Origin of the sequence: Pseudomonas sp. UBT (assembly GCF_050915955.1) — a bacterium.
Lineage (GTDB): Bacteria > Pseudomonadota > Gammaproteobacteria > Pseudomonadales > Pseudomonadaceae > Aquipseudomonas > Aquipseudomonas antarctica_A.
The window spans coordinates 3,394,563-3,508,436 of record NZ_CP168079.1; the positions used below are offsets into that span (position 1 = coordinate 3,394,563).

Below are 113,874 nucleotides of genomic sequence, written 5' to 3' on the forward strand. Positions count from 1 at the left end.
TGCCATAGACCTTTTGCGCCAATTCTTCGACCTGAGTGGCATTGGCGGTCACGTCCGTGGCCAACGCCTCAATCGACTCCACTGTCTGGTGCACCTGAGCACGCCCGCGCTGGGCGATGCGGTCGGACTCGCGCGACGCCTGCGACGTGGCCACCGCGTTGCTCGCCACTTCTTCCACCGCCGCCGTCATCTGGTTCACCGCCGTGGCGGCCTGTTCGATTTCCTGGTTCTGCTGGTGCAGGCCACGGGTCGCGTCCTCAGTGACGCAACTGAGTTCTTCGGAAGCCGAAGCCAACTGGTTAGAGGATTCGCCAATACGCCGGATGGTGTCGCGCAGATTTTCCTGCATGCCCTTGAGCGCCTGCTGCAAGCGCGCCGGCTCATCATTGCCGGTCACGTTGATCTCACCGGTCAGGTCGCCACTGGCGACGCCCTGCGCGACTTTCAGTGACTGTGCCAACGGCAGCACGATGCTGCGGGTCAGCCACACCGCCAACCCAATGGTAATCAGCGCCGTGAGCACGATCATGCCGACCACCCAGGTACGCGATTGAGTGAACACGCTTTGCGCCAGGCTTGCGGCCAGGTTGGCATTGGTTTTGTTCAAAATGACCAGATCATGCAGAGTGCCGGCCATCTGATCGGCCAGTTGATTCATCTCACCGTTGACGATCTTGATCGCATCGTCCAACTGGTTGGCCTTGGAGAGCGTCATCACCTGCTCTTGGCGTTGCAGGTATTGCTGCTCTTCGGTCTTGAAACGATCAAACAGCGTGCGTTCTTCGGGCAGGACGATCAGCCCCTCGTAAAGTGTCTGGGCGTGGGACATGCCATTTTTCAGATCGGTCAGTTTTTGCTCGTTCTGCGCCAGCGCCTGCGGATCACGGTTGACCACCAACCGCAGGGTCAGCGCGCGAACCCTTAACAGATCCTGGCTCATATCCCCCACCGCCATCACGCTGGGCAGCCAGTTGTTCTCCACCTGGTCCGACTGCTGGCGCATGTTGGCCATCTGCAGCAGTGCGAAGCCGCCCAAGGCGAACACCATCAACGCCAACACGCCAAAGCCCAAGCCGGCGCGGGGAGCGATATTCAGACTACGGATACTCATTGCCTGGTTCCTTCCAAATGCGCTGCATCCACCTGCAGCGGGTCTCCTGAAAGCTATCGGCCCTTCAGCCAAATTGCGTAAGACGAAAACGCGATATCAATGTGCCTGCTCATCGCGAGCGTGTTTAGGCAGAATGGCCAGGAAGTTATCGCGCGCAACCTTACGGGCCACGTCCTCCGGCAGCGCGTCCAGGAAAGGATCAAAGCGGCGCATTTCCTTACCGAGCTTATTGAAGCGCCCTACAACATCCGAACCCACCATGAAGCGCTCAGGGAAGCGTTCAACCAGCTTTAACCATTGCGCGCGAGGCTTACCTGCCTCATCCAGCAAGTACGGCGTGAGCATGCTCCAAGAGAGGTCGATGTACAGATTGGGATAGGCTTGCAACATACGGCTCAAGGTAGGGAGCAAGAAGTCCATCTGTACCTGATGGCGATGGATCTCTTTACTGGTACCCGCATGCGCCCAGATAAAACGCGTGTGCGGGTGGTTGCGCAGCGATGTCTCCACCTCCGGCAGGTACAGTGGGTTGCGTTCGCGCTTGGAGGTGATGTTCGAGTGCAGCATCACCGGCAAATCGTTTTCGGCGGCGAGGTGATAGACGCGCGTCATGGCTTCATTGTTGGCCCGCGGGGTGTCACCTGCCGTCAAGGCCGTCAGGTCGTCGTGCCGTGTGAACACTTCACCAATGCCCTGCCAGAGCCCTGGGTTGAGGTCGAGCATGCGTTGGATATGCGCCGCCGAGTTCTTGTCGTTAGGGTTAAAGCCGGACAAAAACGGATGAAAATGCTGACGCTGCTCAGGGGTGAGTGTGTTCACCGCTGCCGCGACGATCACGTCGGTGGCGCTGTACCAATAGGCATCGGCATCGTCACCCGCGTAGTAACGCGGGCGCTTGGGTTCGTCTTCGTGCCATTTCTTGGCCACAGGAATGCCGGAAATCATCACATGCTCGATGCGATTATCCGCCATGGCCTTAAGCAGCGTGTCCATGCCTGCCGTTTCCTGGAAGAAGTCGACGTAATGCAGGTGCGCATCGCTGTAGGCATATTCGCGGGCCTGCACGACGAGGCTACTGGCAGCGAGCAACAGGGCAAGACTGAGGCGGGTCCAAGGCACGGTAAAATCTCATAGGGGTGAATTGCGGTAGACCTTGCGCGATGCAAACGGGTTCACCGGCAAAAAACGCGGAACACCCCAGTGCCAGCATGTTCTATAACTGCATGACCTTCATCCTGCCAATCTGTGAGGTTTACCATGCCTGTTACCGTCAACACCCTGAACCACGACAACTTTCGCCACAGTGTGAATATCAATAACCACGAACTGTTCACCGATTTGCCCAAAAGCCTGGGCGGCGACGACTCGGCGCCCTCCCCCCACGATTATTTCGATGCTGCCCTGGCCTCGTGCAAGGCGCTGACCGTCAAACTGTATGCCCAGAAAAAAGACATTCCCCTCACCGGCGTCACCGTGGAAGTCACCCACGACAGCACCGAGGAGCAAAAAGGCAAATACACGCTCAACGTCAAGTTAACCCTCAAGGGCGTGCTCACCGATGAACAGCGCGACGAGCTGCACCGCGTGGCTGATAGCTGCCCCGTGCATAAACTGATGACCACCGCAGAAGTCACCATCGAGACGAAACTGTCCGAAGGCGCTTTCAGCCAGTAGCGCCATCCACCCGTCGAGCGGGTTATGCTCAGGGCCATCTAACCCGCTCAGACAGGGACGCACCATGACCACCCTCACCGTGATCCGCCCGCGCGCCGAAGATGTTGAAGGCCAGCCGATCCTGCGCCCGTTGCCGTCGCGCGAATGCCGCAGCGTCGGGCCTTTTGTGTTCTTCGACCACATGCTGCTGACGCGTTATGCGCCGGGCACCGGCATGAATATCCGCCAGCACCCGCATATCGGGCTGTCGACGCTCACTTATCTATTCGAAGGTGCCTTGCAGCACAAAGACAGCCTCGGCTCGGACCAGTTGGTGCAAGCCGGCGACGTCAGCTGGATGACGGCCGGCAGTGCGATTGCCCACGTCGAACGCACGCCCGAGGCGATCAAGGCTGAAGGTTTCAGCCTGCATGGCCTGCAAGTGTGGCTGGCCTCACCCAAAGACCATGAGACGGGGCCTGGGCATTACAGCCATCACTCGGCGGCGACCCTGCCAGTCAGTGACAACCTGGGCGTGCAGATTCGTCTGATCGCCGGTAGCGGCTTCTGTCTCAAATCACCGGTGCCGGTGCTGTCGCCTACGTTGTATGCCGAGGTGCAGATGCAGACGGCCACGACGCTGTTGATCCCGGATGAGCACGAGGAACGGGCGGTGTATGTGCTGGAGGGTGAGGCGCAGCTGGACGGCGAGGTGTTGGCAGTGAACAGCCTGGTGGTGCTGCCTGCCGGGCAGGCAATGGCACTGTTTGCTGAAAGCGATTGCCACCTGATGGTGTTTGGCGGTGCGCCACTGGATGGGCCACGGCGGATCAACTGGAATTTTGTGGCGAGCGATCCGGCCATGATCGAACAGGCGCGGCAGCGTTGGGCGGCTGGGGATTGGCCGACGGTGCCGGGAGAGTCTGAAAGGATTGAGTTGCCTGTCAGATAGCTATCGCAGGCAAGCCAGCTCCCACATTTAACCGTGTTCACCAATCAAAATGTGGGAGCGGGCTTGCTCGCGAAGAGGCCGGCACAGGCGCTAAAGATTTAGCCCTTGAACACTTCATCCAACAAGTTATGCATCGAATGGAACGCCCGCGCAGCGGTCTTCGCGTCGTACATCATCTTGCCCGGCACATTGGCATGCGGGTCAGTGAAGGAATGCACCGCACCGCCGTAGCTCAGCAACTGCCAATCCACACCGGCCGCGTTCATTTCATCTTCAAACGCCGGCAACTGTTCCTTGGGCACCAACGGGTCGGAAGCGCCGTGCAGTACCAGCACTGAACCTTTGATGTTTTTCGCATCCGCCGGGTTCGGCGTGTCGAGAGTGCCGTGGAACGACACGGCGGCCTTCAACGCTGCGCCGGTACGCGCCAGTTCCAGGGTGCAGCAACCGCCAAAGCAGAAACCGAACGACGCGAGTTTCGCGGTATCGACAGCGGCTTCGGTCTGGCCTTGCAGTTGCTCAAAGGCTGCCTGCATACGCTTGTTCAGCAATGGGCGGTCATTTTTCAACGGCATCATTGCCGCGCCCGCTTCATCGCCATTCGATGGGCGTACGGTTTGCCCGTACAGGTCGGCGATCAGCACCACGTAGCCCTTGGCGGCGACGCTTTTGGCAATGTCTTCGGCACCCGCACTCACACCCATCCAGTTCGGTGCCATCAACAGACCCGGCAGCGGGCCCTTATGGCTGGCATCGAATGCCAGGCGGCTTTCATAAGACTGGCCATCAATCTGATAGACCACGGAACGCACAGTGACTTGGCTCATCATTTACTCCAGTTGAGGTGCACTAGAACGAAAAAACCCGCCGAAGCGGGTTTTTCTACAACGGTGTTAAACCGACAGTTCAACCAACAGCTTGTTCAATCGGCGCACGTAGGCGGCCGGGTCTTTCAAGCTGTCGCCAGCGGCCAGGGCCGCCTGGTCGAAGAGGATGTGCGACAAGTCGCCAAAACGCTCTTCGCTTTGCTCGCCGTCGAGTTTCTCGATCAGCGGGTGAGCCGGGTTGAATTCGAAGATCGGCTTGGAGTCCGGAACCTTCTGACCGCTCGCTTCCAGGATCTGACGCATCTGCATGCCCAGGTCCTGCTCGCCGATGGCCAGAATCGCCGGGGAGTCGGTCAGACGGTGCGAAACCCGCACTTCGCTGACAGCATCGCCCAGAGCGGTCTTGATCCGCTCAACCAGGCCTTCTTTGGCCTTGGCGACTTCTTCGGCTTCCTTCTTCTCTTCTTCGGAGTCCAGGTTACCCAGGTCCAGGTCGCCACGGGCCACGTCGACGAAGGTTTTGCCGTCGAACTCGCTGAGGTAGCTCATCAGCCACTCATCGATACGGTCGGTCAACAGCAGCACTTCGATGCCTTTCTTGCGGAAGACTTCCAGGTGCGGGCTGTTCTTGACCTGAGCGTAGGTTTCGCCGGTCAGGTAGTAGATCTTGTCCTGACCTTCCTTGGCGCGTGCCAGGTACTCGGCCAGCGACACAACCTGCTCACCGTCTTCACCTTGGGTAGATGCAAAACGCAGCAGGCCGGCGATTTTTTCCTTGTTGGCAAAATCTTCCGCCGGGCCTTCTTTCATGACCTGACCGAAGTTTTTCCAGAAGCCCTTGTATTGCTCAGGCTCGTTCTTCGCCAGTTTTTCCAGCATGTCGAGCACGCGCTTGGTCAGCGCCGACTTCATGGAGTCGATGATCGGGTCTTTCTGCAGGATTTCCCGCGACACGTTCAGCGACAGGTCGTTGGAGTCGACCACGCCTTTGATAAAGCGCAGGTACAGCGGCAGGAAGGACTCTGCCTGGTCCATCACGAACACGCGCTGCACGTACAGCTTCAAGCCTTTGGGCGCTTCACGCTGGTACAGGTCGAACGGAGCACGCGCCGGTACGTAGAGCAGCGAGCTGTATTCCAGCTTGCCTTCGACCTTGTTGTGGCTCCAGCTCAGCGGGTTTTCGTAGTCGTGAGCGATGTGCTTGTAGAACTCCTGGTATTCCTCGTCTTTGACTTCAGTACGAGGACGCGTCCACAAGGCGCTGGCACGGTTGACCACTTCCCATTCCTGGGCAGGCTGCTCTTCGCCTTCGGCAGCAGCTTGCTCTTTCGGCAACTCGATCGGCAGCGCGATGTGGTCGGAGTATTTCTTGATGATATTGCGCAGGCGCCAGCCATCGGCGAACTCATCTTCAGCCGCTTTCAGGTGCAGCACGATGCGGGTACCACGGTCAGCCTTGTCGAGGGTGGCGATTTCGAACTCGCCCTCACCTTTGGAAGACCAGTGCACACCTTCGCTGGCGGCGAGGCCGGCGCGGCGGCTGAACACTTCAACCTTGTCGGCAACGATAAAGGCCGAGTAAAAGCCCACACCGAATTGACCGATCAGGTGCGAATCCTTTTTCTGATCGCCCGACAGGTTCTTCATGAAATCTGCGGTGCCGGATTTGGCGATGGTGCCCAGATGGGTGATCGCGTCTTCACGGCTCATGCCGATACCGTTGTCTTCGAGGGTGACGGTCTTGGCGTCCTTGTCGAAGCTCACACGGATTTTCAGTTCGGCGCCACCTTCCAGCAATTCAGGCTTGGACAGGGCTTCGAAACGTAATTTGTCGACAGCGTCAGAGGCGTTCGAGATCAATTCGCGAAGGAAGATTTCCTTGTTGGAATACAGCGAATGGATCATGAGGTGCAGCAGTTGCTTCACCTCGGTCTGGAAGCCCAGGGTTTCCTTTTGAGTTTCCACACTCATGGTCATCAAACTCCAATTGGATGGCAGTGGCCGCGCCCTTAAGGGTTGGCGGCGGGTTGTCATCAAAGTTGGGGGCTAAGACCAGGATTTCAAGGGCGCGCTGTTTCCTCAATCTTGAAATGTGCGCGAGCGGTGGCAATCGGTTCGGCCGGGGTGCTTTGCCAGGCAGTGATTGCCACATTGGCGACGCGCCGGCCCTGGCGCCACACCTGGCATCTGGCGTAAGTGTCGCGAAACTGGCCGGCGCGCAGGTAATCCAGGGAAAAATCGATGATTTTCGGCAGGCCCGGCGCGCCGGTAAATACCAGAAGGTGCAGCGCCGCCGACAGCTCCATAAACCCGGCAATCACCCCACCGTGCAGCGCCGGCAATATGGGGTTACCAATGTTGTCCTTGTTGGCCGGCAGACGAAACAGCAATTCATCCCCCAACCTTGTGCATTCAATGCCAATCAGCTTGGCGTAGGGGACCAGGTCGAGCAGCGCCTCGTAGTTACCCCGGTGATGGGCCTGTTCGAGGCGGGTCTTGAATCGATGTGTCATGCCTGCTCTCCCTTGAGGGTGCTGCCCAGCCCTTGCGTGCCCTTGAGGCGCTTGCCCATGCGCATGAACGTGCCGACCACGTGGGCGATGGGCTGCTGCGGATCATCCTGGTAGGCGAAGCCGCGGGTGAAGATCACGTCGGTGGTCACCCGATAGCATTGGGCGAAGCCGTACACGGGCTTGTGCGGTTCGGCGGGATGCATGTAGTCGACACGCAGGTCGAGCGTCGGGCACACCTCGAACTCCGGCAAGACACACAGCGTGGCCATGCCGCAGGCAGTGTCCATCAAGGAGGTCAGCGCGCCACCGTGAATCACGCCGGTTTGAGGATCGCCGACGATGCTCGGGCTGTAAGGCAGGACCAGCGTCATGCCCTCCTCGCTGGCAGCATGGACGGTGATGCCTAATACCTGGCAGTGGGGCAGCGCCGAAACAAAGCGTGTGGCACGCGCTAACAAGGGATTTTCGGTCATGTGTTCAGACTCTTATTAGTGTCGATTAGAGGCGTCCGGGGGCAAGGGCAAAAGTTCCTTGAGCGTCACGTTTTATATATCTTTGAAACAAAAGGAACTAATGCTGGCCGTCTAAGCTCGAAAGGCCAGTAGATATCTTCACTAAGGAGAAACACCCCATGCGCAAGACTTTAGCTATTTCCATGATGCTGGCTGCTGCCCTCGGCCTCGCTGCCTGCGATAAGAAATCCGAAGACAAAGCCCAAGATGCCCAAGCGCATTCTGAGCAAGCTCAGAAGGACATGGCGAAAGCACAGGATAAAGTGAACGACGCTGCAAAAGAAAACGCCGATGCTGCCAAAGCTCAGGCTGATGCGAACGCTGAAAAAGCAAAAGAAGACGGTACCGCTACTCCAGTAGCACCTGCCAAGCCTTAATAGCCTGGCAACTGCTGCAAAAAGGAAGCCCGCTTACATAGCGGGCTTTACTTTGTCTGCTGTTTTTTCAGCGCCCAAAAGTTTAATTAACCTTGGCGCCACGCGTTAAGACACGGCTTCTTTAGCCGGCTCCGTCACCGGCATATCAGTTGGCGTGTAGACCATGACCTGCAGTACGTCGGAATGAAACTCGCGGCGATACAGCACCAACACTACCCCGCTGCTCATCAACATGAATAACCACGGGCTGACAAACCAGGCCAGCATGGTCATGCCAAAGTAATAAGCACGCAGGCCAAAGTTGAACTGGTTGGCCGCCATGGAAATCACCCGCGCTGCCCGCAGGGCGAACGCGTTGCGCTCCTGCTCCGACACATGCCGTTCACCAATCATCGGCGCCGACCCCACCAGCACCGCGGCGAAGTTGTATTGGCGCATGCACCAGCTGAAGGTGAAAAACGCATAGACGAACACCAGTGCCAGGCACAGCAGCTTGATTTCCGACATGCCCTGGGACGCCTGTTGCACCATGGGAATGTCCGCCAGCAACGATACCGCACGCTCGGAAGCACCCAGCACTGTCAGGATACCGGCGAGGATGATCAAGGTACTGGATGCGAAGAACGAGGCATTGCGCTCCAGGTTACCGATCACGCTGGCATCGGCGATACGGTTATCGCGCAGCAACATGCGGCGCATCCAGTCTTCACGATACAGATGCAGCACGCTGGCCAGGCACGCAGTGTCACGGGCCTTCCACGTGGCGTATCGGGTGTAACCGCCCCAGCACAATACGAACCAGAGGGCAGCAAGCAGGTGGATCTGATTGGTTTCAACGAACGACATGCGGGGGCCTTTTGCTCGGTGTACGGATATTAATGCGATCTAAATGTGGGAGCGGGCTTGCTCGCGAACGCGGTGTGTCAGTCTCCTGGTGCATTACTGATCCACCGCGTTCGCGAGCAAGCCCGCTCCCACACTGACCGTATTCCACACTTTAGGGGTTGTGGTCTCACACACAAAAAAATGCCCCGTATCGATTGATACGGGGCATTTCAGTACAGCGTGAAACCGCGGGTTAAGCGATGGCTTCGCTGCGTTTGCCAAGCATGCGGTCAACCACTACGGCAACGACCAGCGTCATCACCGCGGGTACCAGCCACGCCAGGCCTTGCTCGCTCAGCGGCAGATGTGCCAACTGCGCAGGCATCCAATCCGCCAGGCCCGCGCCCTTGAGCGCATCAATGCAACCAAAGATGAACGACACCAGCATGACCGGGCCGACGATGCGGCCCTGCTCGAGCCAGAAATCTTTGCAGAAGCTCAGGGCCACCAGCACGATGCACGGCGGGTAGATCGCGGTGAGTACCGGGATCGAGAAGGCAATCAGCTTGGTCAGGCCCAGGTTGGACACAAACAGCGAGAACAGCGCCAGGATTACTACCAGCGTCTTGTAGGACAGCGGCAGGACTTTGCTGAAGTACTCGGCACACGCGCAGGTCAGGCCAACAGCGGTGACCAGGCACGCCAGAGAGATCAGCACAGCGAGGAAGCCACTGCCCAGGGAGCCGAACGTGTGTTGCACGTAAGCATGCAGCACGGCAGCGCCATTGCTTGCACCGGCGGCCACGGCATGGCTGCCCGACCCCAGACGGAACAGGCTGATGTACACCAGGGCCAGGCCCACGCCGGCAATCAGCCCGGCGATGATCGCGTAGCGGGTGATCAGCTGTGGCGATTCAACGCCACGGGAACGGATGGCATTGACGATGACGATACCGAATACCAGCGCGCCGAGGGTATCCATGGTCAGGTAACCATTGATGAAGCCCTGGGAGAACGGTGCGGCGACGTATTCCGGCGTCGCGACGCCCACGTCACCGGCCGGCAAGGCAAACGCGGCGATGCCGAGAATGGCCAGGGCGATGATTTTCAGCGGCGCCAGGAAGCGACCTACGGTATCCAGCAGTCGGCCCGGGTAGAGGGAAACAAAGAACACCACCAGGAAATACACCGAGCTGTAGAGGAACAGCGCCAACGGGCTTTCGCCGGTCAGCGGCGCCAGGCCCACTTCAAACGAAACGGTCGCAGTGCGCGGAGTGGCGAACAATGGCCCTACCGCCAGATACGCCGCCGCCGCGAGCAGGCCGCCGGCAATCTTGCCAATCGGGCTGCTCAACGCGTCCATACCGCCGCCGACCTTGGCCAGGGCGATCACGGTGACCACCGGCAGACCGACCGCGGTGATCAGGAAGCCCAGCGCTGCCATCCACACGTGAGGCCCGGACTGCAAACCAACGATAGGCGGGAAGATGATGTTGCCGGCGCCCACGAACAGGGCGAAGGTCATAAAGCCTAACGCCAGGACATCCTGGCTTTTCAACACTTTCATTTAAGGAAATACCACACTACTGAATCGGAATTTAGAGAGGGATTCCCTGTGGATGAGGGAACTGCTGCCGGTCCTGATGGGGACCGACCGGTCTAGCGCGCAGCTTCCTTTTGGGATGCGGACGCATAAAGAGGCGGCTAGAGTACAGAATTAGGCCGACAAACGCACTGTTGCGGGGCGAACTGTCCGATAAGCGACATCACAATGTCGCGTTTTCATACTTAATTTTGACAATACAGCCCCATGTGGGAGCTGGCTTGCCTGCGATGCGGGCGACTCGGTCCATCAGGTAAACCGAGTCGATGCTATCGCAGGCAAGCCAGCTCCCACATGTGAACGGGGCATCCAATCTGATGAGCAATACCCAGAACGCACAAAGGCCACCCGAAGGTGGCCTTTGTGTGGATAAAGCGTCAGCTAAGCGCGAGGCTTACTTGACAGCCCAACCGGTCAGCTCGGACAAAGCCTTGCCGATGTCTGCCAGCGAACGCACGGTTTTAACGCCTGCGTCTTCCAGGGCAGCAAACTTCTCGTCTGCTGTGCCTTTGCCGCCGGAGATGATTGCGCCAGCATGGCCCATGCGCTTGCCAGCAGGGGCAGTCACACCAGCGATGTAGGAAACAACCGGCTTGGTCACGTGTGCCTTGATGTAGGCAGCCGCTTCTTCTTCAGCCGAACCGCCGATCTCACCGATCATGACGATCGCTTCGGTCTTCGGGTCTTCCTGGAACAGTTTCAGGATGTCGATGAAGTTCGAGCCTGGGATCGGGTCACCGCCGATACCGACGCAAGTCGACTGGCCGAAACCGGCGTCAGTCGTTTGCTTGACAGCTTCGTAGGTCAGGGTGCCGGAACGGGAAACGATACCGACTTTGCCTGGCAAGTGAATGTGACCAGGCATGATGCCGATCTTGCATTCGCCTGGAGTGATCACGCCTGGGCAGTTAGGGCCGATCAGGACTACGCCCAGCTCGTCACACTTAACTTTAGCGTCCAGCATGTCCAGGGTAGGAATGCCTTCGGTGATGCAAACGATCAGCTTGATGCCGCCGAATGCCGCTTCCAGGATCGAGTCTTTGCAGAAAGGAGCTGGAACGTAGATCACGCTGGCGGTGGCGCCAGTGGCAGCTACAGCGTCTTTCACGGTGTTGAACACTGGCAGACCCAGGTGCTCGGTGCCGCCCTTACCAGGAGTAACGCCACCCACCATCTTGGTGCCGTATTCGATGGCTTGCTGGGTGTGGAAACTACCTTGCGAACCGGTAATACCCTGGCAGATAACTTTGGTGTCTTTATTGATCAGGACGCTCATTATTTGCCCTCCGCAGCTTTGACAACTTGTTGAGCAGCGTCGGTCAGGCTGGTAGCCGCGATGATGTTCAAACCGCTTTCTGCCAGTACTTTAGCGCCCAGTTCAGCGTTGTTACCTTCAAGGCGAACAACAACCGGGATTTTAACGCCGACTTCTTTCACTGCACCGATGATGCCTTCGGCAATCATGTCGCAACGAACGATGCCGCCGAAGATGTTGACCAATACTGCAGCGACGTTAGTGTCGGACAGGATGATCTTGAAGGCTTCGGTAACGCGTTCTTTGGTAGCACCGCCGCCCACGTCGAGGAAGTTGGCTGGTTTGCCGCCATGCAGGTTGACGATGTCCATGGTACCCATGGCCAGGCCAGCACCGTTGACCATGCAACCGATGTTACCTTCCAGGGCTACGTAGTTCAGTTCGAACTTGGCAGCGTGCGCTTCGCGCGGATCGTCTTGCGACGGATCGTGGAAAGTTTTCAGCTTAGGCTGACGGTACATGGCGTTGGCGTCGATGTTGATCTTGGCGTCGAGGCAGTGCAGATCGCCGTCAGCCTTGATCACCAGCGGGTTCACTTCCAGCAGGGCCAGATCGTGATCCTGGAACAGTTTGGCCAGACCTACGAAGATCTTGGCGAACTGGGCAACTTGCTTGCCTTCCAGACCCAGCTGGAAAGCCAGTTCGCGACCCTGGAATGGCTGAGCGCCAACCAGTGGATCGATCGTGGCTTTCAGAATTTTTTCTGGAGTGTCGTGAGCGATCTTCTCGATGTCCACGCCACCTTCGGTGGAAGCCATGAACACGATGCGACGGCTCGAACGGTCAACGACAGCGCCCAGGTACAGCTCTTTAGCGATATCAGTGCACGATTCAACCAGGATCTTGGTGACTGGTTGGCCATTGGCATCAGTCTGGTAAGTCACCAGACGCTTGCCCAGCCACTGCTGTGCGAAGGCCTTGGCGTCTTCTTTGCTGCGAACCAGCTTAACGCCGCCCGCTTTACCGCGACCACCAGCGTGGACCTGGGCTTTGACAACCCACTCGGTACCACCGATTTTGTCGCAAGCTTCTGCTGCTGCTTCCGGGGTGTCTACTGCGTAGCCCTGGGATACTGGCAGGCCGTATTCAGCGAACAGCTGCTTACCCTGATACTCGTGAAGATTCATGCTTTTTACCGTCTTCGTTAGGTACTGCGCATTCGGCGCTGCGCTCATTATGAGTGCCGCGCCACCTGTGACTGCTGCTTGCGCAACTTGCGGGGCTCAAGGCCCGTAAAGCTGCGCAAGACTGCGTCCAGCGGACATTCCGCGGTGAGTCTTGCGCGCAAGGCTCACGACGGGCAACCGCCGTGGTTTCTTATTATCTCGCTTAGCGCTTCTTGCGGTTGGCGATGTGGATGGCGCCGCCATTCACTGCCAACGCTGCTTCGTGCAACGCTTCGGACAGGGTCGGATGGGAGAAGACCATCATGCCCAGGTCCTCGGCACTGGTGCCGAATTCCATACCGATCGCGCCTTGCTGAACCAGTTCTGCAGCGCTCGGGCCAATCACGTGGACGCCCAATACGCGGTCAGTCTTGGCATCAGCGATGACTTTGACAAAACCACCGGTGTCGTTGGCTGCCATGGCACGGCCAGAAGCGGCAAACGGGAAGGTGCCGACGTTAACTTCAACGCCTTCAGCTTTCAACTGCTGTTCGTTCTTGCCGACCCATGCAATTTCCGGGTGGGTGTAGATAACCGATGGGATCAGGTCGTAGTTCATCTGGGTTTTGTGGCCCTTGATGCGCTCGACAACCATGATGCCTTCTTCGGAAGCCTTGTGCGCCAGCATCATGCCGCGAACCACGTCGCCAATGGCGTACACGCCAGGAACGGTGGTAGCGCAGTGATCGTCAACGTGGATGAAACCACGCTCGTCGATGTTCACGCCGCTGTCGGAAGCCAACAGGTCAGCTGTGACTGGACGGCGACCAACGGCAACAATCAGCTTGTCGAAAGTGATGGTCTGTTCGCCATCCTTGTCGGTGTAGGTCACGACAACTTCTTCGCCGTTAACCTTCGAGCCGGTCACGCGAGCACCCAGCTTGATGTCCAGACCTTGTTTGGTCAGGGTTTTGTAGGCTTCTTTGGACACCGCAGTGTCGGCAGCCAGCAGGAACGTGTCCAGGGCTTCCAGAACGGTCACTTCGGAACCCAGACGCGACCATACCGAACCCAGTTCCAGACCGATTACGCCAGCGCCGATCACGCCCAAACGCTTGGGAACCGCTTGGAATTCCAGGGCGCCGGTCGAATCAACGATCACGTTCTGGTCAACTGGAGCCGGTGGAATGTCGATTGGGCGCGAGCCTGGAGCCAGGATCACGTTTTCGGCTTCGATGACTTCTACCGAGCCGTCTGGCTTGGTGATTTCAACTTTCTTGCCGGCCAGCAGTTTGCCGTGGCCTTGCAGGGAAGTCACACCGTTGGCCTTGAACAAGGTCGCAACGCCGGAAGTGAGGCCTTTAACGATGTTGGCTTTACGGCCGACCATTGCTGGCACGTCCATGGTCACGCCAGCGTGGTTGATGCCGTGGATCGCGAAACCGTCTTGGGCTTCGTGGAATTTCCAGGAGCTGTCCAGCAGCGCCTTGGAAGGAATGCAACCGACGTTCAGGCAAGTACCGCCCAGCGCCAGTTTGCCTTCCTTGTCGGTGTATTTTTCGATGCAAGCAGTCGAGAGGCCCAGTTGTGCGGCCTTGATGGCGGCAACGTAGCCGCCAGGACCTGCACCAATCACTACGACGTCAAATTTCTGTGTCATGAAAATAGATCCTCTATTAGCTCGGAGCGTCAAGCTTCAAGCTTCAAGCTGCAAGCCAAACTGCGTTTACTTGCAGCTTGTAGCTCACAACTTGAAGCTGCCTCAATCAAATATCCAGCAGCAGACGAGCCGGGTCTTCCAGCAGGTTCTTGATGGTCACCAGGAAAGTCACGGCTTCTTTACCATCGATCAGGCGGTGATCGTAAGACAGTGCCAGGTACATCATTGGGCGGATCACGACTTGGCCGTTGATGGCCATCGGACGCTGGATGATGTTGTGCATGCCCAGGATCGCAGCTTGTGGCGGGTTGACGATCGGGGTCGACATCATCGAACCGAAGGTACCACCGTTGGTGATGGTGAAGGTACCACCGGTCATCTCGTCGATGGTCAGCTTGCCATCACGGGCTTTCTTGCCGAAGCCAGCGATGCCGCCTTCGATTTCAGCCAGGCTCATCAGCTCGGCGTTACGCAGAACCGGTACGACCAGGCCACGGTCGCTGGACACGGCAACGCCGACGTCGGCATAACCGTGGTAAACGATGTCGCTGCCGTCGATGGAAGCGTTGACTGCCGGGAAGCGTTTCAGCGCTTCGGTGGCCGCTTTCACGAAGAACGACATGAAGCCCAGGCGCACGCCATTGTGGGACTTCTCGAACAGGTCCTTGTACTTCGAACGCAGGGCCATGACTTCAGTCATGTCGACTTCGTTGAAAGTGGTCAGCATCGCCATGTTCGACTGTGCTTCAACCAGACGCTTGGCCACGGTGGCACGTACACGAGTCATCGGTACGCGCTTCTCGGTGCGGTCGCCAGCAGCGAACACAGGCGCAGCGGCAGCTGGAGCAGCAGCCTTGGCAGGTGCGGCGGCCGGAGCGTTTTTCTTGGCTTCAACGGCAGCAACCACGTCTTCCTTGGTCACACGGCCGTCTTTGCCGGTGCCTTTGATGGAAGCCAGATTGATGCCGTTTTCTTCGGCCAGCTGACGCGCAGCCGGTGCAGCGATTGGATCTTCACCAGCGGCAGCTGGAGCAGCGGCTGGAGCGGAAGCAGCAGCAGGTGCAGCAGCAGCCGGAGCAGGTGCAGCAGCGCCGCCTGCTTCGATCGAGCCCAGGATCTGGTTCGACAGGACGGTAGCGCCCTCTTCAGCAACGATCGCGCCCAGCACGCCGTCAGCTTCGGCCAACACTTCCAGAACGACTTTGTCGGTCTCGATGTCGACGATCAGGTCATCACGCTTTACAGCGTCGCCTGGTTTCTTGTGCCAGGTGGCAACGGTGCCATCGGCAACCGATTCCGGGAATGACGGGGCTTTGATTTCGATAGCCATTATCTGTGGGTCCTTAAAATTCGGTTTCAGTCAGCGCGAAGGCGTTAAACAGTGAAAGCATCTTGCAGCAGTTTTTCCTGCTGCTCGGCGTGCATCGACGCATAACCACACGCAGGTGCAGCAGAAGCATCACGACCGGCATACTCAAGGCCAAGGCCTGTCTTGTGGTTGCCGATGCTGCGACGCAAATGATGCTGGCTGCTGTACCAAGCGCCCTGGTTCATCGGTTCTTCCTGGCACCACACCGCATGGGTGAGGTTGGTGTAAGGCGCGATGGCCTCCATCAGGTCGTCTTCCGGGAACGGGTAAAGCTGCTCGATACGCACGATGGCGATGTCTTCGCGGCCTTCGGCACGGCGTTTTTCCAGCAAGTCGTAGTAAACCTTGCCGCTGCACAGGATCAGGCGAGTGACCTTGGCTGCGTCCAAGGTGTCGATTTCTGGAATAACGGTCTGGAACGAACCGTCGGCCAGATCTTCCAGGGTCGAGATGGCCAATTTGTGACGCAACAGCGACTTCGGAGTCAGCACTACCAGCGGCTTGCGCAGCGGGCGGATCACCTGACGACGCAGCAAGTGGTAGATCTGGGCCGGGGTAGTCGGCACGCACACCTGGATGTTGTGCTCGGCGCACAGCTGCAGGTAACGCTCCAGACGGGCCGAAGAGTGCTCCGGACCCTGACCTTCATAACCGTGTGGCAGCAGCATGGTCAGACCGCACAGACGGCCCCACTTGTGCTCACCGCTGGTGATGAACTGGTCAATAACCACTTGGGCACCGTTGGCGAAGTCGCCGAACTGGGCTTCCCAGATCACCAGCGCCTGAGGCGTGGTGGTGGAGTAACCGTATTCGAACGCCAGTACGGCTTCTTCGGACAGGAACGAATCGAACAGGTCGAAACGTGGCTGGCCTTCGTAAAGGTGTTGCAGCGGAATGTAGGTGCCCGCGTCTTTCTGGTTGTGCAATACCGCGTGACGGTGCGAGAACGTACCACGGCCGATATCCTGGCCGGTCATGCGGATCGGGTGACCTTCGAACGCCAGGGTCGCGTACGCCATGGTTTCGGCGTAACCCCAGTTGATCGGCAGGCCGCCGGCTTGCATCTTCTGACGGTCTTCGTAGATCTTCGCAACCTGGCGCTGCACAACGAAGCCTTCTGGAATTTCCAGCAGCTTGGCAGACAGTTCCTGCAAGGTTTTCAGATCGAACGAGGTGTCGTGACGCGCAGTCCAGGCGTGGCCCAGGTACGGACGCCAGTCAACGAACAGCTCTTTGTTCGGCTCTTTAACCAGGCTTTTTACGACATGCAGACCGTTGTCCAGCGCGTTGCGGTATTCATCGACTTTCGCCTGCACACGCGCATCGTCAACCACGCCGGCCTTGGTCAGGCTTTCGGCGTACAGCTCACGGGTGGTGCGCTGCTTGGCGATTTGCTGGTACATCAACGGCTGGGTGCCGCTAGGCTCATCCGCTTCGTTGTGACCGCGACGGCGGTAGCAAACCAGGTCGATCACCACGTCACGCTTGAACTGCATGCGGTAGTCGATAGCGAGCTGGGTCACGAACAACACGGCTTCCGGATCATCACCATTCACATGGAGGATCGGCGCCTGGATCATCTTGGCAACGTCGGTGGCGTACTCGGTAGAGCGCGCGTCCAGCGGGTTGCTGATGGTGAAGCCTACCTGGTTGTTGATGACGATGTGAACCGTACCGCCAGTCTTGAAGCCGCGAGTCTGCGACATCTGGAACGTTTCCAGAACCACGCCTTGGCCGGCGAATGCCGCGTCACCGTGGATGGAAATCGGCAGGACCTTTTCGCCGGTGGCATCGTTACGACGATCCTGACGAGCACGGACCGAACCCTCGACCACTGGGGAAACGATTTCCAGGTGGGATGGGTTGAACGCCATGGCCAGGTGAACTTCACCGCCGGTGGTCATCACGTTGGACGAGAAGCCCTGGTGGTATTTAACGTCACCGGAACCCAGTTCGACCTTCTTCTTGCCTTCGAACTCGTCGAACAGCTCGCGCGGGTTCTTGCCGAAGGTGTTGACCAACACGTTCAGGCGACCACGGTGAGCCATGCCGATCACGACTTCCTTGGTGCCATAGGAACCGGAACGCTGGATCAGCTCGTCGAGCATTGGAATGAGGCTCTCGCCGCCTTCCAGGCCAAAACGCTTGGTGCCCGGGTATTTGGTGCCCAGGTATTTCTCGAGACCTTCAGCTGCGGTCACGCGCTCGAGCAGGTGGCTGCGTACGTCGGCGGACAGCACCGGACGGCCACGCACACCTTCCAGGCGATGCTGGAACCAGTGGCGTTGCTCGGAATCGGTGATATGCGTGAACTCAGCGCCGATGGTGCGGCAATATGTCTGCTGCAACGCTTCGTGAATTTCGCGTAGGCTCGCTTCCTCTTTGCCGATGAACAGGTCGCCGGCACGGAAGGTCGTATCAAGATCGGCATTGGTCAAGCCGTAATGATTGATCGACAGGTCAGCAGGTGCAGGACGCTGCCAGAGCCCCAGCGGGTCAAGCTGGGCCGCCTGGTGGCCACGCATCCGGTAAGCCTGGATCAGTCGCAATACTTCAACTTGCTTCTTCTCATGCTCGCTGCTCACGCTCCCGGCGGAAACCGGCTGAGCGCGGCGCTGGTTCTTTGCCAGCAGCACAAACTGATCGCGAATTGTTGCGTGCGATACATCGGTGGCAGCGTTGCCGTCTGAAGACAACGTCTGAAATTTGGTGCGCCATTCTTCTGGCACAGCGTTAGGGTCGTGCAGGTAGAGCTCATAAAGCTCTTCCACATAGGCAGCGTTACCACCTGAAAGATAGCCGCTGTTCCACATGCGCTGCATCACGCTTTCTTGCATGCTTGGTCACCCTCGATTTGGGGACACCACCGGCGGAAACACCGAGTTTGCTTGCAAAAGGCCAAGTGCAGCGACCAAAACAAGCCACTTAGGATCACGCTGATAGTTCGGGTACCAACCCGAATGCCCCTGCTTGTCTCATTTCTTCAAAATAAGAGCCGCGGCTTTGTAAGTCGCTGCTCAAGTTAAAACTACGGCGCCGGTTGAAGCCTGCGCCGTAGCATTTACGGGCACAACGGTCCTGCTTTGTTACAACGTCAGTTACACGCCGCTTTGCAGCAGCATGTTACGGATGTGACCAATGGCCTTAGTCGGGTTCAGGCCTTTAGGACATACGTTGACGCAGTTCATGATCCCGCGGCAGCGGAATACGCTGAACGGGTCATCCAGCGAAGCCAGACGCTCGGACGTCTTGGTGTCACGGCTGTCTGCCAGGAAGCGGTACGCTTGCAGCAGAGCGGCTGGACCCAGGAACTTGTCCGGGTTCCACCAGAAGGACGGGCACGAGGTCGAGCAGCAAGCGCACAGGATGCACTCGTACAGACCGTCGAGCTTTTCACGCTCTTCAGGGGACTGCAGACGCTCGATGGCCGGAGCCGGCGTGTCGTTCTGCAGGAACGGCTTAACTTTCTCGTATTGCTTGTAGAAGATGCTCATATCGACGACCAGGTCACGGATAACCGGCAAACCTGGCAGAGGACGAACGATCAGCTTGTTGCCTTTGACGACGGCGGACAGCGGCGTAATGCACGCCAGGCCGTTTTTGCCGTTGATGTTCATGCCGTCGGAACCGCACACACCTTCACGGCAAGAGCGACGATAGGAGAAACCTTCGTCCTGCTCTTTGATCAGTGCCAATACATCCAGCACCATCAGGTCTTTACCACCGGTATCGACCTGGAATTCCTGCATGAACGGCGCAGCGTCCTGATCAGGGTTGTAGCGGTAAACACTGACTTTCAACATGGCAGCCACCCTTAGTAAGTCCGAATCTTCGGTTCAAAGGTCGGAACTGTCTTCGGCGAGAAGTTCACGGCACGCTTGGTTACGCGCTTGTCACCCGGGAAGTACAGGGTGTGGCACAACCAGTTTTCGTCGTCGCGATCTTCAAAGTCTTCACGAGCGTGAGCACCACGGGATTCTTTACGAACCTCGGCGGCGATCGCAGTCGCTTCAGCCACTTCCAACAGGTTTTGCAGCTCAAGTGCTTCGATACGAGCGGTGTTGAACGCCTGGCTCTTATCGTTGATCTTGACGTTGGCAATACGCTTGCGCAGATCGGCCAGCTGGGCGATACCCTTCTGCATGTATTCGCCAGTACGGAATACACCGAAGTAGTTCTGCATGCAGTTTTGCAGCTCGCGACGCAGGGTAGCTACGTCTTCACCATCGGTACGCTCGTTCAGAGCGTTCAGGCGCGCCAGGGCGGCCTCGATATTGGCGTCGGTAGCGTCATCGTATTCGATGCCGTCGGTCAGGGCTTTTTCCAGGTGCAGGCCGGCCGCGCGGCCGAACACCACCAGGTCGAGCAGCGAGTTGCCGCCCAGACGGTTGGCACCGTGAACCGATACGCATGCCACTTCGCCTACCGCGAACAGGCCATGAATGATCTCGTCCACGCCTTCAGCGTTCTGAGTGATCGCCTGGCCATGAATGTTGGTCGGAACACCGCCCATCATATAGTGGCAAGTCGGAACAACCGGAACCGGAGCAACCACCGGGTCAACGTGAGCAAAAGTCTTGGACAGCTCACAGATACCTGGCAGGCGGCTGTGCAGCACTTCTTCGCCCAGGTGATCGAGCTTCAGCAGTACGTGGTCGCCATTCGGGCCACAGCCATTGCCGGCGATGATTTCTTTAACCATGGAACGGGCAACAACGTCACGACCGGCAAGGTCTTTCGCGTTCGGAGCATAACGCTCCATGAAACGCTCGCCGTGCTTGTTGATCAGGTAACCACCTTCACCACGGCAACCTTCGGTAACCAGTACGCCCGCGCCGGCGATACCGGTCGGGTGGAACTGCCACATTTCGATGTCTTGTACCGGCACGCCCGCACGCAGTGCCATGCCGACGCCGTCACCGGTGTTGATCAGGGCATTGGTGGTCGAAGCGTAGATACGACCTGCACCGCCAGTCGCCAGAACAGTTGCCTTTGCGCGGATGTAGGTGGTTTCACCGGTTTCGATGCAGATGGCAATCACGCCGACGAATGCGCCATCCTGGTTTTTGACCAGGTCAACGGCGTAGTACTCGTTCAGGAACGTAGTGCCGGCTTTCAGGTTGCCCTGATAAAGGGTGTGCAGCAGCGCGTGACCGGTACGGTCGGACGCGGCGCACGTACGGGCAGCCTGGCCGCCTTTACCGTAATCCTTCGACTGGCCGCCGAATGGACGCTGGTAGATACGACCTTGCTCGGTACGCGAGAACGGCAGGCCCATGTGGTCCAGCTCGAACACGGCAGCCGGGCCTTCCTGACACATGTATTCGATAGCGTCCTGGTCACCGATGTAGTCGGAACCCTTGACGGTATCGTACATGTGCCAGCGCCAGTCATCGTTCGGATCGGCGGAGGCGATGGCGCAGGTGATGCCACCCTGGGCCGAAACAGTGTGCGAACGCGTCGGGAACACCTTGGTGATCACGGCAGTCTTGTGACCACCCTGAGCCAGCTGCAGCGCTGCGCGCATGCCAGCACCGCCGCCACCAATGATGATGGCGTCGAAGGAAATAGTTGGAATGTTAGCCATGACTCAGATACCCCAAAGAATCTGCACACCCCAGACGAAGTAAGCGAACATCGCGACGCCGCATACTGCCTGGAAGAGGAAACGTACTGCAGTCGCGGACTTGCCCAGCGCCATCGGCGTCAGGTAGTCGGTCGCGATGGTCCACATGCCGACCCAGGCGTGAGCGCCCAGGGCTACAAGTGCCAGCAGACTGAAGATTCGCATCGCATTGTGGGAAAACAGGCCGTGCCATTGCTCATAGCCAATGCCCGGGTTTGCGACGAGGTATCCGATCAGGAAAATGAAATAAGCCGCGAGAACGACCGCAGACACACGCTGCGCCATCCAGTCATAGAGGCCTGAACGCGATAGGTTCGTAACGCTGGTTACCATATCCAAACTCCTGCCAGAACGATCAGCACCACGGAAATGGCGATGATGATTTTCGAGCCCAGGCGGCCGCCTTCCAGCGTCTCACCGATGCCCATATCCATGATCAAGTGGCGCACGCCGGCTACCAGGTGATAAAGCAGAGCGGACAGGAGGCCCCATGCTACGAACTTGGCCAGCGGGCTGGTCAAGCATGCCTTCACCTCGGCGTATCCTTCCTCGGAACCCAGGGATTTGCTCAATGCATAAAGCATGATGCCCAAGCCCAGGAACAGGATGATGCCGGAAACACGGTGCAGGAACGACGTAACGCCGGTGATGGGGAGTTTGATGGTCCTTAGGTCTAGGTTTACAGGTCGTTGGCTATTCACGGCTTTTTTTCACACTGAAGAGCCCCTAACAATCAGGGCAAAGTTGTTGGGGAGTGCACTGGTCAGGTAAGCACCACCCAGGGAGTGCGACCCCCAATGAAAGCAAGCCCAAAAGCCCTTGGCGGTCGGTGGCCGAGTATAGACAGTTAGGCTACTAATGACAACGCGCACGCCTCACCCTAATAGCTGATTGCGCTGGCGGGATAAAAGGCGTAAATGGCAGTCAATTTCGACGAAAAAGTACGGTTAAAGCCTTCTGGAGCAAGACTTTAGGCAAATTGACATCTGAATTTATCTCACTATAGTGGTGCGGGCCCTGCGTGGGGGGTCTGTCTGATGATTTGAAGCATAAATAGGAGGCCACATGGCTGACAAAAAAGCGCAGTTGATCATCGAGGGCGCAGCCCCCGTCGAGCTGCCCATTTTAACCGGCACCGTTGGTCCCGATGTTATCGACGTACGGGGCCTGACGGCCACGGGCCGTTTCACTTTCGACCCAGGCTTCATGTCGACCGCCTCTTGCGAGTCGAAGATCACCTATATCGACGGCGACAATGGCATTCTGCTGCACCGGGGCTACCCGATCGAGCAACTGGCTGAGAAGTCGGACTATCTGGAAACCTGCTACCTGCTGCTAAACGGCGAATTGCCAACAGCCGAGCAGAAAGCCCAGTTCGTCAGCACCGTGAAGAACCACACCATGGTTCACGAGCAGTTGAAGACCTTCTTCAACGGCTTCCGTCGCGACGCCCACCCGATGGCCGTCATGTGCGGCGTAGTCGGCGCCCTGTCGGCCTTCTATCACGACTCCCTGGACATCAATAACCCGCAGCATCGCGAAATCTCCGCGATCCGCCTGGTTGCCAAGATGCCAACCCTGGCCGCAATGGTTTACAAGTACTCCATGGGCCAGCCCATGATGTACCCGCGCAACGACCTGACGTACGCGGAAAACTTCCTGCACATGATGTTCAACACCCCGTGCGAGATCAAACCGATCAGCCCGGTGCTGGCCAAGGCGATGGACCGGATTTTCATCCTCCACGCCGACCACGAGCAGAACGCCTCCACCTCTACCGTACGTCTGGCCGGCTCTTCGGGTGCCAACCCGTTCGCCTGTATCGCCGCCGGTATCGCCGCACTGTGGGGCCCTGCCCACGGCGGTGCGAACGAAGCCGTGTTGACCATGCTGGATGAAATCGGCGATGTCTCGAACATCGACACGTTCATCGCCAAGGCCAAGGACAAGAACGATCCGTTCAAGCTGATGGGCTTCGGCCACCGCGTCTACAAGAACCGTGACCCACGCGCCACCGTGATGAAGCAGACCTGCGACGAAGTGTTGAAGGAACTGGGCATCAAGAACGATCCGCAACTCGAACTGGCCATGCGCCTGGAAGAGATCGCCCTGACCGACCCGTACTTCATCGAGCGCTCGCTGTACCCGAACGTCGACTTCTACTCGGGGATCATCCTCAAGGCGATCGGCATTCCAACCAGCATGTTCACCGTGATCTTCGCCCTGGCCCGTACTGTAGGCTGGATCTCCCACTGGAAAGAAATGCTCTCCAGCCCGTACAAGATTGGCCGCCCGCGCCAGCTGTACACCGGCTACGAGTCGCGTGACATCACCAAGCTGGAAGATCGGCACTAAATCCCAGCCAAATAAAACGGCCTCTTTATGAGGCCGTTTTTTTTGGCTGGGATTTAGTGAGCTGCAAGCTTCAAGCTGTTAGCTACAAGCAAAAAAATACCCCTGCCTCACGACAGGGGTATTTCTCTATACAACACTGCTTCTAACTTGCAGCTTGTAGCTTAAAGCTTGCAACTGCCTCAATGATTCACCGCCCCACTCGCCCCCAGGCCCGTTTGCGAACGCACAAACTGCGGGAAGTACAGTGCACGCTCCTTCTCTGCCGCCGCCGACTTGTCGGTGATGGAGAAGAACCAGATACCGACGAACGCGATGATCATCGAGAACAGCGCCGGGTACTCGTACGGGAAGATGGCTTTTTCGTGGTGCAGGATCGAGACCCAGATGGTCGGGCCAAGGATCATCAGGCCGACGGCACTGATCAAGCCCAGCCAGCCGCCAATCATCGCGCCACGGGTGGTGAGGTTTTTCCAGTACATGGAAAGCAGCAGTACCGGGAAGTTACAGCTGGCCGCAATGGAGAACGCCAGGCCGACCATGAACGCAATGTTCTGGCTTTCGAACAGGATACCCAGGCCGATTGCCAGCACCGCCAGGGCGATGGTGGTGATCTTCGACACGCGAATCTCATCCTTTTCGTTGGCCTTGCCTTTCTTGATCACGCTGGCATACAGGTCATGGGACACCGCCGAAGCGCCCGCCAGGGTCAAACCGGCAACCACCGCCAGGATGGTGGCAAATGCCACAGCCGAGATGAAGCCCAGGAAGATACTGCCGCCCACCGCGTTGGCCAGGTGCACCGCCGCCATGTTGTTACCGCCCAGCAAGGCGCCTGCCGCATCCTTGAACGCCGGGTTGGTGCTGACCAACAGGATCGCGCCGAAGCCGATGATAAAGGTCAGGATGTAGAAGTAGCCGATGAAGCCCGTGGCATACAGCACGCTCTTACGAGCTTCCTTGGCGTCGCTTACGGTGAAGAAGCGCATCAGGATGTGCGGCAGGCCTGCGGTGCCGAACATCAGCGCCAGCCCCAAGGAGAATGCAGAGATCGGATCTTTCACCAGGCCGCCGGGACTCATGATCGCTTCACCTTTAGGGTGAACCTTGATCGCCTCGGAAAACAGCATGTTGAAGTCGAAGTTGACGTGCTTCATCACCATCAGCGCCATGAACGAGGCGCCGGACAGCAGCAGGACCGCCTTGATGATCTGCACCCATGTGGTCGCCAGCATGCCGCCGAACAGCACGTACATGCACATCAGGATGCCCACCAGGATCACCGCCACATGGTAATCGAGGCCGAACAGCAACTGGATCAGCTTGCCCGCGCCAACCATCTGCGCGATCAGGTAGAACGCCACCACCACCAGCGAGCCACAGGCCGACAGGCTGCGGATCTGGGTTTGTCCCAGGCGATAGGACGCTACGTCGGCAAAGGTGTACTTGCCCAGGTTACGCAGGCGTTCGGCGATCAGGAACAGAATGATCGGCCAGCCCACCAGGAAGCCGATCGAGTAGATCAGGCCATCGTAGCCGGAGGTGAACACCAGCGCGGAAATCCCCAGGAAGGACGCCGCCGACATGTAGTCGCCAGCAATCGCCAGGCCGTTCTGGAAACCGGTGATCTTGCCGCCGGCCGCATAGTAGTCGGCCGCCGATTTGTTGCGCTTGGATGCCCAGTAGGTGATGCACAGGGTCGCGCCGACGAAGGCGACGAACATCAGGATCGCCGGGATATTCAGCGGTTGTTTATGCACTTCGCCGGTCAATGCTTCCGCCGCCCAAACGGCAGGCGCAAAGACCGAAGCGCCGAGTACAGCCAATAGACGACGGATCATTGCGCAGCCTCCTTGAGAATCGCATTGTTCAGGTCGTCAAATTCGCCGTTGGCGCGTCGTACGTAAATCGCAGTCAGGACAAAGGCCGAAACAATCAGCCCGACCCCAATCGGGATTCCCCAGGTGATGGACGAGCCGGGACTGATCTTGGCCCCCAGTATTTGCGGCCCATAGGCAATCAGAAGAATGAAAGCGGAGTAAAGCCCTAGCATGATCGCCGAGAGAATCCAGGCGAACCTTTCCCTTTTTCTCACCAGCTCCTTGAAACGCGGGCTGTTTTGAATCGAGAGGTAAATGCTGTCGTTCATTGTTTTTATCCTCGCAGCACAGCTTTTTTATTATTGGAACGTATCCACTGTATGCGGCTGCAGAACAGGTTCCAGACGACCTTAGTATTAGAACGACATGAGGGTTCGCGCCAACTTTGAACTGATTAAAGTGACAGCTTTTCTCCCGTAAATGACAAAGCCCGTCTGACGAAAACGCCAGACGGGCTTGCAAGGTGCTATTTAGACGCTTCGGGGGTTATTTACCGATCCACTCGGCGACACGCTCAGGGTGCTTGGCAACCCAGTCCTTGGCCGCCGCATCAGGCTTGGCACCCTCTTGAATCGCGAGCATGACTTCGCCGATTTCGTCCTTGGAGGCCCACTGGAATTTCTTCAGGAAGGCGGCGACTTCCGGCGCTTCCTTCTCCAGGCCCTTGCTGCCGATGCTGTTGACGGTTTCAGCAGCACCATAAATCCCTTTTGGATCGTCCAGGAAACGCAGTTTCCACTTGGCGAACATCCAGTGTGGCACCCAACCGGTCACCGCAATGGATTCCTGCTTGTCTTCGGCACGGGTCAGCTCAGCGATCATCGCAGCGCCCGAACTGGCTTGCAGCTTGTAATCCAGGCCATAGGCCTTGATGGCTTCGTCGGTCTTGAGCATTACGCCTGAACCGGCATCAATACCGACGATCTTGTTCTTGAAGGTGGTGTCGGTCTTGAGGTCTTCGATGGACTTGGCCTTGACGTACTCCGGTACGATCAAACCAATTTTCGCATCCTTGAAGTTGGGCCCGTAGTCGACGACCTTGTCCTTGTTCTTGGCCCAGTATTCACCGTGGGTCACGGGCAACCAGGCGGAAAGCATGGCGTCGAGTTTGCCGGTAGCTACGCCCTGCCACATGATCCCGGTGGCGACGGCTTGCAGTTTCACGTCATAACCGAGCTTTTCCTTGATCACCTCTGCCGCCACGTGAGTGGTGGCAACGCTGTCGGACCAGCCGTCTACATAGCCGATGCTCAGGGTTTTGCTGTCGGCGCTGGCCAGTGTGGAGCCCATCGCAACTACCAGAGTGGCAGCTGCGCCCAAGAGTCGTCGCATCTTCATAGTACTTCCCCGAAAGTGCTGCGCCCGACGGATGCCGAGCGACGTCAACCTGTTGTTATGTGGTGCACCGCGCCCCCTTCACGCGCATCGATCCGGCGGCACAGACATCAGTGGAGTGCTGACACTTCGATCATCAACCTGCCGGGGGCTTGGACCTGCTCTGACTGCGACCTCAGGTAAGCAAGAAACGACATCACATCGCCAGCAGCCCGGTTTGCAGGACATGCTGCCAAAATCCCGCCCGAACTTTGCATGTCTAAATCATGCTGCCCCACTGGGACGGGCCAAATCCGGGTAAGATGCGCGCCTTTGCTCCCCCAGATAAGCTGACCATGCCCGCGACTGCCCGCTTCCCTGCCCTGCCCTATTTTTTCGCCATGATCCTCGGCGTGCTTGCCCTTGTCGGCTATTGGTATGGCCTCGGCCGGCCGGTGGTGTTGCCGGATGTGGCCAGCGCCAGCCACAAAATGCAATGTGCGTCCTACACGCCATTCGACAAAGACCAATCGCCGTTCGATCAGCCGTTCAAGCTGCGTCCCGAGCGCATGGACGCCGACCTGGCCTTGCTGGCCACCCGCTTTGAATGCATTCGCACCTACTCCATGACCGGTTTGGAAGCCCTGCCGGGCATGGCGCGCAAACATGGATTGAAGTTAATGGCCGGCGCCTGGGTCAGCAGTGACCCGGTTGCCACCGAAAAAGAAATCGACGAGTTGATCGCGGCGGCCAACGCCAACCCCGACGTGGTCACCTCGGTCATCGTCGGCAACGAAGCCCTGCTGCGCAAAGAAGTCACCGCCAAGCAACTGGTGACGCTGATCCATAAAGTCAAAAGTCAGATCAAACAGCCGGTCACCTATGCCGATGTCTGGGAATTCTGGCTGCAACACCCGGAAATTGCCCCGGCCGTGGATTTCCTGACCATTCACCTGCTGCCGTACTGGGAAGATGACCCGTCCGGCATCGACCAGGCGCTCAAGCACGTGGGTGATGTGCGCCAGACCTTCGGCAACAAGTTCGCGCCAAAAGACGTGCTGATCGGCGAGACCGGCTGGCCCAGCGAAGGTCGCCAGCGCGAAACCGCCGTGCCGAGCCGGGTCAACGAAGCCAAGTTCATGCGTGGTTTTGTGGCCATGGCCGAGGCCAACGGTTGGCGCTATAACCTGATCGAAGCCTTTGACCAGCCATGGAAGCGCGCCAGTGAAGGCGCGGTCGGCGGTTATTGGGGGCTGTTTGACGCCGACCGCCAGGACAAGGGCATCCTCGCAGGGCCGGTGAGCAATGTGCCGTACTGGCCGCTGTGGTTGGGCGTGGGCGGGATTATCCTGTTGGGTACCTTGGCCCTCGGCGGGCGCGTTCGCAGCACTCGCGCAGCGCTAATGCTGCCACTGCTCGGAGCGGTCGCCGCCTGCTCAATCGGCACCTGGGCCGAACTGACCCGCGTAACCGCGCGCTTCAACGATGAATGGGTGTGGGCAGGCTTGCTGGTCGTGCTGAACCTGCTGGTGCTGGCCCATGCCGCGCTGGCCCTGAGTGCGCGGGACGGTTGGCGCGAACGGGCGTTCAACTGGCTGGAGCAACGCGCAGGCTGGCTGGTGGCAATCGCCGGCTTTGCCGGAGCGGTGATGATGCTCGCACTGGTATTTGACCCGCGGTATCGCAGCTTCCCAAGTGCGGCACTAGTGTTGCCGGCCTTGGTGTACCTGGTTCGCCCGGTAACGGGGCCACGCCGGGAGATCGCGCTGCTGGCCTTCATTATCGGTGCCGGCATTGCGCCGCAGCTCTACCGTGAAGGTCTGCTGAACCAGCAGGCTTGGGGTTGGGCGGTGGTCAGCGTGATGATGGTTGTAGCGTTGTGGCGTTGCTTGCGGGTGCGTAGGGCTTAAGACCGCTTTTGCAGCGTTGCGACGATTCGACAAGCCAGCGCCCACATTTGACCGAGTGCATCCCTGGAATGCGCTCTAATGTGGGAGCTGGCTTGCCGGACCGCCGAACCGCTGCGATGCAGACACCTCGGTACATCAGGGATACCCAACTGATGCCATCGCAGGCAAGCCAGCTCCCACATTGACCGAGTACAGCCTGAAGAGCCGCACACTCTCTGCCTGATGTACTGAGTTCCAAATGTGGGAGCGGCGGTGCGGCGATTCGACTTGCTCGCGAATACGCTGGGTCAGTCACCAGATGCATCAACTGACACTATCCGAGTTCAGTTTCCAAGATCAGGTCGGCTGGAAGGCCGCTTCAGCTTTGCTTTTGATCTAACCACTCAGGTCGGCTACCAGGCCGCCGTGCTCTGCTTTTGATCTTGATCTGCTGTTGATCCTAGGCGCCCCGTTAACCACGCTGGCCGAACGCAGGTATTACGGAGCGGGTAAACCGGCAGGACGCCGGTTTAGCCGCGACGGGGCAGGGACGGCCCGTCGCGGCGGCCCGCTTCGTGATGCCGGAGTGAGGGCACACCGAGCCTAGGCGAGGTGCCGAGTGGTGGGGCAAGAGCCCTTTGCTTACTTTGGGGCTTTTCCAAAGTGAGTCGCCGTAAGGGCGAAACCAATGTCAGCCGTGACCCAAACAACGGATATGTACTCAGCGCCCCCCCCCCCGACAACCACAGCACTCAACCCGTAAAAAAAGATGTGAGATACCTATGCTGCGATGAGGCCCTGTCAGGCAACGCGAGGCTTCCTGACCAACCGCAACCCGGCAATCACCACCGCAAACACCGCAAACGTGGTGTTGTACAACGCCAGCGCCGGCAAGCCGAACACCATTGCCAAAACTGCCAAGCCCCACCCCGCTCGACCCGGCACAAAAAACGCCAGCACCGACGCGATCAACGCCGCCCAGCCCAATACCTTGAAGTGGATCATCAACCCCAGGTTCGAACGCAACTGGCATTCCCAGCGACTGGCCTCATCAACGCAGATACCCACCCACCGGCCATCCTCCATAAAACCGTAACGGGCGCCATAACTGGCGGCCAACCATAACGGCAGGGCAATAAGCAGCAGGATCAGTGGCAAACGACGGGACATGGGGCACTCCGATAGGCAAAAACGCCGCTCAGCTTAATGCGCCGGCTGCCGTTAGCAAGGCGCATACACACAATTAGTGTCCATCAATGCGTGGCAACGTGTATCTTCTGGCTGCTATAACCCCGATTCCGACGTTTTTTTCCGACTTTTCGTGCCGAAGGCTGGCACTTCGGTGGCAACGCGGTGGTCATAGCCTGCGAACTTCATTCAGCCCGTTTCCTCTTAGGGATTAAGTCATGCTCCGTTCCTTGCGCTGTGCTGCCTTACTCGGCAGCCTTTTTTTGAGTGCGTCAGCACTGGCCGTCGACATCGACCAGGCCACCTATGGCTTCCCTTTGACCAACCCGTTCGAAGCGACCATCGCCACCACCCCGCCTGACCTTCGGCCCAAATTGCCGACCAACGATGAGATCAACCAGTCTGACTACACCCTGAACATGCGCCCAGAGCGCGAGTTCAGCCTGCCGGACAATTTCTGGGCGGTGAAGAAACTCACCTACCGCATCGCCAAACAAGACCACGCCGCGCCGTTGATCTTCCTGATCGCGGGCACCGGTGCGCGGTTTGACAGCAGCATCAACGAATACCTGAAAAAGCTGTATTACCAGGCCGGCTACCACGTGGTGCAGTTGTCGTCGCCCACCAGCTTCGACTTCATCAGCGCCGCCTCGCGCTTCGCCACTCCGGGTATCACCCAGGAAGACGCCGAAGACATGTACCGCGTGATGCAAGCCGTGCGCGCGCAGAACGCCTCGCTGCCAGTGACCGACTTCTACCTCACCGGCTACAGCCTGGGCGCCCTGGATGCTGCGTTTGTCAGCAAGCTGGACGAGACCCGCCGCAGCTTCAACTTCAAGAAAGTGCTGCTGCTCAACCCGCCGGTCAACCTCTACACCTCGATCACCAACCTCGACAAGCTGGTACAGACCGAGGTCAAGGGCATCAACAACACCACCACCTTCTATGAGCTGGTACTGGCCAAGCTGACCCGCTACTTCCAGCAAAAAGGCTACATCGACCTCAATGACGCCCTGCTCTACGACTTCCAGAACTCCAAGCAGCACCTGACCAACGAACAGATGGCGATGCTGATCGGCACCTCGTTCCGCTTCTCGGCGGCCGACATTGCCTTTACCTCGGACCTGATCAACCGCCGTGGCCTGATCATCCCGCCCAAATACCCGATCACCGAAGGCACCAGCCTCACGCCGTTCCTCAAGCGTGCGCTGCAATGCGACTTCGACTGCTACCTCACCGAACAAGTGATCCCGATGTGGCGCGCACGCTCCGACGGCGGCAGCCTGCTGCAACTGGTCGACCAGGTCAGCCTCTATGCGCTCAAGGACTACCTGCACGACAGCCCGAAAATCGCGGTGATGCACAACGCCGACGACGTGATTCTCGGCCCTGGCGACCTCGGTTTCCTGCGTAAAACCTTCGGCGATCGCTTGACCGTCTACCCGCTGGGCGGCCACTGCGGCAACCTCAATTACCGCGTCAACGCCGACGCCATGCTGGAGTTCTTCCGTGGCTAAATATCTTCTGCTGCTCGCTGCCCTGATGTGCGCGGGCGTCGCCAATGCCGACAACAGCAAGGCCCACGAACCGGTCAAGGTTGACGCTGACGGCTTCAAGGAGCCGCTGACCAAGCTCAAGTTCAACCCGGGCCTGGACCAGCGCGAGTTCGAGCGTTCGTCGCTCACCGCGCTCAATGTCTACGACCCACTGGAGTCGTGGAACCGCCGCGTGTACCACTTCAACTACCGCTTCGACCAATGGGTGTTCCTGCCGGTGGTTGACGGTTATCGCTATGTCACACCGAGCTTCCTGCGCACCGGCGTCAGCAACTTCTTCAACAACCTGGGCGACGTGCCCAACCTGTTGAACAGCCTGCTGCAACTCAAGGGCCACCGCTCACTGGAAACCACCGGGCGCCTGCTGCTCAACACCACCATCGGCGTCGCCGGCCTGTGGGACCCGGCTACCGCCATGGGCCTGCCACGCCAGAGCGAAGACTTCGGCCAGACCCTGGGTTTCTACGGCGTGCCCGGCGGCGCGTACCTGGTGCTGCCGATCTTCGGCCCATCGAACCTGCGCGACACCACCGGCCTGATCGTCGACTACGGCGCGGAAACCGAGGTCAACTTCCTCAACGTGTCCAAGGTCAGCGAAAACCACCCGGAAATCTGGGCCCTGCGCGCCGTCGACAAGCGCTACCAGACCAGCTTCCGCTACGGTCAGATGAACTCGCCGTTCGAGTATGAAAAGGTGCGCTACATCTACACCGAATCGCGCAAGTTGCAGATCGCCGAGTAACACTCGTTGCAGGAGCTGGCTCGCCAGCTCCTGCAATCAGACGCCCCTCTGACACCACTTCTGCCACGTAAACCGCAACTGCAGCACCGCCGCCCTGGCCATCTCCCGATCCTGCTCCGTCAACATCGACGACCGCTCAAGCACGTCCAACAGCGCAGTGCTTGGCGCATCCAGCACCGATGCCTGCGTCACGCCAGGCCCACCCTGCTTGAGCACAACCGCCAACTGCCGCAAATAATCATCGCGCACACGGGCCAACGCGCCTTGGCTGCCCGATAAACTCGCGCGCAACTCCAGCAACTCATCGCCCACATCCAGCCCCAGCAACCCATTGTCCCAATGGGTATGACGCTCGGCAGGCAAGGTTTGGCTGTAGCGCGACAGGCGAATCAAGCGATCGGCCATACGCCCGCCAAACCAGCTTTCGGCCTGCTCCAAGGGGCGTGACGTCAGCTGCGCCAAGTCAAACAATGAGGCCTTGAACATCCGCCGATAATGGCGCTCGCCGGGGTTGAGCTGGATCAGGCGAAACACCACTACCGCAATGCCGACACCCACCAGCGTGGCGATGGCCTTGTTGAGGAAGGCGGCGATGTCGTAGGTCATCAGGTTGCTCGGCCCGACGTTATTGACGAAGAAAATGCAAAACGCCGAGGCGCTGGCTGCCAGTTTTACCCGGCTCATGCACAGCGAGGCGAAGAACAACGGCACACCCAGCGCCACACATAACAGCGGGAAAGCGTCAAACCCGGGCAACACCGCAAAGCGCACAAAACCGGCCACTGGGATCGACAGCGCGATACCCTTGAGAAAATTCAGACTCGACGCCGAGGGATTCTCCCGCGCGGCAAACAGGCTCAACACGACGCCGCTGATCGACACCGCGCCCAGGCCCGAGGGCCAGGCCGTGAACACCCAGAACGCTGCGACCGCCAGGAACGCCAAGGCACTGCGCAAGCCGCCGAGTACGCCCTGCTCGATATCCCGATGCCAGGACATGGCCCCCGGCGCGCCCGGTGGCACCCTGCCCGTCTCGATAGCCTCCAGGGTCAGCGCCCCCACGTTCACCAAACGCAGGACCTGGGCCAACTGCACCAGGCAAAAGTGCGCGTCTGGGCTTAGACCTGGATCGGCAAGCGCCGAAATAAGGCGACGCGACAGTTCAGGCAGCGCCTCTTGCCGCTCTTGCTGCAATGTGGCGGCCACGTCTTCCACCCATGTCGTAACAAGGGACGCGTCATCCAGCATCATCCGTTGCCGGCCCACGCCGCGTGCCGCGCGCAACAAGCCGAGTAAATCGCGACTGAGCACCCGCAACGCCTGGGAGCGGCGCCGGCCCTTGGGGCCTTCAAACCAGGCATGGTCGCGCTGGGCGTCCACCGCCACCAAACGGCCCAGCGCCTCCAGCAAGCCCTTGCGCTGATCCGTCCCCAGCAGCTCCGACGCCGCTGCGCGCATTCCCGCCTGCCAGGCGGCGCGTCCTTGAACCGCGAGGGTCTGCTCAACCCGGCGCGGCCATAAGATCGTGCTGGCGATAGACGCGCAGAGGATCCCCAGGCTGATTTCCTGGCAGCGCGCCACCGCCTCATCGAACACGCCCAGCGGCGCGGCGGTCGCGGGCAAGGCAATAATGGCCGTGGTATAGCCCGCCAACACAAAGCCATAAGAGGCATGATTACGCAGCAGCGACGCTCCCGTGGTGCAGAATGCCAGCCACAACGCCATGCACAGCAGGAACAGCAACGGCGCCTGGCCGAAAACCCCGATCATTACGACCGAAGCCAGGGCGCCTACAAACGTGCCCAGCAGCCGATAGGCGCCCTTGGCCAAGACCATGCCGCTGGTGGATTGGCCGACGATAAACACCGTGGTCAAAGCCCATTGTGGCTGCTGCAGGTCAAAGCAAAAAGCCAGATACAACGCGACCCCGCCGGCGATCATGTTGCGCAAGGCAAACAGCAGATCGACCCGCGAGGGCGCCAGGGTGGCTTGCCAGAAATCCGGGAGTTGAAACGTGGAAGACTTCATTCAATGAGCACATAGATAGCAAGCTAATGATTAGTATCGTATCTATATTCCTGCACATTGCCAATCGCGCGTCGCCTGGCTTTTGATTTTGATTTCGAACGCAACCACTCGTCGTATCCTCCAGGCTTCGGCCGACGGCCCTGCCTCATCGTGAGGTTTCAACAGCTGGAAAGCGGCCACCAAAAACCTTGCAAAAGCCATCACTTAGCCATACTTCGCACGCATGAGTGACGGCCGTCAAAATACAGCCTCTAAAGGCTCACTCCTAAACGCTATAACTGTTCCGGCCAAGCAAGCGAATTGGTTGAGCGTGTTCATTGCCAATACCCGGCATTAAACCTATAACTCCCCTACCTCTTTTTCAGAGGCCATACCTCGAATAACCGAGGCACTAAAAACCGATTTAAAACAGCCAAGCATGTTTCATCCGTGGTGAACTTTCGCGACCCTGACGGACAGCCATCCGTGATGGAGTCGCGTCAAACAGTTAGTGACTGCTTTCATAAGGAAATGACGAAATGAAAACACTTAGCGCCCTGCCCGCCCACGTCAAAGACGTCCGCTTATTCTCCGAACAACTGAAAGAAGCCCATAGTTTCTTTGGCGACACACACCTCAAGGATATTCAACTTAAGGACGCCGATAACCCCTACGCCGATACCGATGGGCTGATTGAGTTTATTATCGGCAACGAGTTGATCGAAGACCCGGAGGTCATGAAAAAGATCAGCGAGCTGAAAAAATACTTGATCGGCATGACCTCTGTCGTCACCAATTACGTGCAGCGCAAGGCCGAAGCCGAGGGGGAGCAGTACAAAACCGACGTGGCGCTCTGGAGCCTGGCGCTGTCAAAACTACCGCTGATGGGCCCGAGCAAAATCGATGAGCAATCCTATTCACGGCATATACGCGGGGTCAGTATTGCCGCCGACTTCGTCAACTTCATATTGGACATCGTCGCCTCGCAAGGCACCAGTGCCCTGAAGAGTTTTGAGAAGTTTATGGCCAAGCAGGGAGACGCCTTGCGTTTCGGCGTCGAAAACAACAAAGACTTCTACAAAACCATTACCGTGGGTGTTTCCGTCGAAGTGTTCAAGGTGGGCACCAACATCGTCTATATTCCAAAAATCAAACAGTACCGCGTCAACTTTGATAGAAACAACTCGAAATTCTCATCCGCCTGCGCCAGTGCCGAGTTTGTCGACATCAACTTCTCCTATAAATACGGCGCCAACGTATTTGATTATGAAGCGCTTGAAGACCCTGCGATCAAAAAAGACTTCGAAGAGTTTCTGCGCAAACAACGTAAATCCCAAATTGAAGAAGCGTCAACGTTCTTCGATGATGATTTCCCGGTAAAAAAACCAACCTCTACGCTTGCCAGCAAAGCAGGCTAGTTATCTGAGGCACGCTGCAACAGCGCAACGGCCAATGAGGGCTGAGACCTTCATTGGCCGTCTTGGTCATTACTGCGCAGTTTGCCATCCCCCGCCCAGGCTCTGGATCAACGCCACACTCCCCTGACTCAACTGCCCTTGGGTATCGCGCAAATTCTGCTCTGCCTGCAACAACACCAGCTGTTGGGTCAGCACTGTCTCCCGGCTGACCGTCCCCGCACGCAACTGCGCTTCCTGGCTCCCAAACAGCTGCTGATTGCGCTGGTAGACCTGCTGGAAGGCATCTGCCTGGGTTTGCAGATGATTAATCGCGGACAGATTGTCTTCGACGTTCTGCAAAGCACTCAGCACCGTCCCGCGATAATTCGCGGCGATCTGATCGTAGCTGGCCTCAGCCTGTTTGACCGCCGCCTCCCGCGCACCGCCATCAAAAATCGTCTCGGCCAACGCCGGCCCCAGGGTCCAGATCCGATTAGGCAAGGAGAACAACCCACCCAAGGCACTGCCGCGATAGCCCACCTCGGCCGTCAGGTCCAGGGAAGGAAAGAACGCCGCTTCGGCCACGCCGATCCTGGCATTGGCCGACGCCGCCGAGCGTTCTGCCGCAACCACATCCGGGCGCCGTTGCAGCAAGGTCGAAGGCAAGGTCAACGGCGGCCGCGGCACCACAAAGGTGAAATCCGTGCGCGGTGCCACGCTGAACTCGCTGGGCGCCACACCCACCAGCACCGCCAGCGCATGCTCGTATTGCTCGCGGTCACGCAACGACGTCTGCAAGCCGGCAATCGAGGTGGTCAGTTGGTCCTGAGCCACCAGCAATTGGTCATTGGTGGCGACGCCCTGAGTGAACTGCGCCTGGATCATGTCGAGCAGTTGCTGGTTGATCGTCTGCTGCTGTTGCAACAGACGCACGTCGATGTCCATCTGGCGTAGCGCCAGATAATTGCTCGCCACGCTGGAGCTGATGGACAACCGCACCCCCGCCAGCAATGCATCCGATTGCTGGGCCGTGGCCTGGCTCGACTCAATACCTCGGCGCACCAGGCCCCACAGGTCCGGCTCCCAGCTGGCGGTCAGGGTGGCGCTGACACTGTTTTGCACGCCACCCGTGGTCGTGCCGGACGTGGTGCTGGTGCCCGAGCCGCTGCCGCTGCCGCTCGACCCGCGTGAACCCGACAACCCGACGCCAACCGTCGGCCACAACCCGGCGCGACTCGAGGCCACTTGCGCCTGCGCCAATCGGTAGGCCGCTTCGGCCGCAATGATCGACTGGTTGGCCTTGGCCGAGCGCGCCACCAGGTCATTCAGTACCGGGTCCTGATAGGCCAGCCACCACTGGCTGTCCATTGCGCCCCGAGGGTTGGAAACCGCACGTTGCCACTGCGCGCCTTCCTTGAACGACTGCGGCAGCGCCATGGCAGGTTTCTGGTAATCCGGCCCGACCATGCAACCGCCCAGCATCAGGCCAACCAACAACACACTGAATCTGAATTTCATGACCTTGCTTCCTTGTGCCGTCCCAGGCGTTGAGACGCCCGGTCGAGCCAGAGGTAAATCACCGGGGTGGTGTAAAGCGTGAGCACTTGGCTGAACAACAGCCCACCAATAATCGAAATCCCCAAGGGCCGACGCAATTCCGAACCGTAGCCCGAGCCGAGTACCAGCGGCAGCGCGCCGAGAATCGCCGCTAGCGTCGTCATCATGATCGGTCGGAAGCGAATCAGGCAGGCGCGACGAATCGCTTCCTTGGCGCTGAGGCCGAACTCACGCCGTTCTGTGATCGCGAAATCGATCATCATGATCGCGTTCTTCTTCACGATGCCGATCAACAGAATCACCCCCACCAGCGCGATGATCGACAACTCGGTGCCGGTCAGCAGCAGAGCAATCAACGCGCCGACGCCCGCCGAGGGCAAGGTGGAAAGGATGGTCAGCGGGTGCATCAGGTTTTCATAAAGAATGCCCAAGACGATGTACACCGAGAGCAATGCGGCGACGATCAACAGCGGCTCACTGGCCACCGAGGACTGGAAGACCTGGGCCGTGCCGGCAAACTGGCCGGTGACGCTGGCCGGCATGCGCAGCTGTTTAACCGCGTCCTCCACCAGTGCAGTGGCCTGGCCGATCGACGTGCCGGGGGCCAGGTTGAACGAGACGGTCACCGCTGGAAAGGTGCCTTGGTGGCTGATGGAAATCGCCGTGCGCGAGACGCTGTTATCCGCCAGTGCGGACAGCGGCACCAAGGTGGTTTGCCGGGTCAGGTTCGGCGCCACGGTGGTGCCTTTGGCCGCCACTGCCGCGCTGCCTGTGGGCACATAAATACCCTTGAGGGCCGAAGGGTCGTTCCAGTACTCCGGCGCGATTTCCATCACCACATGGTATTGGTTGGCGGCGCGGTAAAGGGTCGAGACCTGGCGCTGGCCGAACGCGTCATAGAGCGTCTGGTCCACCGCCGACATGCCCACGCCAAGCCGCGCGGCCGTGTCGCGGTTGATGGTCACATTGGCCAGCAGGCTGTTGTCCTGCTGGTCGGTATTGAGATCGGTCAACTGCGGCAGTTTGTGCAACACCTCCACCACCTTGGGCACCCACTCATCCAGGGATTGCTGATCGTCGGCAGTCAGGGTGTATTGGTACTGTGCACCGCTTTGTCGACCGCCCACGGTGATGTCCTGGGCAGCCTGCAAAAACAGCTTGGTCCCGGGCAAGTCGCCCAGGCTGTGGCGGATCTGCCCGATCACGTCGGTGGCGCTGTCTTTGCGCTGGTCGATCGGCTTGAGCAGCACGAACAACTGCGCACTGTTGACCGCTCCACCCCCGCCGCCACCGCCGCCGACAAACCCGGCCGCGGTTTCAACATTGGGGTTTTGCATCACCTTGTGGTTGATCGCGGTGAAGTCCTTTTGCATCGCCCCGTAGGAAATGCTCTGCGCGGCAATGATGCTGCCTTGCAGGCGCCCGGTGTCTTCCTGGGGAAAGAAGCCCTTGGGCACCAGCACGTACAACACGCCCGCGAGCACGATCACCAACACCGTGACCAGGCCCATCAGGATCGAGTGATCGATCACCCAGCCCAGGGTGCGGTCATAAAACCGGTGAAAGCGTGAGTCCGGGTGTTCGTCGCCCTCGCGAATCTCCTTGGGCGCGCGCAACAGCACGCTGGCCAACATGGGCGTCACGGTCAGCGAGATCACCATCGAGATGACGATGGCCACCGAGAGTGACACCGAGAACTCGCGAAACAACCGCCCGACGATCCCGCCCATCAGCAATAACGGGATGAACACCGCGACCAGTGACACGCTGATGGTCAACACTGTGAACCCGACTTCCTGCGCCCCTGCCAGCGCGGCTTCCACCCGCGTCTTGCCGCGCTCCAGGTGACGCATGATGTTTTCCACCACCACGATGGCATCGTCGACCACGAAGCCGGTGGAAATGGTCAGCGCCATCAGCGACAGGTTATTGAGGCTGTAGCCGAGGAAGTACATTGCGCCAAACGTGCCGAGCAACGACAACGGCACCACCACGGCGGGCACCAGCGTGCTGCGCCAGTCACGGAAGAAGCCGAAGGTCACCAGGGTCACCAGCAGGATCGAGGCCAGCAAGGTCACTTCCACGTCATGCAACGACGCACGAATGGTGGTGGTGCGGTCCATCAGCAGGCTGAGCTTGATCGATGCCGGGATCGAGCTTTGCAGAAACGGCAGCGAGGCTTTCACCGCATCCACCGTGTCGATTACGTTGGCGCCCGGCTGCTTGAACACCACCAGCAGCACTGCCGGCTTGCCGTTGGACAAACCGAAGTTGCGCAGGTCCTGCACGTCTTCGCGCACGTAGCCCAGGTCGGAAATGTGGATCAGGTCGCCGTTGTGCGCCTTGACCACCAGCGGCCCGTAATCATTGCTGTCGAGCAACTGGTCATTGGCACCAATGCCATAGGAGCGATCACCCACCGCCACATTGCCCTTGGGCAGGTTGGCGTTGGACGCGCTGATCACCTGGCGCACCTGCTCCAGGCTGACCCCGTACTGGTTGAGCCGGTCCGGGTTCAGCTCCACACGCACCGCCGGCAGCGCGCCGCCGCCCACGGTTACATCGCCGACGCCGGTGGTCTGCAACAAGCGTTGCTCGAGCACTGTCGAGGCCGCGTCGTACATCTGCCCCGGCGTGGCGCTGTCGGAGGTCAGGCTGATGATCAGGATTGGCGAATCCGCCGGGTTGACCTTGCGGTAGGTCGGGTTGCCGGACAAGTCACTGGGCAGGTTGCTGCGTGCGGCGTTGATCGCCGCCTGCACATCCCGCGCCGCGCCGTCGATGTCGCGGCTGAGGTCGAACTGCATCGTGATGCGCGTTGAGCCCAGGCTGCTGGCCGAGGTCATTTGCGTGACCCCGGCGATCTGCCCGAACTGGCGCTCCAACGGCGTAGCTACGGAGCTGGCCACGGTGGTCGGGTCGGCGCCGGGCAGCGAGGCGCTGACACTGATGGTCGGGAAGTCCACTTCCGGCAGTGGCGCCACCGGCAGCAGGTTAAAGGCCAGCACCCCAAACAAGGCCAGCCCGGCCGCCAGCAGCGTGGTGGCAATGGGCCTATGGATAAACGGGGCGCTGAGGTTCATCGCATCAATCCACGGCAACCGGGCGGCGACTGAAACGCTGCTCCAGCCCGTGCATCGCGAGGAAGATCACCGGCGTGGAAAACAGCGTGAGCAACTGGCTGAGCAACAGGCCGCCGATGATCGCAATGCCCAAGGGGTGGCGCAGCTCCGAGCCAATCCCGGTGCCCAACGCCAACGGCACCGCACCGAACAACGACGCCATGCTGGTCATCAGGATCGGCCGAAACCGCAGCTCCGCCGCTTGGCGAATCGCCTCCACCGGGCTCAAGCCGGCTTCGCGCAACAGCTCCAGCGCGAAGTCGACCATCATGATGCCGTTTTTCATGACGATGCCGATCAGCAACACAATGCCGATCAAGCCAATGATGTCGAACTGCGTACCGGTCAGCAACAACGCCAGCAAGGCGCCAAGTGCCGCCGACAGCAGGGTCGAGAGGATGGTCACCGGGTGCACGAAGCTCTCGTACAGAATGCCCAGCATCAGGTACACCACCACGATGGCCGCCAACACCAGGAACACCTGGTTGGACAACGACGCCTGGAACGTCGCCGCGGCGCCTTCGAGGTTGGCTTGCACCGACAGCGGCAGGCCGACGTTGGCTTCAATGTCCTGCAACCTCGTCACCGCCGCGCCCAGCGTCTGCCCGGGGGCGAGGTTGAACGACACATCCGCATAGGGAAACTGCCCCAGCCGGTTGATGGTGACCGGCGAGCGCACCACCTCCAGGGTCGCCATGCTCGACAGCGGCGCCACGCCGCCTGTGGGAATGTCCACGTACAAACCGGTGAGCAAATCCGGCAAGTTGCGCGGTGGGTGGTCGGTGGCGATCACCACGTGGTACTGATTGAGCTGGGTATAGATGGTCGACACCTGGCGCTGGCCGAACGCGTCATACAGCACATCGTCGATGGCCTGCGGCGTAATACCCAGCCGCGAGGCGGTGGCGCGGTCGAAGGTCAGCTTGATCTGGTTGCCAAACTGCATGGCCTGGCTTTGCACGTCGGCGAACATCGGGTCGTGTTTGATCGCGGTGAGCAGCTTGGTGGTCCACTGCTCCAATTCAGCCGGGTCGGTGGCTTGCAGGCCAAGGCGGTAGCTGGTGGTGGACACGGTGGCGTCCAGGGTCAGGTCCTGCACCGAGTGCAAATACAGGCGAATACCGGCGTCATCGGCGTTGGCATCCGCCAGCCGGCGGATCACGTCGGTGGCGCTGTCACGCTCGCCACGCGGCTTGAGGTTGATCAGCAAATTGCCCTGGTTGATGGTCGGGTTGGTCTGGTCGATGCCGACGAACGACGACAGGCTTTGCACTGCCGGGTCCTTGAGAATGCGTGCAGCAAGGCGTTGCTGTTCGACTTGCATCTGCTGGAACGAGACGGTCGGCGACGCCTGGGAAATGCCCTGGATCAAGCCGGTGTCCTGGTCGGGAAAAAAGCCCTTGGGCATGATCACCAACGTGAACAGGGTCAGCGCCGCAGTCAGCACTACCGAAATCAGCGTCAAGGTGCGGTGCGCCAAGACCCAATCCAGGCCGCGCACATAATGGCTATTGATGCGGTCGAAGAAATCCGCGCGGCGCTCCTCATGCCTGGACTTGAGCATGCGCGCGCACATCATCGGCGTCAGCGTCAGGGAGATAAAGGCCGAGATCACGATGGTCACCGCCACGGTCATGGCGAATTCACGGAACAGTCGCCCGACCACGTCGCCCATGAACAGCAGCGGAATCATCACCGCAATCAGCGCGATGGACAGCGAGATGATGGTGAAGCCGATCTGTTCCGCGCCTTTGAGCGCCGCTTGCAGCGGGGTGTCACCGGCCTCCAGGTAGCGGGTGATGTTTTCGATCATGACGATGGCGTCGTCCACCACAAACCCGATGGCGATAGTCAATGCCATCAGCGTCAGGTTGTTGAGGGAAAAGCCCAGGGTATAGGCCACCGCCAACGTGCCGATCAGCGTCAACGGGATGGTCACCGCAGGAATGATCGTGGCCGGGACATTACGCAGGAAGATGAAAATCACGATCACCACCAGCAGGATCGCCAGCCCCAGCTCGTACTGCACATCGGTGACCGAGGCACGAATAGTCTGGGTGCGGTCGGTCAGCACGGCGACCTTTAACGTGCCCGGCAGGCTGGCGCGCAACGTGGGCAGCAATTGCTGCACACGGTCGACCACGTCGATCACGTTGGCGCCTGGCTGACGCTGGATATTCAAGACGATCGACGGGGTGTCGTTGGTCCACGCGGCCTGGCGCGGGTTCTCCGGGCCTTGGGTGGAACTGGCGATCTGCGACAGGCGAATCGGCGCGCCATTTTTGTAGGCAATCACCAGGTCGCGGTATTCCTCCGCCGATTGCAGTTGGTCGTTGGCACCGATGGAATACGCCTGGAATTTGCCGTCGATATTGCCTTTGGCCTGGTTAACGTTGGCCGTGCCGAGGGAGGTGCGCAGGTCATCCAGGGACAGGCCGAGGCTGTTCAGCGCCGAGGTATTGGCCTCGACCCGCACCGCCGGGCGTTGGCCGCCGCTGATGGTGACCAGGCCGACGCCGGTGATCTGCGAGATTTTCTGCGCCAGGCGTGTGTCGGCCAGGTCTTCGACCTTGGTCAGCGGCAATACATCGGAGGTCAACGACAGGGTCAGCACCGGCGCATCCGCCGGGTTGACCTTGCTGTACACCGGCGGGTACGGCAGGTTCGCCGGCAGGAAGGTGCCCGCCGCATTGATCGCCGCCTGCACTTCCTGTTCGGCCACGTCCAACGACAGTGACAAGTCAAATTGCAAAGTTACTACCGAAGCGCCGTCGGAGCTGGTCGAGTTCATCGACTTGAGCCCGGGCATCTCGCCGAGCTGGCGCTCCAGCGGCGCGGTGATCGAGGAACTCACCACGTCCGGGCTGGCGCCGGGGTATTGGGTGAACACCTGGATGGTCGGGTAATCCACCTCCGGCAACGCCGACACCGACAGCAAGTGGTAGCCCAACAGGCCCAGCAGCAACACCGCGACCATCATCAGCGTGGTGGCGACCGGGCGTTCGATAAAGGGCCGCGAAATGTTCATGCTCGGCAGCTCCTCACTGGGCGACGACCTTCACCGCCGAGCCATCGTCCAGTTTGTCGGCGCCCTCGGTGATGACCTGCTCCCCGGCTTTGACGCCATTGTCGAGCACCGCCGAAACGTCCCCGGTGGACGGGCCGGTCTTGATCGTGCGCAGGCTGGCCTTGTTGCCGTTGATCACGAACACGAAATCCCCCTTGCTGCCGTGCTGGATAGCGCGGGTGGGCACCACAGCGATCTGGCGCAAGGTGTCGGCCTTGAGCCGCGCGTTGACGAACTGGTTGGGAAACAGCGCCGTACCCGAATCATCGAACTGCGCCTTGACCTTGATCGTGCCGGTGCTGGTGTCCACCTGGTTGTCCAGGGCCAGCAACGTGCCGGTGGCGAGCAGGGATTTTTTGTTGCGGTCGTAAGCCAGCACCGTGACGCTGCCATGGGCCAGCGCCTGGTTGATCGCGCCCAGGTCGTCCTCGGGCACGGCAAATACCACGGTGGCCGGGTTCATCTGGGTGATGACCACGATGCCGGTGGTGCTGGCGGTGGTCACATAGTTGCCGGGGTCGACCAGGCGCAAACCGACCACGCCATCCACCGGCGAGGTGATGGTGCAGTAGCTCAATTGCACTTCGAGGTTTTGCACATTGCCCTGGTCGGCGGCGACGGTGCCCTGTTGCTGCTGAACCAGCGAGGCCTGGGTATCGAGGGTTTGCTGGCTGGTTGAGCCGGCCTTGACCAGGTCGCGATAACGCGCAAGGTCGCGCTGGGCGTTGCTCAATACAGCCTGGTCATGAGCCAGGGTGCCCTTGGCCACCGCCAGTTGCGCCTTGAGTGCTCGGTCGTCGATACGGGCGATGACCTGGCCTTTGCTGACGTGCTGACCTTCCTTGAACGCCACGCTGCTGAGAATGCCATCAACCTGGGTCACCACCGTGACACTGCGGGTGGGGGTGACGGTGCCGAGGGCGTCGATGTACACCGGCACATCCTGCAAGGCCACTGGCACGACTGCAACCGGCTCGCCGGGGGACGGTGGCTTGCCTTTATGGCCGCCGCCAAAGTAGTGCATGCCCAGGCCAATCAACAGCGCGACCAGCAACAACACGCCAACTGCCCAGGCGAACGTACGTCGTCTGCTTTTCTCCACGGTTTCTCACTCGAACGCCGAATACTGGACGGGACGACCGGCAAAATAACCCTGTCGTTGACCTGAACTCTAGCAGTGCGCCCGGGCTATGCCTGTACTGCCGTGAATACGTTCAGCATCAAGACAGACAAAGTCAGCTGCAACGCCCCATGTACAAGGGGTACGGCGAGATTCTTGAGCGCCGCGCAAGGCCGGTGCTACCATGCCCGACCGCCTGTCTTGGCAAGGATATTCCTGGTTTATGAGCACCATTCGCGAGCGCAATAAAGAAATGATCCTGCGGGCGGCGAGCGAGGAGTTTGCCGACAAGGGCTTCGCCGCGACCAAAACCAGTGATATCGCCGCCAAGGCCGGGCTGCCAAAGCCCAACGTCTATTACTACTTCAAGTCCAAGGACAACCTCTACCGCGAGGTGCTCGAAAGTATTATCGAGCCGATCCTGGCCGCGTCCACACCGTTCAATCCGCAGGGCGAACCTTCGGTGGTGTTGAGCAACTACATCCGCTCGAAAATCCGCATCTCCCGCGACCTGCCGTTTGCCTCCAAGGTATTCGCCAGCGAAATCATGCACGGCGCCCCGCACCTCACCGCCGACCAGGTCGAACAGCTCAACGCCCAGGCCAAGCACAATATCGATTGCATCCAAAGCTGGGTGGATCGCGGCTTGATCGCCGCCATTGACCCCAATCACTTGATGTTCAGCATCTGGGCGGCGACGCAGACGTATGCGGATTTTGACTGGCAAATTTCAGCAGTGACCGGGAAAGCCAAGCTGGATGACGCCGACTACGAGGCGGCGGCGCAGACGATTATTCGGTTGGTGCTGAAGGGGTGTGAGCCGGATTGAGACACCGAGGTGCCAGTGCCATTCGCGAGCAAGCCCGCTCCCACATTTGATCTGCGCCAGACATAATTTGTCGGAACGCCACAAATCCCCTGTGGGAGCGGGCTTGCTCGCGAAAGCGCCCTCCCAGACACATCCTGCCAAAAGCCTGACGGTCAGCACCGGCCGCCGAGATCTAGCCTCTCAGAAACCTACCTGAAGAGAGGCCAAGGAATGCCTGATTTAGCTACTTCACATCGCCTGCGCGTCGGGCGGTTCAGCGAACCGAACCGTATCTATCTGATCACTACCAACACCCACGACCGCATACCGATATTCAATGACTTTCATCTGGGTCGCTTGGTGGTCTGGCAATTCAGGCTCGCTCAATACCAAAGGCTGGCAAACTCCCTGGCATGGGTGGTGATGCCAGATCATTTTCACTGGCTGATCGAACTCCAGAAGGGCTCGCTGGGGGACCTAATGTGCCAGGTGAAATCCAAAAGCACCCGAACAGTGAACGGCGCTACTGGACGCAAAGGCAGGCTTTGGCAAACCAGCTTTCATGATCGTGCACTGCGCAAGGAGGACGACTTGGTGAAAATGGCCAGGTATGTGGTGGCCAATCCGCTGCGGGCTGGTTTGGTGAAGCGGATTGGCGACTATCCGTTGTGGGATGCGGTTTGGGTATAGAGCCGAGGCCGAGCCGCCGCCTTCGCGAGCAAGCCCGCTCCCACATTTGACCGTGCCCACAAATGTAAATGTGTGAACCCTATCAAATGTGGGAGCAGGCTTGCTCGCGAAGAGGCCGTTACAGTCACCAAAGAATCAGGCAGACACCCCCGCATCCGCCAACAACCCCACCCCCTCAATTGCCGTAATCGCGCACTGCTCATCAATATCCGACGTGTCCCCGCTGATCCCGATCGCCCCGAGCACCACGCCCTCCTGATCCCGAATCAACACCCCGCCCGGCGCGGGCACTACGCTGCCCTGCCCCAGGCTGTTCAACGCCGCGATAAACGCCGGGCGCTGCTGCGCGTCCAGTGCCAGCAAACGTGAGCCCTTGCCCAGGGCAATCGCGCCCCAGGCCTTGCCAATGGCGATTTGCGGGCGCAGCAGGCTGGCGCCGTCTTCGCGCTGCAGGGTGACCAAGTGTCCGCCGCTGTCGAGCACCGCAATGGTGAGCGGCGCGGCTGAAATGGTGCGGCCTGCGGTGATGGCCTGACCGGCCAGGTTGACTGCGATTTTCAAGGTTAAAGCGCTCATAGCTGCCGTCCTTATCTTGTTATGGGTAAAGCGGTGGAGGTCTGATTGATCAGAAGCTCGATCAAACAAATAGAACACAATGACATTTGTTTTTGTATACAATATTTTCGCACAAAGGCCCCATACGTCGAAAAAAGCCGTTCCGACGAACGCAAAGGTCAGTGAATGAAATGGATTGACCTGCGCCGCTCGCCATGAATACACTTTGAACAGACACCACTTGTATACAATTACAAAACGCAAGAGGCACCAAAAACATGAGCAAAATGAGAGCAATCGAAGCCGCTGTCCTGGTGATGCGCCGTGAAGGGGTCGACACCGCCTTCGGTATCCCGGGCGCCGCGATCAACCCGCTGTATTCGGCCTTGCAGAAGGTCGGTGGCATCGATCACGTCCTTGCTCGCCACGTTGAAGGCGCCTCGCACATGGCCGAGGGCTACACTCGCACCAAGGCTGGCAACATCGGCGTGTGCATCGGCACTTCGGGCCCGGCGGGCACCGACATGGTCACCGGCCTGTACAGCGCCTCGGCCGACTCGATCCCGATTCTCTGCATCACCGGCCAAGCCCCGCGTGCACGCATGCACAAGGAAGATTTCCAGGCGGTCGATATCACCAGCATCGTCAAGCCGGTGACCAAGTGGGCGACGACCGTCCTCGAACCCGGCCAGGTGCCCTACGCGTTCCAGAAAGCCTTCTATGAAATGCGCTCCGGCCGCCCAGGCCCGGTACTGATCGACCTGCCGTTCGACGTGCAGATGGCCGAGATCGAATTCGACATCGACGCCTACCAGCCACTGCCGCTCGCCAAGCCATTGGCCACGCGCATCCAGGTCGAAAAAGCCCTGGCGCTGCTGGACCAGGCTGAACGCCCCTTGCTGGTCAGCGGGGGTGGCGTGATCAACGCCGACGCCAGCGAACTGCTGGTGGAGTTCGCCGAACTGACCGGCATCCCGGTGATCCCGACCCTGATGGGCTGGGGCACGATCCCGGACGACCACCCGCTGATGGTGGGCATGGTCGGCCTGCAAACCTCGCACCGTTATGGCAACGCGACGATGCTCAAATCGGACGTGGTACTGGGCATCGGTAACCGCTGGGCCAACCGCCACACCGGTTCGGTGGAGGTGTACACCGAAGGGCGCAAATTCATTCACGTGGACATCGAGCCGACGCAAATCGGCCGCGTGTTCACGCCGGACCTGGGCATCGTCTCCGACGCCGGTTCCGCACTGACGATGTTCATTGAAGTGGCCCGCGAGTGGAAAGCCGCCGGCAAGCTCAAGGACCGCAGTGCCTGGCTGCATGACTGCCAGCAGCGCAAGGCCACCCTGCACCGCAAGACCCACTTCGACAACGTGCCGGTCAAGCCGCAACGGGTGTACGAAGAGATGAACCAGGTGTTCGGCAAAGACACGTGCTACGTCAGCACCATCGGGCTGTCGCAGATTGCCGGCGCGCAATTCCTGCACGTCTACAAGCCGCGCCACTGGATCAACTGCGGCCAGGCCGGCCCGCTCGGCTGGACCATTCCAGCAGCACTCGGCGTGGTCAAGGCTGACCCGAGCCGCAAGGTGGTGGCGTTGTCCGGCGACTATGACTTCCAGTTCATGATCGAAGAACTGGCCGTGGGCGCGCAGTTCAAGCTGCCGTACATCCACGTGGTGGTGAACAACTCCTACCTGGGTTTGATCCGCCAGGCCCAGCGCGGTTTTGAAATGGACTACTGCGTGCAGCTGTCCTTCGACAACCTCAACGCTCCGGAACTCAACGGTTATGGCGTGGACCACGTCGCCGTCGCCGAAGGCCTGGGTTGCAAGGCCCTGCGGGTGTTCGAGCCGGGGCAGATCCAGCCGGCTTTACGCAAGGCCCAGGAAATGATCGAAGAATTCAAGGTTCCGGTGATCGTTGAGATTATTCTGGAACGCGTGACCAATATTTCCATGGGCACCGAGATCAACGCCGTCAACGAATTCGAAGATCTGGCACTGGTTGGCAACGATGCGCCGACCGCCATTTCCCTGCTCGACTAAGGAGAACCCTATGCCGCGTTTTGCCGCCAACCTGTCCATGCTGTTTACCGAACAGGACTTTCTTGCCCGTTTCAAAGCGGCTGCCGATGCTGGCTTTCAAGGTGTCGAGTACCTGTTCCCGTACGAATTCAGCTCCGCCGAGATCAAGGCGCAGCTGGACGCCAACGGCCTGACCCAAGTGCTGTTCAACCTGCCGGCCGGTGACTGGGCCAAGGGCGAACGCGGCCTGGCGTGTCACCCGGACCGCGTCGAAGAGTTCCGTGCCGGGGTCAAGCTCGCCATCGCCTACGCCCAGGTGCTCGGCAACACGCAGATCAACTGCCTGGCGGGCATCCGTCCGCAGGGCGTTGACGACGAAACCCTGGAAAAAACCTTTGTCGCCAACCTCAAGTACGCCGCCGACAAGCTGCAAGCGGTGGGCATCAAGCTGGTGATGGAAGCGATCAATACCCGCGATATCCCGGGCTTCTACCTGAACAACACTGCGCAGGCCCTGTCGATTCGCGAGCAGGTGGGCAGCGCCAACCTGTTCCTGCAATACGACATCTACCACATGCAAATCATGGAAGGTGACTTGGCTCGGACCATGGCTGCGCACCTGGGTGAAATCAACCACATCCAGCTGGCCGACAACCCGGGCCGCAACGAGCCGGGGACCGGTGAGATCAACTACCGCTTCCTGTTCGAGCATTTGGACCGCATCGGTTATTCGGGTTGGGTTGGCTGCGAATACAAGCCGCTGACCACCACCGAAGCAGGCCTTGGCTGGCTCAAAACCCACAACGCCATCTGATTGAACAAACACGGGACCAATGTGGGAGCGGGCTTGCTCGCGAAAGCGGTGTATCAGTGGACATCAATGCTGAATGTCAGACTGCATTCGCGATGCAAGCCCGCTCCCACAGTGGACCGCCCATGTTTAGAAGGCCGTGCCAGGCCCAGACACCTAATAACAAGAGGATTTTGATCATGGCTAAAATCGGATTTATCGGCACCGGCATCATGGGCCAACCCATGGCCGCCAACCTGCAGAAAGCAGGTCACCAACTGTTCCTGTCCGAACACCACGGCAAGGCCCCGCAAGCGCTGATCGACGCCGGCGCCGTGGCCCTGGCCAGCCCGCAGCAAGTGGCGCAGGAAGCCGAATTCATCATCGTGATGGTGCCGGATACCCCACAGGTCGATGACGTGCTGTTCCGCGCCGACGGTGTCGCCGCCGGGTTGTCGCCGAACAAGGTGGTGATCGACATGAGTTCGATCTCCCCCACCGCCACCAAGGCCTTCGCCGCCAAGATCAACCAGACCGGCGCGCACTACCTCGACGCACCCGTATCCGGTGGTGAAGTCGGCGCCAAGGGCGGCACCTTGAGCATCATGGTCGGAGGCGAACCGCAGACGTTTGAACGCGCCCTGCCGCTGTTCCAGAGCATGGGCAAGAACATCACGCTGGTCGGCGGCAATGGCGATGGCCAGACCGCCAAAGTGGCCAACCAGATAATCGTTGCACTGAACATCCAGGCCGTGGCCGAAGCGCTGCTGTTCGCCTCGAAAAACGGCGCCGATCCGGCCAAGGTGCGGGAAGCGCTGATGGGTGGCTTTGCTTCCTCGAAGATCCTCGAAGTGCACGGCGAGCGGATGATCAAGGGCACTTTCGATCCGGGCTTTCGCATCAACCTGCACCAGAAGGATTTGAACCTGGCGCTGGCCGGTGCCAAGGAGCTGGGAATCAACCTGCCAAACACCGCCGGTACGCAGCAGGTGTTCAGCACCTGCACGGCGATTGGCGGCGGCAATTGGGACCACTCCGCGCTGATCAAGGGCCTGGAGCATATGGCCAACTTTTCGATTCGCGATAAATAAGCCACACCGCTCCCACCTTTGAAATGCGGTCGAATGTGGGAGCGGGCTTGCTCGCGAAAGCGGTAGGTCAGTCAGCATGGATATTGAATGAAAGACTGCATTCGCGAGCAAGCCCGCTCCCACCTTTGATTGCATTCCAAGTCTGAAATTGATCCATCTCTAATAACAAAAATCCCCGGGAGCCCGCTTATGTCGGTCGATCCGCAACACCTGCTTCGCGAGCTGTTTGCCACAGCCATCGACGCCGCCCACCCCCGGCATGTCCTTGAACCTTATCTGCCCGCTGACCGCAGCGGCCGTGTGATCGTGATCGGCGCCGGCAAAGCCGCAGCCGCCATGGCACTCGTCGTCGAGAACTGCTGGCAAGGCGAAGTCACCGGCCTGGTGGTCACCCGCTACGGCCACGGCGCGCCGTGCAAAAAAATCGAAGTGGTCGAAGCCGCCCACCCGGTGCCGGATGCCGCCGGCCTGGCGGTGGCCAAGCGCGTACTGGAACTGATCAGCAACCTGGGCGAAGACGACCGCGTGATTTTCCTGCTGTCCGGCGGTGGCTCGGCCTTGCTGGCCCTGCCCGCCGAAGGCATCACCCTGGCCGACAAGCAAGCCATCAACAAAGCCCTGCTTAAATCCGGCGCGACCATTGGCGAGATGAACTGCGTGCGCAAACACCTCTCGGCCATCAAGGGCGGCCGATTGGCCAAGGCCGCATGGCCAGCGACGGTGTACACCTACGCGATTTCCGACGTGCCGGGCGACCAGGCCACCGTCATCGCTTCCGGCCCCACCGTCGGCGACCCGAGCACGTCGCAACAAGCCCTGGCGATTCTCAAGCGCTACGGCATCGACGCGCCCGCCTCGGTGCGCAGCTGGTTGCAGAACCCGGCTTCGGAAACCGTCAAACCCGGCGACCCGGTGCTGGCCCGCAGTCACTTCCAGTTAATCGCCCGCCCGCAGCAATCCCTGGAAGCGGTGGCGGTGAAAGTACGCCAGGCCGGGTTCAGCCCGCTGATCCTCGGCGACCTCGAAGGCGAAGCGCGGGACGTGGCCAAGGTGCACGCCGGTATTGCTCGGCAGATCGTGCAGCATGGCCAGCCATTGGCGGCGCCGTGCGTGATTCTGTCCGGCGGTGAAACCACCGTCACCGTGCGCGGCAATGGCCGTGGCGGGCGCAACGCCGAATTCCTGCTGAGCCTGACCGACAGCCTCAAAGGCCTGCCCGGCGTGTACGCCCTGGCCGGTGACACCGACGGCATCGACGGTTCGGAAGACAACGCCGGCGCGATCATGACCCCGACCAGCTACGCCCGCGCCGAGGCCTTGGGCCTGTCGGCCAGTGACGAACTGGACAACAACAATGGCTACGGCTATTTCGCGGCGCTCGACGGTTTGATCGTTACCGAGCCGACCCGCACCAACGTCAATGACTTCCGCGCCATTCTGATTCTTGAGACTGCCAACCATGACTCCTGACAAGAAGGTCAAAATCCTCGCCACCTTGGGCCCCGCCACCGACGGCATCGATGACATCCGCGAGTTGGTGGAAGCCGGGGTGAATATCTTCCGCCTCAACTTCAGCCACGGCGACCACGCCGATCACGCCCAGCGCTACCAGTGGATTCGCCAAGTGGAGCGCCAGCTGAATTACCCGCTGGGCATTCTGATGGACCTGCAAGGGCCGAAGCTGCGGGTCGGGCGCTTTGCCGAGGGCAAGGTGCAACTGGTGCGCGGCCAGGCCCTGCGCCTGGACCTGGACCCGACACCCGGCGATCAGTGCCGGGTCAACCTGCCACACCCGGAAATCATTGCAGCGCTGGAGCCGGGCATGGACCTGCTGCTGGACGACGGCAAGTTGCGTCTGCGCGTCATCACCAAACATGCCGAGGCCATCGACACCACCGTGCTGAATGGCGGCGAACTGTCTGACCGCAAAGGCGTGAATGTCCCACAAGCCCTGTTGGAACTCAGCCCATTGACCGCCAAAGACCGCCGCGACCTGAGCTTCGGTCTGGAGCTGGGCGTGGACTGGGTGGCACTGTCATTCGTGCAACGCCCGGAAGATATCCGAGAGGCCCGCGAGTTGATCGGCGACAAGGCATTTTTGATGGCCAAGATCGAGAAACCCTCAGCCGTGCTACGCCTGCAGGAAATCGCCGAACTGAGCGACGCGATCATGGTGGCCAGAGGCGACCTGGGTGTTGAAGTACCCGCCGAAAGCGTGCCGCAAATCCAGAAAGACATCATCAGCACCTGTCGCCAATTGGGCAAGCCGGTGGTCGTGGCCACGCAGATGCTCGAATCCATGCGTTTTTCCCCGGCGCCGACCCGCGCCGAAGTGACGGATGTGGCCAATGCGGTGGCCGAAGGCGCGGACGCGGTGATGCTGTCGGCGGAAACCGCCTCGGGCGAATACCCGCTGGAAGCCGTGCAGATGATGAGCAAGATCATCCGCCAGGTGGAAAACGGCCCGGATTACCAGACGCAACTGGACGTGAGCCGGCCCAAGGCCGATGCCACGGTGTCGGACGCGATCAGCTGCGCGATCCGGCGTATCAGCAGCATCCTGCCGGTGGCGGTGCTGGTGAACTACAGCGAGTCCGGCAGCTCCAGCCTGCGCGCGGCGCGGGAACGGCCGGTGGCACCGATCCTCAACCTTACGCCGAACCTGTCCACGGCCCGCCGTTTGAGCGTGGCGTGGGGCGTGCATTCGGTGGTCAATGATCGGCTGCGCCAGGTGGACGAGGTGTGTTCCACCGCGCTGGAAATTGCCCAGGCCCAAGGGATGGCGCAGCGCGGGGATACGCTGGTGATTACCGCGGGAGTGCCGTTTGGGCAGCCGGGGTCGACCAACTCGCTGCGCATCGAGACGTTGATTTAGCACCTGTAAGGGCCTCATCGCGGGCAAGCCCGACTCCCACATTTTGATGTGCAATACATTCAAATGTGGGAGCTGGCTTGCCTGCGATTGGGGGCGACTCGGTCTCACTGACTAAACCACCATGCACAACCCAACCTGCCCAGACTGGGCCGAAGCCCTGCTCAATGGCTTCAGCCAGATCTTCCTGCAGCGCCAGCCGCTGTGCGGCCTGCTGTGCCTGCTGGCCATCCTGATCGGCGCCCCGGCCTTGTTTGGCGGGGCGTTGTTGGGTGGCCTGGCGGGGTTGCTCACGGCCCAGCGCCGGGGCTATCCCAAAGCTGAACGTCAGGCCGGCCTTTATAGCTATAACGGTGTGCTGCTGGGCTTGTTGATCAGCCAGCATTTCGCCTGGTCGGCCTTGTTGCCGCCGCTGATCCTGGCGTGCGGCGGCCTGAGCGCAATGCTCACACGGCAATGGTTGAAACACGCCACGCAAGCGGATGACTTGCCCGCCTATACCGCGCCTTTTGTCGGCCTCGCCTGGTTGCTGCTGGGCACAGTGCCTGCAGGCACCTTAACCTTGAGCGAACCCGACACCCTCGGCGTGCTCACTGCGCCCTTCACCGGGCTCGCGCAAATCATGCTGCTGGACCAGCCACTGGCCGGCGCCCTGATTGCGTTTGGGCTGTTGCTGGCCGACCGTAGTGCCGCGCTGTGGGCGCTGATCGGTGCCGCCAGCGGCGTGCTGATCGCCCTGCTGATGGGCGAAACCAGCAGCGCCCTTCTCGGCCTGCACAGCTATAACCCAGCATTGGCCGCGCTGGCGTTGAGCCAGACGCGCCGCCAGCCTTGGTTGCCGCTGCTCGGCATCGGCCTGGCAATTACGCTCACGCCGGGGTTCAGCGCCCTGCAACTGCCGGCGCTGACCGCGCCGTTTATCCTCGCCTGCTGGCTGGTACGCGCCAGCCAGCGATTGTTCAAAGCCCGCGTGGACAGCCCGTTCGAATCCCCCTAGGCTTGCCCGATATTCGATTTAGGCGGGTTTTATGGACAGTAACAACGACTGGCGTCAGCGCCTCTACGTCATGGTTTTCCAAAGCGATACAGCGGCCGGGCGCCGCTTTGACGGCATTTTGTTGCTGATCATCCTCGCCAGCATTGTGATCGTGATGCTCGACAGCATCGACCAGGTTCACCAGAACTACGCGAATCTGCTGGCCTATATCGAGTGGGGCTTCACGGTGATCTTCGCCATCGAGTACGGCTTGCGGCTGTATTGCTCGCCCAAGCCGATGCGCTATGCCTTCAGCTTTTATGGGCTGGTGGATTTGTTGGCTATCGTGCCCGGCATTCTCGCGCTGTATTACAGTGATGCGCAGTACCTGCTGATCATCCGCATCATTCGGATGCTGCGGATTTTCCGCGTGCTCAAGCTCAGCCCGTATCTCAAGCAAGCCAACTACTTGATGGCGGCGCTGCGCGGCAGCAAGCAGAAGATCGTGGTGTTCCTGCTGAGCGTGTGCACCCTGGTGACGGTGTTCGGCACCTTGATGTACGTGATTGAAGGCCCGGAACACGGGTTTACCAGCATTCCCAAGGGCATCTATTGGGCAATCGTGACCCTTACCACGGTGGGCTTTGGCGACATCGTGCCGAAGACCCCACTGGGCCAGGTGATTTCATCGCTGGTGATGATCACGGGTTATTCAATCATCGCCGTGCCCACCGGAATTTTCACCGCCGAGTTGGCAAGTGCCATGCGCGGTGAACAACTGCAACACGATTGCCCGGTGTGCAAAAAAGACAGCCACGAGCCCAACGCGGCGTTTTGCTCACGCTGTGGCAGTAATTTGTTTCATAAAGTGGAATAAGCAAAGTTCGTTTTAATCTTTAAACGTCTATGCGGGCCCGGCTATAGTCGATGGCAAATTGCCCCCACACAATCAACAACCTTCTCGAACAACAAGGAATGAGCAGTGAAAAAACTTGTTAGCGCGTCTCTCCTGGCCGCCGGCCTTGCCCTGGCGGGCGCCGTTCAGGCCGCCCCCGTCACGCTGCTCAACGTCTCGTATGACGTCATGCGCGACTTTTACAAGGACTACAACGCCGCCTTCCAGAAGCACTGGGAAGCCGAGCACCCGAACGACAAGCTGACCCTGCAAATGTCCTTCGGCGGCTCCAGCAAACAAGCCCGTTCAGTGATCGACGGCCTGCCGGCTGATGTCATCACCATGAACATGGCCACCGACATCAACGCCCTCGCGGACAACGGCAAACTGGTGCCGGACAACTGGGTGACCCGCCTGCCGAACAACAGCGCGCCGTTCACCTCCGCCACGGTGTTTATCGTGCGCAAAGGCAACCCCAAAGCCCTGAAAGACTGGCCGGACCTGCTCAAGGATGGCGTACAAGTGATCGTGCCCAACCCGAAAACCTCGGGTAACGGCCGCTACACCTACCTGTCGGCCTGGGGTTATGTGCTGAAGAACGGCGGTGACGAAGACAAGGCGAAGAAATTCGTCGGCGAGTTGTTCAAGCACGCACCGGTGCTGGACACCGGCGGCCGTGCAGCCACCACCACGTTCATGACCAACCAGATTGGCGACGTGCTGGTGACCTTTGAGAACGAAGCGGAAATGATCGCCCGTGAATTCGGCCGTGATCAGTTCGAAGTGATCTACCCAAGCGTCTCTGCCGAGGCTGAGCCGCCGGTTTCCGTGGTGGACAAGGTTGTCGAGAAGAAAGGCACCCGCGTCGCCGCCGAGGACTACCTGAAATACCTGTGGTCGCCGGAAGGTCAGGAAATCGCGGCCAACAACTACCTGCGCCCGCGTGACCCACAGGTGCTGGCCAAGTACACGGACCGTTTCCCGAAAGTCGACTTCCTGTCGGTCGAGAAGACCTTTGGTGACTGGCGCACCGTGCAGAAGACCCACTTCAATGATGGTGGGGTGTTTGACCAGATCTACAGCGGCCAATAACCCGCGCTAACGGACAACATGCGATCAGTGTGGGAGCTGGCTTGCCTGCGATAGCATCACCTCGGCATGTCTGAAACACCGAGGTGCTTGCATCGCAGGCAAGCCAGCTCCCACATTTGGTTTTATAGGTGGCCGTTACATCGGCGGCGTCACGCCATCCTTGCCGGCAGAAATCGCCTGGGCGGTGATCGTCCCATCCGCCGCTTGCGCCGCAAACAACACCACCTTCACTCCCGGTTTAAGCAAGCTGCGATCCCCCGGCTCCAGGTTGACGATCGGCACATCATCCGGCACCACAATCTTCTGCTCGCCGCCTTTGTATTTTACGGTCAGGGTGCGCCCATGGCTGACCACCAGGTCACCGACGGTGCCGTTGGTCATGCTGCTGCCTTCTTTCAAGTCAAACGCGCGGTGCCCGTCGCCCGTGCCGGCCATGGCCGGTGGAAACACGTGAACTTCCAGGGCCGTGAGGGTGCCGTCGGCGTTGGGCATGGCAGCGGAACCGATGTAGCTGCCGGGCTTGATCTCATCGATCTTGGCCAGGGTGACGGCGCGTACCTGGGTGGCCTTGGTCAGGTGCACGGTGACGTCCTCACCGCTGCTGACCTTGACGTGCATCGCGTCGCCGTCCATCGCGGTGATGGCGCCGCGCACACCGACACGCGGGGCCTCAGCGGCATTGGCCAAGCCAATCGCCATGGCCGCGGCGAGGGTTGAAGCCATGAGCATCTTGTTCAACGTGATCTTCATGAACGTGGATTTCCTGTTTCGGCAGTTGTGGCTGAATGTATCATTGGCGTTCGACCCGAAAGTTAACGTTTCAGTCATTAATTTCCGGCATGAGTGATATCACTGCCAGCGCTCTACTCCGGCCGCGGCGATGTCTTTACTCTCGCACGCCTTCTTCCTTCGCTTTAACGAGAACGCCATGAACGCTACCCCACCCGCTGCGAGCACCATGACCCGAGGCATGGTGATGTTGTTTGCGTTCTGTTGCGGCGCCATTGTGGCCAACATCTACTATGCCCAACCGATCATCGAATTGATTGCGCCGGACATCGGCCTGACCCCGGCGATGGCCAGCCTGATTGTGTCGCTGACGCAAATCGGCTACGCGCTTGGCCTGTTCTTCCTGGTGCCGCTGGGCGACCTGCTGGAAAACCGCAAGCTGATGATTGCCACCACCGTGCTGGCCATCGCCAGCCTGTTGGGCGCAGCGTTTACCGAGCAACCGAATCTGTTCCTGCTGGTGTCACTGCTGATCGGTTTCAGTTCCGTCTCGGTGCAAATTCTGATCCCGCTGGCCGCGCACCTGGCGCCTGCCGAGTCCCGTGGCCGCGTGGTCGGCAGCATCATGGGCGGGCTGCTGCTCGGTATCCTGCTGGCACGGCCGGTGTCGAGCGTCGTGGCCGACCATTTCGGCTGGCGTGCGATGTTCATGGCAGCCGCCGCGTTGATGGCGTTTATCAGCGTGGTCCTGTTGCTGACCATCCCCAAACGTCAACCCGACCACAGTGCCAGCTACGGCCAACTGCTGCGCTCACTCGGCACCCTGCTGCGCCAGCAACCGGTATTGCGCCAACGGGCGTTTTACCAGGGCTGCATGTTCGCCACGTTCAGCCTGTTCTGGACGGCTGCCCCGTTGGAACTGGCGCGTAATCACGGCCTGAGCCAAAGCGAGATCGCGCTGTTTGCCCTGGTCGGTGCCCTGGGCGCTATTGCCGCCCCCATCGCCGGACGCCTCGCCGACGCCGGCCACACGCACCGCGCCTCGCTGCTGGCCATGCTGTTTGCTGCGTTGAGCTTCCTGCCGGCCTTGGTGCACCCGCTGTACAGCGTGATTGGCCTGGCGGTGACCGGTGTGGTCCTGGACTTCTGCGTGCAGATGAACATGGTCCTCGGCCAGCGCGCCATCTACGCCCTCGACGCCAACAGCCGTAGCCGCCTGAACGCGCTGTACATGACCAGCATCTTCATCGGCGGCGCGTTTGGCTCGGCGATTGCCAGCAGCGTGTATGAACACGGCGGCTGGTTGGGCGTGATGCTGGTGGGCAGTGCGTTCCCACTGGTGGCGTTGTTGCGGTTTCTGAGTACCTCGCGGCAGACCGCAGTTGCGACCGCCTGAGTATTCCTAAGAGCGCACCAACTTCTCCAACGCCGCATCCGCCAGAAATGACGAGCGGCTTTTGACCTTGTGCTCGCGCACATAGCGGTCGATGCGCTGAATGACATAACCGGGCAAGGTCACATTGACCTTCTCGGTCTTGCCCAGATAGGGCGAGATGTCCAACTCCAGCATGCCCCAGCCCATCCCCGCGTAGTCTTCGTGGGCATGATGATGGGCCACTGAGGTTGGCATCGGAATCACGCCCCCCTCTGCCGCGATCTCTTGCAGCATGATGTGCGCGACTTCCACAGCGGCGTTGTACGCCTCTTCAAAACTGTCCCCGGCGGTGACAGCACCTGGAATATCGGGGATCTGAATACCGGTGGCGGTGAAGTCATCGCCCCATTCGATACAGATTGGGTATTGCATGAGTGCTCTCCTTAAAACTGAAACAGCCCGGCGCGCTTCCTGATACTTCTGACCGTGCCCAACGGCAGGTCCTTCTTGGGGTGCGGCACCGGGATCGTGTACGGGCTATAGCGGTGAGTGAAAATGTGATGACTGCCCGTGACCCTATCCAGCACCCAGCCCGCCTCTTGCAGCGCCTTGATCAATAACCTGCTTTGCACCCCAGCCTCCTTGGCTTGGCCTGAATAAAAGTAACCCTAGAGTTATCTTTACTCAAGCACAGATTGCGTAAGTCTGACTGGTGGTTGTTTTACGGGATATTGAACCCACGTGGTTTTACCCCTGTGTAGAAAGGTTACTGGCTTAGCGCCGCCGCGTGAAACCTGGGGATACGGCCGTTAAGTGACGGCCAGTAGCTGAACCGGCCAGCGCCGGCCAGCAAGCCAGGCTGACGATGCAACAAGGCCGATACGGCCTGCGAGGCAATGCTCAGCGCGAGGCGTTGGCCAGGGCACTGATGGCGCCCCGAACCAAAACTGAAGAGGCGCCGGTGCGCGCGCTCAAGCTCAAAGCTGTCGGGATTCGGGTTTGCCTCAACGTCCCGATTGGCACACGCCAACAGCACCAAAATGCTATCCCCCGCTGCAAGGACACGGTTGCCAATCGTGCAGTCCTCGGCGACGAATCGTCGTGTGTTTTGCACCGGCGAGTCGTAGCGGGCGACCTCCTCCACCAGTGACAGTGCGAGGGCTGGCGTGTGCAGAATCCGATCCACCAGATCAGGCCGCCGAGCGAGCATGACCAGCGAATTACCGATCAAGCCGGCGGTGGCTTCGCAGGTCTGCGACAGCAGCCCGATCAGGTTGGCAGTCAATACATCAGCGTCTTGCCAATCGCCGCTACGCAGGTGGGCCAGCAGCGCTGTTTCTTCCAGCAGGTCACTGAACATCTGCCGCAGCCGAGACGCGCCGGCATCCGCTTTAAGCAATTGGGGTTCACTGCTCAGCGGTGAAAGGCAGGCGACGAAGTCCCGCGTGAGCCCGGCGACAGACGCCAACTGCTGCGCCTGAAACCCCAACAGCGCCGCAACCACCGAGACAGGTAAGCTGAACATCAGGGTGTCGAGGTTACCCATGCTGTCGATGAGCTGCCCGACCACGTCTGCGATGGGTTGCGCGCCCACACCCGCCAGCGCAGGTTCAACCGCCGCTCTCGGGCATCGATGAGCCTGCCCCTCGTTCATACGCATTAATCGCGCAAAAACCTGGCCTGCCGCACCTTGTGCAAGGCTCTTGGGCACCGGCTCGTTAAGCGGGCGCACGCGACAGTCGGGGTGCGCCAGCACCGCCTCGACCGTGCTGGCGCGGCTGGCGATCCATAGGCCAAGATCGGCATCGAACATCAATTCAGGGTTACGCCGAAGGCCTGCGTAATACGGATAGGGATCAACATGGGTGGCAGCTTGCAGCGGTGTCATCCGGGACGTCCTGTACTCAAAGAAGCGTTACTATCAGCCCTCCCACACGGCAATGATTCGCTCAGGAACGAACTATGCACGCCCATGACGATGACGCGGCGCTCTCACATGTCGCAGGTGCGATTGCGGAACCTGCGCGGACAAAAATGCTCTGCGCGCTGATGGATGGCCATGCGCGCACCAGCACCGAGATGGCGGCGATTGCCGGGGTCAGCACCTCCACCGCCAGCGCCCACCTGGCCAGGCTCAAGCACGATGGCTTGCTCACGCTGCACAGCCAAGGACGCCATCGCTATTACAGCCTGGCCGGCCCCCATGTAGCCCAGGCTATCGAGGGCTTGATGGTGATCAGCCGCACGACCACCACGGCGTTCGTCTCGACCACGCCCAGTCGTTTGCAGTTCGCACGTACCTGTTACGACCACATGGCGGGCACACTGGCCGTGCAACTGCATGACCACTTCATCGCGTCCCGTTGGTTGGTGGGCGACGGCACCTACCAGCTCACTGCGCTCGGCGAAACAGCGATGATAGAACTCGGGGTTGATACCGCCGCACTGCGCGTACAGCGCCGGCGCTTTGCCTGTGCCTGCCTGGACTGGAGCATGCGCCGCCCACACCTGGCCGGTGCGTTGGGCGCAGCATTTTTGCAGTGCGTTATCCGCCGTGAATGGGTGACCCAGGACCTGGACAGTCGGGCGCTGGGGTTGACGGCCAAGGGGCGCAAGGCTTTCACCGCCCGATTTGGAATAAAGACCTGCGAACAATAAAGCGCCCACAGGCTATGCGGTGTTCAAATAATTCGGCCATCCCCTGCCACCGTCACACGCCACGGCAACTGGCGCCGATGCGCCGCCCTTCGCCTTCCAGCAGATAACCCAAGGTCAGCGTTGAATGTTGCAACGGCAACGCGCTGACGCTCAGTTCACCAAACCGCTGCCGAGCAGGTCAGGCGCATGCCGAGTGGCCGTGGTCGAGACAGCACAGCAGACGCTCGACCGTGTGCTCCAGCGGGCCGGAGTTATCCAGCACGAACAACCCCGCGCCATGACCGGCAATCAGCTCGGCGGTGAACCGCGCGTTGCGCGCCAAACGTTCTTCGATGTCCGTCAGGGACTCACGCCCGCGCGCGACCAGGCGCTGGCGCAGTACGGCCTGATCAACCGTCAACAGCAATACCAGCACCGTCGGGTAGCGCTCGCGGGTTTGCGCCAGGTGCGCGCGCGAGCCATTGACCAGCACGTCGTCCCCTGCCGCCAGCCACTCGTCGATGCCTTTGGGAATGCCATAGGACAACCCATTGGCGTGCCAACTGAGGGCAAAGGCGCCCTCGGCCTGCATCGCGGCAAACTGCTCCGGGCTGACGCCCTGCGCCGCTTCGCCCACAGCTTCCGCCGAGCGTGTAATCACCCGGCGCACAATCCGACAACCGCGCTCGGCCAGCCGTGGGCGTGCGGCATCCAGCAGGCTGTCCTTGCCCGAACCCGATGGCCCGATGAGATAGATCAACCTGCCTGCCATCAACATCCTCTCTTTGCTTGTCGCCAGACTTGTTGCATGCGGGACTGAGCTCTATTTCGTTGACGGGGAATTAAGAATACAGATAACAAACTCTGGGGAGTTTCGCGACTTTTCCTACGATCTCTGTGGCGTGCAGTTGGTGGATCAAGCGCTGAATCGGGAGTGTCCCGTGGCTTGATGGCAAGCCAGCTCCCACAGTGAGTGGGTGTACATCAGGGAATATCTCGCACGAGGGTGGAGCAGGCCTAAATGTCAGATCAGAAGAAGATCAACACTGTGGGAGCGGGCTTGCTCGCGAAGGCGGTGGGTCAGTGATTGATAGGCTGGCTGACACTGCGCTTTCGCGAGCAAGCCCGCTCCCACATTTGATCTCCGGTGTTTGGATAAATACATTTCAAGGCCATGAAAAAGGCGACCCGAAGGTCGCCTTTTGTCATTGCGCGTATTGCTTGCTCAACCCCGGCGGCACGCCGTGCACGTCGGTCTCCTCCCATGGCCCGTTCGGGCTGATGGAGCGGCTCCAGCCGTTGCTCCAGCGGTAGTAGGTGCGCTGGCGGTAGAAGGTGTCGGGCTGTTCGTCCAGCACATACACCTGCATCGTGCCGTCCCAGTGGCTGGCGGCGCCCGGTGGCGGGGCGAAGGTCGGCGATTTGCTCGGCAGCGGCTTCGGCGGTGGCGTTACCGGGCCGGAAGGTTTGGTGCTTGGTTGAGTCGACGGGCCCGACGGTGGGATGGTCGGGCCGGTGGGCGCGGGAGGTGGCCGGTGGACCGCACAAGCGCTCAAGCCGAGTACGAGGCTGAGCAGGGTGATGCGTGCAAGAGCGGTCATAGGCGTTTCCTCGATTTACTTGTCCGGACTGTCGATGGTCAGCGTCTGCAAGGCAGTGGTGCTGCTGGCCAAGGGTTGGCTGCGGCCGATCCATTCGCCAGTGGTCGGTTGACCGGCCCGGGATATGCGCGCAACCAGTTGGACTTCGGGGAAGTTCGACAGTTTCAACTGCGGCATCATCGCGTCAGCATCGCCCAGTTCGACAGTGACCGGCAGTTCGGCAACGGTGACGCGCTTGGCGGCCAATGGCGCCGGCGGACCGTTTACGGCACGGGCGAAGATGAACACGCTATCGGTTGGCAAGGCTTTGGCCTTCACCTCGGCAGACAGGTCCACACGCACTTTCATCACGGTTTTTTGCGCAACGGTACCGCCGCTTTCCTTGAGCTTCTCCGCCGCGCGGTCGATGCCGCCTTGCAGGGCGACACGTGAATTATCTGCCGGTGGCAATTGCGCCAACAGGTGGTTCCAGTAGTCGATTGCCTCTTGGTAGCGCTGACCTTCAAACGCGGCAATGCCAAGCAAACCAAGGCTGGTAACTTCCTTCGGGTCCAGCTTCAAGGCTTCATCAGTCAACGCCTGCACCTTGGGCGACCATTGCTTGTTGTCGGCAAAGTACTGCGCCTGGGCCCATTGGCCGAGCAGTTCCGGCTGACGACCGGCCAACGCCACGGTGCGTTCGAAGACTTTCGCCGCATCGGCCGAGCGGTCCTGAGCCATATAGGCACGGCCGAGGAAGTACAGGCCTTCCGGCGAGTCCGGCTGGGCAGCGGCAGCACGCTCCAGACGCTGAGTCATGTCTTGCATGGACACCGGCGGCTGGGAGAATTCGCGGGTCAGTTCGACCTTGTCGCTTGCCCCGTAATGCAGGTACAGCGCAACGCCCAGCACCGGCACCAGGAAAGCCGCCAGAAACGGCAGCGGTTTGCCCAGGCGCGATTCGCGGGGTTTTTCTACGCCTTCGGTGTCGGCCAGCAGCTCGCGGGCCGCTTCGGCGCGGCCGGTGTCGAGTTGCGCGGCATTCAGCACGCCTTCGTCCTGCTGCACTTGCAGCTCGGCGACGCGTTCCTGGTAGAGCGCCACGTTCAGCGCGGTGCGATCCTCTTCACGCTGGGCGCGGCGGCCGCGCAATACAGGGATTAACAGGAAACTCAGGGCAATCAGGAGCAGCAACCCTGCTGCGAGCCAAAAATCAATCATCAGTCTTGGTGTCCAGCAATTGGTCGAGGCGCTTGCGCTCTTCGGGGGATAGTGCGTCGGACCCATCGGTGGGTGCGGCGCGACGACGGCGGACAATCACGGCCATGACCACCACGCCGGCCAGCAACAGCCCGGCGGGGCCGAACCAGAGCAGCGCGGTCTTGCCGTTGAGGGCCGGTTTGTAGCGCACGAAATCACCGTAGCGGTCGACCATGAAGTCGATGATCTGCTGGTTGTCCTTGCCCTCCCCCAGCATGCGGAAGATCTCTTTGCGCAAGTCGGCGGCGATGGGCGCGTTGGAGTCGGCGATGTCCTGGTTCTGGCACTTGGGGCAGCGCAGTTCCTTGGTCAGTTCGCGAAACCGCTCGCGGTCACCGTCCTTGGCGAATTCGTAGGTGTCGATGGCGGCGTGGGCCACGCCGGCCAATCCCAGCGCCAGCACCGCAGCAGCTAACAGACGCTTCATGGCTTGGCCTCATCGACCAGCGCCTGGTACTTGGCGGCCAATTGCTCGCGCCAGACCACTTCGTCGATCACGCCGACGTATTTGTCGCGGATCACGCCCTTGGCATCGATAAAGAAGGTTTCCGGCGCGCCGTATACGCCAAGGTTCAAACCGAGGTTGCCGTCTTCATCGCGAATGTCCAATTGATACGGGTTGTGGAACTCCGCCAGCCACTTCAAGGCCGCCGCATTGTCGTCCTTGTAGTTGATGCCGTAGATCACCACGCCCTTCTCGGCCAATTTGTTCAGTACGGGGTGTTCGACGCGGCACGAGATGCACCAGGTCGCCCACACGTTGACCAGTGCCGGTTTGCCCAGCAGGTCGGCCTGGGTCAGGGTCTTGTCACCCTGCACGGTCTTCAGGCTGAACACCGGGAAGGGCTTGCCGATCATCGCCGAGGGCAACTCGGCCGGGTCCAGGTACAGCCCGCGATACAGGAACACTGCCACCACCAAAAAGGCCGCCAGCGGTAACACCATCAACCAACGCTTCATGCCGCCGCTCCTGAAAGGCCGAGGGCTTCGCGCACCCGGCTCTTGACCTTGACCCGATAACGCCGGTCCAGCGCGGCCAGCAAACCACCAAACCCGGTGAGCAAACCGCCGAACCAGATCCAGCGCACGAACGGTTTGACGTGCACACGCACCGCCCAGGCGCCATCGCCCAGCGGTTCACCCAGCGCCACATAGAGGTCGCGGGTGAAACCGGCGTCGATCCCGGCTTCGGTCATCATGGAGCTCTGCACGGTGTACAGACGTTTTTCCGGATGCAACACGGCCACTTCCTTGCCGTTGCGCACTACACGGATGGTGCCTTTGTCGGAGGTAAAGTTCGGGCCTTCGAAGTGCTTGGCACCTTCGAAGATGAAGTGGTAGCCGGCCAGGTCCATGGACTCGCCGGGTGCCAGGCGCAGGTCGCGCTCGGCGCTGTTCTGGCTGGAGAGCACCACGCCCAGAGCGCACACGGCAATGCCGATGTGGGCGATTTGCATGCCCCAATAGCTGCGGGTCAAGGTTGGCAAGCCTTTGATCAGGCCTTTGTGACGGGTCTTGTCGACAATATCGCGCACGCCGGCCAGTAACACCCAGGCGGCGAGCAGGAAGGTGGCGAGCACCGCCCAGTTGAAATCGCCGTAAGCGATCCCGGCGATCACCGCCAGGGCCACGCTGCCCAACAGCACCGGCATCAGCATGCCGGCCAGCCATTTCACCGGGGTGTCTTTCCAGCGCACCAGCATGCCGACCGCCATGACCACCATCAACAGGCCCATCAACGGAATAAACAGCGCGTTGAAATACGGCGGGCCAACGGACAGCTTGGCGCCGCTCAAGGCATCCAGCACCAGCGGGTAAAGGGTGCCAAGCAGAATCATCGACGCGGCCACCACCAGCACCAGGTTATTGCCCAGCAGCAGGGTCTCCCGCGACCACAGGTTGAAACCGACCTGGCTCTTGACCACCGGCGCGCGCAGGGCGAACAGGGTAAGTGAGCCGCCGACTACAAACAGCAGGAAGATCAGGATGAATACGCCGCGCTCAGGGTCGGACGCAAACGCATGCACCGACGTCAGCACGCCCGAACGCACGAGGAAGGTGCCGAGCAGGCTGAGAGAAAACGCCGCGATGGCCAGCAACACCGTCCAGCTCTTGAACACGCCGCGCTTTTCGGTGACGGCCAGCGAGTGGATCAGCGCCGTACCGACCAGCCATGGCATGAACGAGGCGTTTTCCACCGGGTCCCAGAACCACCAGCCGCCCCAGCCGAGTTCGTAATAGGCCCACCATGACCCCAAGGTGATACCAATACCGAGGAAGGCCCAGGCGACGATGGTCCACGGCCGCGACCAGCGCGCCCAAGCGGCATCGAGGCGCCCGCCGAGCAAGGCGGCGATGGCGAAGGCGAAGGCCACCGAGAAACCGACGTAACCCATGTAGAGCATCGGCGGGTGCACGATCAGGCCGATGTCCTGCAGCAGCGGGTTGAGATCATGCCCGTCTACCGGGATCTGCGGCAGGATGCGGCTGAACGGGTTGGAGGTCATGATCAGGAACAGCAGGAAGCCGATGCTGATCATGCCCATCACCGCCAACACCCGCGCCAGCATGACTTGTGGCAATTGGCGCGAGAACACCGACACGGCGAAGGTCCAGCCACCGAGGATCAACGCCCACAGCAGCAACGAGCCTTCGTGGGCGCCCCACACGGCGCTGAACTTGTAGTACCAAGGCAGCGCGCTGTTGGAGTTATTGGCCACATAGGCGACGGAAAAGTCGTCGGTCATAAAAGCGTAGGTCAGGCAACCGAACGCGAACACCAGGAAGGCAAACTGGCCCCAGGCGGCCGGCTGGGCCAGGCTCATCCACAGGCGGTCGCCGCGCCAGGCACCGAGCAACGGCACCACGGCCTGGACGACGGCAAAGCACAGGGCGAGGATCATCGCCAACTGACCCAGCTCCGGAATAAACAGTGCAGATGTCATGGCTTAACCCTCCTTGGCAGGCTGTGAAGTTGCGCCTGGGGCGGATTGGCCGCTGTCTTTGAGCGCCTTGGTAACTTCCGGCGGCATGTATTTCTCATCGTGCTTGGCCAGCACCTCATCGGCGACCACGACACCCTCAGCGTTGAGCTTGCCCAGGGCGACGATGCCCTGGCCCTCGCGGAACAGGTCCGGGAGGATGCCGCGATAGGTAATGGTGACGGCCTTGTTGAAGTCGGTGACCACGAAGGTCACGTCCAGAGAATCGCCGGAACGCTTCAGCGAGCCCTTCTCCACCATGCCGCCGGCGCGAATGCGCGTGTCCAGCGGGGCTTCGCCGTTGGCGATCTGGGTTGGGGTGTAGAACAGGTTGATGTTCTCCCGCAGGGCGCTCATCGCCAGGCCCACGGCAATACTCACGCCGGCCAGGATGGCAAGGATGATCAACAGACGCTTTCTACGCAGCGGATTCACTTTTCGGTCTCCCGGCGCAGACGACGCGCCTCTTGTTGCAGGTAACGCTTGCGGGCCAGGATCGGCGCGGCGACGTTGAGGGCCAGCACCGCCAGGCAGATGCCATAGGCCGTCCAGACATACAGGCCATGATGGCCCATGGCGAGAAAATCACTGAAAGAAGCAAAACTCATCCACGCGCTCCCAGGCAGGTTTGCACTTCGGCCTTGACCCAACTGGCGCGGGCTTCACGCTTGAGCACCTCGAGGCGCATGCGCATCAGCAGCACGGCGCCGAAGAAGCAGTAGAACCCCAGCACCATCAACAGCAGCGGCGCCCACATTTCCACGGGCATTGCCGGTTTTTCGGTGAGGGTGAAGGTGGCACCCTGGTGCAGGGTGTTCCACCACTCCACCGAGTATTTGATGATCGGGATGTTGATCACGCCGACGATGGCCAGTACCGCACAGGCCTTGGCGGCGCTGTCACGGTTACTGATGGCGTTGCCCAGGGCAATCAGGCCGAAGTACAGGAACAGCAGGATCAGCATCGACGTGAGACGCGCATCCCACACCCACCATGAACCCCAGGTCGGTTTGCCCCAGATCGCGCCGGTGACCAGCGCCACGGCGGTCATCCACGCACCGATGGGCGCGGCGCATTGCAGGGCCACGTCGGCCAGCTTCATCTTCCACACCAGGCCGACGACGCCGCACACGGCCAGCATCACGTAACAGGACTGGGCCAGCATCGCGGCCGGCACGTGGATATAGATGATGCGAAAGCTGTTGCCTTGCTGGTAATCCGGCGGCGCGAAGGCCAGCCCCCAGACCAGGCCGATGCCGATCAGCAACAGGGCTGCGATGCTCAACCACGGCAGCAGCTTGCCGCTGATGCCGTAAAACCATTTGGGCGAGCCGAGCTTGTGAAACCAGGTCCAGTTCATTGCTGTTTCCATCACGGTTGTTTCTCGTCTTTGCGAGAAACTCAGGGTCTTTACTGGTTAATAACGCTTAACCAGACCTCATTATTCGCCGACGCTGATCTTCAGGCCAGCCGCTATAGCAAAGGGTGTCAGGGTTACCGCCAGGGCGGTCAGGCTGCCAAGCCACAAGAGGTAACCCGTCGCCGGCATGCCCATGAGCGCGGCTTGCAAAGCACCGCTGCCCAGGATCAACACCGGGATATACAAAGGCAGAATCAGCAGGGCCAGTAACAGGCCGCCCCGCTTCAAACCGACGGTCAACGCTGCGCCCACCGCCCCCAACAGGCTGAGCACCGGCGTACCGAGTAACAAGGAACACAGCAACACCGGCAGGCATTCGACGGGCAAGCCCAACATCATCGCCAGCAGCGGCGAGAGCAAGACTAGCGCCAAGCCGGAAAAAGCCCAGTGTGCCAGTACCTTTGCCAGTACCAGAAGTGGCAAAGGGTGCGACGAAAGGACCCACTGTTCCAGGGAACCGTCTTCGAAATCACTGCGAAACAGCCCGTCCAGCGAGAGCAGGACGGACAAAAGCGCTGCCACCCACACCAGCCCCGGGGACAAGGTTTGCAACAGTTTAGTATCGGGGCCGACCGCCAACGGGAACAACGCGATGACAATAGCGAAGAACACCAGCGGATTGGCCAATTCAGCCGGGCGACGGCACAGCAATCGTGCTTCACGGGCGACCAACAGGGCAAACACACTCATAGCGACCACCGGCCCAAGTCCATGTCACGGTAACCGGCAGGCACGTGCGTCAGACTGTGGTGAGTCGTGAGGACCACCAACCCACCCTGCTCACAGTGCCGGGCCAGGTGTGCTTCGAGTTGAGTCACGCCCTGTTTGTCGAGGGCGGTGAACGGTTCGTCGAGAATCCACAGCGGCGGGCCGGGCAGATACAAACGGGCCAGGGCCACGCGGCGTTGCTGCCCGGCGGACAACGTATGACAGGGCACGTCTTCGAAACCCTTGAGGCCGACCGCCGCCAGGGCTTGCCAGATGGCGTCGCGGGAAGCCGGATGATGCAGGGCACTGAGCCAACTGAGGTTTTCTTCGGGCGTGAGCACATCCTTGATCCCGGCGGCGTGGCCGATCCAGATAAGGTTGCGGGCGAGTTCGGTGCGTTGTTCGTTGAGGGGCTTGCCGTTGAGTCGCACCTCACCTGCCGTCGGCTGCATCAACCCGGCCAGCAAGCGCAGCAAACTGGTTTTGCCGCTGCCGTTCGGGCCGCTGATTTGCACCATGTCGCCGCCCGCCAGACGCAGTTCGAGGTGTTCGAACAGCATCCGCAGGTCGCGTTCACAGGCAAGCGCTACGGCTTCAAGAAGAGGGCTGGTCAAGAGATCGCGGGCCTTTACGGTTCAAGTCGGCGGTGCAGCGGCCGTTATAGAGAGATGCACAATAACGGCTTTGGCGACCGATTTTAGAGAGCTGGATCAAATAGTTGTGAGGTTTTTACCGCTCTCTTTGCAGACGGGCGGCATTATACATGTGATGCCCTACTCTAAAGAGGGCAATTTCCCCAGAGACGACGCGCACGATGACCGGTGAGATCAACCTTCCTACGCTGCCTCCTGCCCCGGCCACCGGGCCAGCCCCGCTGCCCCCGACCGGTGAGTTGCTCAAACTGCTGGAGCCGCAGACCGGCTTGATCGACCCTGGGAAAACTGTAAACGCCGAGGTGATTGCGCTTAAACAAGGCGGCGACGCGTTTCAACTGTTGCTCAAGTTGACCCTCGAAGGCGGCCGCCAGACCCTGGTGCAAGCCAGCAGCGCGCAACCATTGCCGCTGGGCAGCAACGTGGCGGTGAGCCAGACGCCGACAGGCAACCTGACCATTACCTTGCAGCAAGCCTTGAGTGCCAATGTGGCCGCCCTCACCCGTATCGACACCACGCAAATGCCGGAAGGCACGCTGTTGCAGGCCAAGGTGCTGACCACCCAGATGCTGCCGCAGGGCGCGACGCAACCGGCGATCTATCGCTCGCTGGTGACGGTGCTCAATAACGCCCTCGCCGGGACGACGCTGACCCTGGAAAGCCCGCAGCCACTGCGGGTCGGCAGTTTACTCAGCGCCGTGGTGCAGAATGCGCAAACCTTGAATTTCGTGCCGTTAAGCGGGCTTAAGGATCAATTGGCCGTCGCGCAACAGCTCTCGACCCAGCAAAGCCGCCAGGGTTCGCTGGACGTGGTCTTTACTGCCTTGCAAAACTTGCCCGCTGATGACAGCACCTCCACCGACCTGCGCGCCGCCGCCGCGCGTTTGCTGGCGGCCCTGCCAGACCTGGCACAAGTCAGCAATCCCAAGGTCCTGGCGCAATTGGTCCAGAACAGCGGCGCGTTTCTTGAAGCCAAGTTGTTGGTCGGGCAAAACCCGCAAATTCCCCCGCTGGACATGAAAGGCGCACTGCTGCGCCTGGTCGCCGAGCTGGTGCCGGCCCTGCCCACCGGCACCAACCTCAACGCCATCCTCGCCGCCAATACCCTGGCCCAGGTGCTGCCGAACTTCGTGCGCAACCCGCTGAGTACGCTCGGCCAGATCAGCGCCCGGCAAGCACCCGCTGGGTTTCCGCTGCCGGATCGGTTGATGCAGCGCCTGGAAGGCGAAAGCGACCTGGAAAACCTGCTGCGCCTGGCAGCCGGGGCGATTTCACGCTTGCAGAGCCACCAGCTGTCGAGCCTGGAGCAGACCGGCACCACGGCCGACGGCCGGCTGCAGACCACCTGGCAGTTGGAAATCCCCATGCGCACCTTGCAGGACATCGTGCCATTGCAGGTCAAGTTCCAGCGCGAAGAACCCACGCCGGACAAGGACCAGCCCGAGCGCAAAGACAAAAAAGACCCCAAGCAGATGCTCTGGCGCGTCGAGCTGGCGTTCGACATGGAGCCGCTCGGGCCGCTGCAGGTTCAGGCGCAACTGACACAGGGCAAACTGTCCAGCCAGTTGTGGGCGACTCGGCCCTTTACCGCCAGTTTGATCGAAAGCCACTTGGGCAACTTACGCGAGCGCCTGGTGACCTCGGGTCTCAATGTCGGCGACCTGGATTGCCACCTCGGCACCCCGCCACGCGGGCCACGCACCGGACTGGAGCAACGCTGGGTGGATGAAACCGCATGAAAAACCCAACCCCACCGCGCCAGGCGATTGCCCTCAAGTATGACGGCCAGCAAGCACCGACCCTGACAGCCAAGGGCGACGATGCCCTGGCCGAAGCCATTTTGAAGTTGGCGCGGGAAAATGAAGTGCCGATCTATGAGAACGCCGAGCTGGTGAAGCTGCTGGCGCGCATGGAATTGGGGGACAGTATCCCGGAGGAGTTGTACCGCACGGTGGCGGAGATCATTGCGTTCGCCTGGACACTCAAAGGCAAGTTCCCGGTGGGGTATGACCCGAATGCCGAGCCGGTGGAGCGGGATGTGACGGAGCGTGGCGACGATTACTGAAAAGTCTCAGAGATACACAATCCAAAATGTGGGAGCTGGCTTGCCTGCGATAGCGGTACACCTGCTCCAGATAAGCAAGCTGACACATCGCCATCGCAGGCAAGCCAGCTCCCACATTTAGCTCTCTATTGTTAGTTCAGGACTTCACTCAGGGGGATGAAGTTGACTCGGTCCCCCAATGCCAACGTCGTTCCTTCCAATACCTCCACAAACCCCTCGGCCCACGCCGCGCTGCGCAGCACGCCGGAACTCTGGTTGCGGTAGATGATTGCTTTGCCCTGCTCGATACGCCCGCGCAGATACTCGCGGCGATTGCCCGGCTTGGGCCAGGTGAAGCCCACCGGCACTTCGAAACGCAGCGGCGCCACGTCCTGCACACCTTGGCGGCGCAGCAGATAAGGGCGGGCCAGCAGCGCGAAGGTCACCAGAGTCGAGGCCGGGTTGCCCGGCAGGCCGATCACCGGCACGCCACGAAAATGGCCGAAGGTCAGCGGTTTTCCCGGTTTGATCGCCAGCTTCCACAAGGCCAGCTCACCCTCTTCGCGCAGGGCGATGCCGAGGAAGTCCGCCTCGCCCACCGACACGCCACCGGTCGACAGAATCAAGTCGACACTGCCCAAATCGGCCAGGCGTGTGCGGGTTTTTTCCAGATCATCCGGCAGAATCCCGGCATCGATCACTTCACAGCCCATCCGCGCAAGCCAGCTGCACAGCACACGGCGATTGCTGTTGTAGATTTGCCCCGGGCCCAGCGGCAAGCCGGGCTCGATCAGCTCGTCACCGGTGGACAGCACGGCCACGCGCACGCGGCGCACCACACTCAGGCGGTCATGGCCGAGGGACGCAGCCAAGCCCAGCTCGATCGGGCCGAGCCGGGTGCCGGCGGTTAATACACACTCGCCGACGGTGGTTTCCTGGCCTTGGGGGCGGATGTTCTGGTTGACCTGCAAGGGTTCGGAGAAGCCCACGCGTTCGTCGGCGTGGACCACGGCGTTTTCCTGCATCTCTACACAGTCCGCACCTTCGGGCACCGGGGCGCCGGTAAAGATGCGCGCGCAAGTGCCTTGCGCCAATGGCTGCGGCGCCTGGCCGGCGAAGATGCGCTGGCTGACGGGCAAGGGCTCGCCATTCCAGTCCGACAGCCGCAGGGCGTAGCCGTCCATGGCGCTGTTGGGCCAGGGCGGCAGATCGAGGGTGGAGATGAGGTCTTGCGCCAGCACACGGCCATCGCACTCGCCCAGAGGCAGCACGTCCTGCTCACGGATCGGCGCGGCTTCGGCCATGTCCAGCAGTTGGCGCAACGCGTCTTCCACCGGCAGCAAAGCGCCGGTTTTACCGGGCTTATCCACGGGATTCGCAGGGTTCGGCCTGCTTCAGGTGGGGAACGAAGTTGCACGGGCGATGGCGGTTATCCAGTTGCTCGGCAAGGATGCCATCCCAGCCCGTGCGCACCGCATTGGTCGAACCCGGCAGGCAACATACCAGCGTGCCATTGGCCAGGCCGGCCAGGGCGCGCGATTGCACGGTGGAGGTGCCGATATCGGCCACCGATATCTGGCGGAACAGTTCGCCAAACCCATCGACTTGCTTGTCCAGCAGGCAGCTCACCGCTTCGGGCGTGCTGTCACGGCCGGTGAAGCCGGTGCCACCGGTGATCAGCACCACTTGCACCACGTCTTCGGCGATCCAGTGGGCGACTTGGGCGCGAATTTTGTAGAGGTCGTCCTTGAGCAGCACGCGCTCGGCCAGGTTGTGGCCGGCGGCGGTCAGGCGGTCGACGAAGACCTGGCCCGAGGTGTCGGTGTCCAGGGTGCGGGTGTCGCTGACGGTCAGTACAGCGATATTCAGGGGTACGAAGGGCGCATCAGCCTTGGCTTTCATGGCTCGGTCCGGTTGTCGAAGGAACAGCCCGATGTTATATCACAGGGCCCTATTTACCTGCCGCAGCGGAACCGCCATGTCTCTCGATTCTTCGCCCCTGCCCTGTTCGATTCTGCTGCTGGCCGGTGGCCGTGGCCAACGTATGGGCGGCCAGGACAAAGGCCTGTTGCAATGGCAGGGTCAGCCGCTGATCGCGCACTTGCAGCGCCTGACCCGGCCACTGACGGACGACCTGATTATCTCGTGCAACCGCAACCACGAGCGGTACGCGCCCTATGCCGACCAGTTGGTGAGCGACGACAACCCAGACTTCCCCGGCCCGCTGGCAGGCATCCGTGCAGGCTTGGCTGCCGCACATCATGAGCATGTGTTGATACTGCCGTGTGACGTGCCGAATATAGACGTGGGACTACTCAGCGACCTGCGTGAGACTGCTCGCCGCAATCCGCTGCTGCCGGTGATGGTGCGTCATGGTGAATTCTGGGAACCCTTGATCTGCATCATCCCGACTTGCCTCCAAGCCGAGGTAGAACGGGCATGGGACGCCGGTGAACGGAGCCCGCGCAAGATCCTCTTGCAACTGGGTGGCGTGGGCCTGGAATGCCAGGCGCAAGACCCGCGGCTGGCCAACCTGAACACACCGGAGCTGTTGCACCCAGGGTTCGGCGTGTCAGAATGAACCTCGCACAAGGAACTTTGTCGACGCCACGCGCGTCACAAGGTCAGCTGTTTAAAAGAATTCTTTTGGAGACACACTCATGACTCAACGGACCATCGCCGCTCTCATGCTTGCACTGGGCCTCGCCACTCTCGCCGGTTGCGCCTCGCCTACAGTGATCACCCTGAATGACGGTCGCGAAATCCAGGCCGTCGACACCCCTAAATACGACAAGGCTTCGGGCTTCTATGAGTTCGAGCAACTTGACGGCAAGCAGACCCGCATCAACAAAGATCAGGTTCGCACCGTTAAAGACCTGTAAGTCTTAGGGTTTGCCAACAAGGCCCGCCTCGCGCGGGCCTTGTCGTTTCCGGGAGTTACCAGTCGAGACTGATCCGGCTGCGGAACTCGCGTTGTTCACCCGTGACCGGGTCGATAAACCGCACGCCCTGGGCCAGCAGCTTGAGTGGCTTGGCGTAGTCGTCCTCGGCGTCCTTGATCACGTCGGGGTAGAACGGGTCATTGCAGATACTCGCCCCCAGCGCGGTCATGTGCACGCGCAGCTGGTGCTTCTTGCCGGTCACGGGAAACAGGCCGTAGCGCCACAGGTCGCCATTTTTTTCGCGCACTTCCACCGCGGTTTCGGTGTTGCTGGCGCCCGGCCCTTCCTGCATGCGGAAGAACGGCTCGCCATCCACCAGGCGGCTTTTGTGCACCCTGGGGAACGTCAGGTTCGGCAAGGCTGGGGCGATAGCTTCGTAGAATTTGTCGATGCGCCGCGTGGGAAACAGCTGTTGATACGCCGAACGGCTTTGCGGGTTGGCCGAGAACAGCACCAGCCCGGCCGTATGGCGGTCGATGCGATGCAAGGGAACAAGCGCGGGGTTATCCAGGCGACGAATCAGGCGGCGCAACAGGGTCTGCTCGACGTATTCGCCGGCAGGCGTTACCGGCAGAAAATGCGGCTTGTCGGCCACGACCAAATGTTCGTCGGCGTACAGGATGGTTTCCTTTACCGGGATCACCTTCTCATTCGGTACTTCACGGAAGTAATAAATGCACAGGCCTTCCTTGTAGGCCAGGCCGAGGCTGATCGGGTTGCCGTTGATGTCGAGCACACGGCCTCGGGCGATGCGGTCCAGCCAGTGTTCACGACTGATCGCCGGAAAATGCTCGCACAGGCAATCCAGCACGGTTGCCCAAGGGCCAGGTGGCAAATACAACGTGCTGGCTTGGTGCTGGGACGCGGAGAAACCGGATGTGGACATGACAATGCTCGAAGCCTGGAAAATCAGGCAGGCATTATCCCGCATGGAGCGGGATTGAGCCTAGGGCGGATCTCAGGCCTTTGCCAATTCGGCCCGCAGGATCGGCGAGGCACTGGCGGCGTCGGTAAACTCCTTGAGCCAGCGCAGCACGTCCACCGCTTCCCAACGGCCAGGATCGTAAAGCGCGTACAACAAGCCCTGGTAACCCACGACATCCAACTGCTTGTGGTAACCGGCGCGCTGGAACAAGGCTTCGATTTCGGCAAAGCAGGTATTGAAATGCACTTTGTTAAACGGCGTCTTGCCTTCCGTGACCAGGCCATCCAGGCGCAGCTCGTTCACCGCGTCGCGCACAACATCGGCGGACATGCGATTGACGCTGCTTTTCAGTTGTTCAACATTCACCACGGGCGTTCCCTCTACTCAATCACTGTACGGGCATACAGTAGCGTAATAATTGGAAACTCGCCATCGGTGACGGACATCTGTTTCACCGAGACTCAACCGTTGTGCGTCGGACGAATCCTCGACTCGAAAGGCTTTTTCAGAGATTTCCCAAGCGAGCGCTTATCTGCTGGCAATTGCTTCGTAGAACATCAACAAATTGCTCCACGGTAGACGATTCGGGGCGATGCAACGGCCGTACGACGCTTACACAGTAAGAAATTGAGTGGGAAAAGCGACGGATCTGCAAACCCCGGCCAACATAGTCGAGGGCTGTGAGCGGGTTCACGATGGCAACGCCGACTCCCAGGTTGACGGTCGCACACACAGCGCTCGCGTTATGCGTCTCTACCGCCAGGCGCCTTTCAATGCCTGACTGCTGAAAGATAGCGTCGGTTTTGATTCTGTAGGGATCATCCGCTGCAAGGTAAACAAAGTTTTGCCCCTCGAAGTCTTGTGGTGTGAGGACGGTTTTCGCATTCAACTCGTGATCAGACGGCAAGACACACACCACGTCGAGGTTTAAGAGTGTTTCGACGTAGGTTCCCGGAGGTGTTTCCAGGGTTTCAGTCAACCCCAGGTGATAACGCTGAGCAGTCAGCGACTCCTCGAGCGCGGGCGACTCCTGCGGCGTGATGTTAATGCTCACGCCCGGAAATTTACTGCAGAAATCCTGGCAGGCCTGCGGTAACAGAGCATTTGAGAAAGCCGGAATACACGTCAACGAAATTTGCCCTTGCCGAAAATGCCTGATGGCCTCGACGGCATTTTTCACACGGGCCAGCCCGACATAGCTGCGTTGAACTTCATCGAACAGCATCAGACCATGCTCGGTCGGGATCAACTTTGCACCCGCGCGCTTGAACAACGTCAACTGGGTCAGCGTTTCGAACCGGCTGAGCTCTCGGCTGATGGTGGGCTGCGAGGTATGCAGAAGTGCAGCGGCAGCTGTCGCACTGCCTGTGGTCATTACCGCCCAGAATACTTCTACATGGCGAAAACTGAAATCCATGGGCCAACCTCGCGATGAATGAAATAGGTCAGACCATATCAGAAATGAATAGCCAGCCACTAAATTGATATTTTTACTTTGTTTTTTTGCTGCGCATACTTTCCACGTATGCAAAACCCGCGATTCGAAACGGCTTTATTAAAAAGCCGGGAAGAAACAGTTCGCAGAGTTTACCGATATTAAGTCGCCGCACGAACGACCGAAATACCCAGCACTCTTCATCAACACGAGCACCTAAACCGCAATTGCTTGCGCTGAGAAGACCGTCAAATATCTACACAGTATAAGTCGGCTTTTATTCGATTCAGCCGATGACTACTTATACCTTTACTTAGCTGAAGCAATCAATTCAAGGAAGCAAGATGGACCATTTTAATTTTATCAACGGTCACTTACAGGTAGAACACGTTGATGTTCGTCAGATCGTCGAACAGCATGGAAGCCCGGTATATATCTATTCAGCACAGACACTGAAAAATCACTACGCTGTGCTGCAAGATGCTTTTTCCGCGCTCTCGCCGTTGATTTGCTTCTCCGTTAAAAGCTGCAGTAATCTCAGCATCCTTAAGCTCTTAGTCGATGAAGGATCTGGTCTTGATGTGGTAAGTGGCGGTGAGCTCTACCGGGCACTGATGGCGGGAGTGACTGCGGATAAGATTGTGTTTGCCGGTGTCGGCAAGTCGCGTGAAGAAATTAGCTACGCTGTTGAAGCTGGCGTTTTGCTTTTTAATGTGGAGTCTGAAGCCGAGCTGCTGCGGCTGGATGAGATCGCCTCGACTGCCAGTAAGCGTATCAAGGTGACTATTCGTGTTAATCCGGATGTGGCCGATGCTGGCACCCATGAAAAAACCTCAACGGGCGGTCGCCAGACAAAATTTGGCATACCCATTGAAAGCGCCTATGAACTCTTCGCGCCAAAGCGTTACTCAAGTGTAGATGTCGTTGGGATCCACATTCACCTCGGATCGCCGATTCCATCGGTGCAGACCTATTTGTCTGCGATCGATAAGGTTGAGGACATGATTAACCGGCTTGAAGCGGTTGATTGCGCGGTCGAATTTGTCAACATTGGCGGAGGTTTTCCAGCCCCGTACGGAACAGAAAGTAATCCCGTGTGTTCATTGACTGAAACTGGCGCACTTATTTGTGAGCGTCTACACCCCCTGAAACAGCGCGGTATCCGTTTCATCATTGAACCGGGTCGTTCGATCAGTGCAAACGCCGGTATTTTACTGACCACCGTCGAATATATTAAACAAGGCTGGGATCGCAAGATCGTTATAGTCGATGCGGGCATGAACGTACTGCTGCGACCTACCCTATATGGTGCGAACCATGTCATCTGGCCAACCCATTTTGACAATTTTTCGGGCCATTGGACTACATTAACGCGGAGCGCTCAGTATTCCGGCGTCACCCGCCTGGAAGAGACCGATATTGTCGGACCCATTTGTGAAACAGGCGATTATTTTGCATTGGGCCGACTATTACCTGCGTTTGGCGATGGCAGTTTATTGGCGATTTTTTCATGTGGCGCCTATGGCATGAGCATGGCAAGCCAATATAACTCTCGTGGGCGACCACCCGAAGTGCTGGTTGAGGGAGCCCGTGCCAAGTTAGTTCGGACGCGTGAGTCCCATGAAGATTTAGTGGCTCACGAATTATGCGGTTTAGACAACGCTTAACACTGACGCTCTACGTTGACTCTCTGAACACACTGGAAACGGTATAAAACCCTCTTGTGTTTCAGCCGGTGCCGATACGGATATTGAACCCGCGAATCTATTGGCAGCACGAACTCTGCGCGGAGGGAATCCCCATAGAAACGTCGCATGTTCGGCGCAATAAATACGCCATGGCCTGTGCGCTCAAATAGTCTGGAAAAACCAACGCCCGCCAGCCCACCGATTTTTTGAGTTCCCACTGGCTGGGGTAGCAAAAAATCGGTGGGTCGTTCGGCCTCTTCCTAAAGCAGAAACGAGACCACTTGTTCCGTGTCGAACGGCCAGCCCAATTCAGCCCCTGTATCCACCCGCCGAAGCACCGGAATACGCAGGCCGTAGGTCTCGAACAGGGCTTCGGAGTCGGCAATATCGACCAGCTCGACCATCAAACCGTGTTCGACCAGCGGCATGACTTCTTCTTCGGCGAGCTCACACAGATGGCAGCCCAGTGTGGTGAACAACTGACATTCAGGAGTCATGACAAAGTGACCTGATAGGAAGTAGGTCACTATTCTATGCTCACCCCGATACGGCCAACAGCCCACAATCCCTGATCCAGATCACCATGGCCTATCACTGAGTCAGCGATCCTCGCGGCTTTTTGCCCGCTCACCCCGCAACGGAGATGCACGTGTTCGCCAACCTGCTGATCATTCTGGCTTCATCCCTGGTGGTGATTGCGCTGTTTCGCCGGCTACGACTGCCGCCCGTGCTCGGCTATCTGTGCGTGGGCCTGGCCGTGGGGCCCACCGCGCTGGACTGGGTGAATGACAGTGAAGACCTGCCTGACCTCGCCGAGTTGGGGGTGGTATTCCTGCTGTTTTCCCTTGGGTTGGAATTTTCCCTCACCAAGATGTTCGCGTTGCGCAGCGTGGTATTCGGGCTGGGCAGCTTGCAGGTCCTGGGCTGCGGTGCGCTGCTGGGAGGCCTGCTGATGGGGTTTGGTCTGGCGCCAGGCGTCGCCCTGTTGCTGGGCGCCGGGCTGGCGTTGTCCTCCACGGCCATCGTCAGCAAGGAGCTGACCAGCCTTGGGGAAATTTTCAGCAGCCATGGCCAGAACGCGATTGGCGTGCTGCTGTTCCAAGATGTGGTGGCAGTGCTGCTGCTCACCTTGGTGCCGGTGTTTGCCGGTGACAGCGACCAGGCCTGGTACTGGGCGTTGCCGCTGACGTTGGGTAAAACCGTGCTGTTGTTCGTCGGCCTGCTGTTCGCCAGTCGCTGGTTATTGCCACGCCTGTTTCACGAAGTCGCGGCGTCCCATTCAGCGGAGCTGTTTGTGTTGTTGGCCCTGGTGATCGTATTGCTGACTGCCTGGCTCACGCACTTACTGGGGCTCTCCCCGGCCCTCGGCGCTTTCCTGGCGGGCATGCTGTTGGGCGAAAGCCATTACCGGCATCAGATCGAAGCCGACATCCGGCCGTTTCGCGACATCCTACTGGGGCTGTTTTTTGTCAGCATCGGCATGCTCATCGACCTGCAGCTGTTCGTCAGCCATAGCCTGCTGATCCTCGGCTTGACCCTCGCACTGATGCTGATCAAGGCCTCGGTGGTCGCGGCCTTGGTCAAACTGCGCGGCAGCGACCGTGAAACGGCTTGGCGCAGCGGCCTGGCCCTGGCCCAGGGCGGCGAGTTCTGTTTTGCGCTGATGGCGCAAATGCAACACAGCCGGTTGATACCCGAAGCGTTCAACGGCCTGCTGCTCGCTGCCACCTTCTGCTCGATGCTGCTGACCCCGCTGTTACTGCGCGCTGCGCCGACGATTGCCCTGCGCCTGCACCGCAAGCCCAACCAGCAGGTGCAACTGGAAGCAATCACCGCGCTCAACGCCCAATTGAGCGGCCACGTGGTGATTTGCGGGTATGGCCGCGTCGGACAATCCATCGGGCGCTTTCTGCACCGCGAGCAACAGGCGTTCATCGCACTGGATGATGATCCGGCGCAGGTGCAGCAAGCCGCCACGGACGACAGCAGCGTGCACTACGGTGACTGTCGCCGTGGTGCCCTGCTGAGTGCGGTCGGCCTGGAACGCGCGCGGTTAGTGGTGATCGCGGTGGATAACAGCGATGTCGCCCTATTGGTATTGACGGAGGCACGCCGGATCAATCCGGACGTGCCGATTCTGGTGCGCACCCGTGATGACAGCCAGTTGGCTGAACTGAAAGCCGCAGGCGCCAGCGAAGTGGTGCCCGAACTGCTGGAGTCGAGTCTGATGCTCGCCTCTCACGCCTTGATCCTGCTCGGGCTTTCGGACGAACAGGTGCAGGCGCGGGTCGACGAGGTGCGGCGTAACCGCTATCGCCTATTGCACGGTTTCTACCCGCGAACCGACGAGCCGATCAATCCTGACTGACCGCGCCGATCTTGTGGATCGACAGGTCCGCGCCGTAGTACTCCTGTTCCTGGCTCAAACGCAGCCCGTGCACGCGCTTGATCACGCCGTACACCAACAGGCCGCCGACCAGCGCCACCGCCACCCCCAGCGCGGTGCCGATCAACTGGCTGATCAGGCTCACGCCGCCCAAGCCGCCAAGAGCGGTCTGGCCGAACAGGCCGCATGCGATACCGCCCCACACGCCGCACAAGCCATGCAATGGCCACACGCCCAGCACGTCATCGATTTTCCAGCGATCCTGGGCGGCGATGAAGAACCACACGAACAAACCACCGGCGACGACACCGGTGACCAGTGCGCCCACAGGGTGCATCAAGTCGGAGCCGGCGCAGATCGCCACCAGCCCGGCCAGCGGACCGTTATGCAGGAAGCCAGGGTCATTGCGGCCGATCACCAGGGCAGCAACAGTGCCGCCAACCATGGCCATCAGCGAGTTGACGGCGACGAGGCCGCTGACGCCATTCAAGGTCTGCGCGCTCATCACGTTAAAGCCGAACCAGCCAACGATCAGGATCCACGACCCCAACGCCAGGAAGGGAATGCTCGACGGCGCGAATGCCACCAGACGCCCTTCTCGATAGCGCCCATTACGCGGGCCCAAGAGCAGCACCGCCGCCAGCGCCAGCCAACCGCCCATGGCGTGTACCACCACGGAACCGGCGAAGTCATGGAAGCTGGCACCAAAGGTGGCGAGCAACCAGGCTTGCAGGCCGAAATTGCCGTTCCACACCATGCCCTCGAAAAACGGGTAGATAAACGCCACGATCAGCGCGGTGGCACACAGCTGAGGCGCGAACTTTGCGCGCTCGGCAATGCCTCCGGAAATAATCGCCGGGATCGCCGCCGCAAAGGTCAGCAGGAAGAAGAACTTCACCAGGCCGTAGCCGTGATCGGCACTGATCACCGCCGCCGGCTGCATAAAGCTCACACCGTAGGAGATCCAGTAGCCTATAAAGAAATAAGCCAAGGTCGAGATGGCGAAGTCGCTGAGGATCTTCGACAGGGCGTTGACCTGGTTTTTCTGGCGCACGGTGCCGACTTCCAGGAACGCAAAACCGGCGTGCATGGCCAGGACCATGACCGCGCCAATCAAAATAAACAGGGTGTTGGAGCTGTGGACTAACGTGTCCACCGCACTTTGCAAATTTTCCATGGAGGTTGGCAGGCCTGCGTTAAGGGCAAAAAGCACCAAAGCGGTTCAAGCCAGGGTTTCGCGCACTAAATTGGCACCGCCGGCCCCGCACCTCGTCAGAGGGCGTGAACCGCTTTAGCGCAGCGAACACCACAACAAGCCATTACCGACAGGGTTTTTCCGCGAGTTTGAGTTATTTAGGGTAAGGTTTTTCAAGGCATTAGCCTCAGGCCGCCCAGATTCAGCGCACGCCCCGGGGCATGCGCACCAAGGCAAAGCAAAAGCTGTACCAGACAATTGAAGTGAACCTTCACAGAAGCCTGTGACTCGAAACCACACGTACAGATCAGCCAATCACGGAGATAACCATGGCCAGAAGAACTGCAAAGACTGCTCAAGAGATACTGATGGCGGATTTTCAAACCCTGGTCAGTGACACTGAAAAGTTGCTCGACGACACCGCCGTGCTGGCCGGTGACCAGGCAGATGAGCTGCGTACCAAGATCCACGACAGCTTGCTCAAGGCCCGCGAAACCCTGCAACTGACCGAAGACTCCCTGCGCGAACGCGGCGCGGCGGCGGTCACTGCAACGGAAGATTACGTGCAGGCCAACCCTTGGCAGTCGGTGGGCATTGCCGCCGGCGTTGGTTTTCTGATCGGTCTGCTGGCTACAAGGCGCTAACATTATGTCTATCGGCGAATCCGGCTCGTCCACGAGCTCAAGCTCCACTTCCCGACGCCTGGGCGCGGCCGTTCTGGGCTTGCTGCACAGCCACGTCGAGTTATTTGGCATCGAGTTGCAAGAGCAGAAATCGCGCACGGTGAGCCTGTTGCTGTTCGCAGGCCTGGCGCTGGTGTTTGCCCTGCTGCTGTTGGTGGGGCTGTCGGCGCTGGTGATGATTCTGGTGTGGGACACTTACCGTCTCACCGGGATCATTAGCCTGTGCGTGTTCTATTCCCTGGCCGCAGCGTTCTGCGGAGTGCGCTTGAAGGCGGCGATATTCGATGAGTCCACGCCGTTCCATGCCACCCTTGAAGAACTGGCCAACGACCGGGAGCGCCTGCTGCCATGAGCATGACTGAAATCCCGCAAACCGCTTCCCGCCGCGAAATGCGCAAGGCGTTGATTCGCCTGCGCATGGAAATGCACCGCCAGGAAATCCGCCACGAGTCCCAGCAACTGATGGCCCCCCTGAACAAAATGCGCGACATGCGCCATAACTGGCAGGACAGCCTGGGCATCAAGCACGCGCCACTGTGGGGCGTGGCCGCGGTGACACTGATGGGCTTTTTTACCGGCAAGGGCGCCAAGGGCGGCAGCATCAGCAGCCTGACACGCTTGGTGCGGCTGGGCGCCGGTTTGATCCCGCTGATTAAATTGGCCATGCAAGGGGCTTCGCGTAAAGGCTGAACCGCGCTGGCTGCATTCTTGCAAACAGAATCGGCCCGGCCCTCGAACATGAGGGCCGGGCCTTTTTTTGCCAGCTCTCTTAAGGAGGCCCCGTGATCGACGGGCAACCGCTCGCCTGCTTCCAGCCGTTCATCGACACCGCCACCGGGCGCATTGCCGGTGTAGAGGCCCTCGGCCGCCTGCGCCAGGCTGATGGCCGCTTGCTGTCCGTGGGCCCTCTGTTTGCTGACCCGCGAACACCCGGCGTAACCTTGCGCCGCCTTGACCGACAAATCCGTGACAATGCTTTAAGTCGCCTCCATGAAGCGCCCGAAGACTGGTTTCTCAGCCTGAACATCTCGCCACGCTGGATCAATCGCCTGCGCCCTGGCCAAGCCTTGCCGAGTTTGAAACAGGTGCACGCCTACGGTATCGATCCGCGGCGCATCGTGTTTGAAATCACCGAGTTGGGAGGCGACATCCAGCGCCTGGCCGACGTGGTGGTGCGTTATCGCAACGCCGGTGCGCGGATCGCCATTGATGACTTCGGCGCCGGCTATTCCCAGCTCGACCGCGTTCTGGCGCTGCAACCGGATATTCTCAAGCTGGACATGCGCCTGTTCCAGGAAGCTGCTAAAGGCGGGCCGAGCAGTGACGTGGTAAGGGCGTTGGCGCAGATGGCGGAAAAAACCGGGTGCTGGATTATCGCCGAAGGCGTGGAAACCGAGGCGCAATTGAGTTTCGCCCTGGAATGCGGGGCGCGGTATGTGCAAGGTTACCTGTTTGCCCAGGCGCAGCTGGAATGGTTTGCAGCGGATGCCTTCGTAACGCGATTTGCCCAACTGCGTACGGTTTACGTCCAGCACAAACTCGCAGAGCGGGGCCGCTTGATGCAGTTGCGTCTGCAATTGGTCGAGCTGATGCGAATCCTGCAAACCTGGGCACAGTGCCGGGCGCCTCTGAATCAATTACCCCAATTGCCGGACTTCCCCTGGCTGCTGCGCTTTTACCAGTGCGACCGCCATGGCACCCAACTCACACCCAACTTCGAATGGCGCCAGGATGCCTGGCAGGCGGACAGCCGCTACCTGGGCCACAACTGGTCGTGGCGCCCCTACTTCTATCATCTGCTCGCCGAAGGCTGGGAGGAGCGACGCCTGACGCTCTCGTCGACCTACCGCGACGCCACCACCAACCAGTATTGCCTGACCGCCGGACAATTCTTCGATAACGGCCAGCGCTTGCTGTTAATCGATATCGATGCGGCCGGCCTGTAGATTTTCGCTTGCCGAGGCCCCGCTGAACCGGGAAGCTGGGAGGGTCATTCACCGTACGGAGAGTACCCGCCTTGGATTGGCCCACCCTGCTGACACGCGAACGTCTTGGAAAGCCCCTGCACAGCCCCGAAGAACTCGGCCGCAGCCCGTTTCACAAAGACCACGACCGTATTATTTTCTCCGGCGCATTCCGCCGACTTGGCCGCAAGACCCAAGTGCACCCGGTATCGAGCAATGACCATATCCATACCCGCCTGACCCACTCCCTGGAAGTCAGCTGCGTCGGCCGCTCTCTCGGTATGCGCGTGGGCGAAACCCTGCGCAGCGCCCTGCCCGACTGGTGTGAGCCGAGCGACCTGGGCATGGTGGTGCAATCGGCCTGCCTGGCCCATGACATCGGCAACCCGCCGTTCGGGCATTCCGGTGAAGACGCCATTCGCCACTGGTTCCAACAGGCGGCCGGGCGCGGCTGGCTGGATGACATGAGCACTGCCGAGCGCAATGACTTCCTCAATTTCGAAGGCAATGCCCAGGGTTTTCGGGTACTGACCCAGCTGGAATACCACCAGTTCGACGGCGGCACACGGCTGACCTATGCCACCCTCGGCACTTATTTGAAATACCCATGGACCGCCCGCCACGCGGACTCATTGGGCTACAAGAAACATAAGTTCGGCTGTTATCAGAGCGAGCTGCCAATCCTTGAGCAGATCGCCCACAAACTCGGCCTGCCGCAGTTGGAAGAACAACGCTGGGCCCGTCATCCGTTGGTCTACCTGATGGAGGCGGCAGACGATATCTGCTACGCCTTGATCGACCTCGAAGACGGCCTGGAAATGGAATTGCTGGAATATGCCGAGGTGGAGTCGTTGTTGCTCGACCTGGTGGGTGACGATTTGCCCCAGACTTACCGGCAACTGGGCCCGGAGGACTCTCGTCGGCGAAAGCTGGCGATCCTGCGCGGTAAGGCGATCGAGCATCTGACCAATGCAGCCGCTCGGGCCTTTGTCGAACAACAGGACGCCTTGCTCGCCGGTACGCTGCCGGGTGACCTCGTGGAGCACATGCACGGCCCCGCCAAGCGCTGCGTACTGGATGCCAAGGACATGGCGCGTAAAAAAATCTTCCAGGACAAGCGCAAGACCCTGCACGAAATCGGCGCCTACACGACTTTGGAAATCCTCTTGAACGCCTTTTGCGGTGCCGCACTGGAGCAGCATGGGGGACGCACGCCGTCGTTCAAGAACCGGCGCATCCTCGACTTGCTGGGCAACAGCGCGCCAAATCCAGCCTGGTCGCTGCACACTTCGTTTTTGCGCATGATCGACTTTATCGCGGGCATGACAGACAGCTATGCCACCGAGATGGCACGGGAGATGACCGGGCGTTCCAGCCCGCAGTGAAGATGATGGTCGCGCCGCCTGCTTCCCGTACAGATTTTACCTACGACGGGAACAGAGCGGCCTGATCGAATTCGCACACCCACTCGAGGAATAATCGCGCACGCTTCTGGCGGACTTGCTACGCCCGCGCCCCCTCTGAATGAGCCATGTGCCTTCTATGCCCCTACCCCGTCTTCGAATCCTGTTGGTGGAGGATCATCCCTTTCAGCTCCTGGCCACTCAGTGCCTGCTGAAAAGCTTCGGCTTCGAGCACGTGACCCTTGCAGAAAATGCCGAACAGGCCATCCGCACGATGTCCAGCGCCACGACTCCGTTTGACCTCATGCTGTGCGACCAATGCCTGCCTGATCTGCCAGGGCTGGAACTGGTGGAAATTGCCAGCCGCCGCCACTTCATAAGCGGCGCCATTCTACTGAGCGGGCTGCCGGCGACGGAACTGTCCACCCTGACAACACAAGCCCTGCAACGCGGCCTGCCACTCCTTGGCTATTTATTGAAGCCTCTGAATAAAGACGAACTTGCAGCGTTGATCGCGCCAATAAGCCCACTATAAGTACCGGACTTTAAACGCTCTTCAGCGACGGATGAGCGTCTGAAAACCAGCGCTGAATCTGTAGCTCCGTCCATCAGCACACTGATTCAAACATTGCTTACATCCGACGGCGCAAAGCCTTAGTGGACGGTAGGCAACTACCTTTTTTTATGTAGGAATTCTCCTGTTTTATATCTACTCCCCCAAAGGCTCATCCTACTCCGTCATCTTCTGAGCTAATGTGCCCGCTTTATTTGCACTTGCATGGAATATGATTATGAACACAGTTTTTATCATTGATGACCACCCGGTTATCAGGTTGGCGATTCGTATGTTGTTGGAGCACGAAGGTTATAAAGTCGTTGGCGAAACGGACAACGGTTGTGACGCGATACAAATGGTTCGCGAATGCCTGCCGGACCTGATCATTCTGGATATCAGCATCCCGAAACTGGACGGCCTCGAAGTGCTGTGCCGATTCAACGCCATGAACACCTCCATGAAAACCCTGATTCTGACCGCCCAGAGCCCGACGTTGTTTGCCACGCGTTGCATGCGCTCGGGCGCAGATGGCTATGTGTGCAAGGAGGGTGACCTGAGCGAACTGCTGAGTGCCATTCGCGCGGTGCTGTCCGGTTACAACTACTTTCCCAGCCAGGCATTGAATAGCAATGGCGCCGACGGCAAGGACGGCCTGGAACTTGAACTGTTCAAGGCGGTAAACGACCGGGAACTGATGGTGTTGCAACTTTTCGCACAGGGCCGCACCAACAAAGAAATCGCCAAAGGTATGTTTCTAAGTAACAAGACAGTAAGTACTTACAAAAAAAGGCTGATGCAAAAACTTAAAGCCAAATCCTTGGTAGAACTTATCGAGATGGCAAAACGAAACGCGCTAGTGTGAGAAAGCGGATGCCCAGGCGTATAAAGGACTATCTGATTGTATTAATTGCCAGTATGTGCTTGAGCACTACTGTGCCCGCGACCCCTCAACCCGGTCCGGAACACTTCACCTTATTGAGCCGCGCGGGTACCGTTCAACTGGATACTCAACTGGACAAGGCTCAGCGCCAGTGGTTGCAGAACAAACGCGAGCTGGTGCTGGGCACCTCGGCACCTGACTACCCACCCTTCGACCTGACCTCCAGCGGCCACGACTATGAGGGCCTGACCGCCGATTACGCCGGGCTATTGGCCAAAGCCATGGCCCTGCCCATCAAGGTAGTGCGCTACCCAACGCGGGAAGCATCGATCCGCGCTCTGGAAACAGGTGAAATTGACCTGCTGGGTTCTTCCAACGGCTTTGAGGCCGCCAACCCGAATCTCATCCTGTCGCAGCCGTACGCGGTGGATCAGCCGGTGCTGGTGACCCGCGAAAGGGAAACGCGCAGTTTGAGCGATGGCCTGGCCGGGCTGCGCTTGAGCCTCGTCTACCATTACCTGCCGCTGAGCGAAGTGGAAAAGTTGTACCCGCAGGCGGATATCCGCGCCTTTCCCTCGTATCAAAACGCCTTGAATGCAGTGGCCTTTGATCAGGCCGATGTGTTTCTGGGCGACACCATCTCCACCCATTACATGATCAACAAGGGCTACCTGAAGAACGTTCGCATGGCCAATTTCGGCAAGCATGAAGCCTATGGTTTCAGCTTTGCGCTGCGTCAGGACCAGCCCATTTTGCTAAGCATTGTCGATTCGGTACTGGCGGCCGTTCCCATCAATGAGCGGGACAGCATCGCCAAGCGCTGGAGCGCCGGCAGCGATATCTTGCTGACCGACAAGAAACTGCAACTGACCCAACGCGAAGCGCGCTGGTTGAAAGAGCACCCGGTCGTCAAAGTCGTGGTCAATGAGACCTTCGCGCCGCTGACGTTCTTTGATGCCGACGGCAACTTTCGCGGCATCACCGCCGACCTGCTGGAACTGATTCGCCTGCGTACCGGCTTGCGTTTCGAAATCCAGAGCAGTCGCGAGGTCAACGCGATGATAGAGCGGGTCATCTCGGGTAAGGCCGACGTCATCGGCGCGATCATCCCCAGCGCCGAGCGGGAGGCTCAGCTCAGTTTCAGTCGTCCCTACCTGGAAAACTCCTATGTCCTGCTGACTCGCAAGGAGCCCAACGCACCCTCGAGCCTGGAGCAGATGGCGGGCAAACGCCTGGCAATCACTGTAGGCAACCCGTTGGAAAAAATCCTGCAAAAGGAATTCCCCAAGATTCGCCTGGCGGAAGTCAGTGACACCTTCAAGGCATCAGAAATGCTGGCCCAAGGGAATGTAGACGGTGCGGTGAACTCATTGGTAATCGCCAACTACTTTCTGTCCTCCCAGGTTTTCCAGGACAAATTACAGATCAGCGCCAGCATCGGCACCCTTCCAGCCACTTTCGCCCTTGCGACACCACGCCGCGCCGTCGAGCTGAGTTCAATCCTGGACAAGGCACTGCTGAGTATTTCCCCGGATGAAATGGGGGTGATCAACAGCCGCTGGCGGGGTTACACACCCGCCTCTGACAGCTACTGGCGCAATTACCACGAGTTGATTGCGCAAATCATCATCGGTACTGGGTTGCTGCTGCTGATTTCCCTGACCTGGAACGCCTACATGCGCCGCCAGATCAAACACCGGAAGATGGCCGAACGGGCACTCAACGACCAATTCGAGTTCATGCGCGCACTGGTCAATGAAACGCCGCACCCGATTTACGTACGCGACCGTAAGGGCCTGCTGCAAACCTGCAATGACAGTTACCTGCAAGTGTTCGGAGTCAAACGCGAAGAGGTGATTGGCAAGAGTGTGGTCCAAATGGACATGGCTCTGGAGTCGGAGGCGGCGCAGTACCACGCCGACTACCAACGGGTGGTAGCGGAAGGTAACCCGCTGATCCTCGATCGCTCCCTGCATATTCACGGAAAAAAACTGACGATCTACCATTGGATTCTTCCCTATCGCGACTCGGACGGCGAAGTTCAGGGCATTATCGGCGGTTGGATCGACATCAGTGACCGGCGCCAACTGTTCGACGAACTGCGCGCCGCCAAGGAACGCGCCGACGAGGCCAACCGGGCCAAAAGCACCTTTCTCGCCACCATGAGCCATGAAATTCGCACGCCGATGAATGCGGTGATCGGGATGTTGGAACTGACCCTCAAGCGCGCCGACCAGGGCCATCTTGATCGCCCGGCTATCGAAGTGGCCTACAACTCGGCCAAGGATCTGCTGGAGCTGATTGGCGATATCCTCGACATTGCTCGCATCGAGTCAGGCCGCCTGAGCCTTGCACCTGAGCGCGTAAATCTGCGGGAAGTGATCGAGTCGGTGGTACGCGTTTTCGATGGCCTGGCCCGCCAGAAAACCCTCAGCCTGTTGCTTGAATTCGACACGGATCTGGACGACACCGCCGTGCTGATCGACCCGCTGCGCTTCAAGCAGGTGCTGTCCAATCTGGTCAGCAACGCGATCAAATTCACCGAGCACGGACAGGTGAAGATCAAGGTGCAGGTGCAAGCCACCACACTGCCGAACGAGATCCAGATGAAACTGGTGGTCGAGGACACGGGCATCGGCATCAGCCGGGACGACCAATTGCGCCTGTTCGAACCCTTTGCCCAGGCCGACAACTCCGGACACCTGGCCAGGAGTGGAGCCGGCCTGGGGCTGGTGATCTGCCGCAGCCTGTGCGAAATGATGGGGGGGCAACTGAGCCTGAGCAGCGTGCCCATGGTGGGCACTCAAGTACAGGTCAGCCTGAAGATGACGTGCCTGCAGCCAAGCGAGGTACAGGACGAACTCAAGTCACAGCCGCCCGCTGCCGCGCCGGTACTCAATGTACTGGTGGTGGACGACCACCCGGCCAATCGCTTGCTGATGTGCCAGCAATTGGGTTATCTGGGGCATCAGTTCACGGCTGCCCAGCAGGGTGCCGCCGGGTTTCTGGCCTGGCGTCAGGAGCGCTTCGACCTGGTGATAGCCGACTGCAACATGCCCGTCATGAATGGCTATGAGTTGAGTCGCTCAATCCGTGAATATGAGCAGCGAGAGCAACAGGCACCCTGTGTGATACTCGGCTTCACCGCCAATGCCCAGCCCGAGGAGAAACATCGCTGCGCGCAAGCGGGCATGAACGACTGCCTGTTCAAACCCATCAGTCTTACGGCGCTGGAGCAGCAACTGGCGCGGATCAGACCTCAATCGGCGGTCCTGCGCCTGGACCTCGACTGCCTGGATGCACTGACCGGGGGCGATCCGCAATTGAGCCGGCGCTTGCTGGAGGAACTGTTGGACAGCAGTCGTCATGACCGCCAGGACCTGCTGACCTTGATGGCCAGACAGGCGCCGCCCCACGAAATCATTGAGCAAGCTCACAAGATCAAGGGCGCCGCGCGCATCGTCCAGGCATGCTCACTGGCCGCGCAATGCGAAGCACTGGAGCAGGCGTGCGCCCATAGCGATGATCGCCCCCTGATCGAGGCCGAGGTGAAGTTCCTGGAAAAACTCATGCTGGAACTGGAGAGGACACTGCAAGTGCAGCTCCATAAGCTGGACAGCCAATAACCGAGGCCAGCCCTCTACGCCCAGGTCAGCAGTCGGTCAAGCGTAGAAAAATCGCCGCCAATTGTTCAATACCCGCCTGGTCCTGCTCGTTAAAACGGGCCAGCGACGGGCTGTCCAGATCAAGAACGCCAATCAGCACGCCATCCTTGATCAATGGCACCACCAGTTCGCTGTTGGAGGCGCTGTCACAGGCGATATGGCCGGGGAACGCATGTACATCGTCCACCCGCTGGGTTTGCCGTGATGCTGCCGCTGCGCCGCATACGCCACGACCGAACGGAATGCGTACGCAAGCGATCTGGCCCTGAAACGGGCCAAGCACCAGCTCTTCATGGCGGTTGAGGTAGAAACCTGCCCAGTTCAAGTCGTCCAACTGGTTGAACAGGAATGCAGAGAACTGGGCGCTGTTAGCGATAAAGTCACGCTCATCGGCCAGCAGCGATTCCAGTTGTGCACACAACATGGCATAGCCATCCAGGCCGGTGCCGGCCTGTTGCAAATCGATCATGGTTGACGCTCCAGCAGTTTGAGTCCTACCCAGTAACGGGCGAATTGATACGCGCAACGGCCGTTGCGATTGCCACGCCCGGTGGCCCAGCGTACGGCAAGGATGTCGAGGGCTTCATCGCGCTGCCACTGCAAGCCGGCCTTGCTGGCCAACTCGCCGATCCAGTGTTCGACCACCTCCAGAAAGTGTTCCTGGCTGAACGGGTAGAACGACAGCCACAGGCCAAAACGGTCGGACAGGGCGATCTTGTCTTCCACCGCCTCACTGGGGTGCAACTCACCGTCCACCCGCTTCCAGTTGTCATTGTCGCTCTGGTTTTCCGGCACCAGGTGACGACGGTTGGAGGTGGCATACAGCAACACGTTTTCCGGCGCCTGCTCCAGGGAGCCGTCCAACACGCTTTTGAGCACGCGGTAATCGCCCTCGCCCGCCTCGAAAGACAGGTCGTCGCAGAACAGGATAAAACGCTGCGGCAGCTTAAGCAGTTGCTCGACGACGCGGGGCAGGTCAGCCAGGTGATCACGCTCGATTTCAATCAGGCGCAACCCCGCCTTGGCGTGCCGGGCAAGCAAGGCGCGCACCATCGACGATTTACCGGTGCCGCGTGAGCCCCACAGCAGCGCATGGTTGGCAGGCAGCCCATCCAGAAATTGCTGGGTGTTACGTGCCAGTTGTTCACGCTGTTTGTCTATGCCGATGAGGTCAGACAAGCGCATATCCAGGCTCACTTCCAGCGGCAGCAAAAAGCCACTGCGGCCTTCGCGCTGCCAACGGGCAGCAAGGCACTGGTTCCAGTCGATGGCTTGGCGCGGCGCAGGTAACAGCGGCTCCAGACGAGCAAGTACCGCATCGGCGCGCTCAAGAAAGGCATTCAATCGAGAATCCACGATTATTCCTCTGGCAAGTTCTTGCAAAAGATGGCGTATTGGCAACCCTGTGGCAGACCGCACAAGGCTGCGTATAAAACGATTCATGCCGGCCAAGCCAGAGCCAGTGGATGTTCAGCTATGCTTGCCGGGCGAAGGGAAACGTGAAGTGGTTCAACACTCGATGGATATCAAGTTCGCCCACCGCTTGTCTTATAAACAAGCCAGATTGACTGTGCTGGTAGGTTTCGTCTTGGGAACCTTGCTCAGCCTGATCCAAATCGGCATTGATTATGCCAGCGAAGACGCATCGATCAACCGTGAAATACGCTCACTGATCGAAATCAGCCATAACCCCGCCTCGCGTATTGCCTACAACATTGATGCTGAACTCGCCCAGGAACTGACCCAGGGCCTGCTGCATTCCCCGGCGATTACCCGCGCGCAACTGATCGACAACAATGGCGTGGTCCTGGCCGACGTGAATCGACCGCGCAAGGAAAGTGCTTACCGGCCCATCAGCGATTTTCTGTTTGGTGCCAACCGTGAGTTCGAAGACCGGCTGTTCCTGAGCCACATGCCCAATGATTCTCTCGGCGTGCTACGTCTGGACGTGGACACCTACACCTTTGGCAGCCGTTTCCTGCACCGTGCCGAGATTACCCTGCTCAACGGGTTCGCCCGCAGCCTGCTCCTGACAGGAATCCTGCTGGGCCTGTTCTACGTGATGCTGACCCAGCCGCTGGTGCGCATTATTCGCGCACTGAGTACCAGCAAGCAGGCCCGCCTGGATTGCCCACCGGGTCACGAAAACGATGAAATCGGCGTACTGGTCAACGTCGCCAACCAGCAATTCGAAAACATGGAAACCGAAATCGAGCAACGGCGCCACGCCGAGGACCGCCTTACCGAATACTTGGGCCAACTGGAAGATATCGTCTCCGCACGCACCTTGGAGCTCAAGGCCAGCAACCAACGTTTGAGCCAATCCAACGATGAGCTGGAGGCGGCAAAATTGACCGCTTTGGGCATGGCCCAGGCCCGCGCCGCATTCCTGGCCAATATGAGTCACGAGATCCGCACGCCGCTCAATGGTTTGCTGGGCATGATCGCGTTGTCACTGGACAGCCCGTTGAACGCCGAACAGCGCCAGCAGCTGTCCATCGCCCACGACTCGGGCAAAGTGTTGGTGGAATTGCTGAACGATATTCTCGACCTGTCTAAGTTTGACGCCGGCCAATTGGAGTTGGAGGGCATCCCGTTTGATCTCGGCTCCCTGGTGGAAGACACCGCCAACTTGCTGTCGCAGAACGCGGCGCCGAGTGTCGAGTTAACCTGCCTGATCGACCCACTCTTTCCCGCCCAGGTGATAGGCGACCCGACACGTGTGCGGCAAATCGTCAGCAATCTGCTCTCCAATGCCTTGAAGTTCACCCGCTTCGGCCGTGTCGATGTGCGCCTCAGCGCACAGGATGGCCGGGTAAAAATCGAGGTCTGTGACACGGGCATCGGTATCGCCCAGGAAGCGCAGGTGAAGATATTCCAGCCCTTCACCCAGGCAGGCGCGGGGATCACACGCCAATTTGGCGGAACGGGACTTGGGTTGGCGTTGACGCACAACCTGTGTGAGGCGATGAAGGGCCGGTTGAGTATCAGCTCGGAGGTCGGTTTTGGCAGCCAGTTCTGTGCTGATCTGCCGCTGCCCATGCATTTGCCCGCCGCCCGTTACGCGCCCCTGGCGGGTGAGGTAATCGTCATCACCAGCGGCAGCAATGGCCTGACAGAGTTGCTGACCACGCTGCTGCCCCATTGGGGCCTGGCACCGCGCTGCTATTCACAGGACGATGACCTGAGCGGGCAAACCCCCGACCTGCTGATCACTGACTGCCCAGAGTGCCTGTTCCGCCTGCGCCCGGCGATTAGCGCGCCCATTCTGCTGGTCACCGCCTATGGCAACTTCATGCCCAGCGAGGAGGTCGCCGCCCTTGCGCCGCTGCAGCAACAGGCACGCCCGCTGAGCCGCAACGCGCTGTACCAGATTCTGCAGCGCAACCTGCGCAGCGACGCGCAACTGATCCTCGACCCTATCCAAATGGAAAGCGCGCCCCTCGCGCAGCGGGCGCGCATCCTGTTGGTGGAAGACAACCCGGTCAATCAGTTGGTGGCCAAAGGCATGCTCAGCAAGCTGGGATGCGAAGTCATTGTGGCCGCCCACGGCGGCGAAGCACTCAGGCTCCTTGAAGAACAGCGCTTCGACATGGTGTTGATGGACTGCAATATGCCAGTGATGGACGGCTACGAAGCCAGCCGGCAGATTCGCCGCAGCGGGCGCTGGCCGGACCTGCCTATCGTCGCCTTGACCGCCAACGCCCTCTCGGAAGAACGCGAGCGTTGTCGGGCGGCGGGGATGGATGACTACCTGGCCAAGCCGTTCCGCCGCGAAGAACTCAAGGCCCTGCTGGACCTTTGGGTGCCTGACACGACAAGCCTTTAATCTGCGCCAGCAACTGGTCCAGGCCGTCGCGCAAGGCGTCGGCCTGGTTCAGGTCCACGCCGCTGTCGCACAGCAGCCGGGCTTTCAAGGCATGCGCCTGGTCGCGCAACTGCAAACCCGCTGTACTTAGACTCAGGTGCATCTCACGCTCATCCAGCGTGCTGCGCTGACGCTTCACCAGCGCGAGCAACTCCAGACGCTTGAGCAATGGCGTCAGCGTCCCGGAGTCGAGCATCAGGCGCTCGCCCAGGGCTTTGACCGTGGGTTGCGGCGGCGTTGCGTCCTGCCACTCCCACAGCACCAGCATCACCACGTACTGCGGGTAGGTCAGGCCCAACTGATCGAGCATCGGCTTGTAAGCGCGCGTCACCGCGCGGGACGCGGCATAGAGCTTGAAACACAACTGGTCGTCCAGCGCCAGGGACACGGCGGGCACGTCGGTCATTTGAGCAGGGCTTCGATCTCTTGGGTCAAGTCCTCCGGCTTGGTGGTCGGAGCAAAACGCTTGACCACCTGACCGTCGCGACCGATCAGGAACTTGGTGAAGTTCCACTTGATGCCCTTCGAGCCCAACAAGCCGGGCGCCTGTTTTTTTAACTGCACAAACAGCGGGTGGGCATCGCTGCCGTTAACGTCGATCTTTTTGAACAGTGGGAAGCTGACGCCGAAATTCAGCTCACAGAACTCGGAAATCGCGCCTTCGTTGCCCGGTTCCTGCTTGCCAAACTGGTTGCAGGGAAAGCCCAGTACCACCAGGCCTTGATCCTTGTACTGCTGCCAAAGTTGCTCCAGCCCCTTGTACTGCGGGGTGAAGCCACATTTGCTGGCGGTATTGACCACCAGGACAGCCTTGCCGGCGAAATCGGCCAAGGTCTTTTGCTCACCCTTGATGGTGGTGCACGGGATGCTCAGCAGGTTGTCACTCATGGCAGCGCCTCGAAATGAAAGGGGGTAAGAGCCAGGAAGATAGTAGGCAATTCAATTGCGTGCAATTTAATTGACCAGACTAATACCTCGTCATGGACCGCCCCGGCACCTTTGGCCGGGGCGGTACAAGGCTTAGCGCGGCACCAGGTCCAGGCACACCGAATTGATACAGTAGCGCAGGCCGGTCGGCGGCGGACCGTCGGGAAACACGTGCCCCAGGTGCGCATCGCACTTGGCGCAAGTGACTTCGGTTCGGATCATGCCGTGGCTGACATCACGGATCTCGATCATCGCGCTGTCGGCAATCGGCGCGTAGAAGCTCGGCCAGCCGCAGCCGGAATCGAATTTGGTGTTGGAGTCGAACAGTGGCTCATTGCAGCAAATGCAGTGGTATATGCCATCTGTCTTGGTGCCATTGTACTTACCGCTGAAAGGTCGCTCGGTGCCCTTGAGACGGCACACGTTGTACTGCTCTGGATCGAGCATCGCCTTCCATTCATCAACGGTTTTCTGCAACTTTTCCATCGGTACACCTCGGCAACTGAAAAAGCCTGATCTGTGTCTTTTCCATGGATCAGGCGGCACGTATGATTGCGCCTCGTCAAAACGCCAGTCTGGCACCCGCGCTATCGGCATTCAAACGTATTTATGGGTGCAGGCCTCGCAGGATTCGCAGTACGGTAGTGTCCACACCGTCTGGATCGTTCATTTTCAGGATCACATCGCCATGCAGGTCAGCAAATCGAACAAGCTCGCCAACGTCTGTTACGACATTCGCGGCCCAGTGCTCAAGCACGCCAAACGCCTGGAAGAGGAAGGCCATCGCATCCTCAAGCTGAACATTGGCAACCCGGCGCCCTTTGGTTTCGAAGCGCCGGACGAAATCCTCCAGGACGTGATCCGCAACCTGCCGACCGCCCAGGGCTACAGCGACTCCAAAGGCCTGTTCAGCGCACGTAAAGCGGTAATGCAGTATTACCAGCAAAAGCAGGTGGAAGGTGTCGGCATCGAAGACATCTACCTGGGCAATGGCGTGTCCGAGTTGATCGTGATGTCCATGCAGGCCCTGCTCAACAATGGCGATGAAGTGCTGGTGCCGGCGCCCGACTACCCGCTGTGGACCGCCGCCGTGACGCTGGCGGGTGGCCACCCGGTGCATTACCTGTGCGATGAAGGCGCCGACTGGTTCCCGGACCTCGCCGACATCAAGGCCAAGATCACCCCGAACACCAAAGCCCTGGTGATCATCAACCCGAACAACCCCACTGGCGCCGTGTATTCCAAGGAAGTGTTGCTGGGCATGCTCGAACTGGCACGCCAGCACAACCTGGTGGTGTTCTCGGACGAGATCTACGACAAGATCCTCTACGACGATGCTGTGCACATTTGCACGGGCTCCCTGGCACCGGACCTGCTGTGCCTGACCTTCAACGGCCTGTCCAAGTCCTATCGCGTGGCAGGTTTCCGCTCCGGCTGGATCGCTATCTCCGGTCCTAAGCACAACGCCCAGAGCTACATCGAAGGCATCGACATGCTGGCCAATATGCGCCTGTGTGCCAACGTGCCGAGCCAGCATGCGATCCAGACCGCCCTTGGCGGCTACCAGAGCATCAACGACCTGGTATTGCCCCAGGGTCGCCTGCTGGAACAACGCAACCGCACCTGGGAATTGCTCAACGCAATTCCGGGTGTCAGTTGCGTAAAACCGATGGGCGCGCTGTACGCGTTCCCGCGAATCGACCCGAAAGTGTGCCCGATCTTCAACGACGAGAAGTTCGTGCTCGACCTGCTGTTGTCGGAAAAGCTGCTGGTGGTCCAGGGAACGGCGTTCAACTGGCCGTGGCCGGATCACTTCCGAGTGGTGACCTTGCCACGTGTAGATGACCTGGACATGGCCATTGGTCGCATCGGCAACTTCCTGAAGTCGTATCGCCAGTAATGCAAATATCGCTGTACGATCACTATCAGGTCGTACAGCGAGTATCTGGCAACACTTCTCTGCACTGCCCCCCTCCTCTGCTGTCGCTGCACACCACGGACCGGTCAGCCCCCTATGATTACAGGGCGCCAAGGCAGGGGTGCGGTTATCCCGACCTACTTTTCAGGTGGGAAATGCCTTTCAAGACTCTACATTCATGCTGTAGGACACAGTTTGAAATAGTCGCTCGGTTGAATCACCCCAGGCCGCACCTTATATACCCCGCAGTACGCGACATATTAAGCATGAGGAGAACTCTACAACCATGATGCGCATCCTGCTGTTCTTGGCCACTAACCTGGCGGTCGTGCTGATTGCCAGCATCACCCTGAGCCTTTTTGGCTTCAACGGGTTCATGGCGGCCAACGGGGTTGATCTGAACCTCAATCAGCTGCTGGTTTTCTGTGCGGTCTTTGGTTTTGCCGGCTCACTGTTCTCGCTGTTCATCTCCAAGTGGATGGCAAAGATGAGCACCAGCACCCAGGTCATCACCCAGCCACGCACCCGGCATGAGCAATGGTTGCTGCAAACCGTTGAGCAATTGTCCCGCGAGGCCGGAATCAAGATGCCTGAGGTCGGGATCTTCCCGGCCTATGAAGCCAACGCCTTTGCCACCGGCTGGAACAAGAACGACGCGCTCGTTGCGGTGAGCCAGGGCATGCTGGAACGCTTCTCATACGATGAAGTGAAGGCAGTACTTGCCCACGAGATCGGTCACGTGGCCAACGGCGACATGGTTACCCTGGCGCTGGTACAAGGCGTGGTGAACACCTTCGTGATGTTCTTCGCACGGATCATCGGCAACTTCGTCGACAAGGTGATCTTCAAGAACGAAGAGGGCCGTGGCATTGCCTACTTCGTGGCGACCATCTTCGCGGAAGTGGTGCTGGGCTTCCTGGCCAGTGCCATCACCATGTGGTTCTCGCGCAAACGCGAATTCCGCGCAGACGAAGCAGGTGCCCGCCTGGCCGGTACCGGGGCAATGATCGCAGCGCTGCAACACCTGCGCTCCGAACAGGGCCTGCCGGTGCACATGCCCGACAGCCTGACAGCCTTTGGTATCAACGGTGGCATCAAGCAAGGCTTTGCACGCATGTTCATGAGCCACCCACCGCTGGAAGAGCGTATCGACGCGCTGCGTCGCCGGGGCTGATTACCGGTAGCTACGCAAAAAGGGGCGATTTGATCGCCCCTTTTTTATACCCGCGATTTACGCCTTGTCCAACCGATAGGCGCGCTCTTCAAGGCGCGTGACGCCGTCCTGCATAGCCTTCCAGCTCTCGCTCAGTATGTCTCGCTCCTCCAACACCTCCAGGCCCCAACGGGAGCCGAGCAACACCCGGACTTCTTCGTCGGTTACCGCAAACGGTGGGCCGACCTTCTGCGTCTGGTCATAATCCAGCGTGATCAACAATCCCTTGCAGCCAGGCCGCAGCAGACTATTGAGATGCTCGGTATATTGCGCCCGCATCAGTGGCGGCAACGCGATCAACGCCGCACGGTCGTAAAGCGCTGTGCAATCGTTCACCGCACCGGCGTCGAGAGCAAAGAAGTCGCCACACCACACCTCGATCAGCCCGGACTGATACACCTTGAACACACCTTGCTGGCGAATATGCGGTGTCAGCGACTGCTCACTGAAGAAGGCTTCAACTGCCTGCTCCGACAACTCCACGCCCATCACCGAATATTCGAGACTCGCCAGCCAGATCAAATCCAGGCTTTTGCCACACAGCGGTACCAGCACCTTGGCTCCGTCAGACAAGCCCAGCGCTGGCCAATGCCGCAGCAGGTAGGGATTGACCTCGGGCAGATGAAAACCGATCTGGTTGCGCGCCCAACGCTCTTGCCAAAACTTAGGCTCCATAAATCACCCTGAAAATTCGATCAAAAGGGGCTAAAACTTATATTAGATTTAGATCAATGATCTGATTGAAGATGAGCCCATCTTAACGCTCAGGACCCCACTTATGCTCCCCAGCCTGTTTATCTCCCACGGCTCACCCATGCTTGCGCTGCAACCTGGCGCCAGCGGCCCGGCGCTGCGGCGTTTGGCGGCTGAACTGCCACGGCCCAACGCGATTGTAGTAGTGTCCGCGCACTGGGAAAGCCAAGAATTACTGGTCACCGGCAGCGCCGCCCCGGAAACGTGGCACGATTTCGGGGGGTTCCCCCGCGAACTGTTTGCCGTGCAATACCCGGCGCCGGGCGACCCACAGTTGGCGAGTGAAATTGTCGACCTGCTCAATGCTGACGGCCTGGATGCGCGAATCGATGATCGCCGCCCCTTCGACCACGGCACGTGGGTGCCGCTGTCGCTGATGTACCCGGCGGCAGATATTCCAGTGGTGCAAGTCTCGCTGCCCAGCCGCATGGGCCCGGCCCTGCAGACCCGAGTCGGGCACGCGCTCGCCGGTTTGCGCGAGCAAGGCGTGCTGTTGATCGGCTCCGGCAGCATCACCCACAACCTCGGCAAGCTGAACTGGCACGCCGGCCCCGAGAGCATCGAGCCCTGGGCACGCGACTTCCGCGACTGGGTGGTGGATAAACTCGCCGCCAACGACGAAGCGGCCTTGCACGACTATCGCCGCCAGGCGCCCCATGCCGTGCGCAGCCATCCCAGCGATGAACACCTGTTGCCGCTGTACTTTGCGCGTGGCGCCGGTGGCGACTTCAGTGTGGCGCATCAGGGGTTCACGATGGGCGCGCTGGGGATGGACATCTACCGTTTCGGCTAACAGAGATCTAAAGGTGGGAGATGTGTTGCCCATCCTGCCCAGAAGAACTGGCGCGCCTGCTGGGCTGAGCCTGAAATGCTCTCTAATCGACAACAGAGATCAACTGTGGGAGCGGGCTTGCCCGCGATGGCGGTGGGTCAGTCAGCCTCCATGTGTCTGAAAGACTGCATTCGCGAGCAAGCCCGCTCCCACATGGGATTTTGGGTGTCTGGTAGAGCGGTGACTCAGGCGGCGGTGTGTCAGTTGCCCGAAATGTTGGCGGGTACACCGCTATCGCAGGCAAGCCAGCTCCCACAGTTGATCGCGTAGTCCTCCAGAAATGCCAGGCAAAAAAAATCCCCGAACCAGTCGGGGATTTTTTATGTGCGATCAATCAGCCCAAGGGCGGATCAATCTTCGCGGTAGCGACGCAGCTTCAGCTGCTTACCGGCAACGCGAGTGTCTTTCAGCTTGGCCAGCAGTTTTTCCAGGCCGTCTTCCGGCAGTTCCACCAGGGAGAAGCTGTCACGGACCTGAATGCGACCGATCGCTTCACGTGCCAGGCCACCCTCGTTGAGGATAGCGCCCAGCAGGTTCTTGGCTGCGATGCCATCACGCGCGCCCAGCGCGGTACGGCAGCGAGCACGGCCTTCAGCCAATGGAACCGGAGCGCGACGCTCACGATCACCACGGTCTGGACGGTCACCGGTACGCTCTGGACGATCACCGCGTGGCGCGTTGTTCGGAACCAGTGGGCGTTCTTTCTCGATGGCTGCCAGGGTCAGGGCCTGACCGTTGGTTGCTTTGCGCAGCAGAGCTGCAGCCAGGGCACGTGGGGTGCAACCGATATCGGCAGTCAGGCGGTCCAGCAGTTCGCCGTGGGTCGATTCAGCATCAGCCACCAGCGGCGACAAGCTGTTGGTCAGTTTCTTGATGCGCGCATCGAGAACAGCCTGGGCATCCGGCAGGCGGACTTCGGCAACTTTCTGACCGGTAACGCGCTCGATCACTTGCAGCATGCGGCGCTCACGTGGAGTCACCAGCAGCAGTGCACGACCTTCGCGACCGGCACGGCCGGTACGGCCGATACGGTGAACGTAGGACTCTGGGTCGTACGGCATGTCAACGTTGAACACGTGGGTGATACGTGGAACGTCGAGGCCACGGGCAGCAACGTCGGTCGCCACAACGATGTCCAGACGGCCATCCTTGAGGGAGTCGATCACGCGCTCACGTTGGTTCTGGGCAATGTCACCGTTCAGCGCAGCGGCTTTGTAGCCTTTGGCTTCCAGGGCACTGGCCAGGTCCAGGGTCGCTTGCTTGGTGCGCACGAACATGATCAGGGCGTCGAAGTCTTCAACTTCCAGCAGGCTCAATACAGCCGAGGTCTTCTGGTCAGCGTGAACCAAAAGGTGAGCCTGTTCGATCGCGGTAACGGTCTGAGTCTTGGTCTGGATCTTCACGTGTTGCGGATCGCGCAGGTGGCGTTCGGCAATGGCACGGATCGACTGTGGCAGGGTCGCCGAGAACAGTACGGTCTGACGGGTCGGTGGCAGTGCCTTGAAGATGACTTCCAGGTCATCCATGAAGCCCAGCTTCAACATTTCGTCAGCTTCGTCCAGAACCAGGTGGTTCACGGTCGACAGGACTTTTTCGTCACGACGCAGGTGGTCGCACAGACGGCCCGGGGTGGCGACAACGATCTGTGCGCCGTTACGGATTGCTTTCAGTTGTGGGCCCATAGGCGCGCCGCCGTAAACGGCCACAACGGTTACGCCTGGCATTTGCTTGGCGTAGGTTTCGAAAGCGGTTGCTACTTGCAGCGCCAACTCACGGGTTGGCGCCAGGATCAGGGCTTGCGGCTCGCGCTTGGCAGGATCGATGCAATGCAGAATAGGCAGGGCGAACGCGGCGGTTTTACCGGTACCGGTTTGCGCCTGGCCAATCATGTCCTGGCCGGCCATGATGATCGGGATCGATTGCTGCTGAATAGCCGAAGGTTCTTCGTAGCCAGTCGCGATGACGGCAGCAAGAATGTTCGGGTTAAGATTAAAAGCGGCGAAGCCGCCGGTTTCCTGGGTCATGGGTCTGCCTCTAAGTGCATCCGCAAAGACCCATGCTCCAAAGCTGCGCATGCCGTGTTGAGACTCAAGAGTCGCCCTGGCTGCTTTGTCGGCGGGGATTTGCGAAAACGAATGAATGAAAAAGATTCGTCAAGGGAGAGTCCGCTGTGCGGACGTGCAGCCGAAGCTGACTTCGGGGAATTGCGCTACCTAAACGCGGCCCGGTTAAAGGCCGGCGCGCACTATACCGGAAATACCTGAAAAAGGGAGCTTTTTTTATCTGAAAGCGCCGATAAACCGCGCTGCGTCACAGTCTTTGCAGATACCCGCTCCAGGGTCTATTTTTCAAAGGCCCGGCCCTGTTGGTCATAACACTTAAACGCTTCACCTATCCATCAAGACCCTTTGGTCTGAAACCTTAACCAAGCCCTGAGGGCCCACCCGATGAATCAAGCCAACAGCCGTCGCGTCAGCCGTGAATTACAGGGCCATGTCCTGCTGTTGGGCCTGAACCGGGTGGAAAAGCGCAACGCCTTTGACCTGGAGTTGCTCAATGAGCTGAGCCTGGCCTACGGCGAATTTGATCGAAACGACGACGCGCGGGTCGCCGTGGTGTTTGCCCACGGCGACCACTTCACCGCCGGGCTGGACCTGGCCAATGTCAGCGGCGTGATGTCGGGCGGCTGGCAACCGCCCTTGGGTGGGTGCGATCCGTGGGGCGTGTTCGCCGGGCCCAGGGTCAGCAAACCGGTGATCGTCGCGGCTCAGGGTTACTGCCTGACTATCGGTATCGAGTTGATGCTGGCGGCGGATATCAATATTTGCGCGAGCAACACGCGCTTTGCGCAGATGGAAGTACAGCGTGGGATCTTTCCGTTTGGCGGCGCGACATTGCGCTTCCATCAAGTAGCCGGTTGGGGCAATGCGATGCGCTGGTTGCTCACCGGTGATGAATTCGACGCGCATGAAGCGCTGCGTCTCGGGCTCGTGCAGGAAGTGATGGCCAGTGAAGACCTGCTGCCCCGCGCCATCGAACTGGCCAGCCGCATTGCCCGCCAGGCGCCGCTGGGCGTACAGGCGACGTTGATGTCGGCGCGTCAGGCGCGCATGGAGGGCGAGACCGTCGCGGCGGCAGGGTTGCAGCCATTGGTGGAGAAGCTACTCAACAGCGAAGATGCCAAAGAGGGTGTGCGGGCGATGATTGAGAAGCGCCCGGGGGTGTTCAAAGGTATTTGAACACCCAGCTGACGCCATCGCGGGCAAGCCCGCTCCCACACTTGGAATGCATTTCAAATGTGGGAGCGGGCTTGCCCGCGAAGGCGTCGGAACAGTCGACTAAGTCGCCGGCCGAATAGCCTTGATCAACGCCTGCAACGAATACCCCAACCGCGGCGCCAGCGCTTCGGCACGGGCCGACAGCGCAGGCAGGTCCAATTCCTGATCAAGCTCCGAAGGCACCAGCAGAATCACATTGCCCTCCTTCACCGGCAGCTCCCAGTAGTGCCGGTGATACAACCCGCGCAGCAAGGCCGCGCCCAGTGGTTTGCCGTCGTCGGTCGCCCACTGGTTGATCACCAGCCAGCCACCCGGGTTGAGTTTCTTTTGGCAGTTTTCCAGAAAGGTCCAGGCCAGATGCCCGACGCCCGGGCCAACATCGGTGTACAGGTCGACGAAAATCAGGTCGGCCGTCTCCGCGGTGTCGAGCAATTGCAGCGCGTCACCAATGCGGATGTACAGGCGCGGATCGTCATCCAGCCCCAGGTACTCAATAGCCAGGCGTGGCACATCCGGGCGCAGCTCGATGGCTTCGACGTCTTCCAGCGGCAGGAACTTGAGGCACGCCTGGGTCAGCGTGCCGGCGCCAAGGCCCAGGAACAGCGCGCTTTCCGGCTGCTCATGGCACAACGCACCAATCAACATTGCACGGGTGTAGTCGTACTCCAGCCAGCTCGGGTCGGCGGTAAATACGCAACTTTGCTCGATGGCATCGCCAAACTCGAGAAACCGGTAATCGGCCACTTCGAGCACACGGATCATGCCGAAATCATCATGGACTTCGGCCAGCAGGCGCTCGACACGCTCCTCGGTCATCACTACTCCTAAAGGGTTTACCGCACGGCAAAGGCGCGATTGTCGGCCAACCGGCGGCAACAGGTCACGCACTAATTGCTGATAACATTGGCGCCCGACCGTCAATCAACCAATCGAGTTCACGATGAGCCAACCCTGGAGCCCCGATAGCTGGCGCGCCCTGCCGATCCAGCAACAACCCCAGTACCCGGACGCTGCACACTTGCTGCAAGTGGAGCAGAACCTGGCCAGCTACCCGCCACTGGTGTTTGCCGGGGAAGCCCGCGAGTTGCGCCGTCAGTTTGCCGAAGTGACCCAGGGCCGCGCATTCCTGTTGCAGGGCGGCGACTGCGCCGAGAGCTTCGCCGAGTTCTCGGCTGCAAAAATCCGCGACACCTTCAAGGTGCTGCTGCAGATGGCGATTGTGATGACCTTCGCCGCCGGCTGCCCGGTGGTGAAAGTAGGGCGCATGGCCGGCCAGTTCGCCAAGCCGCGCTCGGCCAACGATGAAACCATCGACGGCATTACCCTGCCCGCCTACCGCGGCGACATCGTCAACGGCATCGGTTTCGACGAAAAAAGCCGCGTGCCGGACCCTGACCGCCTGCTGCAGTCCTATCACCAGTCCACCGCCACGCTTAACCTGCTGCGCGCGTTTGCCCAAGGCGGTTTTGCCGACCTGCATCAAGTGCACAAGTGGAACCTGGACTTCATCGCCAACTCCGCGCTGGCCGAGAAGTACAGCCAACTGGCGGACCGCATCGACGAAACCCTGGCCTTCATGCGCGCCTGCGGCATGGACAGCTCGCCGCAGCTGCGCGAAACCAGCTTCTTCACCGCCCACGAAGCGCTGCTGCTCAACTATGAACAGGCCTTCGTGCGCCGCGACAGCCTGACCAACGACTACTACGACTGCTCGGCCCACATGTTGTGGATCGGCGACCGCACCCGTCAGTTGGACGGTGCCCACGTCGAATTCCTGCGCGGGGTCAACAACCCGATCGGCGTCAAGGTCGGCCCGAGCATGAACCCGGAGGACCTGATCCGCCTGATCGACATCCTCAACCCGGACAACGACCCCGGCCGCCTCAACCTGATCGCGCGCATGGGCGCAGGCAAGGTCGGCGACCACCTGCCCAACCTGATCCGCGCCGTGCAGCGTGAAGGCAAGCAGGTGCTGTGGAGCTCGGACCCGATGCATGGCAACACCATCAAGGCCAGCAGCGGCTACAAGACCCGCGACTTTGCGCAGATTCTTGGCGAGGTGAAGGAGTTCTTCCAGGTGCATCAGGCCGAGGGCTCGTATGCCGGCGGGATTCATATCGAGATGACCGGGCAGAACGTTACCGAATGCATCGGCGGTGCACGGCCGATCACCGAAGATGGCTTGTCGGACCGCTACCACACCCATTGCGACCCACGGATGAATGCCGATCAGTCGCTGGAACTGGCGTTCCTGATTGCCGAGACCTTAAAACAGGTCAAACGCTGAGACGTTGACTTGACCGGCCGACGCCATCGCAAGCAAGCCCGGCTCCCACATTCCACCGCGTACTCCTGTGGGAGTCGGGCCTGCCCGCGTGGGGGCGCTAAAGGCCACTATCCAAGTCGAGCATTGCCGCTCTTAACCGAGCGGCACTCGGCCGCTGACAATTGAGCTGGACCTGTTCCAACCCCAGCCAGTCAGCCATTTGCCGCAGGTTCAACGCCAGTGCCTGCATCCCCGCTTCGTCCAGCCCCGGCTCTTCTTCGTGCACTGCATGCACCGCAAGGCGCCCGTTGGCGCGTTCGGCGCGCAGGTCCACACGCGCAGCGATCCGTTCGTTGTGCAAAAACGGCAGCACGTAGTAGCCGTACACCCGTTTTGCCTGCGGGGTGTAGATCTCCAGCCGATAGCGGAAACCGAACAGACGCTCGGTGCGGCTGCGCTCCCAGATCAGCGAATCGAACGGCGACAGCAATGCACTGGCCACCACCTTGCGGGGTACTTTCGGCTCGGGCAGGCAGTAAGCCGGTTGCGTCCAGCCCTGCACCCGGCACGCCAGCAGTTGCCCATCCTCGACCAACTCCGCCAGGCGGTTACGGCTGTCGGCGGGGTCCAGGCGGAAATAATCGCGCAGGTCCTTTTCGGTTGCCACACCCAATGCACTCGCACTGTGCAGCAGCAAGCCGCGCTGGGCCTCAGCTTCGCTCAAGGTAGCCTGGTGAAGGATGTCGCCGGGGATGACCCGCTCCGGCAAATCGTAGAGCCGCTCAAAACCACGCCGCCCGGCGACGGTGACCAGGCCGGCAGCGAACAGCCATTCGAGCGCATGTTTTTCATCACTCCAATCCCACCAGGGGCCGGCGCGCTCTTCACGGGTGGACAAACTGCCCGCGCCCAACGCGCCCAGCTCCTCGACGGCGCGCAGGACGCGATGAACAGTGGCCTGCTGTTCACGCCCAAAACGCGCCATCTGCGCATAAATCCCCTGCCCCAGCTTTGCCCTTTCCATGCGCCAGCGCATCAACGGGTACAACGCCATCGGCAGCAAAGAGGCCTCATGGCCCCAATATTCAAATAGCGAGCGCCGCCGCCCCTGGCTCCAGGCGGCGTCCTCAAGGAGCAAAGGGGCGTAATGACCCAGGCGGGAAAACAGCGGCAGGTAGTGGGAGCGCACCACCGCATTGACCGAATCGATCTGCAACACGCCCAAGCGATCAATCACGCGGTTGAGGTGCGCAGCCTTGATCACTGCAGGCGCCTGGCGCCCGGAAAAACCCTGGGCCGCCAGCGCCATGCGTCGAGCTTGCTTGAGTGAAAAACACAGGTCGACGGGCATGGAATTCTCCGTATGGGCTCGCCGACTACCCTACTGCATCCTGGGTCACTTGCGCAGCGGGTCTTGCCAGAAATGCAGGTGACGGTCCTGCTCCACGTCGCCACGATTGAGCCCGATGTCCTTGAGCGCATCATCACTCAAGTTCGCCAGCACCTGACGCTCATGGTGCAGCGCCTGCCAACGGGCCACCACCTGAAACAGCCCGAATAACGGGCGTTTCGTCATCAACACAAAACCTTTCTGACCTTTCATCTTCTCGCCCTCCAGTGGGGATGACGAGAGTGTGTGCCCGGCCTTATGATCAATCCAACGAATGTTTCTTATGCAATACATCTCGGAGATTGATCAATTGTCCGGCTACCCGAGCATCGACACAGAAGTGCTGCGCACCTTCGTCGCCATCGCCGATCAGGGCGGGTTTACCCGTGCTGGCGAGCTGGTCAATCGCACGCAATCGGCGGTGAGCATGCAGATGAAGCGCCTGGAAGAAGACGTGCTGCAACGCAAGCTATTCGAACGCGACGGCCGCCAGGTGCGACTGACACCTGAAGGCCAGGTCCTGCTGGGCTATGCGCGGCGCATTCTCAAGCTGCACAGCGAAGTGTTCAACACCCTGCGCGAGCCCCATATGGTCGGATTGGTGCGCATCGGTACGCCGGACGATTACGTGATGCGCTTCCTGCCGGGGATTCTCAAGCGGTTCTCCAAAGCGTACCCGCTGATCCAGATCGAAATGCACTGCGAATCGTCATTGGTGTTGATGCAGCGCCGCGATCTGGCCCTGACGGTGATCAGCCGGGAGCCAGGCAGTGAAATCGGCGAACTGTTGCGCAATGAGCGCATGGTCTGGGTGGCGGCGCCATGCTTCTGTGTGGACGAGCATGAGTCGCTGCCGCTGGCCATTTCCGGGGTGGACAGTTTCTGCACCCACTGGACCCGCTCCGCCCTCGAATCCATTGGGCGCGACTATCGCCTGGCCTACCACAGCTCCAACGGGGCGGCGATCCAGGCGGTAGTCAGCGCAGGCCTGGCAGTGACCGTCAGCATGGAAAGCCTGGTGACAGACGACCTGCGCGTACTCGGCAGTGACGAGGGATTTCCGCCGTTGCCGTCGGTTAATTTGCGGCTGCTGCGCAACCCGGCCATGACTTCGCCGATCACCGAATGCCTGGCCGAGTACATCCTCGAAGGCTTCAAACTTTAAAGGTCAGCATCACCGCGCACACCGCCAGAAAACCGCAGAACAAGCCGCGCAGCACCCGCTCCGGCAGCGCGTGGGCAACTTTCACGCCCCAACTGATACTCAACAGGCCACCCACCGCCAGTGGAACGCCGATCATCCAGTCCACTTCGTGGTGCCAGGCGTAGGTGACCAGGGTGACGCCGGTGCTGGGCAACGCCAAGGCCAGGGACAGGCCTTGGGCGACCACCTGGGAGGTGCCGAACAGGCTGGTCAACACCGGCGTGGCGACCACCGCCCCGCCCACTCCAAACAAACCGCCCATGGAGCCGGAGGCGGCACCCAGCACGCCGAGCCAGGGCCAGGAATACCGCATCTGCGCAGTCGGTGGCGCATTACGGGTGAACATGCGCAACAGGTTGTACGCCGACAGCGTCAGCAAGAACGCGATAAAACCGATGCGCATCGCGCCGGCATCCAGGCCGACTGCCCAGATCGAGCCGAGCCAGGCGAAGCAGAAGCCCATGACGCCCAACGGTAGCGCGTGGCGCAGTTCGATGCGGTTGCGCTGGTGGTAACGCCACAGGGCCAGCATTACGTTGGGCACCACCATCACCAGCGCCGTGCCTTGGGCAAGCTGTTGATCGAGGCCGAACAACACGCCGAGTACCGGGATCGCAATCAGCCCGCCACCAATGCCGAACAGGCCGCCCACGGTGCCGAGGGCCGCGCCCAATACCAGATACATCGCTAGATCCAACACCGCTCATTACTCCAAAAGCCCAGGCCTCGCATGCTACGCAGTCGACTCTGGCGCGCAAAGGCACAGCAACGCACAATGGCTGTGCCAATCTCGCATAAGCGTTCGCCGATGAACCCGAATACCCTGACTGATCAACTGGGCCTGTTTCTTGATGTACTCGAGACCGGTAGCTTTTCCGCCGCCGCCCGCCGCCATCCGCTGACCCCGTCGGCAGTGGCCCGGCGCATCGACAGCCTGGAAAACTCGGTGGGCAGCCGCTTGTTTCAGCGCAGCACCCACGCGGTGGTGCCGACCCCGGCCGGCCTGGCCTTTGCGGAGCGAGCGCGGCGAATCGTCAGCGAGTTGCAGTTGGCGCGTGCCGAGGCGGTGTCGTTGAGCCATGCGCCGGAAGGCTTGATTCGTGTGGACGCCCCGGCCGCGTTCGGGCGACGGCACTTGGCGCCGGTGATTGCGGACTTTTTGAACGTATACCCGGGGCTGGATGTGCACCTGCATTTGATCGACAGTTTCGTCGATATGCAGGGAGCGCACCTGGGCAAGGTCGACCTGGTGCTGCGCGCCGGGCATATCGTCGATACCCGCCTGATCGCCACACCCTTGGCCAGCATCGTGCGTATCGCCTGCGCCAGCCCGGCGTACCTGAAAAACCGTGGCACGCCGACCCATCCCCGGGACCTGAGCGAGCATGACGGGCTCGACTGGGACGGCCTGGCGCCGATGTTCGCCTGGCGCTTTGAACTGGACGGGCGCCGCGCCACCTATCGCCCGCGGCGCATTCGCATGAGTGCCAATAACGCCGAAGCGCTGCTCTCGGGCGCTCTCGCCGGGCTGGGTATTGCGCATCTGCCGACCTGGCTGGCCAGTGAATACCTGGTGCGTGGCGAACTGCTGCCACTGTTTTGCGAAAACGGCCTGCCCAGCCCGGAAACCACCGGCATCTATGCCCTGCGCCTGGAACAGCAGGCCAATGCCCGTAGCCGGTTGTTGCTGGAATACCTCAAGTCGCGCTTCAGCCCCGTGCCACCGTGGGATCTGGCACTGCAAAGCGGCCTGGTCTGACTACTCGGCCAGAATTATCTGGCGCATTAAAGATTTGCCCGCTAGATTCCAGCCCAGACACGCTTTTTCGAGGCACCGCCATGAGCAAAAATCCCGCCCCTTGCGAATCCCTGATGCTGGACAACCAGCTGTGTTTCGCCCTGCACTCCACTTCGCTGCTGATGACCAAGGTTTACAAGCCCTTGCTGCAAGCCCTCGGCCTGACCTATCCGCAGTACCTGGCCATGATGGTGCTGTGGGAAGAAGATGGTTTGACCGTCGGCGAAATCAGCAGCCGTCTGCTGACCGATCCGGGCTCCCTGACACCCTTGCTCAAGCGCCTGGAAGCCGAAGGCCTGCTCAGCCGCACCCGCAGCCGTGAAGATGAGCGCGTGGTAGTGGTGGAGCTCACCGCCGCCGGCCGCGGCTTGCAGGAAAAAGCCAAGGGGATTCCCCACTGCATCCTCGGCGCCAGCGGCCTGGAGCTGGAGCAGTTGCGCACGTTGCAAAGCGATTTGATTGCATTGCGGGGAAAGCTGCAGGCTAACGTCTGACGCGGTAGACCAAACGCCAACTACCAAATGTGGGAGTTGGCTTGCCTGCGATCGTGGTACTTCAGTCATGAATACATCGACTGACACACCGTAATCGCAGGCAAGCCAGCTCCCACATTTGTTTGTGTGGTGGGCCAGTAGATTACGCATTGCAAAATTTTTTGTAATTTATCTTGCGCGCTAAACATTAGCGCTATACATTTGCCTCACCAACTAATTAGCGCGCAAACATTTAGCGCTAACAACCCAAGAGGACGACACCATGCAAACTCTCTATACCGCAGTAGCCACCGCCACCGGCGGCCGTGATGGTCGTGCGGTTTCCAGCGACAACATCCTCGACGTCAAACTTTCTACCCCCAAAGAGCTGGGCGGTGCCGGCGGCCAAGCCACCAACCCTGAACAACTGTTTGCCGCCGGCTACTCGGCTTGCTTTATCGGTGCCCTGAAGTTCGTCGCCAGCCAGACCAAGCGCAAAATCCCGGATGACGCTTCGATCACCGCCCACGTCGGCATTGGTCAAATCCCCGGTGGTTTCGGCCTGGACATCGACCTGCACGTGAGCTTGCCGGGCCTGGCCCAAGATGATGCGCAAAGCCTGGTCGATGCCGCTCACCAAGTCTGCCCATACTCCAACGCCACCCGTGGCAACGTCGATGTGCGCCTGCACGTGACGGTCTGATTAATAAACGCCCATAAAAAAACCCGACGCCAGGTCGGGTTTTTTTCGTATCGGCAGGGCCAGAATTACTTCTTGGCGCGACCTTTGTACGAACCGCCTTCGCGGGTGTCGATCTCGATCATGTCGCCGATCTCGATGAAGTCTGCAACGGCCAGTTCGGTACCGTTTTTCAATTTGGCAGGTTTCATTACCTTGCCCGAAGTGTCGCCGCGAGCGGAACCTTCGGTGTAGTCAACCTGACGCACGATGGTGGTCGGCAGCTCTACGGAAACCAGGCGGTCTTCAAAGAAGATAGCTTCGCAGACGTCTTCCATACCTTCTTCCACGAACGGCAGAACGGCTTCGATATCTTCAGCGTTCAGTTCGTACATGGTGTAGTCGGAAGTGTCCATGAACGTGTAGGTGTCGCCGCTGATGAAGGACAGGGTCGCTTCTTTGCGGTCGAGGATCACGTCGTCCAGTTTGTCATCGGCGCTGTAGACGATCTCGGTCTTGTAACCGGTCAGCAGGTTCTTCAGCTTGGTCTTCATGATTGCGCTGTTACGACCAGACTTGGTGAACTCAGCTTTCTGAACCAGCCAAGGGTCGTTTTCGAGACGGATCACTGTACCGGGTTTCAGTTCTTTACCAGTTTTCATTGCGTATATCCGAAATTTGGATGGGATTTACAAAAATCAAGGTCGCGTATCATATCCAACTTTCATAAAACTGTACCAGCGCCGTCGCAAGATCGGCCTGCAAGCCTTGTTCCAGACACCACGTCTCGGCGTTCTGAGACACCTCAGGCCAGTGCTCCAGCAGCATTTTCCACGGTTGTGCCATATCGCCATCAGCGTTCCAGGCTTGCCAGAGCGCAACCAGCGCGACTTTGGCTGCCGGCGATAAGGCCGCGGTGTAGAGCTCGAGAAAAGCATCAAGCTTGTCCAGGTGGATGTCTTCATCCTGGCGATAGATGTGCCACAACAACGGGCGCCCGGCCCACTGGGCGCGTACGAACGAGTCTTCGCCGCGCACGGCGTTGAAGTCGCAGCACCACAGCAGGCGGTCATATTGTTCCTGGCGTACGAACGGCAGTACCTGCACGGTCAGGGCATCACGCTGATGGATATCCCCCACCGCCAGCCCTTCTACACCGAGCCAACGCTGTACATCGCCGAGGATGCGCCCTTCCGGCACCAATAGATGAGTGGCACGCCCGTCCGTCGCCAACACCTCCAGCCAACTGGCGAGCCCGGCGTTTTCGTAGGCAAACAGCGACATCAACCGTGCACCAATCGCAGGAAATACGCCCAGCGCTTGCAGGAATTGTTGCTGCGCGGCGCGATCCTGCTGAAAGGCATGACGCTGCTCCAGCAAGCCGGACTCTCGCAGCAACCCACCCGTACCCGGGCGAAAGCCAGGGAAGAAAAAGTACTTCTGCACGCCCTTGAACTTCACCGACGGCAAGCGATGGCACCCCACCACCCAGTCTTCAGCGCTAAGGTAATCCAGGTTCATCCACAACGGCGTGCGTTCCCGAGCGGCCATGGCTTCCATATAATCGGGCGGCAACTGGCAAGCGAAAGCGGCAATGACGACATCGGCAGAGGGCGTGTCGTGCCACGGCGCCGGCCAGTGGCGAACCTCCACACCCTCTTGCCATTGCTGGTCCAGTCGCACATCAATTTCGGGGCACATGCGCTCGAAGGCGCGTAGGTCAT

Annotated in this window: 106 protein-coding genes and 2 pseudogenes (2 of these 108 running past the window's edge); 44 read left to right on the forward strand and 64 right to left on the reverse strand. The window is 59.9% G+C overall.

The genetic code is table 11. The annotated features are described in order from the left end of the window. The 3 genes and pseudogenes from ACDZ94_RS15515 to ACDZ94_RS15525 form a co-directional block, all read right to left on the reverse strand. On the reverse strand, window positions 1-349 hold the 5' portion of the coding sequence (locus ACDZ94_RS15515) for a methyl-accepting chemotaxis protein (RefSeq protein WP_407017894.1). The gene continues 515 nt to the left of window position 1, outside the view; only the first 349 of its 864 coding nucleotides appear in the window; its start codon is at window positions 347-349; its stop codon lies beyond the left edge, outside the window. 39 nt (window positions 350-388) lie between these two features. Continuing rightward, window positions 389-1,111: pseudogene (locus tag ACDZ94_RS15520) on the reverse strand (MCP four helix bundle domain-containing protein); the annotation flags it as partial. A gap of 96 nt (window positions 1,112-1,207) precedes the next feature. Beyond that, complete coding sequence (locus ACDZ94_RS15525) at window positions 1,208-2,230, reverse strand: amidohydrolase family protein (RefSeq protein WP_221294317.1); 1,023 nt, start codon at window positions 2,228-2,230, stop codon at window positions 1,208-1,210. 138 nt (window positions 2,231-2,368) lie between these two features. Here ACDZ94_RS15525 and ACDZ94_RS15530 point away from each other — a divergent pair, with 138 nt between their 5' ends. Both ACDZ94_RS15530 and ACDZ94_RS15535 read left to right on the forward strand, forming a co-directional pair. Then, a complete protein-coding gene (locus ACDZ94_RS15530; protein ID WP_432750412.1) occupies window positions 2,369-2,785 on the forward strand; it encodes an OsmC family protein in 417 nt (138 codons plus the stop codon). A 64-nt stretch (window positions 2,786-2,849) separates the two neighbouring features. Further along, window positions 2,850-3,716: a pirin family protein gene (locus ACDZ94_RS15535; RefSeq protein WP_432750413.1), complete on the forward strand. Its 867-nt coding sequence runs from the start codon at window positions 2,850-2,852 to the stop codon at window positions 3,714-3,716. Window positions 3,717-3,814: 98 nt separating this feature from the next. On the opposite strand, the gene ACDZ94_RS15540 is transcribed toward ACDZ94_RS15535, so the two are convergent. The 4 genes from ACDZ94_RS15540 to ACDZ94_RS15555 form a co-directional block, all read right to left on the reverse strand. Then, a complete protein-coding gene (locus ACDZ94_RS15540; protein ID WP_432750414.1) occupies window positions 3,815-4,543 on the reverse strand; it encodes a dienelactone hydrolase family protein in 729 nt (242 codons plus the stop codon). 66 nt (window positions 4,544-4,609) lie between these two features. Then, complete coding sequence (gene htpG, locus ACDZ94_RS15545) at window positions 4,610-6,514, reverse strand: molecular chaperone HtpG (protein ID WP_064454890.1); 1,905 nt, start codon at window positions 6,512-6,514, stop codon at window positions 4,610-4,612. Window positions 6,515-6,603: 89 nt separating this feature from the next. Continuing rightward, window positions 6,604-7,056: a PaaI family thioesterase gene (locus ACDZ94_RS15550; RefSeq protein ID WP_432750415.1), complete on the reverse strand. Its 453-nt coding sequence runs from the start codon at window positions 7,054-7,056 to the stop codon at window positions 6,604-6,606. Then, a complete protein-coding gene (locus ACDZ94_RS15555; RefSeq protein WP_432750416.1) occupies window positions 7,053-7,529 on the reverse strand; it encodes a PaaI family thioesterase in 477 nt (158 codons plus the stop codon). Before ACDZ94_RS15555 ends, ACDZ94_RS15550 begins: the two co-directional genes overlap by 4 nt. Window positions 7,530-7,687: 158 nt before the next feature. On the opposite strand from ACDZ94_RS15555, the gene ACDZ94_RS15560 reads away from it, so the two are divergent. Next, on the forward strand, window positions 7,688-7,945 hold the full coding sequence (locus tag ACDZ94_RS15560; RefSeq protein WP_053255236.1) for a hypothetical protein: 258 nt from the start codon (window positions 7,688-7,690) through the stop codon (window positions 7,943-7,945). A 105-nt stretch (window positions 7,946-8,050) separates the two neighbouring features. Here ACDZ94_RS15560 and ACDZ94_RS15565 read toward each other — a convergent pair whose 3' ends face one another. From ACDZ94_RS15565 to sdhC, 11 genes are all read right to left on the reverse strand, one after another. Continuing rightward, window positions 8,051-8,791 carry a DUF599 domain-containing protein gene (locus ACDZ94_RS15565; RefSeq protein ID WP_064451611.1) on the reverse strand — a complete coding sequence of 247 codons (741 nt, stop codon included), beginning with the start codon at window positions 8,789-8,791 and terminating at the stop codon, window positions 8,051-8,053. Between the two features lie 232 nt (window positions 8,792-9,023). Further along, on the reverse strand, window positions 9,024-10,337 hold the full coding sequence (gene brnQ, locus ACDZ94_RS15570) for a branched-chain amino acid transport system II carrier protein (protein WP_064451610.1): 1,314 nt from the start codon (window positions 10,335-10,337) through the stop codon (window positions 9,024-9,026). Between the two features lie 430 nt (window positions 10,338-10,767). Next, the gene (gene sucD, locus ACDZ94_RS15575; protein WP_003210566.1) at window positions 10,768-11,649 is read right to left on the reverse strand and encodes a succinate--CoA ligase subunit alpha; all 882 of its coding nucleotides are present in this window, start codon (window positions 11,647-11,649) and stop codon (window positions 10,768-10,770) included. Further along, on the reverse strand, window positions 11,649-12,815 hold the full coding sequence (sucC, locus tag ACDZ94_RS15580) for an ADP-forming succinate--CoA ligase subunit beta (protein WP_064451609.1): 1,167 nt from the start codon (window positions 12,813-12,815) through the stop codon (window positions 11,649-11,651). The genes sucD and sucC overlap by 1 nt, the downstream gene beginning before the upstream one ends. A 202-nt stretch (window positions 12,816-13,017) precedes the next feature. Then, window positions 13,018-14,454: a dihydrolipoyl dehydrogenase gene (gene lpdA, locus ACDZ94_RS15585; RefSeq protein WP_064451608.1), complete on the reverse strand. Its 1,437-nt coding sequence runs from the start codon at window positions 14,452-14,454 to the stop codon at window positions 13,018-13,020. Window positions 14,455-14,560: 106 nt separating this feature from the next. Further along, entirely contained in the window at window positions 14,561-15,784 is a 1,224-nt protein-coding gene (gene odhB, locus ACDZ94_RS15590) for a 2-oxoglutarate dehydrogenase complex dihydrolipoyllysine-residue succinyltransferase (RefSeq protein ID WP_221294312.1), read from the reverse strand. A 44-nt stretch (window positions 15,785-15,828) separates the two neighbouring features. Beyond that, window positions 15,829-18,660 carry a 2-oxoglutarate dehydrogenase E1 component gene (locus ACDZ94_RS15595; RefSeq protein WP_064451606.1) on the reverse strand — a complete coding sequence of 944 codons (2,832 nt, stop codon included), beginning with the start codon at window positions 18,658-18,660 and terminating at the stop codon, window positions 15,829-15,831. Window positions 18,661-18,921: 261 nt separating this feature from the next. Beyond that, complete coding sequence (locus tag ACDZ94_RS15600; RefSeq protein ID WP_003172807.1) at window positions 18,922-19,626, reverse strand: succinate dehydrogenase iron-sulfur subunit; 705 nt, start codon at window positions 19,624-19,626, stop codon at window positions 18,922-18,924. An 11-nt stretch (window positions 19,627-19,637) separates the two neighbouring features. Next, a complete protein-coding gene (gene sdhA, locus ACDZ94_RS15605; protein ID WP_064451605.1) occupies window positions 19,638-21,410 on the reverse strand; it encodes a succinate dehydrogenase flavoprotein subunit in 1,773 nt (590 codons plus the stop codon). A gap of 3 nt (window positions 21,411-21,413) precedes the next feature. Further along, window positions 21,414-21,782 carry a succinate dehydrogenase, hydrophobic membrane anchor protein gene (gene sdhD, locus ACDZ94_RS15610; protein WP_003172805.1) on the reverse strand — a complete coding sequence of 123 codons (369 nt, stop codon included), beginning with the start codon at window positions 21,780-21,782 and terminating at the stop codon, window positions 21,414-21,416. Further along, window positions 21,776-22,150, reverse strand: a complete 375-nt coding sequence (sdhC, locus tag ACDZ94_RS15615) for a succinate dehydrogenase, cytochrome b556 subunit (RefSeq protein ID WP_003172804.1) — start codon at window positions 22,148-22,150, stop codon at window positions 21,776-21,778. The genes sdhD and sdhC overlap by 7 nt, the downstream gene beginning before the upstream one ends. A gap of 364 nt (window positions 22,151-22,514) precedes the next feature. On the opposite strand from sdhC, the gene gltA reads away from it, so the two are divergent. Next, on the forward strand, window positions 22,515-23,804 hold the full coding sequence (gene gltA, locus ACDZ94_RS15620; protein WP_034137560.1) for a citrate synthase: 1,290 nt from the start codon (window positions 22,515-22,517) through the stop codon (window positions 23,802-23,804). Between the two features lie 179 nt (window positions 23,805-23,983). Here gltA and ACDZ94_RS15625 read toward each other — a convergent pair whose 3' ends face one another. From ACDZ94_RS15625 to ACDZ94_RS15635, 3 genes are all read right to left on the reverse strand, one after another. Continuing rightward, window positions 23,984-25,642: a cation acetate symporter gene (locus ACDZ94_RS15625; protein ID WP_064451603.1), complete on the reverse strand. Its 1,659-nt coding sequence runs from the start codon at window positions 25,640-25,642 to the stop codon at window positions 23,984-23,986. Beyond that, window positions 25,639-25,950 carry a DUF485 domain-containing protein gene (locus tag ACDZ94_RS15630; protein WP_064451602.1) on the reverse strand — a complete coding sequence of 104 codons (312 nt, stop codon included), beginning with the start codon at window positions 25,948-25,950 and terminating at the stop codon, window positions 25,639-25,641. Before ACDZ94_RS15630 ends, ACDZ94_RS15625 begins: the two co-directional genes overlap by 4 nt. Window positions 25,951-26,167: 217 nt before the next feature. Beyond that, window positions 26,168-27,019, reverse strand: coding sequence for a glycine betaine ABC transporter substrate-binding protein (locus ACDZ94_RS15635; RefSeq protein WP_432750417.1), 852 nt, complete (start codon window positions 27,017-27,019; stop codon window positions 26,168-26,170). 332 nt (window positions 27,020-27,351) lie between these two features. Here ACDZ94_RS15635 and ACDZ94_RS15640 point away from each other — a divergent pair, with 332 nt between their 5' ends. Then, window positions 27,352-28,905: a glycosyl hydrolase family 17 protein gene (locus ACDZ94_RS15640; protein ID WP_432750418.1), complete on the forward strand. Its 1,554-nt coding sequence runs from the start codon at window positions 27,352-27,354 to the stop codon at window positions 28,903-28,905. Window positions 28,906-29,685: 780 nt separating this feature from the next. Here the strand turns inward: ACDZ94_RS15640 and ACDZ94_RS15645 are convergent. Further along, window positions 29,686-30,054, reverse strand: a complete 369-nt coding sequence (locus ACDZ94_RS15645; protein WP_064451600.1) for a hypothetical protein — start codon at window positions 30,052-30,054, stop codon at window positions 29,686-29,688. A 236-nt stretch (window positions 30,055-30,290) separates the two neighbouring features. Here ACDZ94_RS15645 and ACDZ94_RS15650 point away from each other — a divergent pair, with 236 nt between their 5' ends. After that, entirely contained in the window at window positions 30,291-31,589 is a 1,299-nt protein-coding gene (locus tag ACDZ94_RS15650; protein ID WP_064451599.1) for a hypothetical protein, read from the forward strand. Continuing rightward, complete coding sequence (locus ACDZ94_RS15655) at window positions 31,582-32,370, forward strand: MlaA family lipoprotein (protein WP_064451598.1); 789 nt, start codon at window positions 31,582-31,584, stop codon at window positions 32,368-32,370. The genes ACDZ94_RS15650 and ACDZ94_RS15655 overlap by 8 nt, the downstream gene beginning before the upstream one ends. 36 nt (window positions 32,371-32,406) lie before the next feature. Here the strand turns inward: ACDZ94_RS15655 and ACDZ94_RS15660 are convergent, their stop codons facing one another. Further along, window positions 32,407-34,398, reverse strand: coding sequence for an FUSC family protein (locus ACDZ94_RS15660; protein ID WP_432750419.1), 1,992 nt, complete (start codon window positions 34,396-34,398; stop codon window positions 32,407-32,409). A gap of 518 nt (window positions 34,399-34,916) precedes the next feature. On the opposite strand from ACDZ94_RS15660, the gene ACDZ94_RS15665 reads away from it, so the two are divergent. Then, window positions 34,917-35,795 carry a hypothetical protein gene (locus tag ACDZ94_RS15665; protein ID WP_064451596.1) on the forward strand — a complete coding sequence of 293 codons (879 nt, stop codon included), beginning with the start codon at window positions 34,917-34,919 and terminating at the stop codon, window positions 35,793-35,795. Window positions 35,796-35,864: 69 nt separating this feature from the next. Here ACDZ94_RS15665 and ACDZ94_RS15670 read toward each other — a convergent pair whose 3' ends face one another. From ACDZ94_RS15670 to ACDZ94_RS15685, 4 genes are read right to left on the reverse strand one after another with little or no spacing between them, the layout of a single operon-like run. Beyond that, entirely contained in the window at window positions 35,865-37,292 is a 1,428-nt protein-coding gene (locus ACDZ94_RS15670; RefSeq protein ID WP_064451595.1) for an efflux transporter outer membrane subunit, read from the reverse strand. Continuing rightward, window positions 37,289-40,414: an efflux RND transporter permease subunit gene (locus ACDZ94_RS15675; protein WP_064451594.1), complete on the reverse strand. Its 3,126-nt coding sequence runs from the start codon at window positions 40,412-40,414 to the stop codon at window positions 37,289-37,291. Before ACDZ94_RS15675 ends, ACDZ94_RS15670 begins: the two co-directional genes overlap by 4 nt. Window positions 40,415-40,418: 4 nt before the next feature. After that, window positions 40,419-43,481 carry an efflux RND transporter permease subunit gene (locus ACDZ94_RS15680; protein WP_432750420.1) on the reverse strand — a complete coding sequence of 1,021 codons (3,063 nt, stop codon included), beginning with the start codon at window positions 43,479-43,481 and terminating at the stop codon, window positions 40,419-40,421. Window positions 43,482-43,494: 13 nt separating this feature from the next. Further along, entirely contained in the window at window positions 43,495-44,622 is a 1,128-nt protein-coding gene (locus ACDZ94_RS15685; protein ID WP_432750421.1) for an efflux RND transporter periplasmic adaptor subunit, read from the reverse strand. 241 nt (window positions 44,623-44,863) lie between these two features. On the opposite strand from ACDZ94_RS15685, the gene ACDZ94_RS15690 reads away from it, so the two are divergent. Both ACDZ94_RS15690 and ACDZ94_RS15695 read left to right on the forward strand, forming a co-directional pair. Further along, the gene (locus tag ACDZ94_RS15690) at window positions 44,864-45,469 is read left to right on the forward strand and encodes a TetR/AcrR family transcriptional regulator (protein WP_064451591.1); all 606 of its coding nucleotides are present in this window, start codon (window positions 44,864-44,866) and stop codon (window positions 45,467-45,469) included. A gap of 210 nt (window positions 45,470-45,679) precedes the next feature. After that, a complete protein-coding gene (locus tag ACDZ94_RS15695) occupies window positions 45,680-46,138 on the forward strand; it encodes an REP-associated tyrosine transposase (protein ID WP_221294309.1) in 459 nt (152 codons plus the stop codon). Window positions 46,139-46,273: 135 nt separating this feature from the next. Here ACDZ94_RS15695 and ACDZ94_RS15700 read toward each other — a convergent pair whose 3' ends face one another. Then, window positions 46,274-46,714 carry a GlcG/HbpS family heme-binding protein gene (locus ACDZ94_RS15700; RefSeq protein WP_064451589.1) on the reverse strand — a complete coding sequence of 147 codons (441 nt, stop codon included), beginning with the start codon at window positions 46,712-46,714 and terminating at the stop codon, window positions 46,274-46,276. 257 nt (window positions 46,715-46,971) lie between these two features. Between ACDZ94_RS15700 and gcl the strand changes: the two genes are divergently transcribed. From gcl to ACDZ94_RS15740, 8 genes are all read left to right on the forward strand, one after another. Continuing rightward, a complete protein-coding gene (gene gcl / locus ACDZ94_RS15705) occupies window positions 46,972-48,747 on the forward strand; it encodes a glyoxylate carboligase (protein WP_053255218.1) in 1,776 nt (591 codons plus the stop codon). A 10-nt stretch (window positions 48,748-48,757) separates the two neighbouring features. Next, on the forward strand, window positions 48,758-49,540 hold the full coding sequence (hyi, locus tag ACDZ94_RS15710; protein WP_064451588.1) for a hydroxypyruvate isomerase: 783 nt from the start codon (window positions 48,758-48,760) through the stop codon (window positions 49,538-49,540). Window positions 49,541-49,716: 176 nt separating this feature from the next. Then, window positions 49,717-50,607, forward strand: a complete 891-nt coding sequence (locus ACDZ94_RS15715; RefSeq protein WP_064451587.1) for a 2-hydroxy-3-oxopropionate reductase — start codon at window positions 49,717-49,719, stop codon at window positions 50,605-50,607. A gap of 189 nt (window positions 50,608-50,796) precedes the next feature. Beyond that, the gene (locus ACDZ94_RS15720) at window positions 50,797-52,077 is read left to right on the forward strand and encodes a glycerate kinase type-2 family protein (protein WP_432750422.1); all 1,281 of its coding nucleotides are present in this window, start codon (window positions 50,797-50,799) and stop codon (window positions 52,075-52,077) included. Further along, window positions 52,067-53,482: a pyruvate kinase gene (pyk, locus tag ACDZ94_RS15725; protein ID WP_064451585.1), complete on the forward strand. Its 1,416-nt coding sequence runs from the start codon at window positions 52,067-52,069 to the stop codon at window positions 53,480-53,482. The genes ACDZ94_RS15720 and pyk overlap by 11 nt, the downstream gene beginning before the upstream one ends. Before the next feature lie 121 nt (window positions 53,483-53,603). Continuing rightward, the gene (locus ACDZ94_RS15730; protein ID WP_064451584.1) at window positions 53,604-54,476 is read left to right on the forward strand and encodes an urea transporter; all 873 of its coding nucleotides are present in this window, start codon (window positions 53,604-53,606) and stop codon (window positions 54,474-54,476) included. 31 nt (window positions 54,477-54,507) lie between these two features. Then, complete coding sequence (locus ACDZ94_RS15735; RefSeq protein WP_407017168.1) at window positions 54,508-55,332, forward strand: ion transporter; 825 nt, start codon at window positions 54,508-54,510, stop codon at window positions 55,330-55,332. Window positions 55,333-55,437: 105 nt separating this feature from the next. Continuing rightward, on the forward strand, window positions 55,438-56,442 hold the full coding sequence (locus ACDZ94_RS15740) for a sulfate ABC transporter substrate-binding protein (protein ID WP_064451582.1): 1,005 nt from the start codon (window positions 55,438-55,440) through the stop codon (window positions 56,440-56,442). A gap of 135 nt (window positions 56,443-56,577) precedes the next feature. On the opposite strand, the gene ACDZ94_RS15745 is transcribed toward ACDZ94_RS15740, so the two are convergent. Continuing rightward, entirely contained in the window at window positions 56,578-57,192 is a 615-nt protein-coding gene (locus ACDZ94_RS15745) for a DUF5666 domain-containing protein (RefSeq protein WP_064454889.1), read from the reverse strand. A gap of 178 nt (window positions 57,193-57,370) precedes the next feature. Between ACDZ94_RS15745 and ACDZ94_RS15750 the strand changes: the two genes are divergently transcribed. Next, the gene (locus ACDZ94_RS15750; protein ID WP_082895853.1) at window positions 57,371-58,567 is read left to right on the forward strand and encodes an MFS transporter; all 1,197 of its coding nucleotides are present in this window, start codon (window positions 57,371-57,373) and stop codon (window positions 58,565-58,567) included. 6 nt (window positions 58,568-58,573) lie between these two features. Here ACDZ94_RS15750 and ACDZ94_RS15755 read toward each other — a convergent pair whose 3' ends face one another. The 3 genes from ACDZ94_RS15755 to ACDZ94_RS15765 form a co-directional block, all read right to left on the reverse strand. Then, window positions 58,574-58,978 carry a type II toxin-antitoxin system HicB family antitoxin gene (locus ACDZ94_RS15755; RefSeq protein ID WP_064451580.1) on the reverse strand — a complete coding sequence of 135 codons (405 nt, stop codon included), beginning with the start codon at window positions 58,976-58,978 and terminating at the stop codon, window positions 58,574-58,576. Between the two features lie 11 nt (window positions 58,979-58,989). Continuing rightward, window positions 58,990-59,178 carry a type II toxin-antitoxin system HicA family toxin gene (locus ACDZ94_RS15760; protein ID WP_064451579.1) on the reverse strand — a complete coding sequence of 63 codons (189 nt, stop codon included), beginning with the start codon at window positions 59,176-59,178 and terminating at the stop codon, window positions 58,990-58,992. Window positions 59,179-59,312: 134 nt separating this feature from the next. Further along, on the reverse strand, window positions 59,313-60,434 hold the full coding sequence (locus ACDZ94_RS15765; protein ID WP_064451578.1) for a cytochrome P450: 1,122 nt from the start codon (window positions 60,432-60,434) through the stop codon (window positions 59,313-59,315). 74 nt (window positions 60,435-60,508) lie between these two features. On the opposite strand from ACDZ94_RS15765, the gene ACDZ94_RS15770 reads away from it, so the two are divergent. After that, window positions 60,509-61,204, forward strand: coding sequence for an ArsR/SmtB family transcription factor (locus ACDZ94_RS15770; protein ID WP_262667422.1), 696 nt, complete (start codon window positions 60,509-60,511; stop codon window positions 61,202-61,204). A 76-nt stretch (window positions 61,205-61,280) separates the two neighbouring features. Here ACDZ94_RS15770 and ACDZ94_RS15775 read toward each other — a convergent pair. The 12 genes and pseudogenes from ACDZ94_RS15775 to ccmA all read right to left on the reverse strand — a co-directional run. After that, window positions 61,281-61,373: pseudogene (locus tag ACDZ94_RS15775) on the reverse strand (phosphonate metabolism protein PhnP); the annotation flags it as partial. A gap of 9 nt (window positions 61,374-61,382) precedes the next feature. Then, on the reverse strand, window positions 61,383-61,955 hold the full coding sequence (phnN, locus tag ACDZ94_RS15780; RefSeq protein WP_221294302.1) for a phosphonate metabolism protein/1,5-bisphosphokinase (PRPP-forming) PhnN: 573 nt from the start codon (window positions 61,953-61,955) through the stop codon (window positions 61,383-61,385). A gap of 433 nt (window positions 61,956-62,388) precedes the next feature. Then, complete coding sequence (locus ACDZ94_RS15785; protein WP_262667420.1) at window positions 62,389-62,784, reverse strand: hypothetical protein; 396 nt, start codon at window positions 62,782-62,784, stop codon at window positions 62,389-62,391. A gap of 15 nt (window positions 62,785-62,799) precedes the next feature. Beyond that, entirely contained in the window at window positions 62,800-63,984 is a 1,185-nt protein-coding gene (gene ccmI, locus ACDZ94_RS15790; protein WP_432750423.1) for a c-type cytochrome biogenesis protein CcmI, read from the reverse strand. Next, on the reverse strand, window positions 63,977-64,450 hold the full coding sequence (locus ACDZ94_RS15795; protein WP_064451574.1) for a cytochrome c-type biogenesis protein: 474 nt from the start codon (window positions 64,448-64,450) through the stop codon (window positions 63,977-63,979). Before ACDZ94_RS15795 ends, ccmI begins: the two co-directional genes overlap by 8 nt. Then, window positions 64,447-64,983 (reverse strand): DsbE family thiol:disulfide interchange protein, encoded by a 537-nt coding sequence (locus tag ACDZ94_RS15800; protein ID WP_432750424.1) that lies wholly within the window; start codon window positions 64,981-64,983, stop codon window positions 64,447-64,449. Before ACDZ94_RS15800 ends, ACDZ94_RS15795 begins: the two co-directional genes overlap by 4 nt. Next, window positions 64,980-66,968, reverse strand: a complete 1,989-nt coding sequence (locus ACDZ94_RS15805) for a heme lyase CcmF/NrfE family subunit (protein ID WP_432750425.1) — start codon at window positions 66,966-66,968, stop codon at window positions 64,980-64,982. The genes ACDZ94_RS15800 and ACDZ94_RS15805 overlap by 4 nt, the downstream gene beginning before the upstream one ends. A gap of 3 nt (window positions 66,969-66,971) precedes the next feature. Further along, window positions 66,972-67,439, reverse strand: a complete 468-nt coding sequence (gene ccmE, locus ACDZ94_RS15810) for a cytochrome c maturation protein CcmE (protein ID WP_221294298.1) — start codon at window positions 67,437-67,439, stop codon at window positions 66,972-66,974. After that, on the reverse strand, window positions 67,436-67,612 hold the full coding sequence (ccmD, locus tag ACDZ94_RS15815; RefSeq protein ID WP_003172771.1) for a heme exporter protein CcmD: 177 nt from the start codon (window positions 67,610-67,612) through the stop codon (window positions 67,436-67,438). The genes ccmE and ccmD overlap by 4 nt, the downstream gene beginning before the upstream one ends. Further along, window positions 67,609-68,364, reverse strand: coding sequence for a heme ABC transporter permease (locus ACDZ94_RS15820; RefSeq protein WP_064451570.1), 756 nt, complete (start codon window positions 68,362-68,364; stop codon window positions 67,609-67,611). Before ACDZ94_RS15820 ends, ccmD begins: the two co-directional genes overlap by 4 nt. Window positions 68,365-68,445: 81 nt before the next feature. Beyond that, complete coding sequence (gene ccmB / locus ACDZ94_RS15825) at window positions 68,446-69,114, reverse strand: heme exporter protein CcmB (RefSeq protein ID WP_064451569.1); 669 nt, start codon at window positions 69,112-69,114, stop codon at window positions 68,446-68,448. After that, entirely contained in the window at window positions 69,111-69,692 is a 582-nt protein-coding gene (gene ccmA / locus ACDZ94_RS15830) for a cytochrome c biogenesis heme-transporting ATPase CcmA (RefSeq protein WP_432751507.1), read from the reverse strand. The genes ccmB and ccmA overlap by 4 nt, the downstream gene beginning before the upstream one ends. Before the next feature lie 254 nt (window positions 69,693-69,946). On the opposite strand from ccmA, the gene ACDZ94_RS15835 reads away from it, so the two are divergent. Then, complete coding sequence (locus ACDZ94_RS15835; protein ID WP_064451567.1) at window positions 69,947-71,524, forward strand: flagellar hook-length control protein FliK; 1,578 nt, start codon at window positions 69,947-69,949, stop codon at window positions 71,522-71,524. Beyond that, window positions 71,521-71,850 carry an EscU/YscU/HrcU family type III secretion system export apparatus switch protein gene (locus ACDZ94_RS15840; RefSeq protein WP_053255183.1) on the forward strand — a complete coding sequence of 110 codons (330 nt, stop codon included), beginning with the start codon at window positions 71,521-71,523 and terminating at the stop codon, window positions 71,848-71,850. Before ACDZ94_RS15835 ends, ACDZ94_RS15840 begins: the two co-directional genes overlap by 4 nt. 131 nt (window positions 71,851-71,981) lie before the next feature. Here the strand turns inward: ACDZ94_RS15840 and ACDZ94_RS15845 are convergent, their stop codons facing one another. Next, entirely contained in the window at window positions 71,982-73,199 is a 1,218-nt protein-coding gene (locus ACDZ94_RS15845; protein WP_064451565.1) for a molybdopterin molybdotransferase MoeA, read from the reverse strand. Beyond that, window positions 73,192-73,731 (reverse strand): molybdenum cofactor biosynthesis protein B, encoded by a 540-nt coding sequence (gene moaB / locus ACDZ94_RS15850; RefSeq protein ID WP_056857153.1) that lies wholly within the window; start codon window positions 73,729-73,731, stop codon window positions 73,192-73,194. The genes ACDZ94_RS15845 and moaB overlap by 8 nt, the downstream gene beginning before the upstream one ends. 76 nt (window positions 73,732-73,807) lie before the next feature. Here moaB and mobA point away from each other — a divergent pair, with 76 nt between their 5' ends. Both mobA and ACDZ94_RS15860 read left to right on the forward strand, forming a co-directional pair. Then, window positions 73,808-74,410 (forward strand): molybdenum cofactor guanylyltransferase MobA, encoded by a 603-nt coding sequence (gene mobA, locus ACDZ94_RS15855; protein WP_259762860.1) that lies wholly within the window; start codon window positions 73,808-73,810, stop codon window positions 74,408-74,410. 79 nt (window positions 74,411-74,489) lie between these two features. Next, complete coding sequence (locus ACDZ94_RS15860) at window positions 74,490-74,711, forward strand: YgdI/YgdR family lipoprotein (RefSeq protein ID WP_017136187.1); 222 nt, start codon at window positions 74,490-74,492, stop codon at window positions 74,709-74,711. A gap of 55 nt (window positions 74,712-74,766) precedes the next feature. Here the strand turns inward: ACDZ94_RS15860 and ACDZ94_RS15865 are convergent, their stop codons facing one another. The 3 genes from ACDZ94_RS15865 to ACDZ94_RS15875 form a co-directional block, all read right to left on the reverse strand. After that, window positions 74,767-75,657 carry a pseudouridine synthase gene (locus tag ACDZ94_RS15865; protein ID WP_221294296.1) on the reverse strand — a complete coding sequence of 297 codons (891 nt, stop codon included), beginning with the start codon at window positions 75,655-75,657 and terminating at the stop codon, window positions 74,767-74,769. A 72-nt stretch (window positions 75,658-75,729) separates the two neighbouring features. Further along, window positions 75,730-76,065, reverse strand: a complete 336-nt coding sequence (locus tag ACDZ94_RS15870) for a hypothetical protein (RefSeq protein ID WP_016978478.1) — start codon at window positions 76,063-76,065, stop codon at window positions 75,730-75,732. Window positions 76,066-76,201: 136 nt separating this feature from the next. Beyond that, window positions 76,202-77,113, reverse strand: coding sequence for a LysR family transcriptional regulator (locus ACDZ94_RS15875; protein WP_064451563.1), 912 nt, complete (start codon window positions 77,111-77,113; stop codon window positions 76,202-76,204). A gap of 362 nt (window positions 77,114-77,475) precedes the next feature. Between ACDZ94_RS15875 and lysA the strand changes: the two genes are divergently transcribed. Further along, window positions 77,476-78,798: a diaminopimelate decarboxylase gene (lysA, locus tag ACDZ94_RS15880; RefSeq protein ID WP_262667413.1), complete on the forward strand. Its 1,323-nt coding sequence runs from the start codon at window positions 77,476-77,478 to the stop codon at window positions 78,796-78,798. Between the two features lie 281 nt (window positions 78,799-79,079). Here the strand turns inward: lysA and ACDZ94_RS15885 are convergent, their stop codons facing one another. Then, window positions 79,080-79,316 (reverse strand): glutaredoxin family protein, encoded by a 237-nt coding sequence (locus ACDZ94_RS15885; protein ID WP_407017153.1) that lies wholly within the window; start codon window positions 79,314-79,316, stop codon window positions 79,080-79,082. A 146-nt stretch (window positions 79,317-79,462) separates the two neighbouring features. On the opposite strand from ACDZ94_RS15885, the gene ACDZ94_RS15890 reads away from it, so the two are divergent. Further along, window positions 79,463-81,187, forward strand: coding sequence for a cation:proton antiporter (locus ACDZ94_RS15890; protein ID WP_259762865.1), 1,725 nt, complete (start codon window positions 79,463-79,465; stop codon window positions 81,185-81,187). On the opposite strand, the gene ACDZ94_RS15895 is transcribed toward ACDZ94_RS15890, so the two are convergent. Beyond that, window positions 81,174-82,382, reverse strand: coding sequence for an ammonium transporter (locus tag ACDZ94_RS15895; RefSeq protein WP_221294292.1), 1,209 nt, complete (start codon window positions 82,380-82,382; stop codon window positions 81,174-81,176). The two genes, ACDZ94_RS15890 and ACDZ94_RS15895, sit on opposite strands and share 14 nt — an antisense overlap. 347 nt (window positions 82,383-82,729) lie before the next feature. Here ACDZ94_RS15895 and ACDZ94_RS15900 point away from each other — a divergent pair, with 347 nt between their 5' ends. From ACDZ94_RS15900 to ACDZ94_RS15935, 8 genes are all read left to right on the forward strand, one after another. Further along, complete coding sequence (locus tag ACDZ94_RS15900; RefSeq protein ID WP_053255177.1) at window positions 82,730-83,044, forward strand: DUF883 family protein; 315 nt, start codon at window positions 82,730-82,732, stop codon at window positions 83,042-83,044. 4 nt (window positions 83,045-83,048) lie between these two features. Next, the gene (locus tag ACDZ94_RS15905; RefSeq protein ID WP_064451560.1) at window positions 83,049-83,435 is read left to right on the forward strand and encodes a phage holin family protein; all 387 of its coding nucleotides are present in this window, start codon (window positions 83,049-83,051) and stop codon (window positions 83,433-83,435) included. Then, complete coding sequence (locus ACDZ94_RS15910; RefSeq protein WP_064451559.1) at window positions 83,432-83,773, forward strand: hypothetical protein; 342 nt, start codon at window positions 83,432-83,434, stop codon at window positions 83,771-83,773. The genes ACDZ94_RS15905 and ACDZ94_RS15910 overlap by 4 nt, the downstream gene beginning before the upstream one ends. 92 nt (window positions 83,774-83,865) lie before the next feature. Then, window positions 83,866-85,029, forward strand: coding sequence for an EAL domain-containing protein (locus tag ACDZ94_RS15915; protein ID WP_064451558.1), 1,164 nt, complete (start codon window positions 83,866-83,868; stop codon window positions 85,027-85,029). A 71-nt stretch (window positions 85,030-85,100) separates the two neighbouring features. After that, the gene (locus ACDZ94_RS15920; RefSeq protein WP_064451557.1) at window positions 85,101-86,432 is read left to right on the forward strand and encodes a deoxyguanosinetriphosphate triphosphohydrolase; all 1,332 of its coding nucleotides are present in this window, start codon (window positions 85,101-85,103) and stop codon (window positions 86,430-86,432) included. A gap of 157 nt (window positions 86,433-86,589) precedes the next feature. Then, entirely contained in the window at window positions 86,590-86,985 is a 396-nt protein-coding gene (locus ACDZ94_RS15925; protein WP_064451556.1) for a response regulator, read from the forward strand. Window positions 86,986-87,241: 256 nt separating this feature from the next. Further along, window positions 87,242-87,868 carry a response regulator transcription factor gene (locus ACDZ94_RS15930; protein ID WP_064451555.1) on the forward strand — a complete coding sequence of 209 codons (627 nt, stop codon included), beginning with the start codon at window positions 87,242-87,244 and terminating at the stop codon, window positions 87,866-87,868. Between the two features lie 8 nt (window positions 87,869-87,876). Beyond that, window positions 87,877-91,512 (forward strand): transporter substrate-binding domain-containing protein, encoded by a 3,636-nt coding sequence (locus ACDZ94_RS15935; protein WP_262667409.1) that lies wholly within the window; start codon window positions 87,877-87,879, stop codon window positions 91,510-91,512. Between the two features lie 25 nt (window positions 91,513-91,537). Here ACDZ94_RS15935 and ACDZ94_RS15940 read toward each other — a convergent pair whose 3' ends face one another. Together ACDZ94_RS15940 and ACDZ94_RS15945 are read right to left on the reverse strand one after the other, a co-directional pair. After that, window positions 91,538-92,020 (reverse strand): GAF domain-containing protein, encoded by a 483-nt coding sequence (locus tag ACDZ94_RS15940; protein ID WP_064451553.1) that lies wholly within the window; start codon window positions 92,018-92,020, stop codon window positions 91,538-91,540. Further along, entirely contained in the window at window positions 92,017-92,907 is an 891-nt protein-coding gene (locus tag ACDZ94_RS15945; protein WP_064451552.1) for an ATP-binding protein, read from the reverse strand. The genes ACDZ94_RS15940 and ACDZ94_RS15945 overlap by 4 nt, the downstream gene beginning before the upstream one ends. Window positions 92,908-93,070: 163 nt before the next feature. On the opposite strand from ACDZ94_RS15945, the gene ACDZ94_RS15950 reads away from it, so the two are divergent. After that, window positions 93,071-95,380 (forward strand): response regulator, encoded by a 2,310-nt coding sequence (locus ACDZ94_RS15950; RefSeq protein ID WP_432750426.1) that lies wholly within the window; start codon window positions 93,071-93,073, stop codon window positions 95,378-95,380. On the opposite strand, the gene ACDZ94_RS15955 is transcribed toward ACDZ94_RS15950, so the two are convergent. From ACDZ94_RS15955 to msrB, 3 genes are all read right to left on the reverse strand, one after another. Further along, window positions 95,334-95,825, reverse strand: coding sequence for a MarR family winged helix-turn-helix transcriptional regulator (locus ACDZ94_RS15955; protein WP_064451551.1), 492 nt, complete (start codon window positions 95,823-95,825; stop codon window positions 95,334-95,336). The two genes, ACDZ94_RS15950 and ACDZ94_RS15955, sit on opposite strands and share 47 nt — an antisense overlap. Beyond that, complete coding sequence (locus tag ACDZ94_RS15960) at window positions 95,822-96,307, reverse strand: glutathione peroxidase (RefSeq protein WP_053255166.1); 486 nt, start codon at window positions 96,305-96,307, stop codon at window positions 95,822-95,824. Before ACDZ94_RS15960 ends, ACDZ94_RS15955 begins: the two co-directional genes overlap by 4 nt. 132 nt (window positions 96,308-96,439) lie before the next feature. Further along, entirely contained in the window at window positions 96,440-96,832 is a 393-nt protein-coding gene (gene msrB / locus ACDZ94_RS15965) for a peptide-methionine (R)-S-oxide reductase MsrB (RefSeq protein WP_432750427.1), read from the reverse strand. A 202-nt stretch (window positions 96,833-97,034) separates the two neighbouring features. On the opposite strand from msrB, the gene ACDZ94_RS15970 reads away from it, so the two are divergent. Both ACDZ94_RS15970 and htpX read left to right on the forward strand, forming a co-directional pair. Continuing rightward, window positions 97,035-98,246, forward strand: a complete 1,212-nt coding sequence (locus ACDZ94_RS15970) for a pyridoxal phosphate-dependent aminotransferase (RefSeq protein WP_058411776.1) — start codon at window positions 97,035-97,037, stop codon at window positions 98,244-98,246. 304 nt (window positions 98,247-98,550) lie between these two features. Beyond that, window positions 98,551-99,438 (forward strand): protease HtpX, encoded by an 888-nt coding sequence (gene htpX / locus ACDZ94_RS15975; RefSeq protein ID WP_064451549.1) that lies wholly within the window; start codon window positions 98,551-98,553, stop codon window positions 99,436-99,438. Between the two features lie 57 nt (window positions 99,439-99,495). Here htpX and ACDZ94_RS15980 read toward each other — a convergent pair whose 3' ends face one another. Continuing rightward, entirely contained in the window at window positions 99,496-100,152 is a 657-nt protein-coding gene (locus ACDZ94_RS15980; RefSeq protein WP_432750428.1) for a thiopurine S-methyltransferase, read from the reverse strand. Window positions 100,153-100,255: 103 nt separating this feature from the next. On the opposite strand from ACDZ94_RS15980, the gene ACDZ94_RS15985 reads away from it, so the two are divergent. Continuing rightward, the gene (locus ACDZ94_RS15985) at window positions 100,256-101,023 is read left to right on the forward strand and encodes a DODA-type extradiol aromatic ring-opening family dioxygenase (RefSeq protein WP_432750429.1); all 768 of its coding nucleotides are present in this window, start codon (window positions 100,256-100,258) and stop codon (window positions 101,021-101,023) included. A gap of 389 nt (window positions 101,024-101,412) precedes the next feature. On the opposite strand, the gene ACDZ94_RS15990 is transcribed toward ACDZ94_RS15985, so the two are convergent. Continuing rightward, on the reverse strand, window positions 101,413-103,086 hold the full coding sequence (locus tag ACDZ94_RS15990; protein WP_053255160.1) for a DEAD/DEAH box helicase: 1,674 nt from the start codon (window positions 103,084-103,086) through the stop codon (window positions 101,413-101,415). A 423-nt stretch (window positions 103,087-103,509) separates the two neighbouring features. Between ACDZ94_RS15990 and ACDZ94_RS15995 the strand changes: the two genes are divergently transcribed. Then, window positions 103,510-104,301, forward strand: coding sequence for a crotonase/enoyl-CoA hydratase family protein (locus tag ACDZ94_RS15995; RefSeq protein ID WP_064451546.1), 792 nt, complete (start codon window positions 103,510-103,512; stop codon window positions 104,299-104,301). Window positions 104,302-104,400: 99 nt separating this feature from the next. Here the strand turns inward: ACDZ94_RS15995 and ACDZ94_RS16000 are convergent, their stop codons facing one another. After that, window positions 104,401-105,156 (reverse strand): spermidine synthase, encoded by a 756-nt coding sequence (locus ACDZ94_RS16000; RefSeq protein ID WP_128591332.1) that lies wholly within the window; start codon window positions 105,154-105,156, stop codon window positions 104,401-104,403. Between the two features lie 124 nt (window positions 105,157-105,280). Between ACDZ94_RS16000 and ACDZ94_RS16005 the strand changes: the two genes are divergently transcribed. After that, complete coding sequence (locus ACDZ94_RS16005; RefSeq protein WP_064451544.1) at window positions 105,281-106,627, forward strand: class II 3-deoxy-7-phosphoheptulonate synthase; 1,347 nt, start codon at window positions 105,281-105,283, stop codon at window positions 106,625-106,627. A gap of 97 nt (window positions 106,628-106,724) precedes the next feature. On the opposite strand, the gene ACDZ94_RS16010 is transcribed toward ACDZ94_RS16005, so the two are convergent. Together ACDZ94_RS16010 and ACDZ94_RS16015 are read right to left on the reverse strand one after the other, a co-directional pair. After that, the gene (locus ACDZ94_RS16010; RefSeq protein ID WP_432750430.1) at window positions 106,725-107,957 is read right to left on the reverse strand and encodes a winged helix-turn-helix domain-containing protein; all 1,233 of its coding nucleotides are present in this window, start codon (window positions 107,955-107,957) and stop codon (window positions 106,725-106,727) included. Between the two features lie 45 nt (window positions 107,958-108,002). Further along, complete coding sequence (locus ACDZ94_RS16015; protein WP_432750431.1) at window positions 108,003-108,209, reverse strand: DUF1127 domain-containing protein; 207 nt, start codon at window positions 108,207-108,209, stop codon at window positions 108,003-108,005. A gap of 70 nt (window positions 108,210-108,279) precedes the next feature. On the opposite strand from ACDZ94_RS16015, the gene ACDZ94_RS16020 reads away from it, so the two are divergent. Continuing rightward, window positions 108,280-109,161 carry a LysR family transcriptional regulator gene (locus ACDZ94_RS16020; RefSeq protein WP_064451541.1) on the forward strand — a complete coding sequence of 294 codons (882 nt, stop codon included), beginning with the start codon at window positions 108,280-108,282 and terminating at the stop codon, window positions 109,159-109,161. On the opposite strand, the gene ACDZ94_RS16025 is transcribed toward ACDZ94_RS16020, so the two are convergent. Beyond that, a complete protein-coding gene (locus tag ACDZ94_RS16025) occupies window positions 109,151-109,900 on the reverse strand; it encodes a sulfite exporter TauE/SafE family protein (protein ID WP_064451540.1) in 750 nt (249 codons plus the stop codon). The genes ACDZ94_RS16020 and ACDZ94_RS16025 overlap by 11 nt on opposite strands. A gap of 108 nt (window positions 109,901-110,008) precedes the next feature. On the opposite strand from ACDZ94_RS16025, the gene ACDZ94_RS16030 reads away from it, so the two are divergent. The 3 genes from ACDZ94_RS16030 to ACDZ94_RS16040 all read left to right on the forward strand — a co-directional run bounded on the left by ACDZ94_RS16030 (window position 110,009) and on the right by ACDZ94_RS16040 (window position 112,174). Beyond that, entirely contained in the window at window positions 110,009-110,959 is a 951-nt protein-coding gene (locus ACDZ94_RS16030) for a LysR family transcriptional regulator (protein ID WP_064454883.1), read from the forward strand. Between the two features lie 80 nt (window positions 110,960-111,039). Next, window positions 111,040-111,492: a MarR family winged helix-turn-helix transcriptional regulator gene (locus ACDZ94_RS16035; protein ID WP_064451539.1), complete on the forward strand. Its 453-nt coding sequence runs from the start codon at window positions 111,040-111,042 to the stop codon at window positions 111,490-111,492. A 262-nt stretch (window positions 111,493-111,754) separates the two neighbouring features. Next, a complete protein-coding gene (locus ACDZ94_RS16040) occupies window positions 111,755-112,174 on the forward strand; it encodes an organic hydroperoxide resistance protein (RefSeq protein ID WP_034126737.1) in 420 nt (139 codons plus the stop codon). A 65-nt stretch (window positions 112,175-112,239) separates the two neighbouring features. Here the strand turns inward: ACDZ94_RS16040 and ACDZ94_RS16045 are convergent, their stop codons facing one another. Together ACDZ94_RS16045 and earP are read right to left on the reverse strand one after the other, a co-directional pair. Continuing rightward, window positions 112,240-112,812: an elongation factor P gene (locus tag ACDZ94_RS16045; RefSeq protein ID WP_064451538.1), complete on the reverse strand. Its 573-nt coding sequence runs from the start codon at window positions 112,810-112,812 to the stop codon at window positions 112,240-112,242. A gap of 49 nt (window positions 112,813-112,861) precedes the next feature. After that, window positions 112,862-113,874, reverse strand: partial view of an elongation factor P maturation arginine rhamnosyltransferase EarP gene (earP, locus tag ACDZ94_RS16050; RefSeq protein ID WP_432750432.1) — the 3' portion only. It continues 121 nt past the right edge of the window; the window shows 1,013 of its 1,134 coding nt (coding positions 122-1,134); its start codon lies beyond the right edge, outside the window — the gene reads right to left on this strand; the stop codon is at window positions 112,862-112,864.

Coding starts and splice junctions, on each gene's coding strand:
- ACDZ94_RS15530 (WP_432750412.1), top strand. CDS start 2,369: ATGCCTGTTACCGTCAACACCCTGAACCACGACAACTTTCGCCACAGT.
- ACDZ94_RS15535 (WP_432750413.1), top strand. CDS start 2,850: ATGACCACCCTCACCGTGATCCGCCCGCGCGCCGAAGATGTTGAAGGC.
- ACDZ94_RS15540 (WP_432750414.1), bottom strand. CDS start 4,543: ATGAGCCAAGTCACTGTGCGTTCCGTGGTCTATCAGATTGATGGCCAG.
- htpG (WP_064454890.1), bottom strand. CDS start 6,514: ATGAGTGTGGAAACTCAAAAGGAAACCCTGGGCTTCCAGACCGAGGTG.
- ACDZ94_RS15550 (WP_432750415.1), bottom strand. CDS start 7,056: ATGACACATCGATTCAAGACCCGCCTCGAACAGGCCCATCACCGGGGT.
- ACDZ94_RS15555 (WP_432750416.1), bottom strand. CDS start 7,529: ATGACCGAAAATCCCTTGTTAGCGCGTGCCACACGCTTTGTTTCGGCG.
- ACDZ94_RS15560 (WP_053255236.1), top strand. CDS start 7,688: ATGCGCAAGACTTTAGCTATTTCCATGATGCTGGCTGCTGCCCTCGGC.
- ACDZ94_RS15565 (WP_064451611.1), bottom strand. CDS start 8,791: ATGTCGTTCGTTGAAACCAATCAGATCCACCTGCTTGCTGCCCTCTGG.
- brnQ (WP_064451610.1), bottom strand. CDS start 10,337: ATGAAAGTGTTGAAAAGCCAGGATGTCCTGGCGTTAGGCTTTATGACC.
- sucD (WP_003210566.1), bottom strand. CDS start 11,649: ATGAGCGTCCTGATCAATAAAGACACCAAAGTTATCTGCCAGGGTATT.
- sucC (WP_064451609.1), bottom strand. CDS start 12,815: ATGAATCTTCACGAGTATCAGGGTAAGCAGCTGTTCGCTGAATACGGC.
- lpdA (WP_064451608.1), bottom strand. CDS start 14,454: ATGACACAGAAATTTGACGTCGTAGTGATTGGTGCAGGTCCTGGCGGC.
- odhB (WP_221294312.1), bottom strand. CDS start 15,784: ATGGCTATCGAAATCAAAGCCCCGTCATTCCCGGAATCGGTTGCCGAT.
- ACDZ94_RS15595 (WP_064451606.1), bottom strand. CDS start 18,660: ATGCAAGAAAGCGTGATGCAGCGCATGTGGAACAGCGGCTATCTTTCA.
- ACDZ94_RS15600 (WP_003172807.1), bottom strand. CDS start 19,626: ATGTTGAAAGTCAGTGTTTACCGCTACAACCCTGATCAGGACGCTGCG.
- sdhA (WP_064451605.1), bottom strand. CDS start 21,410: ATGGCTAACATTCCAACTATTTCCTTCGACGCCATCATCATTGGTGGC.
- sdhD (WP_003172805.1), bottom strand. CDS start 21,782: ATGGTAACCAGCGTTACGAACCTATCGCGTTCAGGCCTCTATGACTGG.
- gltA (WP_034137560.1), top strand. CDS start 22,515: ATGGCTGACAAAAAAGCGCAGTTGATCATCGAGGGCGCAGCCCCCGTC.
- ACDZ94_RS15625 (WP_064451603.1), bottom strand. CDS start 25,642: ATGATCCGTCGTCTATTGGCTGTACTCGGCGCTTCGGTCTTTGCGCCT.
- ACDZ94_RS15630 (WP_064451602.1), bottom strand. CDS start 25,950: ATGAACGACAGCATTTACCTCTCGATTCAAAACAGCCCGCGTTTCAAG.
- ACDZ94_RS15635 (WP_432750417.1), bottom strand. CDS start 27,019: ATGAAGATGCGACGACTCTTGGGCGCAGCTGCCACTCTGGTAGTTGCG.
- ACDZ94_RS15640 (WP_432750418.1), top strand. CDS start 27,352: ATGCCCGCGACTGCCCGCTTCCCTGCCCTGCCCTATTTTTTCGCCATG.
- ACDZ94_RS15645 (WP_064451600.1), bottom strand. CDS start 30,054: ATGTCCCGTCGTTTGCCACTGATCCTGCTGCTTATTGCCCTGCCGTTA.
- ACDZ94_RS15650 (WP_064451599.1), top strand. CDS start 30,291: ATGCTCCGTTCCTTGCGCTGTGCTGCCTTACTCGGCAGCCTTTTTTTG.
- ACDZ94_RS15660 (WP_432750419.1), bottom strand. CDS start 34,398: ATGAAGTCTTCCACGTTTCAACTCCCGGATTTCTGGCAAGCCACCCTG.
- ACDZ94_RS15665 (WP_064451596.1), top strand. CDS start 34,917: ATGAAAACACTTAGCGCCCTGCCCGCCCACGTCAAAGACGTCCGCTTA.
- ACDZ94_RS15670 (WP_064451595.1), bottom strand. CDS start 37,292: ATGAAATTCAGATTCAGTGTGTTGTTGGTTGGCCTGATGCTGGGCGGT.
- ACDZ94_RS15675 (WP_064451594.1), bottom strand. CDS start 40,414: ATGAACCTCAGCGCCCCGTTTATCCATAGGCCCATTGCCACCACGCTG.
- ACDZ94_RS15680 (WP_432750420.1), bottom strand. CDS start 43,481: ATGAACATTTCGCGGCCCTTTATCGAACGCCCGGTCGCCACCACGCTG.
- ACDZ94_RS15690 (WP_064451591.1), top strand. CDS start 44,864: ATGAGCACCATTCGCGAGCGCAATAAAGAAATGATCCTGCGGGCGGCG.
- ACDZ94_RS15695 (WP_221294309.1), top strand. CDS start 45,680: ATGCCTGATTTAGCTACTTCACATCGCCTGCGCGTCGGGCGGTTCAGC.
- ACDZ94_RS15700 (WP_064451589.1), bottom strand. CDS start 46,714: ATGAGCGCTTTAACCTTGAAAATCGCAGTCAACCTGGCCGGTCAGGCC.
- gcl (WP_053255218.1), top strand. CDS start 46,972: ATGAGCAAAATGAGAGCAATCGAAGCCGCTGTCCTGGTGATGCGCCGT.
- hyi (WP_064451588.1), top strand. CDS start 48,758: ATGCCGCGTTTTGCCGCCAACCTGTCCATGCTGTTTACCGAACAGGAC.
- ACDZ94_RS15715 (WP_064451587.1), top strand. CDS start 49,717: ATGGCTAAAATCGGATTTATCGGCACCGGCATCATGGGCCAACCCATG.
- ACDZ94_RS15720 (WP_432750422.1), top strand. CDS start 50,797: ATGTCGGTCGATCCGCAACACCTGCTTCGCGAGCTGTTTGCCACAGCC.
- pyk (WP_064451585.1), top strand. CDS start 52,067: ATGACTCCTGACAAGAAGGTCAAAATCCTCGCCACCTTGGGCCCCGCC.
- ACDZ94_RS15730 (WP_064451584.1), top strand. CDS start 53,604: ATGCACAACCCAACCTGCCCAGACTGGGCCGAAGCCCTGCTCAATGGC.
- ACDZ94_RS15735 (WP_407017168.1), top strand. CDS start 54,508: ATGGACAGTAACAACGACTGGCGTCAGCGCCTCTACGTCATGGTTTTC.
- ACDZ94_RS15745 (WP_064454889.1), bottom strand. CDS start 57,192: ATGAAGATCACGTTGAACAAGATGCTCATGGCTTCAACCCTCGCCGCG.
- ACDZ94_RS15750 (WP_082895853.1), top strand. CDS start 57,371: ATGAACGCTACCCCACCCGCTGCGAGCACCATGACCCGAGGCATGGTG.
- ACDZ94_RS15755 (WP_064451580.1), bottom strand. CDS start 58,978: ATGCAATACCCAATCTGTATCGAATGGGGCGATGACTTCACCGCCACC.
- ACDZ94_RS15765 (WP_064451578.1), bottom strand. CDS start 60,434: ATGACACCGCTGCAAGCTGCCACCCATGTTGATCCCTATCCGTATTAC.
- ACDZ94_RS15770 (WP_262667422.1), top strand. CDS start 60,509: ATGCACGCCCATGACGATGACGCGGCGCTCTCACATGTCGCAGGTGCG.
- phnN (WP_221294302.1), bottom strand. CDS start 61,955: ATGGCAGGCAGGTTGATCTATCTCATCGGGCCATCGGGTTCGGGCAAG.
- ACDZ94_RS15785 (WP_262667420.1), bottom strand. CDS start 62,784: ATGACCGCTCTTGCACGCATCACCCTGCTCAGCCTCGTACTCGGCTTG.
- ccmI (WP_432750423.1), bottom strand. CDS start 63,984: ATGATTGATTTTTGGCTCGCAGCAGGGTTGCTGCTCCTGATTGCCCTG.
- ACDZ94_RS15795 (WP_064451574.1), bottom strand. CDS start 64,450: ATGAAGCGTCTGTTAGCTGCTGCGGTGCTGGCGCTGGGATTGGCCGGC.
- ACDZ94_RS15800 (WP_432750424.1), bottom strand. CDS start 64,983: ATGAAGCGTTGGTTGATGGTGTTACCGCTGGCGGCCTTTTTGGTGGTG.
- ACDZ94_RS15805 (WP_432750425.1), bottom strand. CDS start 66,968: ATGACATCTGCACTGTTTATTCCGGAGCTGGGTCAGTTGGCGATGATC.
- ccmD (WP_003172771.1), bottom strand. CDS start 67,612: ATGAGTTTTGCTTCTTTCAGTGATTTTCTCGCCATGGGCCATCATGGC.
- ACDZ94_RS15820 (WP_064451570.1), bottom strand. CDS start 68,364: ATGAACTGGACCTGGTTTCACAAGCTCGGCTCGCCCAAATGGTTTTAC.
- ccmB (WP_064451569.1), bottom strand. CDS start 69,114: ATGAGTGTGTTTGCCCTGTTGGTCGCCCGTGAAGCACGATTGCTGTGC.
- ccmA (WP_432751507.1), bottom strand. CDS start 69,692: ATGCTGTTCGAACACCTCGAACTGCGTCTGGCGGGCGGCGACATGGTG.
- ACDZ94_RS15835 (WP_064451567.1), top strand. CDS start 69,947: ATGACCGGTGAGATCAACCTTCCTACGCTGCCTCCTGCCCCGGCCACC.
- ACDZ94_RS15840 (WP_053255183.1), top strand. CDS start 71,521: ATGAAAAACCCAACCCCACCGCGCCAGGCGATTGCCCTCAAGTATGAC.
- moaB (WP_056857153.1), bottom strand. CDS start 73,731: ATGAAAGCCAAGGCTGATGCGCCCTTCGTACCCCTGAATATCGCTGTA.
- mobA (WP_259762860.1), top strand. CDS start 73,808: ATGTCTCTCGATTCTTCGCCCCTGCCCTGTTCGATTCTGCTGCTGGCC.
- ACDZ94_RS15860 (WP_017136187.1), top strand. CDS start 74,490: ATGACTCAACGGACCATCGCCGCTCTCATGCTTGCACTGGGCCTCGCC.
- ACDZ94_RS15865 (WP_221294296.1), bottom strand. CDS start 75,657: ATGTCCACATCCGGTTTCTCCGCGTCCCAGCACCAAGCCAGCACGTTG.
- ACDZ94_RS15875 (WP_064451563.1), bottom strand. CDS start 77,113: ATGGATTTCAGTTTTCGCCATGTAGAAGTATTCTGGGCGGTAATGACC.
- lysA (WP_262667413.1), top strand. CDS start 77,476: ATGGACCATTTTAATTTTATCAACGGTCACTTACAGGTAGAACACGTT.
- ACDZ94_RS15885 (WP_407017153.1), bottom strand. CDS start 79,316: ATGACTCCTGAATGTCAGTTGTTCACCACACTGGGCTGCCATCTGTGT.
- ACDZ94_RS15890 (WP_259762865.1), top strand. CDS start 79,463: ATGCACGTGTTCGCCAACCTGCTGATCATTCTGGCTTCATCCCTGGTG.
- ACDZ94_RS15895 (WP_221294292.1), bottom strand. CDS start 82,382: ATGGAAAATTTGCAAAGTGCGGTGGACACGTTAGTCCACAGCTCCAAC.
- ACDZ94_RS15900 (WP_053255177.1), top strand. CDS start 82,730: ATGGCCAGAAGAACTGCAAAGACTGCTCAAGAGATACTGATGGCGGAT.
- ACDZ94_RS15905 (WP_064451560.1), top strand. CDS start 83,049: ATGTCTATCGGCGAATCCGGCTCGTCCACGAGCTCAAGCTCCACTTCC.
- ACDZ94_RS15910 (WP_064451559.1), top strand. CDS start 83,432: ATGAGCATGACTGAAATCCCGCAAACCGCTTCCCGCCGCGAAATGCGC.
- ACDZ94_RS15925 (WP_064451556.1), top strand. CDS start 86,590: ATGCCCCTACCCCGTCTTCGAATCCTGTTGGTGGAGGATCATCCCTTT.
- ACDZ94_RS15930 (WP_064451555.1), top strand. CDS start 87,242: ATGAACACAGTTTTTATCATTGATGACCACCCGGTTATCAGGTTGGCG.
- ACDZ94_RS15935 (WP_262667409.1), top strand. CDS start 87,877: ATGCCCAGGCGTATAAAGGACTATCTGATTGTATTAATTGCCAGTATG.
- ACDZ94_RS15940 (WP_064451553.1), bottom strand. CDS start 92,020: ATGATCGATTTGCAACAGGCCGGCACCGGCCTGGATGGCTATGCCATG.
- ACDZ94_RS15950 (WP_432750426.1), top strand. CDS start 93,071: ATGGATATCAAGTTCGCCCACCGCTTGTCTTATAAACAAGCCAGATTG.
- ACDZ94_RS15955 (WP_064451551.1), bottom strand. CDS start 95,825: ATGACCGACGTGCCCGCCGTGTCCCTGGCGCTGGACGACCAGTTGTGT.
- ACDZ94_RS15960 (WP_053255166.1), bottom strand. CDS start 96,307: ATGAGTGACAACCTGCTGAGCATCCCGTGCACCACCATCAAGGGTGAG.
- msrB (WP_432750427.1), bottom strand. CDS start 96,832: ATGGAAAAGTTGCAGAAAACCGTTGATGAATGGAAGGCGATGCTCGAT.
- ACDZ94_RS15970 (WP_058411776.1), top strand. CDS start 97,035: ATGCAGGTCAGCAAATCGAACAAGCTCGCCAACGTCTGTTACGACATT.
- htpX (WP_064451549.1), top strand. CDS start 98,551: ATGATGCGCATCCTGCTGTTCTTGGCCACTAACCTGGCGGTCGTGCTG.
- ACDZ94_RS15980 (WP_432750428.1), bottom strand. CDS start 100,152: ATGGAGCCTAAGTTTTGGCAAGAGCGTTGGGCGCGCAACCAGATCGGT.
- ACDZ94_RS15985 (WP_432750429.1), top strand. CDS start 100,256: ATGCTCCCCAGCCTGTTTATCTCCCACGGCTCACCCATGCTTGCGCTG.
- ACDZ94_RS15990 (WP_053255160.1), bottom strand. CDS start 103,086: ATGACCCAGGAAACCGGCGGCTTCGCCGCTTTTAATCTTAACCCGAAC.
- ACDZ94_RS15995 (WP_064451546.1), top strand. CDS start 103,510: ATGAATCAAGCCAACAGCCGTCGCGTCAGCCGTGAATTACAGGGCCAT.
- ACDZ94_RS16000 (WP_128591332.1), bottom strand. CDS start 105,156: ATGACCGAGGAGCGTGTCGAGCGCCTGCTGGCCGAAGTCCATGATGAT.
- ACDZ94_RS16005 (WP_064451544.1), top strand. CDS start 105,281: ATGAGCCAACCCTGGAGCCCCGATAGCTGGCGCGCCCTGCCGATCCAG.
- ACDZ94_RS16010 (WP_432750430.1), bottom strand. CDS start 107,957: ATGCCCGTCGACCTGTGTTTTTCACTCAAGCAAGCTCGACGCATGGCG.
- ACDZ94_RS16015 (WP_432750431.1), bottom strand. CDS start 108,209: ATGAAAGGTCAGAAAGGTTTTGTGTTGATGACGAAACGCCCGTTATTC.
- ACDZ94_RS16020 (WP_064451541.1), top strand. CDS start 108,280: ATGCAATACATCTCGGAGATTGATCAATTGTCCGGCTACCCGAGCATC.
- ACDZ94_RS16030 (WP_064454883.1), top strand. CDS start 110,009: ATGAACCCGAATACCCTGACTGATCAACTGGGCCTGTTTCTTGATGTA.
- ACDZ94_RS16035 (WP_064451539.1), top strand. CDS start 111,040: ATGAGCAAAAATCCCGCCCCTTGCGAATCCCTGATGCTGGACAACCAG.
- ACDZ94_RS16040 (WP_034126737.1), top strand. CDS start 111,755: ATGCAAACTCTCTATACCGCAGTAGCCACCGCCACCGGCGGCCGTGAT.
- ACDZ94_RS16045 (WP_064451538.1), bottom strand. CDS start 112,812: ATGAAAACTGGTAAAGAACTGAAACCCGGTACAGTGATCCGTCTCGAA.